At 38.9% G+C, this 100,577-nt stretch carries 127 protein-coding genes and 1 pseudogene (1 of these 128 only partly in view); 92 read left to right on the plus strand and 36 right to left on the minus strand.

All coding sequences use genetic code 11. The annotated features are described in order from the left end of the window. From RCJ95_RS12515 to RCJ95_RS12570, 12 genes are all read left to right on the plus strand, one after another. On the plus strand, positions 1 to 371 hold the 3' portion of the coding sequence (locus RCJ95_RS12515; RefSeq protein WP_446722368.1) for a VanZ family protein. The gene continues 223 nt to the left of window position 1, outside the view; only the last 371 of its 594 coding nucleotides appear in the window; its start codon lies beyond the left edge, outside the window; the stop codon is at positions 369 to 371. Positions 372 to 527: 156 nt separating this feature from the next. Continuing rightward, a complete protein-coding gene (locus tag RCJ95_RS12520; RefSeq protein WP_221683127.1) occupies positions 528 to 839 on the plus strand; it encodes a hypothetical protein in 312 nt (103 codons plus the stop codon). 152 nt (positions 840 to 991) lie between these two features. Further along, positions 992 to 1,222, plus strand: a complete 231-nt coding sequence (locus tag RCJ95_RS12525; RefSeq protein WP_257521957.1) for a hypothetical protein — start codon at positions 992 to 994, stop codon at positions 1,220 to 1,222. Positions 1,223 to 1,323: 101 nt separating this feature from the next. Beyond that, complete coding sequence (locus tag RCJ95_RS12530; protein ID WP_446722369.1) at positions 1,324 to 1,830, plus strand: GNAT family N-acetyltransferase; 507 nt, start codon at positions 1,324 to 1,326, stop codon at positions 1,828 to 1,830. 136 nt (positions 1,831 to 1,966) lie between these two features. Further along, positions 1,967 to 2,470 (plus strand): hypothetical protein, encoded by a 504-nt coding sequence (locus RCJ95_RS12535; RefSeq protein ID WP_446722370.1) that lies wholly within the window; start codon positions 1,967 to 1,969, stop codon positions 2,468 to 2,470. A 243-nt stretch (positions 2,471 to 2,713) separates the two neighbouring features. Further along, a complete protein-coding gene (locus tag RCJ95_RS12540) occupies positions 2,714 to 3,211 on the plus strand; it encodes an RNA polymerase sigma factor (RefSeq protein WP_221683125.1) in 498 nt (165 codons plus the stop codon). Further along, a complete protein-coding gene (locus RCJ95_RS12545) occupies positions 3,198 to 4,313 on the plus strand; it encodes a hypothetical protein (protein WP_221683124.1) in 1,116 nt (371 codons plus the stop codon). The genes RCJ95_RS12540 and RCJ95_RS12545 overlap by 14 nt, the downstream gene beginning before the upstream one ends. A 251-nt stretch (positions 4,314 to 4,564) precedes the next feature. Next, positions 4,565 to 5,389 (plus strand): copper amine oxidase N-terminal domain-containing protein, encoded by an 825-nt coding sequence (locus RCJ95_RS12550; protein ID WP_221683123.1) that lies wholly within the window; start codon positions 4,565 to 4,567, stop codon positions 5,387 to 5,389. Between the two features lie 152 nt (positions 5,390 to 5,541). Then, positions 5,542 to 5,859 carry a hypothetical protein gene (locus tag RCJ95_RS12555; protein ID WP_221683122.1) on the plus strand — a complete coding sequence of 106 codons (318 nt, stop codon included), beginning with the start codon at positions 5,542 to 5,544 and terminating at the stop codon, positions 5,857 to 5,859. Positions 5,860 to 6,356: 497 nt separating this feature from the next. After that, positions 6,357 to 7,457, plus strand: coding sequence for an alpha/beta hydrolase (locus RCJ95_RS12560; RefSeq protein ID WP_446722371.1), 1,101 nt, complete (start codon positions 6,357 to 6,359; stop codon positions 7,455 to 7,457). A 164-nt stretch (positions 7,458 to 7,621) separates the two neighbouring features. After that, entirely contained in the window at positions 7,622 to 9,751 is a 2,130-nt protein-coding gene (gene topB, locus RCJ95_RS12565; protein ID WP_446722372.1) for a DNA topoisomerase III, read from the plus strand. Between the two features lie 108 nt (positions 9,752 to 9,859). After that, positions 9,860 to 10,705 carry a nucleotidyltransferase gene (locus RCJ95_RS12570; protein WP_221683119.1) on the plus strand — a complete coding sequence of 282 codons (846 nt, stop codon included), beginning with the start codon at positions 9,860 to 9,862 and terminating at the stop codon, positions 10,703 to 10,705. Between the two features lie 98 nt (positions 10,706 to 10,803). Here RCJ95_RS12570 and RCJ95_RS12575 read toward each other — a convergent pair whose 3' ends face one another. After that, positions 10,804 to 11,415 (minus strand): TetR/AcrR family transcriptional regulator, encoded by a 612-nt coding sequence (locus RCJ95_RS12575; RefSeq protein WP_221683118.1) that lies wholly within the window; start codon positions 11,413 to 11,415, stop codon positions 10,804 to 10,806. 202 nt (positions 11,416 to 11,617) lie between these two features. Here RCJ95_RS12575 and RCJ95_RS12580 point away from each other — a divergent pair, with 202 nt between their 5' ends. The 19 genes from RCJ95_RS12580 (at position 11,618) to RCJ95_RS12670 (ending at position 29,036) form a co-directional block, all read left to right on the plus strand. Continuing rightward, positions 11,618 to 12,370 (plus strand): glucose 1-dehydrogenase, encoded by a 753-nt coding sequence (locus tag RCJ95_RS12580; RefSeq protein WP_221683117.1) that lies wholly within the window; start codon positions 11,618 to 11,620, stop codon positions 12,368 to 12,370. 562 nt (positions 12,371 to 12,932) lie between these two features. Further along, on the plus strand, positions 12,933 to 14,291 hold the full coding sequence (locus RCJ95_RS12585; RefSeq protein WP_221683116.1) for an aspartate kinase: 1,359 nt from the start codon (positions 12,933 to 12,935) through the stop codon (positions 14,289 to 14,291). A 104-nt stretch (positions 14,292 to 14,395) separates the two neighbouring features. Next, entirely contained in the window at positions 14,396 to 14,581 is a 186-nt protein-coding gene (locus RCJ95_RS12590) for a hypothetical protein (protein ID WP_048390624.1), read from the plus strand. A 204-nt stretch (positions 14,582 to 14,785) separates the two neighbouring features. After that, a complete protein-coding gene (locus RCJ95_RS12595; protein ID WP_221683115.1) occupies positions 14,786 to 15,469 on the plus strand; it encodes an adenosylcobinamide amidohydrolase in 684 nt (227 codons plus the stop codon). Then, on the plus strand, positions 15,466 to 16,422 hold the full coding sequence (cbiB, locus tag RCJ95_RS12600) for an adenosylcobinamide-phosphate synthase CbiB (protein ID WP_257521967.1): 957 nt from the start codon (positions 15,466 to 15,468) through the stop codon (positions 16,420 to 16,422). Before RCJ95_RS12595 ends, cbiB begins: the two co-directional genes overlap by 4 nt. After that, the gene (locus RCJ95_RS12605) at positions 16,409 to 17,503 is read left to right on the plus strand and encodes a pyridoxal phosphate-dependent aminotransferase (protein WP_257521968.1); all 1,095 of its coding nucleotides are present in this window, start codon (positions 16,409 to 16,411) and stop codon (positions 17,501 to 17,503) included. The genes cbiB and RCJ95_RS12605 overlap by 14 nt, the downstream gene beginning before the upstream one ends. Beyond that, positions 17,500 to 18,108, plus strand: coding sequence for a histidine phosphatase family protein (locus RCJ95_RS12610; RefSeq protein ID WP_369579285.1), 609 nt, complete (start codon positions 17,500 to 17,502; stop codon positions 18,106 to 18,108). Before RCJ95_RS12605 ends, RCJ95_RS12610 begins: the two co-directional genes overlap by 4 nt. A gap of 12 nt (positions 18,109 to 18,120) precedes the next feature. Then, on the plus strand, positions 18,121 to 18,696 hold the full coding sequence (locus tag RCJ95_RS12615; RefSeq protein WP_221683111.1) for a bifunctional adenosylcobinamide kinase/adenosylcobinamide-phosphate guanylyltransferase: 576 nt from the start codon (positions 18,121 to 18,123) through the stop codon (positions 18,694 to 18,696). Between the two features lie 20 nt (positions 18,697 to 18,716). Next, positions 18,717 to 19,493 carry an adenosylcobinamide-GDP ribazoletransferase gene (gene cobS, locus RCJ95_RS12620; protein ID WP_221683110.1) on the plus strand — a complete coding sequence of 259 codons (777 nt, stop codon included), beginning with the start codon at positions 18,717 to 18,719 and terminating at the stop codon, positions 19,491 to 19,493. After that, positions 19,466 to 20,062 (plus strand): histidine phosphatase family protein, encoded by a 597-nt coding sequence (locus tag RCJ95_RS12625; protein WP_221683109.1) that lies wholly within the window; start codon positions 19,466 to 19,468, stop codon positions 20,060 to 20,062. The genes cobS and RCJ95_RS12625 overlap by 28 nt, the downstream gene beginning before the upstream one ends. Beyond that, complete coding sequence (locus tag RCJ95_RS12630; RefSeq protein ID WP_313150701.1) at positions 20,014 to 20,406, plus strand: bifunctional adenosylcobinamide kinase/adenosylcobinamide-phosphate guanylyltransferase; 393 nt, start codon at positions 20,014 to 20,016, stop codon at positions 20,404 to 20,406. The genes RCJ95_RS12625 and RCJ95_RS12630 overlap by 49 nt, the downstream gene beginning before the upstream one ends. 31 nt (positions 20,407 to 20,437) lie before the next feature. Continuing rightward, positions 20,438 to 20,932: an ECF transporter S component gene (locus tag RCJ95_RS12635; RefSeq protein WP_446722373.1), complete on the plus strand. Its 495-nt coding sequence runs from the start codon at positions 20,438 to 20,440 to the stop codon at positions 20,930 to 20,932. Continuing rightward, entirely contained in the window at positions 20,929 to 21,612 is a 684-nt protein-coding gene (locus RCJ95_RS12640) for a hypothetical protein (RefSeq protein ID WP_263082450.1), read from the plus strand. The genes RCJ95_RS12635 and RCJ95_RS12640 overlap by 4 nt, the downstream gene beginning before the upstream one ends. A gap of 523 nt (positions 21,613 to 22,135) precedes the next feature. Continuing rightward, complete coding sequence (locus RCJ95_RS12645) at positions 22,136 to 23,869, plus strand: ABC transporter ATP-binding protein (protein WP_446722374.1); 1,734 nt, start codon at positions 22,136 to 22,138, stop codon at positions 23,867 to 23,869. After that, on the plus strand, positions 23,866 to 25,677 hold the full coding sequence (locus RCJ95_RS12650) for an ABC transporter ATP-binding protein (protein WP_312130235.1): 1,812 nt from the start codon (positions 23,866 to 23,868) through the stop codon (positions 25,675 to 25,677). Before RCJ95_RS12645 ends, RCJ95_RS12650 begins: the two co-directional genes overlap by 4 nt. 41 nt (positions 25,678 to 25,718) lie before the next feature. After that, positions 25,719 to 26,138 (plus strand): DUF1801 domain-containing protein, encoded by a 420-nt coding sequence (locus tag RCJ95_RS12655; protein WP_004228761.1) that lies wholly within the window; start codon positions 25,719 to 25,721, stop codon positions 26,136 to 26,138. 254 nt (positions 26,139 to 26,392) lie between these two features. Further along, positions 26,393 to 27,376: an alpha/beta hydrolase gene (locus RCJ95_RS12660; protein WP_274772903.1), complete on the plus strand. Its 984-nt coding sequence runs from the start codon at positions 26,393 to 26,395 to the stop codon at positions 27,374 to 27,376. A 2-nt stretch (positions 27,377 to 27,378) separates the two neighbouring features. Beyond that, entirely contained in the window at positions 27,379 to 28,050 is a 672-nt protein-coding gene (locus tag RCJ95_RS12665) for a response regulator transcription factor (RefSeq protein WP_004228754.1), read from the plus strand. Then, positions 28,047 to 29,036 carry a sensor histidine kinase gene (locus tag RCJ95_RS12670; RefSeq protein WP_313150697.1) on the plus strand — a complete coding sequence of 330 codons (990 nt, stop codon included), beginning with the start codon at positions 28,047 to 28,049 and terminating at the stop codon, positions 29,034 to 29,036. Before RCJ95_RS12665 ends, RCJ95_RS12670 begins: the two co-directional genes overlap by 4 nt. A 34-nt stretch (positions 29,037 to 29,070) precedes the next feature. Here RCJ95_RS12670 and RCJ95_RS12675 read toward each other — a convergent pair whose 3' ends face one another. Both RCJ95_RS12675 and RCJ95_RS12680 read right to left on the minus strand, forming a co-directional pair. Then, positions 29,071 to 29,940 carry a DMT family transporter gene (locus RCJ95_RS12675; RefSeq protein ID WP_337975946.1) on the minus strand — a complete coding sequence of 290 codons (870 nt, stop codon included), beginning with the start codon at positions 29,938 to 29,940 and terminating at the stop codon, positions 29,071 to 29,073. Positions 29,941 to 30,049: 109 nt separating this feature from the next. Continuing rightward, the gene (locus RCJ95_RS12680; protein ID WP_221683099.1) at positions 30,050 to 30,907 is read right to left on the minus strand and encodes a LysR family transcriptional regulator; all 858 of its coding nucleotides are present in this window, start codon (positions 30,905 to 30,907) and stop codon (positions 30,050 to 30,052) included. 136 nt (positions 30,908 to 31,043) lie between these two features. Between RCJ95_RS12680 and RCJ95_RS12685 the strand changes: the two genes are divergently transcribed. The 16 genes from RCJ95_RS12685 (at position 31,044) to RCJ95_RS12760 (ending at position 46,322) form a co-directional block, all read left to right on the plus strand. Next, entirely contained in the window at positions 31,044 to 32,252 is a 1,209-nt protein-coding gene (locus RCJ95_RS12685; protein WP_446722375.1) for an MFS transporter, read from the plus strand. A 29-nt stretch (positions 32,253 to 32,281) separates the two neighbouring features. Next, positions 32,282 to 32,662 (plus strand): SRPBCC domain-containing protein, encoded by a 381-nt coding sequence (locus RCJ95_RS12690; RefSeq protein ID WP_446722376.1) that lies wholly within the window; start codon positions 32,282 to 32,284, stop codon positions 32,660 to 32,662. A gap of 112 nt (positions 32,663 to 32,774) precedes the next feature. Next, on the plus strand, positions 32,775 to 33,491 hold the full coding sequence (locus tag RCJ95_RS12695) for a toast rack family protein (protein WP_313150693.1): 717 nt from the start codon (positions 32,775 to 32,777) through the stop codon (positions 33,489 to 33,491). 119 nt (positions 33,492 to 33,610) lie between these two features. Beyond that, the gene (locus tag RCJ95_RS12700) at positions 33,611 to 34,162 is read left to right on the plus strand and encodes a sigma-70 family RNA polymerase sigma factor (RefSeq protein WP_446722377.1); all 552 of its coding nucleotides are present in this window, start codon (positions 33,611 to 33,613) and stop codon (positions 34,160 to 34,162) included. Next, a complete protein-coding gene (locus tag RCJ95_RS12705) occupies positions 34,137 to 35,201 on the plus strand; it encodes a DUF4179 domain-containing protein (RefSeq protein ID WP_312128774.1) in 1,065 nt (354 codons plus the stop codon). Before RCJ95_RS12700 ends, RCJ95_RS12705 begins: the two co-directional genes overlap by 26 nt. A gap of 84 nt (positions 35,202 to 35,285) precedes the next feature. After that, positions 35,286 to 35,810, plus strand: coding sequence for a tubby C-terminal domain-like protein (locus RCJ95_RS12710; RefSeq protein WP_274772916.1), 525 nt, complete (start codon positions 35,286 to 35,288; stop codon positions 35,808 to 35,810). After that, on the plus strand, positions 35,811 to 36,068 hold the full coding sequence (locus tag RCJ95_RS12715; protein WP_274772918.1) for an alpha/beta hydrolase: 258 nt from the start codon (positions 35,811 to 35,813) through the stop codon (positions 36,066 to 36,068). It abuts the gene before it with no gap. Positions 36,069 to 36,572: 504 nt separating this feature from the next. After that, entirely contained in the window at positions 36,573 to 37,139 is a 567-nt protein-coding gene (locus RCJ95_RS12720; protein WP_263082452.1) for a hypothetical protein, read from the plus strand. Positions 37,140 to 37,524: 385 nt separating this feature from the next. Further along, complete coding sequence (locus tag RCJ95_RS12725) at positions 37,525 to 38,418, plus strand: DoxX-like family protein (protein ID WP_263082453.1); 894 nt, start codon at positions 37,525 to 37,527, stop codon at positions 38,416 to 38,418. Positions 38,419 to 38,423: 5 nt separating this feature from the next. Then, positions 38,424 to 39,035 carry a DUF4166 domain-containing protein gene (locus RCJ95_RS12730; RefSeq protein WP_257521986.1) on the plus strand — a complete coding sequence of 204 codons (612 nt, stop codon included), beginning with the start codon at positions 38,424 to 38,426 and terminating at the stop codon, positions 39,033 to 39,035. After that, positions 39,004 to 40,560, plus strand: coding sequence for a YndJ family protein (locus tag RCJ95_RS12735; protein WP_446722378.1), 1,557 nt, complete (start codon positions 39,004 to 39,006; stop codon positions 40,558 to 40,560). Before RCJ95_RS12730 ends, RCJ95_RS12735 begins: the two co-directional genes overlap by 32 nt. 213 nt (positions 40,561 to 40,773) lie before the next feature. Further along, a complete protein-coding gene (locus RCJ95_RS12740) occupies positions 40,774 to 41,058 on the plus strand; it encodes a hypothetical protein (protein ID WP_446722379.1) in 285 nt (94 codons plus the stop codon). Between the two features lie 162 nt (positions 41,059 to 41,220). Then, the gene (locus tag RCJ95_RS12745) at positions 41,221 to 42,903 is read left to right on the plus strand and encodes a methyl-accepting chemotaxis protein (RefSeq protein WP_446722380.1); all 1,683 of its coding nucleotides are present in this window, start codon (positions 41,221 to 41,223) and stop codon (positions 42,901 to 42,903) included. Positions 42,904 to 42,974: 71 nt separating this feature from the next. Next, a complete protein-coding gene (locus RCJ95_RS12750) occupies positions 42,975 to 43,934 on the plus strand; it encodes a hypothetical protein (RefSeq protein ID WP_446722381.1) in 960 nt (319 codons plus the stop codon). 199 nt (positions 43,935 to 44,133) lie between these two features. Beyond that, a complete protein-coding gene (locus RCJ95_RS12755) occupies positions 44,134 to 45,675 on the plus strand; it encodes a right-handed parallel beta-helix repeat-containing protein (protein ID WP_369579274.1) in 1,542 nt (513 codons plus the stop codon). 455 nt (positions 45,676 to 46,130) lie between these two features. Next, a complete protein-coding gene (locus RCJ95_RS12760) occupies positions 46,131 to 46,322 on the plus strand; it encodes a hypothetical protein (protein WP_004228683.1) in 192 nt (63 codons plus the stop codon). A 63-nt stretch (positions 46,323 to 46,385) separates the two neighbouring features. Here the strand turns inward: RCJ95_RS12760 and aac(6') are convergent, their stop codons facing one another. Then, complete coding sequence (gene aac(6') / locus RCJ95_RS12765) at positions 46,386 to 46,820, minus strand: aminoglycoside 6'-N-acetyltransferase (RefSeq protein ID WP_446722382.1); 435 nt, start codon at positions 46,818 to 46,820, stop codon at positions 46,386 to 46,388. 125 nt (positions 46,821 to 46,945) lie between these two features. Here aac(6') and RCJ95_RS12770 point away from each other — a divergent pair, with 125 nt between their 5' ends. Genes RCJ95_RS12770 through RCJ95_RS12780 form a run of 3 tightly spaced genes read left to right on the plus strand, consistent with a single transcriptional unit; the run spans position 46,946 to position 48,818 of the window. Continuing rightward, positions 46,946 to 47,542 carry a class I SAM-dependent methyltransferase gene (locus RCJ95_RS12770; RefSeq protein WP_221683079.1) on the plus strand — a complete coding sequence of 199 codons (597 nt, stop codon included), beginning with the start codon at positions 46,946 to 46,948 and terminating at the stop codon, positions 47,540 to 47,542. A gap of 27 nt (positions 47,543 to 47,569) precedes the next feature. Next, on the plus strand, positions 47,570 to 48,145 hold the full coding sequence (locus RCJ95_RS12775; protein ID WP_257521991.1) for a DNA-3-methyladenine glycosylase I: 576 nt from the start codon (positions 47,570 to 47,572) through the stop codon (positions 48,143 to 48,145). Continuing rightward, positions 48,135 to 48,818, plus strand: coding sequence for a DUF1963 domain-containing protein (locus tag RCJ95_RS12780; RefSeq protein ID WP_446722383.1), 684 nt, complete (start codon positions 48,135 to 48,137; stop codon positions 48,816 to 48,818). The genes RCJ95_RS12775 and RCJ95_RS12780 overlap by 11 nt, the downstream gene beginning before the upstream one ends. On the opposite strand, the gene RCJ95_RS12785 is transcribed toward RCJ95_RS12780, so the two are convergent. Beyond that, positions 48,815 to 49,120: a transposase gene (locus RCJ95_RS12785; protein WP_312128783.1), complete on the minus strand. Its 306-nt coding sequence runs from the start codon at positions 49,118 to 49,120 to the stop codon at positions 48,815 to 48,817. The genes RCJ95_RS12780 and RCJ95_RS12785 overlap by 4 nt on opposite strands. A gap of 75 nt (positions 49,121 to 49,195) precedes the next feature. Here RCJ95_RS12785 and RCJ95_RS12790 point away from each other — a divergent pair, with 75 nt between their 5' ends. After that, positions 49,196 to 49,396 (plus strand): hypothetical protein, encoded by a 201-nt coding sequence (locus RCJ95_RS12790; RefSeq protein ID WP_257521994.1) that lies wholly within the window; start codon positions 49,196 to 49,198, stop codon positions 49,394 to 49,396. A gap of 159 nt (positions 49,397 to 49,555) precedes the next feature. Beyond that, entirely contained in the window at positions 49,556 to 49,855 is a 300-nt protein-coding gene (locus RCJ95_RS12795; RefSeq protein ID WP_048393880.1) for a hypothetical protein, read from the plus strand. 116 nt (positions 49,856 to 49,971) lie between these two features. On the opposite strand, the gene RCJ95_RS12800 is transcribed toward RCJ95_RS12795, so the two are convergent. Next, the gene (locus RCJ95_RS12800; RefSeq protein ID WP_274772945.1) at positions 49,972 to 50,205 is read right to left on the minus strand and encodes a hypothetical protein; all 234 of its coding nucleotides are present in this window, start codon (positions 50,203 to 50,205) and stop codon (positions 49,972 to 49,974) included. Between the two features lie 504 nt (positions 50,206 to 50,709). Between RCJ95_RS12800 and RCJ95_RS12805 the strand changes: the two genes are divergently transcribed. The 4 genes from RCJ95_RS12805 (at position 50,710) to RCJ95_RS12820 (ending at position 52,307) form a co-directional block, all read left to right on the plus strand. Then, on the plus strand, positions 50,710 to 51,096 hold the full coding sequence (locus RCJ95_RS12805) for a hypothetical protein (protein ID WP_221683073.1): 387 nt from the start codon (positions 50,710 to 50,712) through the stop codon (positions 51,094 to 51,096). Between the two features lie 76 nt (positions 51,097 to 51,172). Continuing rightward, positions 51,173 to 51,793 (plus strand): NAD(P)-dependent oxidoreductase, encoded by a 621-nt coding sequence (locus RCJ95_RS12810; RefSeq protein WP_446722384.1) that lies wholly within the window; start codon positions 51,173 to 51,175, stop codon positions 51,791 to 51,793. Between the two features lie 15 nt (positions 51,794 to 51,808). Continuing rightward, a complete protein-coding gene (locus tag RCJ95_RS12815) occupies positions 51,809 to 51,985 on the plus strand; it encodes a hypothetical protein (protein ID WP_320939682.1) in 177 nt (58 codons plus the stop codon). 166 nt (positions 51,986 to 52,151) lie between these two features. Beyond that, positions 52,152 to 52,307: a hypothetical protein gene (locus tag RCJ95_RS12820; protein ID WP_016993988.1), complete on the plus strand. Its 156-nt coding sequence runs from the start codon at positions 52,152 to 52,154 to the stop codon at positions 52,305 to 52,307. 196 nt (positions 52,308 to 52,503) lie between these two features. On the opposite strand, the gene RCJ95_RS12825 is transcribed toward RCJ95_RS12820, so the two are convergent. After that, positions 52,504 to 52,704: a hypothetical protein gene (locus RCJ95_RS12825; RefSeq protein ID WP_221683070.1), complete on the minus strand. Its 201-nt coding sequence runs from the start codon at positions 52,702 to 52,704 to the stop codon at positions 52,504 to 52,506. A 403-nt stretch (positions 52,705 to 53,107) separates the two neighbouring features. Here RCJ95_RS12825 and RCJ95_RS12830 point away from each other — a divergent pair. Then, positions 53,108 to 53,508 (plus strand): annotated as a pseudogene (locus RCJ95_RS12830) (O-methyltransferase); the annotation flags it as partial. Between the two features lie 120 nt (positions 53,509 to 53,628). Beyond that, positions 53,629 to 54,186, plus strand: a complete 558-nt coding sequence (locus RCJ95_RS12835; protein WP_313150686.1) for an isochorismatase family protein — start codon at positions 53,629 to 53,631, stop codon at positions 54,184 to 54,186. Between the two features lie 37 nt (positions 54,187 to 54,223). Here the strand turns inward: RCJ95_RS12835 and RCJ95_RS12840 are convergent, their stop codons facing one another. Beyond that, the gene (locus RCJ95_RS12840; RefSeq protein ID WP_313150685.1) at positions 54,224 to 54,445 is read right to left on the minus strand and encodes a hypothetical protein; all 222 of its coding nucleotides are present in this window, start codon (positions 54,443 to 54,445) and stop codon (positions 54,224 to 54,226) included. Continuing rightward, complete coding sequence (locus RCJ95_RS12845; protein WP_274772953.1) at positions 54,446 to 54,793, minus strand: hypothetical protein; 348 nt, start codon at positions 54,791 to 54,793, stop codon at positions 54,446 to 54,448. A 297-nt stretch (positions 54,794 to 55,090) separates the two neighbouring features. Here RCJ95_RS12845 and RCJ95_RS12850 point away from each other — a divergent pair, with 297 nt between their 5' ends. After that, complete coding sequence (locus RCJ95_RS12850; protein ID WP_446722385.1) at positions 55,091 to 55,972, plus strand: AraC family transcriptional regulator; 882 nt, start codon at positions 55,091 to 55,093, stop codon at positions 55,970 to 55,972. A 12-nt stretch (positions 55,973 to 55,984) separates the two neighbouring features. Here RCJ95_RS12850 and csaA read toward each other — a convergent pair whose 3' ends face one another. The 3 genes from csaA to RCJ95_RS12865 all read right to left on the minus strand — a co-directional run bounded on the left by csaA (position 55,985) and on the right by RCJ95_RS12865 (position 57,002). Further along, the gene (gene csaA, locus RCJ95_RS12855; protein ID WP_257961168.1) at positions 55,985 to 56,317 is read right to left on the minus strand and encodes a chaperone CsaA; all 333 of its coding nucleotides are present in this window, start codon (positions 56,315 to 56,317) and stop codon (positions 55,985 to 55,987) included. 89 nt (positions 56,318 to 56,406) lie between these two features. Then, a complete protein-coding gene (locus RCJ95_RS12860) occupies positions 56,407 to 56,583 on the minus strand; it encodes a hypothetical protein (RefSeq protein ID WP_004228639.1) in 177 nt (58 codons plus the stop codon). Between the two features lie 77 nt (positions 56,584 to 56,660). Then, positions 56,661 to 57,002 carry a DUF7668 domain-containing protein gene (locus RCJ95_RS12865; RefSeq protein WP_446722386.1) on the minus strand — a complete coding sequence of 114 codons (342 nt, stop codon included), beginning with the start codon at positions 57,000 to 57,002 and terminating at the stop codon, positions 56,661 to 56,663. A 459-nt stretch (positions 57,003 to 57,461) separates the two neighbouring features. On the opposite strand from RCJ95_RS12865, the gene RCJ95_RS12870 reads away from it, so the two are divergent. From RCJ95_RS12870 to RCJ95_RS12880, 3 genes are all read left to right on the plus strand, one after another. Continuing rightward, the gene (locus tag RCJ95_RS12870; protein WP_446722387.1) at positions 57,462 to 57,770 is read left to right on the plus strand and encodes a hypothetical protein; all 309 of its coding nucleotides are present in this window, start codon (positions 57,462 to 57,464) and stop codon (positions 57,768 to 57,770) included. 106 nt (positions 57,771 to 57,876) lie between these two features. Beyond that, on the plus strand, positions 57,877 to 58,296 hold the full coding sequence (locus RCJ95_RS12875) for a hypothetical protein (protein WP_221683061.1): 420 nt from the start codon (positions 57,877 to 57,879) through the stop codon (positions 58,294 to 58,296). A 269-nt stretch (positions 58,297 to 58,565) separates the two neighbouring features. Next, positions 58,566 to 59,378 (plus strand): DnaD domain protein, encoded by an 813-nt coding sequence (locus RCJ95_RS12880; RefSeq protein WP_446722388.1) that lies wholly within the window; start codon positions 58,566 to 58,568, stop codon positions 59,376 to 59,378. On the opposite strand, the gene RCJ95_RS12885 is transcribed toward RCJ95_RS12880, so the two are convergent. Beyond that, complete coding sequence (locus RCJ95_RS12885; protein ID WP_446722389.1) at positions 59,364 to 60,284, minus strand: aminoglycoside phosphotransferase family protein; 921 nt, start codon at positions 60,282 to 60,284, stop codon at positions 59,364 to 59,366. The two genes, RCJ95_RS12880 and RCJ95_RS12885, sit on opposite strands and share 15 nt — an antisense overlap. Positions 60,285 to 60,652: 368 nt before the next feature. On the opposite strand from RCJ95_RS12885, the gene RCJ95_RS12890 reads away from it, so the two are divergent. Next, the gene (locus RCJ95_RS12890) at positions 60,653 to 61,429 is read left to right on the plus strand and encodes an N-acetylmuramoyl-L-alanine amidase (RefSeq protein WP_221683058.1); all 777 of its coding nucleotides are present in this window, start codon (positions 60,653 to 60,655) and stop codon (positions 61,427 to 61,429) included. A gap of 105 nt (positions 61,430 to 61,534) precedes the next feature. After that, positions 61,535 to 61,819 (plus strand): hypothetical protein, encoded by a 285-nt coding sequence (locus RCJ95_RS12895; protein ID WP_004228621.1) that lies wholly within the window; start codon positions 61,535 to 61,537, stop codon positions 61,817 to 61,819. 43 nt (positions 61,820 to 61,862) lie between these two features. On the opposite strand, the gene RCJ95_RS12900 is transcribed toward RCJ95_RS12895, so the two are convergent. The 4 genes from RCJ95_RS12900 to RCJ95_RS12915 all read right to left on the minus strand — a co-directional run bounded on the left by RCJ95_RS12900 (position 61,863) and on the right by RCJ95_RS12915 (position 64,735). Next, the gene (locus RCJ95_RS12900; protein ID WP_112117947.1) at positions 61,863 to 62,471 is read right to left on the minus strand and encodes a copper amine oxidase N-terminal domain-containing protein; all 609 of its coding nucleotides are present in this window, start codon (positions 62,469 to 62,471) and stop codon (positions 61,863 to 61,865) included. 140 nt (positions 62,472 to 62,611) lie between these two features. Continuing rightward, positions 62,612 to 63,103 (minus strand): DUF2975 domain-containing protein, encoded by a 492-nt coding sequence (locus RCJ95_RS12905; RefSeq protein WP_312128793.1) that lies wholly within the window; start codon positions 63,101 to 63,103, stop codon positions 62,612 to 62,614. A gap of 140 nt (positions 63,104 to 63,243) precedes the next feature. Beyond that, positions 63,244 to 63,951 (minus strand): DNA alkylation repair protein, encoded by a 708-nt coding sequence (locus RCJ95_RS12910; protein WP_446722390.1) that lies wholly within the window; start codon positions 63,949 to 63,951, stop codon positions 63,244 to 63,246. A gap of 163 nt (positions 63,952 to 64,114) precedes the next feature. After that, entirely contained in the window at positions 64,115 to 64,735 is a 621-nt protein-coding gene (locus RCJ95_RS12915) for a hypothetical protein (protein ID WP_221683054.1), read from the minus strand. Positions 64,736 to 64,961: 226 nt separating this feature from the next. Between RCJ95_RS12915 and RCJ95_RS12920 the strand changes: the two genes are divergently transcribed. The 6 genes from RCJ95_RS12920 (at position 64,962) to RCJ95_RS12945 (ending at position 69,038) form a co-directional block, all read left to right on the plus strand. Further along, on the plus strand, positions 64,962 to 65,351 hold the full coding sequence (locus RCJ95_RS12920; protein WP_066038479.1) for a KGG domain-containing protein: 390 nt from the start codon (positions 64,962 to 64,964) through the stop codon (positions 65,349 to 65,351). 180 nt (positions 65,352 to 65,531) lie between these two features. After that, positions 65,532 to 66,086: an integrase gene (locus RCJ95_RS12925; protein ID WP_221683053.1), complete on the plus strand. Its 555-nt coding sequence runs from the start codon at positions 65,532 to 65,534 to the stop codon at positions 66,084 to 66,086. A gap of 71 nt (positions 66,087 to 66,157) precedes the next feature. Further along, on the plus strand, positions 66,158 to 66,340 hold the full coding sequence (locus RCJ95_RS12930; protein WP_243456430.1) for a hypothetical protein: 183 nt from the start codon (positions 66,158 to 66,160) through the stop codon (positions 66,338 to 66,340). Between the two features lie 766 nt (positions 66,341 to 67,106). After that, positions 67,107 to 68,144, plus strand: coding sequence for a threonine aldolase family protein (locus RCJ95_RS12935; RefSeq protein WP_446722391.1), 1,038 nt, complete (start codon positions 67,107 to 67,109; stop codon positions 68,142 to 68,144). A 94-nt stretch (positions 68,145 to 68,238) separates the two neighbouring features. Then, positions 68,239 to 68,790 carry a DUF1697 domain-containing protein gene (locus tag RCJ95_RS12940; RefSeq protein ID WP_369579259.1) on the plus strand — a complete coding sequence of 184 codons (552 nt, stop codon included), beginning with the start codon at positions 68,239 to 68,241 and terminating at the stop codon, positions 68,788 to 68,790. A 35-nt stretch (positions 68,791 to 68,825) separates the two neighbouring features. Continuing rightward, entirely contained in the window at positions 68,826 to 69,038 is a 213-nt protein-coding gene (locus tag RCJ95_RS12945; RefSeq protein ID WP_369579258.1) for a hypothetical protein, read from the plus strand. A gap of 46 nt (positions 69,039 to 69,084) precedes the next feature. Here the strand turns inward: RCJ95_RS12945 and RCJ95_RS12950 are convergent, their stop codons facing one another. Further along, positions 69,085 to 69,276, minus strand: a complete 192-nt coding sequence (locus RCJ95_RS12950; protein ID WP_115673749.1) for a hypothetical protein — start codon at positions 69,274 to 69,276, stop codon at positions 69,085 to 69,087. A 130-nt stretch (positions 69,277 to 69,406) separates the two neighbouring features. Next, positions 69,407 to 69,967 (minus strand): carbon monoxide dehydrogenase, encoded by a 561-nt coding sequence (locus RCJ95_RS12955; RefSeq protein WP_369579257.1) that lies wholly within the window; start codon positions 69,965 to 69,967, stop codon positions 69,407 to 69,409. Between the two features lie 176 nt (positions 69,968 to 70,143). On the opposite strand from RCJ95_RS12955, the gene RCJ95_RS12960 reads away from it, so the two are divergent. Further along, a complete protein-coding gene (locus RCJ95_RS12960) occupies positions 70,144 to 70,944 on the plus strand; it encodes an SDR family NAD(P)-dependent oxidoreductase (protein WP_369354746.1) in 801 nt (266 codons plus the stop codon). Positions 70,945 to 71,006: 62 nt separating this feature from the next. Here RCJ95_RS12960 and RCJ95_RS12965 read toward each other — a convergent pair whose 3' ends face one another. Both RCJ95_RS12965 and RCJ95_RS12970 read right to left on the minus strand, forming a co-directional pair. Then, the gene (locus RCJ95_RS12965; protein WP_446722392.1) at positions 71,007 to 71,510 is read right to left on the minus strand and encodes a DinB family protein; all 504 of its coding nucleotides are present in this window, start codon (positions 71,508 to 71,510) and stop codon (positions 71,007 to 71,009) included. Positions 71,511 to 71,859: 349 nt separating this feature from the next. Next, positions 71,860 to 72,732 carry a DMT family transporter gene (locus RCJ95_RS12970; RefSeq protein ID WP_257522013.1) on the minus strand — a complete coding sequence of 291 codons (873 nt, stop codon included), beginning with the start codon at positions 72,730 to 72,732 and terminating at the stop codon, positions 71,860 to 71,862. Positions 72,733 to 72,945: 213 nt separating this feature from the next. Here RCJ95_RS12970 and RCJ95_RS12975 point away from each other — a divergent pair, with 213 nt between their 5' ends. Further along, positions 72,946 to 73,362 carry a GNAT family N-acetyltransferase gene (locus RCJ95_RS12975; protein WP_221683046.1) on the plus strand — a complete coding sequence of 139 codons (417 nt, stop codon included), beginning with the start codon at positions 72,946 to 72,948 and terminating at the stop codon, positions 73,360 to 73,362. Positions 73,363 to 73,769: 407 nt separating this feature from the next. Here the strand turns inward: RCJ95_RS12975 and RCJ95_RS12980 are convergent, their stop codons facing one another. Together RCJ95_RS12980 and RCJ95_RS12985 are read right to left on the minus strand one after the other, a co-directional pair. Continuing rightward, positions 73,770 to 74,219 carry a DinB family protein gene (locus RCJ95_RS12980; protein ID WP_320939763.1) on the minus strand — a complete coding sequence of 150 codons (450 nt, stop codon included), beginning with the start codon at positions 74,217 to 74,219 and terminating at the stop codon, positions 73,770 to 73,772. A 128-nt stretch (positions 74,220 to 74,347) separates the two neighbouring features. Then, positions 74,348 to 74,893, minus strand: coding sequence for a DUF7010 family protein (locus tag RCJ95_RS12985; protein WP_221683045.1), 546 nt, complete (start codon positions 74,891 to 74,893; stop codon positions 74,348 to 74,350). 370 nt (positions 74,894 to 75,263) lie between these two features. Between RCJ95_RS12985 and RCJ95_RS12990 the strand changes: the two genes are divergently transcribed. From RCJ95_RS12990 to RCJ95_RS13000, 3 genes are all read left to right on the plus strand, one after another. Further along, positions 75,264 to 75,830: a TetR/AcrR family transcriptional regulator gene (locus RCJ95_RS12990; RefSeq protein ID WP_048393822.1), complete on the plus strand. Its 567-nt coding sequence runs from the start codon at positions 75,264 to 75,266 to the stop codon at positions 75,828 to 75,830. Between the two features lie 126 nt (positions 75,831 to 75,956). Beyond that, a complete protein-coding gene (locus RCJ95_RS12995) occupies positions 75,957 to 77,081 on the plus strand; it encodes an ABC transporter permease (RefSeq protein WP_446722393.1) in 1,125 nt (374 codons plus the stop codon). Then, positions 77,082 to 77,759, plus strand: a complete 678-nt coding sequence (locus RCJ95_RS13000; RefSeq protein ID WP_202342808.1) for an ABC transporter ATP-binding protein — start codon at positions 77,082 to 77,084, stop codon at positions 77,757 to 77,759. 514 nt (positions 77,760 to 78,273) lie between these two features. Here the strand turns inward: RCJ95_RS13000 and RCJ95_RS13005 are convergent. Both RCJ95_RS13005 and RCJ95_RS13010 read right to left on the minus strand, forming a co-directional pair. Beyond that, positions 78,274 to 79,458, minus strand: coding sequence for an MFS transporter (locus RCJ95_RS13005; RefSeq protein WP_312128796.1), 1,185 nt, complete (start codon positions 79,456 to 79,458; stop codon positions 78,274 to 78,276). Positions 79,459 to 79,475: 17 nt separating this feature from the next. Then, positions 79,476 to 80,294 carry a MerR family transcriptional regulator gene (locus tag RCJ95_RS13010; RefSeq protein WP_446722394.1) on the minus strand — a complete coding sequence of 273 codons (819 nt, stop codon included), beginning with the start codon at positions 80,292 to 80,294 and terminating at the stop codon, positions 79,476 to 79,478. Between the two features lie 249 nt (positions 80,295 to 80,543). On the opposite strand from RCJ95_RS13010, the gene RCJ95_RS13015 reads away from it, so the two are divergent. Both RCJ95_RS13015 and RCJ95_RS13020 read left to right on the plus strand, forming a co-directional pair. Beyond that, positions 80,544 to 81,029 carry a DUF2975 domain-containing protein gene (locus tag RCJ95_RS13015; RefSeq protein ID WP_274772993.1) on the plus strand — a complete coding sequence of 162 codons (486 nt, stop codon included), beginning with the start codon at positions 80,544 to 80,546 and terminating at the stop codon, positions 81,027 to 81,029. Positions 81,030 to 81,248: 219 nt separating this feature from the next. Beyond that, positions 81,249 to 81,704, plus strand: a complete 456-nt coding sequence (locus tag RCJ95_RS13020; protein ID WP_274772994.1) for a GNAT family N-acetyltransferase — start codon at positions 81,249 to 81,251, stop codon at positions 81,702 to 81,704. A 400-nt stretch (positions 81,705 to 82,104) separates the two neighbouring features. On the opposite strand, the gene RCJ95_RS13025 is transcribed toward RCJ95_RS13020, so the two are convergent. The 4 genes from RCJ95_RS13025 to RCJ95_RS13040 all read right to left on the minus strand — a co-directional run bounded on the left by RCJ95_RS13025 (position 82,105) and on the right by RCJ95_RS13040 (position 84,628). After that, positions 82,105 to 82,752 carry a pentapeptide repeat-containing protein gene (locus RCJ95_RS13025; protein ID WP_405026776.1) on the minus strand — a complete coding sequence of 216 codons (648 nt, stop codon included), beginning with the start codon at positions 82,750 to 82,752 and terminating at the stop codon, positions 82,105 to 82,107. A gap of 75 nt (positions 82,753 to 82,827) precedes the next feature. Continuing rightward, positions 82,828 to 83,778, minus strand: coding sequence for a bile acid:sodium symporter family protein (locus RCJ95_RS13030; RefSeq protein ID WP_446722395.1), 951 nt, complete (start codon positions 83,776 to 83,778; stop codon positions 82,828 to 82,830). An 87-nt stretch (positions 83,779 to 83,865) separates the two neighbouring features. Then, entirely contained in the window at positions 83,866 to 84,057 is a 192-nt protein-coding gene (locus tag RCJ95_RS13035; protein WP_313150085.1) for a hypothetical protein, read from the minus strand. Positions 84,058 to 84,094: 37 nt separating this feature from the next. Further along, positions 84,095 to 84,628: an HXXEE domain-containing protein gene (locus RCJ95_RS13040; protein ID WP_221679897.1), complete on the minus strand. Its 534-nt coding sequence runs from the start codon at positions 84,626 to 84,628 to the stop codon at positions 84,095 to 84,097. A 655-nt stretch (positions 84,629 to 85,283) separates the two neighbouring features. Here RCJ95_RS13040 and RCJ95_RS13045 point away from each other — a divergent pair. Beyond that, a complete protein-coding gene (locus RCJ95_RS13045; protein ID WP_313150086.1) occupies positions 85,284 to 87,056 on the plus strand; it encodes an oleate hydratase in 1,773 nt (590 codons plus the stop codon). Positions 87,057 to 87,248: 192 nt separating this feature from the next. On the opposite strand, the gene RCJ95_RS13050 is transcribed toward RCJ95_RS13045, so the two are convergent. Then, entirely contained in the window at positions 87,249 to 87,710 is a 462-nt protein-coding gene (locus RCJ95_RS13050) for an N-acetyltransferase family protein (protein ID WP_446722396.1), read from the minus strand. Between the two features lie 78 nt (positions 87,711 to 87,788). On the opposite strand from RCJ95_RS13050, the gene RCJ95_RS13055 reads away from it, so the two are divergent. The 6 genes from RCJ95_RS13055 to RCJ95_RS13080 all read left to right on the plus strand — a co-directional run bounded on the left by RCJ95_RS13055 (position 87,789) and on the right by RCJ95_RS13080 (position 91,565). Then, the gene (locus tag RCJ95_RS13055; RefSeq protein ID WP_257522027.1) at positions 87,789 to 88,184 is read left to right on the plus strand and encodes a pyrimidine dimer DNA glycosylase/endonuclease V; all 396 of its coding nucleotides are present in this window, start codon (positions 87,789 to 87,791) and stop codon (positions 88,182 to 88,184) included. Between the two features lie 15 nt (positions 88,185 to 88,199). Then, entirely contained in the window at positions 88,200 to 88,823 is a 624-nt protein-coding gene (locus RCJ95_RS13060) for an HAD family hydrolase (RefSeq protein ID WP_221679894.1), read from the plus strand. A gap of 358 nt (positions 88,824 to 89,181) precedes the next feature. Then, complete coding sequence (locus RCJ95_RS13065; RefSeq protein WP_004228545.1) at positions 89,182 to 89,502, plus strand: PadR family transcriptional regulator; 321 nt, start codon at positions 89,182 to 89,184, stop codon at positions 89,500 to 89,502. Positions 89,503 to 89,558: 56 nt separating this feature from the next. Then, complete coding sequence (locus RCJ95_RS13070; protein ID WP_036080890.1) at positions 89,559 to 89,900, plus strand: DUF1048 domain-containing protein; 342 nt, start codon at positions 89,559 to 89,561, stop codon at positions 89,898 to 89,900. Positions 89,901 to 90,053: 153 nt separating this feature from the next. Beyond that, positions 90,054 to 90,815 (plus strand): ABC transporter ATP-binding protein, encoded by a 762-nt coding sequence (locus tag RCJ95_RS13075; RefSeq protein ID WP_446722397.1) that lies wholly within the window; start codon positions 90,054 to 90,056, stop codon positions 90,813 to 90,815. Further along, on the plus strand, positions 90,816 to 91,565 hold the full coding sequence (locus RCJ95_RS13080; protein WP_405026782.1) for an ABC transporter permease: 750 nt from the start codon (positions 90,816 to 90,818) through the stop codon (positions 91,563 to 91,565). A gap of 103 nt (positions 91,566 to 91,668) precedes the next feature. Here the strand turns inward: RCJ95_RS13080 and RCJ95_RS13085 are convergent, their stop codons facing one another. Both RCJ95_RS13085 and RCJ95_RS13090 read right to left on the minus strand, forming a co-directional pair. Next, a complete protein-coding gene (locus RCJ95_RS13085; protein ID WP_221679891.1) occupies positions 91,669 to 91,905 on the minus strand; it encodes a DUF362 domain-containing protein in 237 nt (78 codons plus the stop codon). Positions 91,906 to 91,916: 11 nt separating this feature from the next. Beyond that, positions 91,917 to 92,426 (minus strand): YwhD family protein, encoded by a 510-nt coding sequence (locus RCJ95_RS13090; RefSeq protein WP_221679889.1) that lies wholly within the window; start codon positions 92,424 to 92,426, stop codon positions 91,917 to 91,919. 590 nt (positions 92,427 to 93,016) lie between these two features. On the opposite strand from RCJ95_RS13090, the gene RCJ95_RS13095 reads away from it, so the two are divergent. From RCJ95_RS13095 to RCJ95_RS13105, 3 genes are all read left to right on the plus strand, one after another. Next, positions 93,017 to 93,367 (plus strand): PadR family transcriptional regulator, encoded by a 351-nt coding sequence (locus RCJ95_RS13095; protein ID WP_016994532.1) that lies wholly within the window; start codon positions 93,017 to 93,019, stop codon positions 93,365 to 93,367. Next, entirely contained in the window at positions 93,354 to 94,352 is a 999-nt protein-coding gene (locus RCJ95_RS13100; RefSeq protein ID WP_446722398.1) for a hypothetical protein, read from the plus strand. Before RCJ95_RS13095 ends, RCJ95_RS13100 begins: the two co-directional genes overlap by 14 nt. Before the next feature lie 138 nt (positions 94,353 to 94,490). Continuing rightward, positions 94,491 to 94,628, plus strand: a complete 138-nt coding sequence (locus RCJ95_RS13105; RefSeq protein ID WP_221679885.1) for a hypothetical protein — start codon at positions 94,491 to 94,493, stop codon at positions 94,626 to 94,628. Positions 94,629 to 94,779: 151 nt separating this feature from the next. Here RCJ95_RS13105 and RCJ95_RS13110 read toward each other — a convergent pair whose 3' ends face one another. Together RCJ95_RS13110 and RCJ95_RS13115 are read right to left on the minus strand one after the other, a co-directional pair. Then, the gene (locus RCJ95_RS13110; protein WP_221679883.1) at positions 94,780 to 95,190 is read right to left on the minus strand and encodes a DUF3888 domain-containing protein; all 411 of its coding nucleotides are present in this window, start codon (positions 95,188 to 95,190) and stop codon (positions 94,780 to 94,782) included. A gap of 454 nt (positions 95,191 to 95,644) precedes the next feature. Then, complete coding sequence (locus RCJ95_RS13115; RefSeq protein WP_446722399.1) at positions 95,645 to 96,283, minus strand: hypothetical protein; 639 nt, start codon at positions 96,281 to 96,283, stop codon at positions 95,645 to 95,647. Between the two features lie 135 nt (positions 96,284 to 96,418). Here RCJ95_RS13115 and RCJ95_RS13120 point away from each other — a divergent pair, with 135 nt between their 5' ends. Next, the gene (locus tag RCJ95_RS13120) at positions 96,419 to 97,300 is read left to right on the plus strand and encodes a hypothetical protein (RefSeq protein ID WP_446722400.1); all 882 of its coding nucleotides are present in this window, start codon (positions 96,419 to 96,421) and stop codon (positions 97,298 to 97,300) included. 32 nt (positions 97,301 to 97,332) lie between these two features. Here the strand turns inward: RCJ95_RS13120 and RCJ95_RS13125 are convergent, their stop codons facing one another. Together RCJ95_RS13125 and RCJ95_RS13130 are read right to left on the minus strand one after the other, a co-directional pair. Next, positions 97,333 to 97,539 (minus strand): hypothetical protein, encoded by a 207-nt coding sequence (locus tag RCJ95_RS13125; RefSeq protein WP_313150090.1) that lies wholly within the window; start codon positions 97,537 to 97,539, stop codon positions 97,333 to 97,335. Positions 97,540 to 97,698: 159 nt separating this feature from the next. Then, positions 97,699 to 97,821, minus strand: a complete 123-nt coding sequence (locus RCJ95_RS13130; protein WP_081456919.1) for a YjcZ family sporulation protein — start codon at positions 97,819 to 97,821, stop codon at positions 97,699 to 97,701. 239 nt (positions 97,822 to 98,060) lie between these two features. Between RCJ95_RS13130 and RCJ95_RS13135 the strand changes: the two genes are divergently transcribed. The 4 genes from RCJ95_RS13135 (at position 98,061) to RCJ95_RS13150 (ending at position 100,116) form a co-directional block, all read left to right on the plus strand. Beyond that, positions 98,061 to 98,411, plus strand: a complete 351-nt coding sequence (locus RCJ95_RS13135; protein ID WP_221679877.1) for a hypothetical protein — start codon at positions 98,061 to 98,063, stop codon at positions 98,409 to 98,411. Further along, the gene (locus RCJ95_RS13140) at positions 98,411 to 98,833 is read left to right on the plus strand and encodes a hypothetical protein (protein ID WP_257522033.1); all 423 of its coding nucleotides are present in this window, start codon (positions 98,411 to 98,413) and stop codon (positions 98,831 to 98,833) included. Before RCJ95_RS13135 ends, RCJ95_RS13140 begins: the two co-directional genes overlap by 1 nt. 127 nt (positions 98,834 to 98,960) lie before the next feature. Beyond that, positions 98,961 to 99,926: an alpha/beta hydrolase gene (locus tag RCJ95_RS13145; protein ID WP_257522034.1), complete on the plus strand. Its 966-nt coding sequence runs from the start codon at positions 98,961 to 98,963 to the stop codon at positions 99,924 to 99,926. A 19-nt stretch (positions 99,927 to 99,945) separates the two neighbouring features. Then, positions 99,946 to 100,116 carry a hypothetical protein gene (locus tag RCJ95_RS13150; RefSeq protein ID WP_221679873.1) on the plus strand — a complete coding sequence of 57 codons (171 nt, stop codon included), beginning with the start codon at positions 99,946 to 99,948 and terminating at the stop codon, positions 100,114 to 100,116. The last annotated feature ends 461 nt before the right edge of the window (positions 100,117 to 100,577 follow it).

Below are 100,577 nucleotides of genomic sequence, written 5' to 3' on the forward strand. Positions count from 1 at the left end.
GTTTTATTACAGCTAATGATTGGTTTGGAATTTTTGATGGTATCCACTTCAGTATGTATTTGTGGAGCTATTCAGCTATAGTTTATAATTTTTTATTATTACTTCCTTTAGGGATATTTTTATTCGTTCTTTTCCATTTTAAAAATAGAAATAAAGCCATTTTTATAGTGATATTGTGTTGTTTAGGAATAGAGCTTTTACGTCTACTATTAGGGTCGTTTAGTTTAGTTCCTAGGAACATTGGTTCTCTAGATGGTATCTACTTATTATGTAATATGCTTGGTGGAATAGTTGGTATATTAATAGTGAAAATATTTACGCAAATACAAGTGAAGCGAAAAGATAAAGTTTATAATGGTAGTTTTAATTGAATAATAGTTTTCGGCAATGGGGCGCGTTTATTAATCAACGTGTCTTTTTCTTTTAAAGGGCAATATTGTTGAATAATACAGTTATTTGAAACCTTTCCTACAATTTACCGTTAAGTATTGTTAAACAGTAATACAAAATAGAAAGAGGGATTCGTTATGATTGGTTGGCTTAATATTGGCAGTCTCTTACTAGGACTAATCGCTTGGATACTTCCAGTTATTTATCTCATGGGAAATAAAAAACATGAACATTCTAATTGGGGCATCCTTTCCGTTCTCAGCATCAGTGCCTCTGCTATTTCAATTAGTTTTCAGATGTTCTATAATTATCATTTAGTAAAAATTGAGGATTGGACGGCACTCATGGACACGACACGTGCAGTCGTGATAGCCACAGCAGTTCTTCTCATTTTTACATTTATATTAAATGGACTTACTTTTATTGTATACCGACAGAACAAAAAGTAGGATAGTAGATTCCAGTGTTTTAAGAGGGAGCATATTTCGCTAATAAGTAATGCTCTCTTCATTAAAGAACAATGGGTTTATTGTTATCTTTGTAGAATCTAATTATTATAATAAATTGTGGTGAAATTCAATTATATAAAGGGAGTGTATTGGTGGACCTACTACTTTGGATAACTATTGGTTTCATAATAATTGGATTTGTTGTGCTCGCCTCTATGAAAAAAGATATGGAAAGTAAGGTCGCTTTTATAAAATTGAATATGGAAGAAGAGGAAAATTCATCAAAAGCTAAATCTGTAGTTTGGTGGATATGGAGTACCACTGCTTGGGGGATCGTAAGTCTGTTTCTTGTTGTTTGGTGTTTTCATCATTACTTTGGGTAACTTTTAGCTTCAAATGTGCTTAAAAACAGGTACTGCGCATTTCTAAAAAGGAATGCGTGATATTTTGTGGCAAAATAAATTAAAAGCAAAGGGTGGGCATTTTGCAGATAATCGAGACGGAACGATTATATCTTAGAGCGTTAAAAATGGACGATCATCATGAATTATCAAAAGTGCTTTCCGACCCAGAGTCTATGCAATATTATCCTCATCCCTTTAATCAAGAAGAGGTTAAAAATTGGATCAGATGGAATGAGAAAAATTATAGGCAATATAATTACGGACTATGGGCAGTTATTTTAAAAGATGGGCATAAATTTATCGGTGATTGTGGAATAACCATGCAGAACATTGACGGTGTATGGTTACCTGAAATCGGGTTTCACATTATTAAAGCGTATTGGAATAAAGGGTATGCCACAGAAGCGGCGTGTGCTTGTAAGGAATATGCATGGAATGTTCTGGGCTATTCCGAAATATTTTCATACACGACCTTAAAAAATATCCCATCCCAAAAAGTTGCGGAAAAAATCGGGATGGAAAATTATAAGATTTTTGAGAAGAATGGTGAACAACAAATCGTTCAAGTTGCCTACAAAAGTATATGAATATTGAGTAACTCATTTTTTATTCCAGAAAAGGGCGCGTTTATATATAGGAACGTGTCTTTTTCTTTTAAAGAGTTGAATAGCATTCTTTTTGGGAATTTAATATTTATGCGAAAATTTGTCAAAGGGGGATGGAATGAAGAAGCATATAAAAGGTTTAGTACCTTGCATTTATTTGATGTTGTCGTTCTTTGTACTATCTGGCTGCAATGCTCAAAAAAGTGGTAATACTTATTATTTATTATTGATGGGTGAAAGTGAAAGCTGGAATCTAACAGGATATGAAATTGTTATAACACCAGAAGACTTTAAAGCAGGATTTGGAACCTTAAAAATGAAAAACGTCAATACGTATATGACAGATTTCTTCCACTTTGAAACGCATGTGGTTATCGAGAGTGATGATTCGGTAGTTCATACTGGTTCAGTTACTGGTGAGACGAATATAGCAGAATATACAACTGGTGCTATTGCAGGGCCGTATATCAATAAAAATGGTGACTTTGTTACACTTGAAGATATAAATGAGATTTATATGGTGGTTGAATGGTGGGATATTAGCAAGAACGAAAGTATAAAAGAAAGAATAGATTTATTTAACCAATCAAAAAAAGAACAGTCCTTCTTGAACGAACTATAGTTATAGTTGAATAACGATCTTCTCGGACGCTTTTCTGAAATAATAGGAAAGCGTCTTTCTTCATGAAAAGGGCCATTATCAGTAAGCCCATCTAATACATAGGTACTGTTGCATCATCTATAAGTGCATTGCATACTACTGCAATCTTGATAAAAAGGCTACTCTAAAATATTTCCAGGAGATTGAACAATTTTTTAGAAAACGAGCGTCTAAGAAGTAGGATTGAAACGAGGTGAGTTGTTGTTGGAACAAATCGTAGAACAATATGGTGAATATTTGTATCATCTTAGCTATTTATATATGAAGGATTTTCAGCTTGCAGAGGAGATTACACAGGACGTACTCATGAAGTACTTATTACGTAAAGACGATTTTAGAAAAGATGCTTCATTGAAAACGTATTTAACCCGTATCGCTATTAATTGCTGTCACGATGAACTACGTAAACAAAAGAGAAAATCATTTATTTCAAAACTTTTACCACTAGGCAGAACTGAACCCTCAGTTGAGCAAACATATATAGCAACTGAGGATTTTGCAACCTTAAAGCAAATTGTCTTTGCATTACCACTTCATTATAGGGAAGTCATTGTACTGTTTTATTATGAAGAATTTGATGTTTCTGAAATTGCTAGTTTATTAAACGTCTCACAAAACACCGTTCGTACAAGGATTCGTCGAGCGAGAGAATTGTTGAAAACAAATCCGGAACTGGAGGCAATATTTTATGAAGGAATTTAAAGACAAGCTAAAAGAAGAATTGCGACAAGATGCCCCATTTACAAACGACATCAAGCACCGTATATTGCAAAAGAAACCCATAAAAAGAAAGTTCAACTGGCAGGTTGTCACCGTATCTATTGCAGCCTGTTTCATTATTGGGTTAATGCTATTCGTTGAGTTTTCTCAAAAGAATAACCTACAAACCGCAAGTCAGCAAACTGAGCTATTACCGATTATCGATGATGTTTCCTCTTTAGACATCATTGAGCCGCAATATGCCCATCTACTTGGGAAACAATGGATGCTGCATTTTTTGCCAATGATTATCGATAAGGAAGCCCCCATTACGTATGGAGATTATATTGCCTTTTATGGAACGGATGGGCTTGTCGTTTCAACTGTATTAGGATTAGGTAATGATCATGTAACAATGAAGCAAGGGCAAATTTTAGTAGATGATACCCCATTAAAAGTTCATGGATTAAATGAGCAAATAAAAAAAGAGGATATCAATGACCCATTGAAAAATCCTTACTTTTTTCATAATTTTGGAACTAGACCAGCGCCATTCAATGACAAATCGATTTCTGCGAAAGAAAAAGAAATGGTTGTTTATGACAGTGACGAGGGCCATACGATTATGAAAATTAGTGAGGGACAATTAGTAGGTAAGGTCGTAGGCTTCCAAAATTTTGAGCTAACATTTGAATTGACTGAACAGGAGCAGCAAGTTTTTAATGCCTTTAAAGAGGATTATAATATTGAAAAGTTAAAAAATATGCCACCCCAAGCGATTACTAAAATGTTTTTAATGAGTGATATGGAAAAAGATTATGAAACATATGAAGCATTGTTCACAACAAATAGGAACGATGAAACAGAAAGTGTTCAAAGATATTATGAGAAAACGAAAATCGTACGTCAAAAGTTGTTTACAAAGGAAATAAATCGCCTTATTATCGCAAATCTCTTCGTGGGGTTAGAACATGCAGAGTTTGAGCAGCAAACAGATACAACAGGGGTTATAAAATTTATTTCACTTGAAGGACCAATAGAGCTAAGTATGGAAAAAAATGCCCAAGGAATTTGGCAGCCAGCCTTTAGTAGAGGAATTTATTAGCTTTTTAGAAAGAACATCAATTTACGCATGAAGGCAAAAACCTTCCTAAAGCCTTATTGGATAATTTTCATCAGTATCCTTATCTAACAATCGGACGCGTTTATTTCGAAACGCGTCTTCTTTTAATAGGTCATGTAGATTGAATAAAGAGTAGAATAGTTTAACGATATATGTGGATTTTTATGGTAAAATATTTAGTGAAATGTATTTTTTGGGAGAATAGTGAGTTTTAAGAAAAGGAGTGTTCAAAGTTGAAAAAAGTGTTCTCAGGAATTTTTCTTGCATTGATTTTAATCATGACTTCATCACCTACATATGCAGCCGATTTTCAAATAAAAGTTGACGGTGTTACCATTGCATCCGATGTAAACCCCGAAGTTAAAAATAATCGGACAATGGTTCCTTTACGTGTAATTAGCGAAAATTTAGGGGCAAATGTTACTTGGACGGATGCTCAAATTACCCTTACTAAAAACGATATGCAGGTCATACTAAAGCTTAATCGTAATCAAGTGGTGAAAAACGGTAAAACAGAACTGCTTGATGTAGAGCCATACATGAAAAATAATCGTACTTTTGTTCCGATGCGTTTTATTGCCGAAACATTTGGCAGCAATGTCACTTACAATAACGGTACAGTAACAGTTGAGACACAGCCTCTCTTTATTAATGGTATAAAAGTAAAAGCTTTGCAATACGAATATCATATGACATTAGGCGGAGTCATACAGCAAATTAATGGGAATGGTTATAACGAAGCTATTTATAATACTTTTATAAAAAATAATGGAAGTAAAGTCGAAGCACCTACTTATAATCCTTGGGATACTCATCCCATTCCAGTAGGGGACTATGATAAAAATGCGCAATTTGATTTTTTAGACCAAGACTCGAACAGTATCAAGCGGTTTGATATTTATTTTTCAACAGGGAACTTAGGCGGAGTATTGGTGCATGATACTACTGCAAATCATTGGTATGCATACAGTGATACCGCAAGACTAGGCATACTTCAATTAATTGATAATGCCTCGATGAACGGCTTTGTGACGGTTATGAGTAATACAGTTCCATAAGGTGGATGATAGTATTTTACTATTGTTTTAACGGAGTGCTTTACTCTTAATAAGGAGTAGAGCCTTTTTCTACTTTAACAAAATTGCAACTTTGTTTGTACCATTACGCAGGTTTATATTTTCATGTTGTCAGAAGAAATGAGGTAATTTATTTGGATGAATGGAAGAAAGTTGTACTTAGTTTACTCGAAATCATTGTAATTCTATCGATTGGTTTCCTTTTTACAACTTATATTTTAAGGCCTATATACGAGAATTTTGGAATTCAATTTACAGGTGACGTATGGGTAAACTGGTTTGGATTATCGTATATTTTATTCGTCTTATACTCGTTGATTGTCGGTATTTTTATTTTTCAGGAAAGTAATATCTTTAAACAGCGACGTACATCTGTACTCTTTTGGCTCATTTTTATTGGTTCAATTTATGTAGTTTTTATCCCTTTTATAAAAGGTGAAAATCCATTCTAAGACTTCTATATAGTTCATTATTTCAACAATTCCAAAATCTATTATCGACACAAAGTAGGATAAAAATCAAAAACTGCATCCATTTAGATGCAGTTTTATTTTTTTCTAATCAATATTTCACCAAGTGGGATTCCTACCACCACAACCAAAACCGTTAAAATTAACAGCGCTCTAAAAATAAAATATGCAGCTTCATCAAACATCGTATCCCTCCTTTTTTTACAATACCTACCCCATATTTAGAAAAAATTATTGTTGTGTTTTAATAATATAGTTTACGCAAGGTACGTATGCAGTTTTTTAAAAATTTTTGGTCTTCAGACATTTCTTTAGTAAGGTCATTTTAATCCTTTAGAAAATGGAAGAATAAAATTTTGTAATGCTATACAAGATCTTCAATCGTTATTTGCTAAAGAATGAGCTAAAGGTTAATAATCCTTTACCCGAGATAATAAATAGTAAACGATACATAAGTAAATTTAATGGAGGTTATGATGATGAGGGTAGCGAAGAAGATAGCCAAGATAGCAGGAATCCTTCTAGTTATACTGACTTTGTTTATGGGGATTGGATACGCTATTCTTGTGATTAATCCATTAGGAAATAAACCAGGCAAGCCAGTTGCGGATATTGAAGACAAGGTGGAGATTTGGGGAGAAGAAGTGGCAGGTAATCATTCGGGAAGTAAGCTAGATGATATGAATATTAAGGGCAATCCTAACAGACTTTTGGCGACATTCAAATTTTCCACTGGCATCGTGGGAGAAGACTATAAAGACAATGAAGTGGCCATTGATACCTTTACCTATATCCATGAAATTGAAGGGGGTTATGAAAAATCAACCTATGAAGATGAGCCCTATCTGATTCCTTATACGGTCGCGAACAGTGACAGTGCCGTCATTATTATGCCAGGTGGTGGTTATGGCTTTAAGGAAATGGATGGAGGAACAGCGGAAGGAAAGGAAATAGCTGCATCATTAAATAAAGCAGGTATTAATGCATTCGTTCTTCACTATCGTTCCAATCCCTATGAGTGGCCTATTCCACAGCTAGATGTTCAACGTGCTGTCCGTTATCTACGTTACCATGCCAATGATTATGGTCTCCATCCAGATCGAATTGGTTTGATAGGTTTTAGTGCGGGAGGTTATCAAACGGGTAGCTTTATTAACCTCATTCAAGGTGAAAATCTGTTTCCTGCTAGTTATCAGCCTGATGCCATTGATGCTGTTGATGATCAAGTAGCATCCGCTGCAATGATTTACCCTGCATTGACGTATCGCTATAATGTGCCCATGCTCTTTGCTTCTTTTAATGATGAAGATGTCAGAAATCCAGAAAAGCGGGAAGAGCTCTTGCAGCAGACAGATTTATCTACGCATTTCAGGACAGCTCATATACCTCAGTTTATAGCTTATGGGACAAAGGATTTAGCAATCGGGGTAAAAGGTCCACAGGAATATATCCAATCTGCACGAAACGCAGACGCGGATGTGACTGTGATAGTAGCAGAGGGTCAGAATCATGGCTTTAAGCAGGAATACTATATGCGAGCATATCTTGAATGGGTAAAGAAAATTTTTGATTCTTTATAATTTGCTTTAAAAGTGGTCAAAGATTTTAGTAAGTGCTATTTTATATGGTTTAAAGTAAAATAGTAGTAAGGTATTTCACCATCAACTCAACTAATCTAATTAGTTGAGTTTTATATTTTTATAGAAAAAGCTACTAAAATATTGTAAAGAAGATGTGATGATTAATGGGGAAAATTGCGATATTAGCAGAGAAACCATCTCAAGCAAGAGCATATGCAGACGCCTTTAAAGTGAAGCAAAAAGAGAAAACCTTTATTGAACTGGAACCTTGTTCTACTTTTCCTCATGGTGCAGTTATTACCTGGGCGGTTGGTCATCTTGTTGAATTAAAGGAGCCGAAAGAATATCACAAGGAATGGGAGAAGTGGTCGCTTGCTTCATTACCGATCATTCCGCAAAAATTTGAAGATAAAGTGGTCTCTAAAATGTATCCACAATTCAATGCAGTCAAAAAAATCTTTAGTGATCCCCAAGTAACAATGATTTATAACTGCTGTGATAGTGAACGGGAGGGTTCAAATATTTTCTACTCCCTTTTGAAAATGACAAAAGTCAATAAGCCAGTTAAACGTTTATGGATCAATTCATTAGAAGTGGAGGAAATCCGAAAAGGTTTTAATCATATGCAAGGTAATGAGCGGGACTTGCTGATGTACCAAGAAGCTAAAACGCGTCAAATTAGCGATTGGTTAGTGGGTATGAACTGTAGTCGCCTCTATACGCTACTGTTGCAGAAAAAGGGCTTCAAGGGCAGTATCTCCATCGGACGAGTACAATCGCCAACCGTCTATTTAATTTATAAAAGACAGCAGGAAATTGAACAGTTCAAGCCTGAAAAATTTTATGAAATCGAAGGGGTATTTAAAGCTCAACATGGTGTATATAAAGGGAAGGCGAAGCTAAAGACAAAAGAGCGGGCTGAGGCAGTGCAATTATTGCAACAGCATGGGATTGAACCGCATGATACAGGTCTCATTACAAGTGTCACGAACAAAATGAAGCGGACGGCACCACCTAAACTACATGCGCTATCAACTTTACAAGCGGCTGCCAATAAACGTTGGAAATACAGTCCATCACATGTGTTGAAACTTACGCAATCACTTTATGAGAAAAAGCTCGTTTCTTACCCACGTACCGATTCACAGCTTATTACACATAATGAGTTTGCCTATTTAAATGAATCATTAGGAAACTATCAGCAGCTCGTGGGAAAAGCATTTCAGCCAATCAATAGAGGGAAGAACAAGCGCTATGTTGACAGTGCCAATGTTGGGGAGCACTATGCGATAATTCCAACGAAAAAAATACCGACCGCCAAAGCGTTGCAATCCATGAATGCTGATGAACGAAATATTTATTTTGAAATCCTCAATACGACACTCGCTATGTTTCATCAGGATTATGAATACGATGAAAAAACGATTATCACGAATGTCAAAAATGTAGAGTTTAAAACAGTAGGGAAAACAGAGCTTGTCAAAGGCTGGAAAGAATTATTTTCAAATGAGACAGAGGTGCAGGCGCGTGAAGAGTCTTTACCTGTTGTCTTCCAAGATGAGCTGGTACAAAGTAAGATTGCTATACTAGAAGGCACGACAACACCTCCGAAGCCCTATACAGAAGGTCAACTCATTACGATGATGAAAACCTGTGGTAAATCGGTTGAGGATGAAGAGGAAATCGAGGTGCTGAAATCGATTGAAGGGATTGGGACGGAGGCAACTCGAAGTGGCATTATCGAGACGATTAAGAAGCATGGATTTATTGAAGTACGAAAAAATATCGTGAGCATTACACCGAAAGGACAGCTTTTATGTCAGGCAATTGAAGGAACATTACTGTCAAGTCCTTCCATGACGGCTAAATGGGAAATTTACTTACATAAAATTGGTAAGGGGGAAGGCTCTGCCAAGCATTTTATTGAAAGCATAGGCAAGTTTATTCATCAATTAATAGCAGAGGTGCCTAAACAGTTAGAGTCTCTGACAATTGAAGCAGAGCAGTTTAAACCAGCCGTGGTAAAAGATATTGCCATCTGTCCAGCATGCAAGGAAGGGAAAATAGGCTTGCGTAAAAGCTTTTACAGTTGTTCGAATTATAAAAATGGTTGTAAGCAAACGTTCCCACAAAGGCTATTAGGAAAAAAACTAACGGAAAAAAACATTCATGACTTATGTAAGAGTGGCAAAACTGCTTTGATGAAAGGCTTTAAATCAAAGAATGGCAAACCATTTAATGCAGCCCTACGTTTGGTAGAAGGAAAAATTGAATTTGAGTTTAATGAAAAGTAAATGCTGCTAGTTTCAAAGGACTTCCAACTTGGAAGCTGGATAGCGTGTTTGATATAGTACATGCTATCCTACTTTTAAGCAAATCAGTCACCTAAAAGGAGCGATGTAATGACGACTATAAAAGAAATTGGTAGCTTATGTGTGACGGATAGTGATGGATACATAATTAATCATGCAGATTGGAATAAAATCAACTCTATTTTTCTTGCTGTCATCAACGATGTGATTCATACCTATCGCACAATTCTCCAAGATGACTTACATAGCATTTATCTAAGGGGATCAATTCCAAAGGGTATAGGTATTGAAGGAGTAGCTGACTTAGACACCATAGCGGTTACGAAGCAAAAGCCTAAAAAACAGCAGGTAAAGCGAATAAAAGAAGTAGAACAAGCATTAACTCAAAACCATCATTGTGTAGATGGGATTGAGCTAAGTGTATTTGGCAAAGAAGCTATTTTAAATACGACATCTTTTTCAATCATTAGTTTCATCCTCCAAACCCATAGTATATGTGTGTTTGGAGAGGATTTAATACCTCGATTACCAAGATATAAGGTGGACGAGGCTTTAGCGAATGACCACCTTATTCATTTGCAGGGGCAAATAAAAAATGCCTGTGATGACCTTCAAGATAATGCGGATATAGAGGATATTAAAGATTGTTGCAAGTGGATTATGAAAATTATAGTAAGAGCAGGACTTGCACTTGTCATAACGAAGGAAAACACCTATACAAGGGATTTATACCCCGCCTATAAACGGTTCTCGGAATATTTCCCTGACAAGGAAAGCGACATGAGAAGGGCACTTGAATATGCAATAACGCCCATAATCGATACGAACGTTTTGTTGTTGTTTTTAAATGAATTTGGAACGTGGATGGTCAGTGAAGCGGATAAATGGTTACAACTCTATAACCCTACTAGAGAGTTAAACATGAAAATACGATAACTTCCGAGACAAATGGAAACGAAAAAGGTAATCACATATGTGTTGTGATTACCTTTTTCTGTTAATTGAAAATTCGTTTGAGCGTGAATTAAGTGCTCTTATCTTTCAAAAGGGTTGTCAATATAAGGGCCTTTAATGGTAATACGCATTAACTGGGTCGCCATAAATTTGGGGGTATAGGGCATATCATTTTCTAACCACCAGACAATTACTTCAAGAAAGGCGGCGGCATAAAAACGGACGGCCATTTCGCGGGGCACGGTCAGCTTTTGATCGTCAGGCTCCATCATTTGAATCCCGCTCGAGACAAAATTGATAATAATGTCTTTAAGACCATCGGAGAAATAAGGGATATTTTTTTCCGTGAGATAGACCTTGTATAGCTTACTATTCAGCGCTATTTGTTCAAATAAATACATAAATGTCTCATGTGGCTGGTCATAATTTGGTAATAAATCAAAATCCCTCTTCTGTTCGAAGGGTGGATGGATACTACTTACAAGCTCATGCAAAGCTTCTTCTGAGCTTTGATAGAGAAGGTCTAATTTATCACGGTAATGTAAATAAAAAGTGGCACGGTTTAATGTAGCCCGTTGTGTAATATCTTGTACCGTAATCTTTTCATAGCCTTGTTCATCAATTAATGCCACTAGTGCATCTCTTAATAATTGGCGCGTTCTGATGACGCGAGGGTCCATTTTTTTCGACATTTTGAAGCTCCTTGTATTAAATTTTCTATTTAAACAACAGTCCGATTGCAAGTGTTGTGAAAGCGTCATGATGGGCTGTGGTGTTGTTTGCCCTTTTTCAATTGCGCGTTATAATCATATTAACGACACCGTGTCGATAATACAACTAGTTGTTAACGTGTTCACGAATTGTTCATTTATATAGAAGAAAGGGAGTTTTATGATGGGTCGTTTAAATGGGAAAGTAGCAATTATTACAGGAGCAGCAATGGGAATGGGTGCTTCTGAGGCAAAACTATTTGCACAAGAAGGCGCAAAGGTCATCGCAACAGATGTACAAATCGAGCCCTTGAATAATTTAGTAAAAGAAATTAAAGAAAATGGTGGGGACATTATTGGTCTTCAACATAATGTTACTTCTGAGGATGAGTGGAAAGCAGTGATTGCGGAGGCTGTAAAGGCATATGGCAAAGTGGATATCCTCGTCAACAATGCAGGGGTGTCATCACCAAAAACGATTGCTGACATGGAAATGGCTGAATGGAATAAAATTATGGATATTAACCTGAATGGCTGTATCATTGGCATGAAATATGTGATTCCTCAAATGCAAAAAGCTGGCGGTGGTTCAATTATCAATATTTCTTCGATCGGTGGAATCGTGGGAATGGCTGGTACAAGCCCTTATACAGCAGCAAAAGGTGCGCTTCGTGTGCTTTCTAAATCGGCTGCGATCGAGTATGGTAAAGATAAAATTCGTGTGAATTCTGTTCATCCAGGCATTATTGTAACACCAATGACAGCGCCTACGATGGAGGAGGGCGGTGCATTGCCATACTATCAAGCTTACACACAATTACCATACTTCGGTGAACCTGAAGATGTAGCTTATGGCGTAGTGTTCTTAGCATCAGACGAATCCCGCTTCATGACAGGCGCAGAGCTCGTAATCGACGGCGGCTGGACAGCCATTTAATCCAATAGCAGTATCAAAACTAGGCATCACTCGACGTGAGCCTAGTTTTTTTTATGCAGATGAGGGTGAATACCCGCGAATCGAGTGAAGATACACGCGGTAGAGAAATGAATACCCGCGAATCGAAGGGAAAAACACGCGGTAGAGAGGCAAATACCCGCGATTGATCAATAACCCCTCGATACGAGAGAGAACCCTCATAAATAAAAGAAAAAGCCTTGCTGAAGGAATCAACGATACATACAAAAATAGCACAAACATAGTGGATATTTGTGCATATCATAAATGGAGAAAGCGTTTTCTTCATTATATAGAAGAAAGTCAAAACGAGAAATTTCACGATTATGTCAACGTCACGAAAAAAAATTCACAAAAACCTTAACTATTTCATGTGAAATCCGTATAATAAATCAAACAGTACGAAAATTGTCCATATTTCTCGAAAAATTGCGTGAATTTTTTAAATTGTATTGACGTAGGAAACGATAATTTGTACACTGTGTACAGTCAATTGTTTTGTGGAGGAATACAATTAATTTGAAAAAGTTAGGATTTGATAGATATGATCGTGTGTAAATTTGGTGGAACATCTGTAGCAAGTGCAGAACAAATACAAAAAGTAGCAAACATTGTAAAATCTAATCCGGCGCGTAAGATTGTTGCCGTTTCAGCACCAGGGAAACGTTCTGGTGACGATATAAAAGTAACAGACCTATTAATACAATTAGCAAATGCAGCGTTACAACAAGAGAATACAGAGGAAAAATTGCAAACTGTTGTGGATCGTTTTAGAGCGATTGCTGATGGTTTGGGGCTAGATAATGCCATTTGTGACGTAATCGCAGAAGATTTACGTGAACGTGTACAAGGTGACAAAACAAATGTGGAATTATTCATCGATAGTATTAAAGCAGCAGGTGAAGATAATAACGCCAAGCTTATTGCAGCTTACTTTAATGCCATTGGTATGCCCGCACGCTATGTCAGTCCTAAAGAAGGTTTAGTGGTTAATGATTTACCAGAAAGAACCTTTGCATTACCTGAAGCGTATGCTAATTTAGCCCCTTTAAAAGACACAAAAGAAATTATTGTGTTCCCAGGGTTCTTCGGTTACACTAAAGCGGGCGTATTGCGAACATTTGACCGCGGTGGCTCTGATATTACAGGCTCCATTTTAGCAGCAGCCGTTGAAGCGGAGCTGTATGAAAACTTTACGGATGTGGATTGTGTGTTCTCCGCGAATCCGAAAGTCGTCAACGATCCAGTGGAAATTAAAGAAATTACGTATCGCGAAATGCGCGAATTATCATATGCAGGCTTTTCAGTGTTCCATGATGAAGCGTTAATGCCTGTCTACAAGATTGGGGTGCCCGTTAACATAAAAAATACAAATAATCCAACAGCCCCAGGTACACGTATTGTACCAAGCCGTCCTGCAACAGGTCGTCCAGTTACAGGGATTTCGGCAGACAGTGGCTTTTCAACTTTATATGTCTCTAAATATTTGATGAATCGTGAGGTAGGCTTTGGACGTAAGCTACTCCAAATTTTAGAAGATGAGAATATTTCTTATGAACACACACCATCTGGTTTAGACGATATTTCTGTCATCATGCGTTCGAATCAACTAACACCAGAAAATGAAGCACGCATTCTTAGTCGTGTGAAAGAAGAGCTACATGCAGAGTATGTAGAAATGCGTCACGGTTTTTCCATGATCGTGATTGTGGGCGAAGGGATGCGTCATAACACAGGATTAGCTGCCCGTGCTGCCACAGCGATTTCAAAAACTGGCGCAAATATTGAAATGATTAATCAAGGTTCTTCTGAAGTGAGCCTCGTGTTTGGTGTCCTTCAGGAATATGAAAACCGCATTTTACAAGCATTATATGAAGAGTTTTTTGCCCATGCAAAAGCATAATGACACAATCATCACTAATCCAAGTGTTTCTTGCTTGGATTAGTGTTTTCTTTTTGCTGAGAATACGGTAAAATCGAGGGCGTACATAGTTGGGAGGGTTATTTGTGAAAAATTTAACAATTGGTATGCTTTTTTCAATCATCGGGATACTTTTTGTCTGTTTAACGATTATGGATATTTTACCGTCATCGACAAAAACAATGAAAATTGTTTACATAGGCATTGGGTGGGTCTTTATTATCGTCGGCTCTGTTATCCGCTTTAAGAATCTCAAACAAAAGCAGCAATAACACTTTGAAAATGGAATTGTGACAATAGCCAAAGTTGTGATACAATTTCAAAGAAAATAAATAATTTGAGTATTATGAAGTTGTTATTCTGTACAAATGTTCAGAAGGTTCAAATTTTAATAAAGAATCGACCGTACAAATTCTTCTTTGTAAGAATTTGTTTTTTTATGTTCCGTCATAACTTTATCGCGAGGAGGCGATTGATTGCCTATACTTACTAAGGATTGCATTCATATTTTTGACGATTATGTTGCCCTTCAAACAGCTTCAGCCATGAAGGTTGTATCCTCAGCCATGCATAACCCAGGCTTTGGTCATTATACGCATCTGATGAATCGAACGGTGCCTATTACCTATGATGAACGACAGCCACATCAGGAATTGCTGCAGTTTTTGCAGGCACAGCACTTCCCGCATGACAATACAGTGGCTATGATGACGGCTGTCCAAGCCAAGTTTGCGACTATTCGTGACTTTACATATGAGGGAATCCACCTTGTCATTATGATTACCGCTGGGCTTGGCAATGCGGTGGATATTACCCGTGCTTTTCATCGAGAGGAGCAGTACCATGCAGGCACCATTAATACTTGGGTGCTGATTAATGGCAAGCTGTCTGATGAAGCACTTTTTCAGGCAATGATTTCAACTACAGAAGCCAAGGTCAAGGCTCTAGTAGATGAAGGTATTACAGATCCAACAACAGGCACACTAGCTACAGGTACATCTACTGATAGCTTACTTATTGCCTCGACAGAAGAAGGGGACTTCCATCAATATGCAGGTCCCATCACCATGCTTGGCAAGGTCATTGGCTATGGTGTTTATGACACAATGTGTGAGGCGGTTAGGAAATACAAAAAAGATAAAGAGGCGAGGTCTAAATGATTGCTATTGTGATTGCCTGCATCATAGGGCTAATTTTTGATTTAGTAGTAGGGGACCCTCCGAAGCTTCCTCATCCAGTACGCTGGATTGGACACTTGATTCAATCGCAAACAGCCTTATGGAATAAGGGCAAATGGCGCAAGCTACGTGGCACGGTGATGGCACTTGCTGTTGTTGGCACGACCATGTTTGTGGTGACGCTGATTCTATTACTAAGCTATCAGGTGAGTATCATTTTCGGCATTCTTGTAGAGGGTCTTCTGATTGGTATCGGACTGGCACAGCGTAGCTTGAAGGAGGCGGCGATGGCTGTCTATGAGCCGCTTGTCAAAGGGGATTTTGCCGAAGCACGTGTTAAGCTGTCTTGGATTGTCGGACGTGATACCGATAAACTAGGTGAGGGTGAAATCGTGCGTGGTGTGGTAGAAACGGTTTCTGAGAATACAAGTGATGGTGTGACAGCTCCACTCTTTTATGCCTTTTTATTTGGGGCAATTGGTTTATGGGGCTATAAGGCTGTCAATACATTGGATTCGATGGTGGGCTATAAAAATGAAAAATATAAAGACTTTGGTATGTTTTCAGCCAAACTTGATGATGTACTGAATTTTATTCCAAGTCGCATTACAGGCTTACTGCTCGTGCTTGGTACGAAAAATGAAACAGATCGTTCGCTTGGCAAGCGCTTAAAGCGTTGGGTACAGGACGCTAAGAAGCATCCTAGTCCAAATAGTGGCTATTTAGAGGCAGCGACTGCAGTGCAGCTTGGTGTACAGCTAGGAGGGAAAAATACGTATCAGGGCGTTGTCTCTCATCGAGCAATTATGGGGGAAAAATTAGTGCCATTAACGAAAGAGCATATTGCAACGTCCATTATTCATATGCGTATTGCCACAGTGCTGTTTGCGCTTGTTATGTTAGCAGTGGAGGTGTTAATTTATGCAGTTACCTAATCACGGAGCAAATCCGCATAATGTTTATCAGCAATTAGGATTAACGATGCCTGAGGTGGTGTATGATTTCAGCGAAAATGTCAATGCGGCAGGACCACCAGCCTTTGTAGAGGCACGTTGGCGTACTTTTTATCCACTAATTCAGCGCTATCCAGATCCAGATGGAGAACCTTTTTTAACAAAGGTCGCTGCTTTTCATCAAGTAGCGAAGAATACGATTTTACTAGGCAATGGGGCTTCAGAGCTTTTTAGTGTACTAGCAAGACGCTATGCCAATAAGCGTGTGATCATTGTGCATCCTACTTTTTCAGAGTATGAGCGAACATTGCGTGCAGCAGGTGCTACGATTGTTCCTATTGTCGTGACGGATTTTATCGATTACACATTGCCATTAGAGCAGCTACAGCAGGAAATGATGACAGCAGATGCTGTTTATCTTTGTACACCTAATAATCCGACTGGTGTACTGCCAAATAAGGAAGATTTACTCGCCTTAATGGCACACGGAGCAATCGTTAACTGTGAGCTTGTGATCGATGAGGCATTTATGGATTGGGTAGATGAGGCGCATTCGCTGATTCCGTTTAGTGCACAAAACCCACATGTTATTGTCGTTCGTTCGATGACTAAAATGTATGCGATCCCAGGTTTACGACTTGGGTATATGGTTGCACATGCTACTATTGTGGGCGCCTTAAAAGATATGCTGCCGCATTGGAATTTAAATGCCTTTGCGCTTGTAATTGGGGCAAGCTGTTTAGACGAGCAGCACTATTGTCAGCAGGCAATTACCGATGCCGCAGCACAAAGGGAATGGCTGCATCGTTACTTACAGGACAATGGCTGCCAAGTAACGAATAGTGTGACGAATTATGTGTGCTTCTCCTTACCGAAAACACAGCAAGCGGATGCCTTTTTCACCTATTGTCTTGCACAGGGTGTTGTGCTGCGTCACACAAAAAACTTTCAAGGTTTGCAGGGTGAGTGGTTCCGTATTGGCATCAAAGACATTGCAGCCATGACAGCTTTACATAATTGTCTACAAGCGTGGTTTAACGTAAGTAAGGGGAGAGAAAAGTGACAACTTTTTATCTAGTAAGACATGGGGAAACACAATGGAATCAGGAGCATCGACTACAGGGGTGGCTGGATTCTCCATTAACGGAAAACGGTAGAGCAGCGGCAGAAAAACTTCACAAGCAACTGCAACAGATTCCTTTTACCGCTGCTTATTGTAGTTCAAGTGGTCGTGCAAGAGAGACGATGGATATTTTGATGGCCAATCGCAAGCTGCCTATTGCCTATGAAGATGATTTACGGGAGATCTATTTAGGGAAATGGCAGGGGCAGACAATCGACGATATACTGGCGATACATAAGCTTGATTATGAGCTATATACGAACTACCCTGCGCAGTTTGTGGCGAGTCATACAGAAAGCTTTGGAGCCGTAACAGAAAGAGCGATGTTTACATTAAAAAAAATAGCAGCCCAACATCAGAATGAAACGATCCTCATTGTCTCCCACGCCGTAACGATTAAATGCATTATCAATGCTATTTTACAACGCAGCATTAGTGAGCTGTGGGCAGCCCCGTACATTCATGGGACAAGTGTGACAGTGATTGAACGGCAAGGTCAACAATGGCTTGTGAAGGATATTGGTAATCTACAGCATTTACAATAGGAGGTGTCCTACATGCCGCTTATTTTTATTACAGGTGGTGTACGTAGTGGTAAATCCCATTTTGCAGAGCAAGCAGCGCTTCAGTATTATGAGGCGCAGGCATGTACAGCGAAACGCTTGCTCTATTTGGCTTCGGGTATTGCCTTAGATCGTGAAATGGAAAAAAGAATCTTACGGCATCAGGCAGATCGCCAGGCACAGCCTATTCAGTGGCTGACGGTGGAGGCTCCCTATGCAATTTCAGAAGTATTTGAGACACTTCAGGAGGGAGATGTGGTGCTGTGGGATTGCGTGACAACGTGGCTGACCAATGCTTTTTACGAAGGCTATGACAAGGGGACACCCTGTTTACAACAGCCTGGGTGTTTAGCCAATAAGCTACAGACCGTCAAGCAAGCGATCTTGTCACTACTGAAGAAGGATTTGACTTTTTTTGTGGTATCCAATGAACTGTTTGATGAACCTCCTTATGCTAGTGATGAAGTAGAATTATACCGACGAACGCTCGGACAATTCCATCAATGGTTGGTTTCTATGGCACAAGAGGCCTACGAAATGAACTATGGCATTGTAAAGAGATGGAAATAATTAAGAAGGAAGGCAAGAGGATGAAAAATTTTTGGCATAGCCTCCTACTGGCATTTCAATTTTTTACGGTATTGCCAGTACATAAAGAGCTTCCGTTAACGAGGTCCACCATCACAGGCATGTTTGCTTGCTTACCATGGATAGGTGCTTTAATGGGAACAACGGTGGCAGCCGTGCTTTATAGTCTTATGCAGTGGACAGCAAGCAGTGAAGTGATGCTAGCTTTCACTGTGATAGGGCTATTTGCTTTATGGACAGGTGGTTTGCACTTAGACGGTTTTATTGATATGGGCGATGCCTATTTTTCCTATCGAGATCGAGAAAAACGATTGGAGATTTTAGATGACCCTCGTGTGGGAGCGTTCGGAGTATTGGCTGTGGTGTTTTTATTGATGGGGAAATTTGTTATTTTACATGAGCTTTTCGTGCAGCAGAGGTTCGCCTTGTGGATGGTACTATTCGTCCCTTTTCTAACAAGGGTGGGCATGAGCTTTTATTTTATGTCACTCCATTGCTCAAAGGAAAAAGGTCTTGCTTATTTTTTTAAGTCTCATATCAATGCTACTCGATTAAAAGCGATCATGCTGTTGTCGCTCATATTGGCAATGACGGTTGTTTTTATGAGCACGCAGTTTTTACTTCTTCCTGTTGTCTTAGTCGTCGTTTTAGCCATTGCCCTTTTTATTTTTCGACAATTTACGTTGCGTAATTTTGGTGGAGTATCTGGCGATTTACTGGGTGCCTCCATTGAAGGAATGGAGGTAGTGCTATGGGTGACATTGTTACTGTGTGCTTAATGCGGCATGCGCCTACAAAAGAGAATCTTGAAAAGCGTTATCTTGGTTGGACGGATACACCATTAGCAGATACAGCCAAGCTTGCTGTTGTGGATGCAAATGTTAAAAAGGTATATGGCAGTGATCTACAGCGCTGCCGACAAACGGCTGCTCATTATTTTCCCAATGCTAGCTACCAGGCAGAAGCATCCCTTCGAGAGACGAACTTTGGTGCATTCGAAGGGAAAACCTATGAGGAGCTAAAAATGGATGCTCACTATCGGGCATGGATAGATGATCCAATCCGTACACCCCCTCCACAGGGTGAGGCATTCGATGATTTTATGAAACGTGTTGTAGATGGATTTCATTATATACCGAAAAATGAGGATAGCTATTATTTAGTGGTTCATGGTGGGGTCATTCGTGCCTTACTTGTTGCGTTTGCGCCAACAGAACAGCCTTTTTGGTCCTATCAGGTGCCACATGATAAACAATTTGCTTTAACATTTACAAGAAAGGCTTGGGAGGAGGGAGCACGATGCATGTCTTTATCGGAGGTGCCTATAACGGCAAAACCGACTATGTGAGGCGCTTGTATGAACAGCAACAGATGGTTATGATTGCTGGTGAACTACCTGAGGTAGCGCCCGTCTGTGATGTTCTTGTCCTAAAGAACTTAGAAAAATGGCTTGTGACACAAAATTTGGAGGAAGATGAACAAATCGTACAAAAGGTGCTAGCAACCTTACAAGAGCTTGAGCAGCAATGTACACTCGCACTTATTGTGACGGATATGGGGCGTGGAGTTGTGCCAATGGAAAAACAAGCCCGACAGTTACGCGATACCTGTGGTCGTCTATACCAAGCTTTGTTCAAGGAAGCGGAGCAAGTTGTACGGATTTGGTATGGAATAGCTGAGCCATTGAAGTAAAGTAGACATTCAACAGAAAAGAGGGAATAAAATGGAACGACAAAAATTAAGAAAATTGGTTTTGACAGCAATGGTAGCGGCCATCTGTGCAGTAGGGGCAATGATTAAGGTTCCAACGTTTATTTCAACGGCTGCACTGGATTCGGCTCCTGCCTTTTTAGGTGTTGTCTTTCTATCTCCCATCTTAGCAGGGATTGCTGGATTGATCGGGCATTTTATTACGGCATTAACATCTGGCTTCCCATTAGGACCATTACATATCATTATCGCGGTAGAAATGTTGAGTGTCGTATGGGTCTTTGGGGTGATGCATAAAAAAGGCATGCACTTTTGGAAATGGCCTGTTGCCTTAGTATTAAACGGGATTGTAGCACCACTCCCATTCTACTTTATTATTAGTCCAGCATTTTTCTGGGGTGCTTTAGGCAGTATTCTGATGGCAACGGTGATCAATTTAATTATTGTCGCGGTAGTTATGCCCATTCTGTCAAAGGTTTTTGTGCGTAAGGAAGGTCGTGTACAGTGAGAAATGCGATGAAAGTTGGCACGTTCATTGCAACAATGGATAATGCCGCAGCTATTGGACAAAAACCGCAAGATGTAGTGTCAGCACCCGATCAACTGACGGCCTATATGACAGCACGTGTGACCTTTTTAGAACAGCTGGCGGCACAGGCATTACCTGTTCAAGTTCTACTTGCGAATTTTTCTGGAGATGCCGCATGGTCTCGCTATGAAAAAGGTATACAGCAAGTGTTTGCAGAGGCAGATCTTACATGTCCAGCCATTGCGGGGAGTACGGAATCCAATATGCCCACATTACAGTCAGGCTTAGCTGTTACAATGCTTGGAGAAATCCAGCAGCGTCGAGCATTTGATCACGATCAGCTTAGCTGGTACACCTATGGCCTGCCGCTTGTAGGCGAAGAGGTGTTGGCACAGCCTAAAGATGTGGCGCAGTTGCTGCCTATTTTCAAGGCATGGCAGGCAGAAATTGTTCAGCAAGTATGGCCAGTCGGATCAAGGGGGCTACAAGGAGAATTTTCCCGTCTGTTTGGGGAGCGACATGTGGAATGCGCCCTTGATGGTGCAAAATCAGCAGGCCCCTGTACGGTCATTTTGCTAGGAATTGCTGCAGACAATGAGTCACAGGCACAAAAAATTTTTCTGCGAAATTTTGAGAAACTACACATTTCTGAAAAGTGATGGGGCTTGTTTTGAGAAAATGATTGTTTCTTGGGACAGGTCCAGATAATCCAGAGCGAGTGTTATTTTACTTCGATATAATCCTTGCTCTGGGTGGTTCCTTACTTAATTAACAGGATGACGCTGAATCTAAAGTAGCTGGCTGTTGCTTGTAAAGGTAAATGCCCGCTATGAAAGGTGAGGAAGTCGCTCCTAAGCAGGGTAAACCCGCTCCAAAGTATATGGAAACCGCTCTTAAGCAGGGGAACCCCGCTCCAAAGTGGAAGAAAGTCGCTCCTAAGCAGGGGAACCCCGCTCCAAAGTGGAAGAAAGCCGCTCCTAAGCAGGGAAAAGCCGCTCCAAAATGTGAGAACCCCGCTCAATAAAAGAGTCACCCCCTCCAAAAGCCGCTTCTTCTCACAAATCTCCCCCCAACCAGTCCAGTCCAGAATATTACGAGACCCGAAAAATTATTTATCAAATGGGAATGATTTTCAGTTATAATGAGGAACGAATGGGATTTAAATAGAACGGAGACGAATGTATGCAGGCAGTTAAACAATTAGGGCAATATTTGGGGCCTTATAAATTTTTCACGCTGATTGCACCGCTATTGATGGTGCTGGAGGTGACGATGGATTTAATTCAGCCGACCATCATGCAGCATATGATTGATACGGGGATTGCCAATGGAGATAATGGATACGTATTGACTATGTTTGTGTGGATGCTTGGCAGTGCAGTGCTCGGGCTTATTGGTGGGGTTGGTTGCTCGTATTATAGCTCGAAGGCGGCGATTCATTTTGCCTCGGATATTCGACAGGCTCTTTATGAGAAGATGATGACTTACTCAGCCAAGGAGCGAGATGCTTTTACAACGGGGAAGCTGATTACGATTTTAACGAGTGATGTGGAAAGTATTCAGCGTGCCTTTATGATGACGCTGCGTATTTTTGTGCGTGGACCTTTGCTCTTTATCGGCGCAGTGATTATTGTGTTTGTCACAGCACGTGAGCTTTTTTCCATATTGCTCATTATCGTTCCATTATTGGTTATAGCGATGTACTTTTTTACGAGGTATTCGGGTGTATTGTATCGTCGTGTTCAGGAGGCCATTGATGCCGTCAATACGAAGCTACAGGAAAATTTGGCGGGTATTCGTGTAGTTAAAGCCTTTCGCCGTGAAACACAGCAGGTTGCACAGTTTGGAGAATTAAATGAGGCGTTGACGAAACGTTTTATTACAGCTGAGCAAATTGTCGGCGTGCTTGTACCCTTTACGATGTTTGTTGTCAATCTAGGGATTGTAGCCGCGCTTTGGCTTGGAGCCATTAAGGTAGACGCGGGTACGCTGCAAGTGGGCGTTATTCTTGCGTTTATCAACTATTTAACGATTATTTTAAATGGACTGATGTCCTCTAGTATGGTGCTGATGCAAATCGCGCGAGCCTTGCCTTCAGGAGAACGCATTGTGGACGTGTTAAACAAAGAGATTGCTGTTAAGGAAGCGGAACATACGCTGACAGATCCAATAAAAGGGGCCATTGACTTTGATCAGGTGAGCTATCGTTACTATGAAACAGCTGAGGATGTCCTCAAAAAGATTTCATTTTCGGTAAAACCAGGGCAAACGGTCGGTATTATTGGGAAAACAGGTAGTGGTAAATCGACGCTGGTGAAGCTATTACCTCGCTTAGTTGATCCCTCTGGTGGCGAAATCCGCATAGACGGAAAACCGCTAACATCCTACTCACTCGCAACCCTACGTGAGCATATCGGATTTACCTCACAGAAAGCATTATTGTTTTCTGGGCCGATTGAAAAAAATATTCGTCTTGGTAAGGATGATGCCACAGCTGAGGACATACAGCAGGCATTAGAGGCCGCCTGTGCCAGTGAATTTGTAGAGCGACTTGATAAGGGCTTAGCGCATGAATTGTCACAGGGTGCTACGAATCTTTCGGGTGGACAGAAGCAGCGCCTTGCATTAAGTCGTGCGTTGATTCGAAAGCCTGCCATTTTGGTGCTGGATGATACAACGTCAGCGCTCGATAGTGCATCGGAACAACATGTGCAACGAGCTATTGCCACCTATTATCAAGACACTACGACATTCATCGTAGCGTCGAAAATTGCCTCCATTCAGCAGGCAGATGTTATTTTGGTACTAGAGGATGGCGACATTGTTGGGCAAGGAACCCATCAGCAGCTTCTACAATCAAATGCGCATTATCAAGCAATTTATGCGTCACAGCAAAAGGCTGGTGAACAAGAATGAGTCAAGGTCAATCAAAGCAAATGAATTTTGGACGTGGACCGCGTATGGGGGGACCAGCTGAGAAGGCGAAAAATCAAAGGGAGACATTGTCACGTGTATGGCACTATGTCAAGCAACAAAAAGTAGGGCTGTTTTTCTCTATCTTTTTTGTCATAGCCTCGACCTTTTTAAGCCTTGCAGGTCCCTATATGATCGGACATATTATTGATGATTACATTATGAAAAAAGATATTAATGGAACGATTCGTTTAGGTATTGTGTTAGCTGTTATTTTTACAGTGGCATCTATTCTGACATGGCTGCAAACCTATGTCATGATTCATGTGGCGATGAAAACCATTCGGACTTTGCGATTGGAACTATTTCAAAAGCTTCAGACGCTGACATTACGTTTCTTTGATCAGCGGGCACTTGGGGATCTAATGAGCCGTGTGACCAACGATATTGATAATTTAAATACCGCACTTGCGCAAAGTGTTACGCAAATCGTGTCGTCCATTTTAACTGTAATTGGTGTCAGTATCGCCATGTTTACATTAAGCTGGCCATTGGCAATCGTGACATTGATTATTATTCCGCTGATCGTTTTCACAACCAAGCAAATCATTAAACGCAGCAGTAAAAATTATGCTGCACGGCAACGGGATCTTGGGAAGCTGAACGGCTATATTGAGGAAATGATTACAGGTTCGGAGGTACTTACGCTTTTTGGTAAGGAACAGCAAACGATTGATACGTTCCATCAGCAAAACGAAAATCTACGAAACTCCGCCCAACGAGCAGAAATTACCTCTGGCTTACTAGGTCCGATTAATAACTTTATGAATAATTTAGGCCTTGCTGTCGTCATCGGAACAGGTGCCTTTTTAGCAGTGAAGAGTATTGTTACAGTGGGGATTATTGCCGCCTTTGTGACCTATACTCGGCAATTTTTCCGTCCGCTTAATCAGCTATCTAATCTATTAAACACCTTCCAATCTGCTATTGCTGGGGCAGAGCGTGTTTTTGAGATACTAGATGAACCCTCTGAGGTAGCCGATAAGCCTAATGCCATCAAGACGGCATCGCTTAAGGGGGATGTTGTTTTTAAGCAAGTATCATTTAGCTATGAGTCAAATAAGCCTGTGTTAAAAAACATTGACTTCCATGCCAAGGCAGGGGAGACATTTGCTCTAGTTGGCCCAACAGGCTCAGGCAAAACAACGATTATCAATTTATTAACACGTTTTTATGACGTCGATCAAGGTGAGATTTTGATTGATGGGCATAATATCGAGCACTATCAGATGGAGACGATTCGCCAAAGAGTTGGTGTGGTTTTACAGGACACCTATTTGTTCTCGGGAACGATTCGTGACAATATTCGCTTTGGTAAGCTAGATGCAACAGATGAAGAGGTTGTGGAAGCGGCAAAAATTGCGAATGCCCATCATTTTATTAAATATTTACCAGCTCAATACGAAACGCCCGTACAGGCAGGGGGAGCCAATTTAAGTCAGGGGCAGCGTCAGCTTATTGCGATCGCGCGTGCGATATTAGAGAATGCAGATATTTTAATTTTGGATGAAGCGACATCAAGCGTGGATACCCAAACAGAGGTGGATATTCAAAGAGGCTTACAGCATTTAATGCAGGGACGCACAAGCTTTGTCATTGCCCATCGACTCAAAACAATCGAAAATGCCGATCAAATCCTCGTGATTCAGCAGGGAGAAATTGTCGAGCAGGGCAATCATCAAGAGCTGATGCAGCAGCAGGGGATCTATCGTCATCTTCAACACAAACTATTGTTAGAGCAGGTAGAATAGGGAATAATAAAGGTACATCTTCCGGAAGGCGAGGGATTGACATGTATGAATTAAAGACCAAAGAAACCGATGTAAGTGTCATTGAATTTATTGAAAGTGTAGACCATCCAAAAAAGCGAGAAGACGCCTATCGATTATTGGACATCTTTACAGAGGTCACAGGCTATGAAGCCAAAATGTGGGGACCGAGCATTATAGGCTTTGGTAAATATCATTACAAATATCAAACAGGCCATGAAGGGGATGCCCCACTAGCTGCCTATTCCCCTCGCAAAGCGAAAATTAGCTTATATTTTGCCCCAGGGGATGAACGGGAGCAACTATTACAACAATTTGGTAAACATACAACAGGAAAGGCCTGTGTTTATATTAATAAGCTTGCTGATGTGAATGAAGACATCTTAAAAGCCCTTATTCAACAAACCATCGATTTTTTACGAAAAACCTATCCAGATGCTTAATCAAGAGAGAGGCTGGGACATAACTTGATTATATTGAAAAACAATAAAAATGAATATTAACTTTTCCACTTCAAGCAGTTAAATATGCCTTCCTAAATCAAAAAAATGTTAGACCAATTATATCTTGGTCTAACATTTTTTCTTTTTGTCCCAGCCTCGTTTTGTATGAAACTTATCTATTTTCTCCAAAAGTTTAGTAGAAATTTATTTTTACCGTGTATCCTTGCAAGTATCAACGAAAAGAGGAGATACGTATGAAAAAGAAAGCAAAGAAAATAATTGTCTATATGGGGGCATTGATTGTGCTCGGAATGGTGATCGTTTGTATATATCACTATAGCTTAATACAGAAGGAGTCAGCTATTTTACAACCTAACGGCACATTAAACAATGTAGATGGACAAAACATCCATGTTTATCAGGAGGGGGCTGGCGAGGATACCTATGTTTTTATGGCTGGCTCAGGTATCGCAGCGCCCGTATATGAGCTAAAAGGGCTGTATCGTAAGTTTTCACAGCATCATCAAATTGCGGTAGTGGATCGAGCTGGCTATGGCTATAGCGACGTAGCCCATGATGATAGAGGAATCGATACTATTGTAGCGCAAACACGACAGGCACTTCTGCAAAGTGGGCTTGAACCGCCCTATATTCTTGTGCCACATTCCATTTCTGGACTAGAGGCCATTTACTGGGCGCAAAAATACCCAGAGGAAGTAAAGAGCATCATCGCTCTGGACATTGGCTTACCTAGTCAATATGTAAAGCATAAAATGGGGTCGGTCGATCGTTGGATGGTAAGGGGAATGCATCTCGCTACTAAGCTGGGCTTACATCGACTTATGCCATCTCAGGTCTATAATCCGCAAATATTGAACATGTCCTTTTTAACAGCACAGGAAAAGGAAATCTATCAGGCATTGTCCTTTAAGCAATTTTTTAATGAGGATATGCAAAATGAGCTGTTACAGGTCTACGAAAATAGTTTACAATCAGAACAGCTCAAAAAGCCGCAAGACACGCCTATCTTACTGATTGATGCGATTGCGGAAGAAAATAAACATTCGAAATATACGAAGCAAAACCGACAGGATTATGCCGACTTTGCAAAGCAATTCACTAATGCACAGGTGAAGGAGGTCAGTGGGACACATAGTATTTATCTCTATCAGCCAGATGCAATCTATCAACTGGCAATGGAATTTATGAAAACAACGGGTGATGAGAAAGGTCGATAAGTATGAAAGGATTTAGAATCTTAATTATAGAAGACGATCACATGATTGGTGATCTACTGCAAAAAATAGTGAAGCGTGAGGGCTATGAGGCAATCTGGAAAACAGATGGCAAGGATATGATGGCGCTGATTCAGCAGGTGGATTTAGTCATAATGGATATTATGCTGCCAGGAGAGGATGGCTATCAATTAAGCAAAAATATTAAACGATTAGGCTTAAATATTCCAATCATTTTTCTATCAGCACGTAATGATATTGAAAGTAAGCTAGAGGGGTTGATGGTCGGAGAGGATTACCTGACAAAGCCATTTGATCCGCGAGAGCTGTTGCTAAGAATGCAAAAAATGCTAGCACAACAGTATGGTACATTTACGCAAATTCAGCATTTATTGATCGATGGGGAGCGCCGTCAAGTATTTCATCGTAGTATCCATGATGAAATCGCCCTGACAGCAATCGAGCGAAAAATTTTCTTTTATTTATTTGACAATCGAGACAGAGTGTTAACAAAGGAACACTTTTTCGATTATCTTTGGCCGCTCGATGAACGCAATCATAATATTTTGAATGTCCATATTAAAAAAATTCGAACAAAGCTACAGGACCCAGCAGGCACTATTGTGCAAAATATTTATGGAGAAGGGTATCGTTTAAATACCTATAATAAAAAATGACATTAAAAACAAAATACCGTACTTTATTATTTGTAGCCATTGGGAGTGTGCCGGTTGTACTATTAGGCATTAGTGTGGCCATGTCAATTTTGTATGACAAGGCCTTTAAAATGAAAAATGACGGTATTCCGTTTCATGAGTCCTATGCCTATCCTGTGATGCTGATTGCGTTTGTGCTAGCTTTAGGAATGCTCGCATGGCTATTTTCCACATCGATTCATTCTTTACTATCCAAAATTACACTACTTAATAAAACAATACGAGAACTAGCGAGTAATGAGCGAATACCTGACACGTTAACGATAAAAAGTGAGGATGAAATCGGGCAGCTTAGCCAATCTGTCAATCTCTTAATTGAGCGTACAACTTACCGAGAATTAGAGCTTGCCCAGCAGCAGGAGCTTCAAAAAGAGCTGCTACAAAAGTTGCGACATGACATCCATACGCCGTTAACGGCTATCCGCTTGCAGCTGTTTTATCTAGAGGATCAGCTACAGGGGCAGCCCAAATTGGTGGAATCCTTACATGCACAAATTCAATATATCACGAATTTAACAAATGCATTTCAGTTACAGTCCTTTGATACGAGTGAACAGTCCTATGTCATGCAGGAGGAGGTTCAACTTGTTCCATTGTTACAAATGATGATAAAGAAATGGCAGTATCTATATCGCATGCAGAATATTACGCTGCATTTTCAGCATGATGATTTACAAGCAACTTGGCTTAGCAATGAATTGTGGCTACAGCGTTTATTCGATAATGTCTTTCAAAATACATTAAAGCATGCCCAAGCATCCAAGCTAGAGGTGACGATTAAGGACGGGGAAGTTGTCATGTGTGATGATGGTATTGGCTTCACGCCTGAAGATGAGCATGGCGGACTTGGGCTTAAAATCATTCAGGATATTGCTAAAACACTAAACATCGAAGCTTCCTTACAATCAAACAAGAATGGCACGACCTTCTACTTTACACACCAATAAAAAACAACGGCAGCCTTTGCCGTTGTTTTTTCTTTTACACTGATTTTCGTTGCTGTAGTAAGAACAGGGCAAGTCCTAGTAAAATGACCAAAATACCGATCCCCTGTTGAACGGAAATTATCTCATCTAAAATAAAATAAGCTAATATACAGGTGCCGATTGTTTCGCCTAAAATACTCATGGAAATCACCGTTGTACTTAACCATTTCAACAGCCAATTAAAAATGGTTTGTCCGAAAATCGTTGCAATGACAGCCAGCCCTACAAGGGACCACCAGGTGGAGGCTGAATAATCGAAAAACGATTCTTTCATAAAGAGGGCATAAACGGCTAAAAAGATCGAGCTACTGCCATAGCCGATAATGGAATAGGAAATGAGCGATAAATCCTTGCGCACTGATTGCCCAATAAAAAAGTAGGCTGTAATAATACCTGCCGCAATAAAGGCAAGAATATCGCCATAAAGGGCTTGTCCACTAATCTGGAAATCTTGCCAGCCAATAATGAAGCAGCCGATGATCGCTACGAAGCAGCCCAAAATTGCTCCTTTTGAAAATCGCTCTTTAAATAAAAAATAGCTGCCTACTAAAGAGAATAGTGGCTGTAGAGTCACAATGACGGTTGAACTAGCCACAGAGGTGTAGTTTAATGATTCAAACCATAACACATAATGACAGGACAAAAATAAGCCTGATAAAATGCCAAGTCCCCACTGCTTTTTCGATAGGCTAGCAAGCTCCTGCCGCAAGTCCTTCTTTGCCAATAAAAATGGAAGAAGCACTAGCATCGCAAAAAATAGTCGATAAAAGGCCGTAATCGCTGGTGGTGCATCAGCTAGCTTAACAAAGATTGCTGAGGTAGATAATGCAAATACTGCAAAAAATAACGAGATGTAATAAAACATGATGTACTCCTAAGCATTTACAAGATTAATAATGACAAACCTATTATAGTGTAGTCCGTGTGAATAATATAGGGTTTTTAGAATATTAGCACAAAATAGGTTTATAGAGCTAATTCTGCTCAAGCAAGGATTCAATGACCTGTTTTAATTGCAGGATGAAGGGCTGCTTACTGTCATCTTTTTTATAGATATAAACTGTTTCGATCGCATTGTGAAGCCCGTCTAAATCATAAAAATGCAGGTCAGGACAAGGATAAAGTGCTAGTAATTTGGTATTTAATACAGCCAATGTGTGTTCGATTTCAAGAAAATCTAAAATACTACTAACCGATTTAATCTCCTTCATCGTAAAAGGTACCTGCTTGTCAGTGAGCCATTGTGCTAATGCATGGGTATACATGCAGCCCTTACTTAACACAAGCAATGTGACAGGTGTTCGTTGTTCAAAGTCGATGATAGGAGCGGTGCTTGAGATAACTTCAAATGTCTCTGTGGCTAGTACATCATAGTGTAGATCGCTATAATGCTTGATTGGATTACTTGTTAATGCGCAATCTATTTCCGCCAGATGAACTTTGTGATTTAAGGCTGTACTTGATTCCACAGTGAAATCAACATCTATCGGACTTCGACTAGTTTGCAGTGCGTTCATGATGGATGGACCATAAATTTTAATGGTTGTATGAGATGTACCAACCAAAATACTCGTTTGTGCAGGGCCGATGGTATGTAAAAAGTCTTCATACTGCTCGGCAACTTTCTTTAAAAACTGTAAATAATGTTGACCTACCTCTGTCAGCTTTAAGCCTTGAGGTGTTCGTTTAAAGACGTCCTGCCCAATTTCACGCTCCATTTTTTTCACCTTTGCTGTTAAGGCAGATTGTGTATAATTGGTGATTTCAGCCGATTTACTCAAGTTTTGCCTCTCTAAAAGCTCCATTTTTAAGGCAATTTCTTCAATGTTCATGTTGTTCCTCACATACCTATAGATTTTTTTAATAGCCGCTATCATTTTCCTCCATTTTACGTACGCTAGCTGTCCACGTACACTCTAGATAATGAAAAGGTAGACTGCAAAAGCAGTAACCTGATGGAGGGTTATTATGCATACATATTATCGATGGGTCATTTTGCTTGTGGCTACACTTTCGCAGACAGCCGCAACCTTTGTGACCTACGGAATGGGGCCAGTTGCCTCTTTTTATCAAATGGAGTGGCACTTAACGTCCTTCCAAACAGGGCTAATTGTTTCAGCCGTCAATATTGGGCCAATTTTCTCCATGCTGCTATTCGGCTATCTCATGGATAAGAAGGGAGAAAAGCAGATTATTGGATGGGGCTCGATATTACTGGGCCTGTCAGCCTTATTGCTAATACCCGTGAATCATTATACGACATTGCTTCTCGTATTAATAGTTGTGGGGATATGGTATGGCAGTGCGCAAACAGGTGGCAGTACTGCTATTGTGAAATGGTTTCCTAACAAGCATCGAGGACTGGCTATAGGGATTCGCCAAACAGGTATTCCAATTGGTGGTGCATTGGCTTCCACTGTGTTGACCTATTTGTATCAACATCATCATCTTTCCTCTGTCCATTTAGCACAGGGCTTGATGGCGGTTGGTGGGGGACTATTATTTTTATTGCTTTACAAAGAGCCAAAACAGCATGACACCGCTACGGCACCTCTCATTCCTTTTAAAAAGAAAATGCGTGCTATTCGGCACAATCGAGCGCTCTATCCTTTATTTTTTGTGGGCATGGTCATGATGTCCCTCCAAATGATTATTATTGCTCACTTTATGAGCTATTTACATCATGAAGGTGGATATACATTAACCGAGGCAGGGCGCTATTTAAGTCTGATTTTACTTGGTGGGATGCTTGGCAGAATTGTACTTGCTTGGATGAGTGATCATTATTTCGCTCAAAAACGAGAGCCTTTATTAGTGCTCGTCATGGTCGCTACATTTCTGATGGTTGGCTGTTTGCCCTTTGTCATACATAGTAAGGGCCTCATGATTATTTTTTGCAGTGTATTTGGGTTTTTAGCGCTTGGCTGGTATTCCATATATATCACCTGTGTCACGGAACAATCCGATTCGCAAGCAGTAGGACTGACAGTTAGTGCAGCGTTAACGATTAATCAGTTCTTTATTGTTTTGGCACCAACAGTTTATGGATTATTGGTTGCTGTTTTTTCCAGCTATCAGCTCGCTTTGGATGTCATCGCTGTGATGGTCATACTGGGGGCATTTCACTTATACAGAACATCCCAAAGTAGTATAACTCCTGAAAGTTCGATAAAATAATGGAAAAGAGGAAATGGAGGTTGCTGCGAATGACCAGTTCGATTTGGATTGAGGCAAAGATTGATAAAGTATGGCAAGCGATTACAGAGGAGCAATCCCTCTCCCGATGGTACGCACCAGGCTCCACATGGGACATTCCTATTCTAGCAGCTGGAGAAAAAATGACATTTACTTTAATGCCAAACGCACATAATCAGCTTTCTGAAAAACTGCCGATGGAGCTAACGATTCAGAAAGTGAAGAAAAATGAGGAATTTTCCTTCTATCTAGAAGTTCCTGAAACATTAATTGCTATTACGCTAGCCGAACAGGGTAATGGCACTACGGTGAGCTTTAATTCGCCAGGCTATGATGCCTCTCTTGCGAATTTAAAGGCATTGCTGGAGGGGCATGACATTCCTTATCAGTAAGCCTCTCTACGTCTTAGGTCTTAGATGAAATTCAAGCGTAGGGTCGTATTTTAATTTCCCTTCTCCTATATAATGAAATTATTGGTAGATTATACGGCGGGAGGAAATAATAGTGAAAAAATTAGTTGGTTTAGGTGTCGTGATGGGCACGTCAGCATTGGTATTATCGGGGTGCTTTTCCTTTATTCCAAATAAAATGCGAGAGGAAGCCATTTTGGTGGAAAAGGATAAAGCGAAAGCATTAGAGGTAGACATTGATTTAGGTGTTGGCGAATTGAATGTATCTAGTGGTGCAAAGGAATGGGTTGAGGGCAACGCAGAATATAATGTAAAAAAGCTAGCCCCTCAGGTTGACTATGCTGTACATGGTGATACAGGAGAAGTGGAAATCAAGCATAAGGGCTCCACAAAGCTAGGGCTCTCGAATATTAAAAACACGTGGGCGATTCAACTAAACGACAGCATCCCAATGGATCTGACTGTAGAAACGGGTGCCTCTCTTGCCAACCTCGATTTACAGGGTCTTCAGCTGGAAAAACTCGATATTGAAGCGGGTGTCGGTGATCTAACGGTTAATCTAGGTGGCGACTGGAAAAAGAGCTTTACAACAACTATTGAAACAGGTGTCGGTCAAACAACAGTTATTTTACCTTCAAAGGTTGGCGTGAAACTAACGACGGAAAAAGGCATTGGCTCGTCTAATGTGGAGGGTCTTATGTCAAAAGGGAATGGTGTCTATGTCAACGAAGCTTACGACAAGGCGGATGTCGTGCTAGAGGTCAATTCGGAATTGGGCATCGGGGAAATTACCTTTAAGTTAGATCGATAGAAAATGGAGTAGGCTACTTTCATTGAAGTAGTCTCTTTTTGTATGGCCAAAAAAATAAATAAAAGTGAAACCTTTTGCTTGGATAAAAGACTCTAAGTATGGAAGGAGGGGAAACAAGCATGGAACATGATTTATCTATCGTTAAACAAGCGATTGCGGGGCAGAAGGAAGCCTTTGAACAGCTACTTGTGCTAGAGGAAGAAAAACTATATTACACGGCGTTATCGTATGTTGGTCAAAAAGAGGATGCGCTAGATGCTATTCAAGAAGCGGCATGTAAAGCCTATTTAACCGTTCATCAACTAAAAAATCCAGCATTTTTCTCGACATGGCTGTTCCGCATTTTAATTCATGAATGCTATCGTTTGCTGAAAAAGGGCAAGAAAATGATTCCCTATGAGGAGAGGGAATTATTAGAGCGGTTGCATGATCTGGAGCAGGTCATAGGGAATCCTATTGATTTAGCAGAAGCTATCCAACAATTAAACCATTCCCAGCAGATGGCGCTCCTTTTATTTTATTATCACGATTTACCTATTAAAGAAATTTCAGACATGATGAAAAAGCCTGAGAACACCATCAAAACCTATTTGCATCGTGGTAAAAAACAGCTAAAACGACAATTAGAAAGGAGTGCAATGTTCAATGAAAAAGTCAGTGACCCTACCTGAATTTCCACGGGATGAGGTACGAGCAGCGATTGCACAAGGTATTCAACAAGCACAAGGTAAACCAATTCAAATGAAAAGAAGAAGCAAGCGTAAACCATTCGTATTTATTGCCAGTACTGTTGCCGTTTTTAGTTTAACCATTGGCACAGCCTATGTATCACCAACATTTGCGAGCACATTGTCCAAGCTACCAATTATCGGTTCCGTATTCAATGACTCAGGCTTGCCTGGGCTAAAACAAGCCAGTGAACAGGGACTAACCAAAGCTGTTGGCGAAACACAAACCATCAATGGGATTTCGGTCACAGTAGATGAGGTGCTTTATGATGATTCTCGTATAACGGTTGGGGTAACGATGCAATCTGAGCAGGAATTGAGTGAACTATATTTTGGAGCAGGCTTGGAATTTACCATTAATGGCGCCCAACCAACTGTCAGCTCAGGTAGCTATTCTGAACAGAGGTTAAGTCCTACGGTTCGGACAGGTATTGCGACGTTTGATGTCAAACAGGTTGAGGAAATGCCAGATTTCTTTCAATTGGGCTTAATATTAGCAGGCGAAAAGGGAGAAAAATGGACGTTTTCGACCCCGATTGAAAAGATTACAGAGATTGTCCATGTTCCTGTGAATCATCGACAGCAGGTTGAAGGCATTGAGCTTGATATATCCAACATCTCCTTCAGTCCATCGGGGATCTCCCTTGACTATGAAGCAAAGATGAATGGAATCCTCGATAACCCACCAGCATCTATAGAATTTTTCATAACAGATGGGCAAGGCAGGGAGATCGCCTCTCATTCGGGCGGTGGAAAAGCGCAATTTGATGATGGGGTGTGGAAATTAAGCAGCACGAAAGCCTTTGATCCAATAGCACAACACGTTGGAAAATTAACCATTACGCCTTATGTTGCTATTCCAACAGGGGGTGGGAGCGTTCAAATAGATGCTGATGGCAAAGAAACACATCTTCCATTCAATCCATCAGCCTATAAAGAAGTGAACTTCCAACCATTTACAGTAGAAGTACCCGTACAATAATAGGGGCGTCAAATACATCCTTTGTATTTGGCGCTTATTTTATGGTAGCTTTAAGAAAGCAATTGTTTTAAAGGAGCGAATAGATTGAAGACCTATACATACAAGCAACCAGCAGCCATCGAGTCAACAGAGACCGTTACTATTTTAAATGAAGCGGGGGAGGTATCGTCCACTGTTCAACGCGTGTATTCCAATGCTCTAAAAAAAGCATTTGACCGCACAATGGACTATCGTTATTTTGTTCGCTTTGATGTCAATGATCGCAACGGTCAACAACTTTTTACGTGTAAAAAAGTATCCCGTCGCGGACGTGTGCATTTTCGTGGTAAGGATTTGGTGACAGGGAAAGACTATATGATTGCCTACGATGGCTGGCAAATCATGATTCCTGATTTAGTCATTACCGATGGCGAACAGCAGATCAAGCTCAACAAGGAAATGGAGGGCTGGTCTGTTTTTACTGTGAATGAGCAGCCCATCGCCCGCTGGCAAGCGACTTTCTGTGAGACGCATTTTGACATTACGCTGCAAATTGAAGACAGCAGCCCCATTCAGCAGGAAGCCTTTTTTATTGCGATCGGACAGGCTGTGCTGTTTGTTGGGGCTTAAATGAAGTTAGATGAGGGGCTTGATGATGTGCTAAACATACTACCAGCAAAAGAAATTTATTTACAGGGAAATGAGCATGCCCTATTACTTTTACATTCTTTTACGAGGCATACAAGAGATATGAAGAAAGTAGCCACTTCATTACATAGCCAAGGCTATACTTGCTATGCGCCCTTATATCGCGGGCATGGGACTCACCCCGAACAGTTATTACACTATCAGGTAGACGACTGGTGGCAGGATGTAGTTAATGATTGAAGCCTATCAGAGGATTTCGGTCAGTGGGTTATCCAACGAAGGCATTTTTACTATAAAGCTTGCCCAAGTTCGATAAACTATTACAAATCATTGTCAGTATCAATAGATAAGTAGCTAGAGCAATTTAGGAAAAAATAGGTGCACCCAATCGTTAGGGAAAATCTAATGAAGAGGTGCACTTTTTATATAGTAAGTTTCATACTAAATTAAAGAATCTTTTGTTTTTGTTTCTCCAGTTGGATTCTTTCGTATTCCACCTCTAATTCTCTGTGTTTAATCAAATACTCTTTTTTTATTTGATACACTTTAATCACACTGAAAATCGCAATAACAAAAGCAAATACAAGCATTAATAATTGTATATTTGAGAAATACAAAAAAACACCTCACTTTCTTTATATATTATACATTTATCTGGATTATATGTATAATAAAGATAATGTTACATTATCCATTAATGTAATATTTTACCATAAACAAATTAAAACAAGGAGGTTCATTGTGATGAAGAAGCTTCAATTTTTTATTTGCAGTTTGATTGTTACGTTGATTGTTGCTACAATTTTTCCGAATTTTGCGAATGCTGATGAATATGGACGTAAAGAAAGTGTTTTAGCCGAATCCATCTACTATAACTTGGCTACACAAACATTAGAGTTTGATGAAGAAGCCGCTCAGAAATTATATCATTTCACAGATGAAGAATTAAATTATTACGAATCTCTTGAATCACTATCTCCTAATGAGGTTCATCATAAACTTTTAACCTTTGGGCTAGACATGGACAATTATGAAGGCACAATTATTTATAAAGAAAATGAAGATGGAGAAGTAACACCATATGCTGTTATAGCATGGCTTGCAGGAATTGGTTTGGTTTCTTTCATAGGCTATTTCTTCTGGGACCGATACTTGACACATAAAGAAAAAATGAATTATATGAACAAATGCTTTGCACAGGGAGGCAATCCAATCATTGACTCCCGAGATGATGCTGGTGTAAATGGACAAACCAATGCGACAGAGGCTAGAAAAATCGGCGGCTATAATTTTGCTTGTCAAAAACCATAACATTTTATGAAAGGACCCTTCAAAAGCTTAATTTTGAACACGAAAGACAACAGCCCTTCTATTAAATAGAGGGGCTGTTGTTATTTAAATTTCTAGCTTTGTCCGCTCCTCCCATAACCTCTAGAGAGTGAATGAGTGTAGTACATAAAGGCATGCTCATGATGCCTAATGTGAAGAAGACATAGGACATGGGTATACCATCATCAATAAAGCCTCGTATTCTCGTTAAAACTAATAGTACTAACGATACCATTAGACTCAAGTCATCATTTCGATTCAAGTTTTTTATTTTTATTGAGAAACGTAATTTGCATACCCATTTAATAGAAGGTTATCAATTTACTGCTATAATGATAGTGGCTTCATCAAAAAAAGGAGTGAGTTTATGAGCAGAAAACCTATTTATGTCGAGATAGACATTCAGGCTCCTATAGAGAAAGCATGGGATTATACACAAAATCCTCAGCTGCATGAACAATGGGATTTACGTTTTACATCCATTACATATAGTCCGAAAAAAGCACCTGAGGAGCCACAGCGTTTTACCTATGAAACGAAGGTCATGCCAGGCTTACAGGTAAGCGGCTGGGGAGAAAGCAAGGGGGAGCATCATAAAGAAAATGGCACGCGAACATCCTCACTGCATTTTGGTACGCCTCAAAAGCGCTCACCCATAGCGGAGGGAAAGGGCTATTGGCAATATATCCCGTATCAACAGGGGCTGACATTTCTGACCCAATATGATTATGACACACGCTACGGCAAGCTTGGCGTATTCTTTGATTTATTTTTTCGTCCATTAATGGGGTGGGCGACGGCACTCAGCTTTGATGTTTTAAAAAGATGGCTAGAAAAAGGAGAAAATCCTGCCGCACAGTATAGACGATTCTTTTTAACGATGCTCATGCGTCTATTCTTTTGCTTTGTCTGGTTCTATCATGGTCTTGTACCGAAGATTATCCATTTACATCCGCAGGAATTAAAGATGACGGCTTCATTCCTAAACCATGCAGATCAGCTAGTTATGTGGATAGGGGTTGCGGAAATTCTCTTTGCTTTATGTTGGCTTTACCCGCGAGGAAAACGCTGGCTCTTTGGCATGCAAATTATCATTTTTCCGCTCTTGACGATAGCTGCTATTGTTGCGGACCCGACAAGTATACAAGCACCCTTTAATCCACTTACCTTTAATAGCGCTTTATGGGTGTTGTCAATTGTCGGATTTAGCTTAAGTAAGGATGTACCAAGTGCTAAAAGTTGCAAAAGAAAGCGAGGATAACAAGGATGACGATCTATCAAACAATATTAGGGGATGATTTTGCGAGACTTCATCCGATGCTACAGCAGCGTTATGCGTTACCAATAGATGAACCATTTTTTGCTCAGGGCGTGATGCATCAAATAAAATCTGGTGCTAAATGGATGCGACCCTTCTATACACTGGCTGCGAAAACGCGATTTTTGTTCCCAGAGTCAGGGGAGGATATCCCCTTTACCATTTCGAATACATGCAGAGCCCTGCCAAGTGGGGAACTAGAGGTGCTATGGGAGCGTACCTTTTATTTCCCGCAGAAAACCAGACATTTTGATGCAAGGATGACCCTTGATCCAATCCAAAAAATTGTGAAAGATTATTTAGGCATACCCGCGCTTTTTTATTCCGATTTGCACTTTACGGTGACACGAGAGGGGACATTAGTCATTCGGTCAGGTAAGCAGCGCTTTGTCCTCTCGCGTTTCGAATGCCCGATGCCTCGACTGTTAGAGGGTCGAGTTCTTGTAGAGGAAGGCTTTGATGAATCGAAAAATGTCTTTACCATTCATGTCTCCATCCATAATCCATTCATAGGGAGGCTCATGATGTATGCTGGTGAATTTACGCAACAATCGAAGTAATTTTATTTTTTTACTAGGGATTTTGTTCACGGTGATTTGCTTTGTGCTTAGTGGACAACCCAATTACTTATGGTTACTAACAATTGCTCAACTGATTTTCGTTCCCACCATGGTTTCAATGGTTGTCGATGTTACAAAAGCGGGCAAAGCCATCATTATTGGGATGATGCTAGCCGTTACACTGCTGCATTGGTCGACGGATGGCTTATTGGCTAATGTTTTGGCAGGCATGTATTTACTGTATACCTTCTATATTGCCATACAAGGCGTGAAAAGATTTTTACAACGAGGCTTTACGAATATTGCGGAGTTTGCTATCGACATGGGGCTTTTCTACCTAGCTCTTGGTGGTTTGTGGTTTTTCGCCTATGTCGCCAACATGGATACGGGTTTTTCACCATTAATAACGTGGTTAACAGCGATTCACTTTCATTATTCAGCTTGTTTATTACCCATTTCCGTAGGACTTTTAGGTCGATTACATGATAGTAATGGGTATCGTGTCATGGTGATGATATTGCTAGCAGGACCAATCCTTGTTGCGATAGGTATTGCCTTTTCCGTTCTCATCGAAATCATTGCCGTTGCTCTTTATATTTTCGCCATTTACGGCTTGTTTTTCGTAGCGCTCAAAACAAAGCTTCCTTTTGGACAGGGGCTATTGCTGAGGATTTCCTATGGAGCGCTCTGTCTGACAATTCTTGGGTCTTGTCTGTATGTTTACAGTCGTGTCAGCGGAAACTTTTCCATCGGCATTCCAGAAATGCTTCAATTCCATGGTGTGATCAATGGTGTTTTCTTTGGGGCTTTAGGGGTCATCGCCTGGCTAATGGCTGTCCCCCCAACAACACAGCGTCCGTTTGAGTTCCCTGTAAGCCAAATTCGCGGGAAGCTACATCACGAGAATATACCACACCCTGGCTTGGTCGATGCCTTACAGGACTTTGTCGATACAGCAAAGCTACCGCCTGTCATTCCACATTTTTATGAGCATACAACGACCTATCGTCTGTTTTCGACGGTGCAATGGAAGACTTGGTTTCGACCTTTTGCCTTTCTGTATCAAGGCATGGGGCGTTTTCTCCAACAGCTCAATTTACCCTTTTCCAGTAAGCAAATTGAAATGACGGGTAGCATTGTTCAGGTTGATTCTGCACAAGATAGCCGTCCGTCTCCACGTGCATGGATTCGGACAATTCAACAGCAAACCGTTTTTGTCGCGATTTATTCGAAGCACACAAGCGACGAAACGACCTATATGAATATAGCCTTACCACTCCCGTTCTCAACAATGGTTGGCATTTTGTATGCCTATGAAGAAAATGGTCAGCTACACCTAACAAGTCGCCATGATGGAGATGCAGGAATTTATTTGGCGATAGGAAAAAATGTAATGAGGCTACCCTTACAGGAGCATTTTCAAATTTCTGCGGTAGATGACAAGACATTGTCAGCACGCCATCAGATGACGTTATTTGGTATTCCCTTTTTACAAATTGATTATCATATTAAACGAAATGGATAGGAAATGCCTCATCCGAACGAGAAGGTCCTATATAGAGGCAAATAACAAGGAGTGATGGATGGCTTGCGTTTAACAAAAGGAATTTCTGGTTTCAATGCAGCGCATTTAATTGAGCAGGACATGCGCATGTTTCAGTCGATGGTGTACCATTTAGTGACAAGCGAATAACGAGCGAAGGTACGGCAATTTATCGATCAAGCGCCCTTTGTCTATATGCAGGCATTGATCGAAATCGATGGAGAAACACTGACGATTCTTCATCATCGTTTGATGCCGTACATCGCCTTTGCCAGGCAGGAGGAGAGTAGCTTTACCTTTTTATCCAAGCCTCACCTGCATAAATATTTTCCTATGCGAAAATGCTTGGAAGCGGAGACACTTACAACATTACTAATAAAGGATGAGGCGTTACATAGTCTATCTACTACAGAATGGAAATACGTCTCTTATTTTAATAGCCAAACCATTGGCGATGTAATGTTCAATGGCTGGGATTAAGAATAGTACTAAAGGCGTAAGATAAAAGATGCTATAAAAAACATTATATTGACCAAGTTATTTCTGGAAATATAGAAAAAATTCCTAAAACCGCTAATCGCCCTTATTAAATGGTAGATTTTTAATGATGGAATAGATTAGGAAAATAAGGGGTTTTTGCAAATGAAGTTCAAAACAATTAGTAGACGCATTGTTTTTTCCTTTAGCATTGTGATTGCAATCGTGATGGGATACATTGTTTACAATTACTTTGCCATCAAGCAAAGCAATGATGCGACAGAGCAAATTGTACAGCAAGAATTACAACTATTAATCATCGATTACGAGCAGGCACAGTCCATTGATTTAAGAATAGCGGCAGCTAGAGGCTATGTGCTTTCTGGTAGAGAAAAGTATAAAGAGATATTTCAGGATAATGTTGCAAAGGAACTAAGCAACGAAGAAAAACGATCAGCATTATCTTCCTCAGGCGAATTCGGACAATTTGCGGAGATGTCTAAAGAATGGAACCGTTATATTGAACAAGAGGTATTTGCGGTATATGACCAAGGGAACACCAATCTGGCTACTCAAAACCTCACAAAAATGGATGACACAGCCACGTCTATTCGTGAAGGCTACGAAGGCTTAGCTGAGCAACGAAAACTAGCCATTAATGAAGTAGGGAAAGACAGTGTTGCCGCTGGGGAACAGAAACAGCGAATTGCCATTATCGTAGGTGTGGTGATTGTTCTTCTAGCAGTGATAATTGAGCTATTAAGTGCTCGTGGTATTTCAAGACCAATCGTGACGTTAACCAAGCGTATGCAACAAATGACCAATGGCGATTTAAGTGAGCCCCCTTTACCTATTCAATCAAAGGATGAAGTGGGCCAGTTGATGGAAGCGACCAACACAATGGCAGATATTTTAAATCGACTCTTGAAACATATTCAAACAGTGTCGGATGAGGTAGCGGCTCATAGTGAGGAGCTTTTGCAGTCAACCACAGAGGTAAAAACAGGTACAGAACAAGTTGCCCATACTGTAACAGAAATCGCCAGCGGTACAGAACGACAGGCAAACCATGCAGCAGATGTCGCTTCCTCCATAAACGACTTTGCTGTCAAAGTAACGACTATTCATGACGGCAGTAAAGACGTTCAACTATATTCGCAGGAAGTCAAAGCTTTAACAGAAGAAGGTAGAGATGCAATGACCTCTTCCACAAAGCAAATGGAAGCGATTCAGCAGATGGTAAAGAACGCGGTGGATCAGGTAACTGGTTTCAGTAAACAAACACAAGAAATTTCTAAGCTTGTAGCGGTCATTCAAAATATTGCGGCACAGACAAATTTATTAGCACTGAACGCAGCGATTGAAGCAGCCCGAGCTGGGGAACAAGGAAAGGGCTTTGCGGTGGTAGCCGACGAGGTTCGCACATTAGCCGAGCAGGTGGCCTTCTCCGTTGATGATATTACAGCCATTGTAGGAGCCATTCAGGATGATTCGAGGACAGTGACCTCCTCATTAGAGCAAGGCTATGGGGAAGTAGAAAAAGGCACAGCGCAAATTGCCACGACCAATACAACATTCTATCGTATTGCAGATGCGATCGATGCCATTGCAGCAAGCATTGATGGGATGTCATCAGATTTGCACGGGGTAGTTCACTATACTGTTACGATTCACCAATCTGTCGATGATATTGCGGCTGTCTCTGAACAGTCAGCGGCAGGCATTCAGGAAACATCGGCGACCATTGAACAGGCTGCAAGCTCTATGGAGGAAATTAAACATAGTGCCGAGCATTTAGCAGAAATGGCCGAACAATTAAATGGCCTCATTCGTCGATTCAAACTATAGAAAATTGTGCTTGATTTCAAACTTCCAACACATTTACGCTGTATACTATTGCATTGGAAGGTGGAATCATTTTGAGAAAATATTTACTTTTATTATTGATGAGTACTTTATTCATGGCACCCGTTGCCTACGCCCATACGATGGATAAAAGTACACTATTCACGGATGTCCCTGAAACAGCCGCCAATATTCAGGACATTATGGTACTACACAGTATTGGGCTTCTTGGGTACAATGGCAAAGATATGGCCTTAAACCCAACAGACAATCTCTCACGCAAGGACTTTGCAGGCTGGGTAGGTGGCTTTTTCGGCCTTGACGGAGCAACAGTGGATGAGCTAGCACAAGCAGCTCAAAAAGAGGATTACGTGTCTTCTCTAGAGGGAGATATTACGTACAAGGAAATAAATACAGCACTTTTTCATCATAAACTTGAGCTAACCAATCCTGACGCAACCATGTCGAAAGAAGAATACATTGCATTCTTAACAGAGCACCTTACATTTGATATGGGCGGACATACGCTTATTCAAATGGGCGGCTTTGCAGAAGGACCAACGGGTACGATTGAAGACGTTGTCACAGGTGACCAAACAGGAATCATCATCGACGGTAAAACATACATGCTGTCAGGACACCCTCGCATCTTTGCCGATTCAACAGATGCCAAAAGCTGGGTAGGGCAACAGCTAGAACGTTCTATTTTTACAACAGCAGCGGATCACCATTCTGGTCATGACGGTGGGCAAGAGGAAAGCCACGGGGATCATGCAGAAGGCCATGGCGATAGCCACGAGCATGAAACATCCGCCTCGAATGAAGCAACACTACAATATGTACAAATTAGCACTGCACAAGTGGTGAAAGAGGATGCCAAAGAAATGGAGTCTTCGAACGCTACACCAAGAGAAGAGCAACAAGCAGCCGCAGCAGATGACACAACATCCAACTCAAACACAGTATGGATGATCGCCATCCTAGCAGCCTTAGCCGCTATTTTTGTTATTGTATTTGTGAAACGCAAGAAATAATGTAAATGAAATAAACCAGCAATGACCGGGGGGATTCGGTTGTTGTTGGTTTTTTTGCATTTTTCCCCACTTTCATTAAACCGTCAAACATTCCAAATAAACGCCTGCATATTCCAGCAATTTTACACAAAATTGAATAAGCACAAGCATGTTCGGTATATAAATAGGGTACGAACATTTTTTGGTTAGGAGTGTGTAAATGGCTGTACTTGTGGTGAAGAGGAGTATTATGCATCGTTATCAAAGTATCGGGCAGGCGATTGAAGAGGCGGCGCCTGGGGATATGATTGAAATTCGGGATGGGATTTATGAGGAAAGCTTGGATATTGCCAAGCGTCTGACGTTGTATGGGGTTGGCAATGTGACCATCAAGGGTGGCGTATTTATTCGCTATCAAACACCTGTCGCGATGCGTAATTTACGGTTCCGGCAAGGGCAGGGGCTGTATGTGAAAGGCGATTTACAGCTTGAGAATTGTGTGATTGAGGAGCAATTGATTCGAACGCAGATGATGGTGAGCTATGGTAGTTTGCTGATGAAAAATTGTGCAGTGCTTGCAACGCCACTGAATCATTTTGGTTTGCGTGTGGCGAATGGCTCTAGTGTTATTCTAGTCGACACGACATTTGAGCATCATAGGAAGGCACAGATTATCGCTCAAAACTGTGAGCTAAGCCTGACGAATTGTATGCTGTTGGAAGGGAAGAAGCATGGTATTTTTGCGATTCGTCATGTCAAGCTGACAATGGAGGACTGTGAAATTCATGGGCATGATAAGGCACAAGTAATGGCTGCGTCAAGTGAGATGACGATGACCAATTGTTTAGTTCACCAAGGGCAAGGGGTAGGCATCCAATTGTTTGATAGCACGACTTTCAGGATGGATGGCTGTAAAATAAAAGAGCATCTTGATACGAATATGGTGGTTCATCGCAGTGAACTAATGGTATCTGATTCTATTTTTTCAGATGGTCAAAGTCATGGGCTGTATCTTGGAGAAAAAACCGAAGCCAAGTTCTATGATTGTCAAGTTTCTCGGCATGTCAAGGCACAGGTGTTGATTGAAAATAGCAAGGTGGAATTTCATACATGTCATGTTCGTAATGGCATGGCTGTCGGGCTTACCATTGTGGATGAGGCAAATGTTTCGATGAACCAATGTAAAATTCAAAACCATCAGCAATTTCATATTATTGTTGATGCTAGTGGATTAAAGCTACAGCAATCGATTATTCAATTTGGGCAATCAGGTGGTGTTTATGGTAATGAACATGCCAAAATTATGATGCATCATACAACGATTCGAGAGCTGCAAAGCCACCATATCTATATCAACAATGCCCGATTATTTACACACTATTGCACCTTTGAACAAATGGAAGCAAACGGAATCACGTGCATTGATGCAATTTTTGAGATAGCTAATAGCTATTTTAAAGATGATCAAGAAAGCCCTTATGCCATGATTTGGTCAGATCAATCAATGGGGCGTATTGAAAATTGTAGGGTGGATAAGGCGGCTAGACCATTTTTAGCGTTGTCCAATAAATCATTATTGGAAATGCGTCATACAGATATAGCTGCAGTAAAGGCTCCAGCGGTGGTCCAGGAAAACAGCCAATTATTTGTGCAAGGACATGTACAGTCAGCGACATGGCAGAAGGATACAGCATCAAAGGTTTCCCAAATTGAGGACATGAAAATAGAAATAGTGAAACATGATATTAAAAAAATAATATAAAAGCCGATTATACAAATAAGACAAGTAGTTTCAATTTTGAAATTACTTTTTTTATGGATTTGTGTATTGATATTTTATATATGTGAAAAATGGGTAAAGGAATACGTTTGGGCTGTAAATTAATTATAATTTGTGCAAAAAAATCTATAATTCGACAAAATGCAAGAATATTTTTATAATGGTATAGATGTCTTGTTGCAATTACTGCAATATTTTGAAATATTCCACAGGAAAACTTATACAATCTTTGTATAAGTTATAACAAACATAATAAAAGTTTTTACTTAATGTAAAAAAAATATTAAATAAATGTAGATAATAGATTGATTATTTTCCATGTTTAAACCTATAATTAGTAAAAATGGTTCACGAAATAAGATAAAAATTCGCTAAATATGAAATGGGAGTAATGATTTTACAATAATAAAAAGAGAGAGTATTGGGGTGATATGAGTATGTTTGGGCTGACAAAAGAAGAAATTATGTTAATGCTTGAGGAGATGGAATTAGCAGAGAAGCAAAAGAATGTGATTGCTGATATCTTACATCTAAATAATATGCGAATCGAACAACAACTCGCATTAATGATCCATTTAATCATAGATGAGCGCGAACGAAATATTTCCAACAATACATATCTAAACTAAAAAAATGTCGAAAAATCACAGGTGTTATGTTTGCAACGCCTGTGATTTTTTTGTCAGCCATTTTTATAATTTTTTTGTGAAGCAAATGATACGATTGGCTTCTGTAAAACCGAGCTGAAGATGAACCCTTAGGCTTTCATCATTGTCCCATACACAGTCACTGGCAAACTCTAGACAGCCCCTATGCTTTGCCCATTGCTCACATTTCTCCACAAGCAGTCTTGCATAGCCCTGCTGGCGATAGTCCTCCCTCACAAAAAGGCCTTCTAAATAGCCGACTGGACTCGAGTCGGTACCTTCTACATAATCTGTTCTTAACTGGCATTGGGCAAATCCAACTGCTTTGTCATCATCAAAGGCAAGGAAAATAGCTGCGTTTTCTTCCTTTAGCAGCTGTGTCATCTCTTCAGTAAATTCCTCTAGTGTATGATTGGGCCAGAGCAGTAAGGCTAATGAGGCAGCAGCATGAGCGTCCCTATGCTTTGCTTGTTGTATCATAAAATCTTCCTCCTTTGTAAAAAATGAAACAAATTGTTTTGAAGTACGTACAAACTAGTAAGCGTTTTTATTTTAAAGCTCTAATTTTTATTTTAACAATCTTACTTGAAGAGGGGAATCCAATCATGTCACTCTTACAAACGTTAATTGAACAAGCGAAAAAGCCAAATGGATGGATTGGCTCAACGATGCTACAAATTATGAATTTTGCCCATCGTGGTATGAATGCATGGTTCATTAGGCAAGGAGCTATCAATGACGGTGATCGTGTATTAGACATAGGTTGTGGTGGTGGGAAAACGCTCCAAATTTTATCCAAATTGAATCCAAATGGTATAATATATGGGATAGATTTTTCCACACAGGCAGTGAAGGAATCAATCAAATTGAATAAAGCAAATGTTGCCAGTGGTAGGGTCTTTGTGAAAGAAGCAAGCGTTTCAAACATTCCATACGATGATCAGTTTTTTGATGCGATTACCGCCTTTCAAACGCACTATTTTTGGCCATCCTTGGAGCAGGATGTAGAGGAAGTATGGCGGGTTCTGAAAAACGGTGGGAAATTTATTATCATAGCAGAGCTCTACAAGATGAACTATCATATGAAAGCCTATCAAACACCTGAGGCAACGAAGCAACTATTAGAACGTATCGGTTTTCAAACCGTTTATGTCACGGAAAAATCAAGTAAAGGATGGCTTTGCATTACAGCTATTAAGTAAAGGATACATAAAATGGAGGGTATAAAAATGAAAAGATGTGATTGGGTCAAGCTAGATGAGCCTTTATATGTGGAATACCATGACAAGGAGTGGGGTGTACCGGTCTATGATGACCAGCATTTATTCGAGATGCTTTGCTTGGAGGGGGCACAGGCTGGCTTGAGCTGGTGGACGATTCTCCAAAAGCGTGAAGGCTATCGTGAGGCATTTGACCAATTCGATGTGGAAAAAATTATCCATTATACAGCAGACAAGCTAGAGGAATTGCAGCAAGACACACGGATTGTACGCAATAAATTAAAAATAGCTAGCGTGGTGACAAATGCTAAAGCATATCTCCAAATACAGGAAAAGCATGGCTCATTCTCAGATTATATTTGGGGCTTTGTAGATCACAAACCAGTTATGAATGAGTGGGCATCCATCAAAGAGGTGCCTGTGACGACAGAAGTTAGTGATCGTATGAGCAAGCAATTGAAGAAAGATGGCTTTAAATTTATCGGTAGTACAATATGTTATTCCTTTATGCAGGCAGTGGGCATGGTAAACGACCATACAACGGATTGCTGCTGTCGACAAAAGGAGCTAGCGGATGGCAATTGAACAAATTCGGGCTCAATTAGCCAAGCAGGCCACGATTTTTCAAACGGGTGGTATTCGACCCACGCATGATTTATTGGAAAGCTGGATTGGCTATGTTGGCTGGTCCTTACCAGAAGAACAGCCACCATCTGGCTATCAGCCGCTCGCTACGTTCTTTCTAAAAGACCTACCCTACGTACCGATGGCATTAAAGCCTTTTCAATTAGTCACAGTCTTTGTCGATGAACGTCTATTAGATCATCTCATGGAGGATGATCTTTGTTCTTATTTTGATATTAGAACGTACACCACTTTGGAAGGCTTGGTGAAGCGCGAATGGCAGCATAAACAAATTCGCGCGTTTCCACTCCTACCGCAACATATTACAAATGACTATCCAACATGGGATGGGGGCGGTATTCCTGCTCAATTGGAGGAAGATATTCTGACATTGGAGCATGAAGAACAGCTCGACTATTTTGAGGATATCGTGGAAGACCTCTATCCGTTCCATAAAATTGGTGGCTATCCAAGCTTTTGTCAAAGTGGCGTTGATTTTGGTGACGATGCGCCATTTGTCCTTCAAATTGCCTCCGATGCAAAAGCACGTTTGAACATTGTGGATCATGGCAATTTTTATTTTTTCTACAATCCAACAAACCAGACTTGGCATGTCTATTGTGATTTCTACTAAAGGGTGGAGGGCTTGTCTCTTTCATGAATTGTTATCATGATGAATCGATAAATCAGGTATAAGCCAACGTATGCGCCTGTAATCAGAAAGACAGGGTTTAAGAACACAGCATGAATCGTTGTCATAAAGACCACATCCTCAAGAATAATGTTCGTTATAGCTGTAGCGGCAATCGTGCTAAACAGAATAGCAGCAATGACGCCTAGTATGTTGAAAAGAAATCGAAAGCTAGCCCATTTGTGCTGAAGATACACCATAAGGCTGGGGATGCCAATCGTGGCAGTCAGCATGAAAAATGTCATAATATCACATCCTTTCTTTCAGATTGCCCTTGTTCGTTCATGCATAAACATAGAAAAAGATAGGAGGGAAACCGATTGCGAAAGCAAGAAGGAGAGTTAAAAAGCACAAGGAAGGTGAGAAAAGTGGAGCATAAAACGGTGGTCAAAAATGGCATTGGCTTTGGTTCGGTTTTAGCGATTACGATCTCATGGAGTGTGCATCACTCCATCATTTGGGCAATTATCCACGGCTGTTTTAGCTGGCTGTATGTTATTTACTATGCCATCATGCGCTAAGCCTGTAGGTCAACCTATCAACTAAAATGTTGTTTGAATAAAAATAACATTGGGTACATAAAAACAAAGCGTTCATAATTTTTAATGAGCAAGCATAAATAACAAAGTGCTCTTTTTCCAAAGTACCAATCGTATGAACGTAGAAGAAAGGTTGATAGAATGACACATCAAGTAACGGCTTTAAGTAATGTTAATGGTAATGCTACAGGCGTGGAAGGTATATTACAAAATGTAGCATTTATTTTATCGACGTTTACGATTCCTTGTCCGCTCCGCGAATATGTGACAAGGTCTGATATTCGTAAACCCTTCCAGCGTATGAAGAAAATAAACACAAAACGCCTCATTGAATGTATCCAACGTTTTGAGCCACGAGCTGTCGTAGTGGATGTTGATTATCTTGGCGATGTGAATAGAGGAAAATTAGAGCCCATTGTCAAAGTCATTGTCAATGAATAGCTGAAAAAATATGAATTCTGCCAGGTATGGTTTCACGAACCTGGCAGAAGATTAAATGTGCTTATAGTGGTAGGATTATGGTATATGAATTGGTGTCAAGTAGGATAATGGAACAGTTACGCGTTTCTAATGGCAATAATTTGCTGGCAATCAATGATAAGTGGTGTTGCTGCTGCTGCATCTACCTCTAAGAATGTAGCACAGCAAGTTTTAGGATCTAAGCTGATGAAGAAAATTCCTGCAAAGCTACCGCCACCTGCTAAAATAACATCTACCAAAGTGCCAGGAGATAAGCATCTTAATTGATGACAAATACAGCCTTTACACTTGTGATCTTTGGAATAATCCATCTCGTAGTAGTACTCTTCCTCCTCTTTTTTGCAAGAGCAAGAATCCTCCCTATGTTCCCATTTACAATGGTCATCCTTTTCATGACACTTACATCGCAGGTGTTTCTGTTCCCATTTGCAATGCTCATGCTTCTGTTTGCATTTGCATTCTTCTTGTTTGTGTTCACATTTTTTTTCTAAATGACAATAGCATTTTACATATTGTTCACAGCACTTTTCTTTTTTATGATTCCAATTCATATATTGACTAAATCTACTATCCTGCATCTTTTAATCTCCCTTTTTGTTAGTTTTTTAGTAATGGTAGCGCTAACCTTTACATTTCTAATCTATGAAGCCACAAACAAAACTTCTTGGTAATTTGCCCTCTGTACAAGAAGAAAATTATTTTTTACTAATTAAAGAGAGAAATAGCCATACATAGCTGTGAGAATAATAACAATTTCAGGGCAAAAGATTGCTAGACCTCCGCCTGTAAATTTCATGGAGAAATGGAGCGAATGTATGAAAAGTGTTCTGCAAATCTTCTTTTTATTCATGTGCTTACTGGTTGTGATTTCATTGTGGAAGGCACAAAAGGAGCCTTCTATTATAGCCCCGAGCCCTGAAAGAGCAACTCCCTATGCAGAGGAGCTTGGCGAAAAATTACAAGCTACGAATTTTACAAAACAAGTGTTACAGGCCATACGAGCGGCAGGCTACTCACCTGATAGTACAGTCGGTTATCTAATAGACTCTCCAGCGCATCAAGTCATCACTATTCAATTACACGATGGGGAAGAAATTGATGTAAGTACAGAAAGTGAAATTCAATCGATTATCGATGAGCTGGCCCAAAAGAATAATATGCATCTATTTATGGTCGATGTTCAACTAATAGAGCTTGAATAGTCGAGGGAAGGCACTGTGATCTGTGACTTTTTACATATAAAGGGAATTGTAATATAATGATAAAGAGGTGAGAGAAATGAAAATATTACTATTAGGCGCGAGTGGACGTGTCGGCAGCCAGTTGGTGGAACTAGCAATAAAGGATCAGCATGAGGTCACCCTTTTAGTTCGAAATCCTGATAAATTACCGCACCATCACCAACAGCTGTGTGTAATAAAAGGTGATGTTTTAAACAAGCAGGATATCGAGCAGGCAATGCATCATGTCGATGTGGTGGTGAGTGCATTAAATACAGATGGAGGCACTACATTATCGGCTAGCTTACCATTGATTCTTGAAGCGATGACAAAGCAACAGGTGACAAGAATCATTACGATTGGAACAGCTGGGATCTTACAAAGTCGTGTAACGCCGACTCTTCTTCGCTACCAATCAACGGAATCGAAACGAAAATCGACCTTTGCTGCACAGGAGCACCAGCGTGTATTCGAACAGTTACAGCAATCTGCTATGGATTGGACAATTGTTTGTCCTACTTATTTACCTGATGGACCCTGGACAGGAAACTATCGAGCAGAACGCAACTTCTTGCCAGAGGGAGGTAGCGAAATTTCTGTAGCGGATACAGCAGATTTTGCCTATCAACAAATCTTTAGCGAGGAATTCATGAAAACACGTGTCGGACTTGCCTACTAGAAAAGGGGAGATACGGTGAAATATATTCTTGCCATCATCGGGATGGTAATCATTTTCGCTGGGTGTGCCTTTCTCAGTATAACCATTGAAGAAGCGCCTGTTAGAAATGTGATGCTGAAAGTCTATGGAGGTATCATTGTTTTCATCGGGTCATTCTACCTCAAAAAAATTGCGAAATTTGGTAAGCAATAATCACTTTTACACAAGGATAGTCTAAATGGACTTAACGTTTTAACCTTTTTTTACCCTAAATCGTCCAAATGATAGCTATTTTAGTGAAAAAATATACTGTTATTTTCCTTTTTATAGAAGGTTTGCTATACTTTATGTCGAATATATCTATTGAAGAGGTGATTGTATGGACAAGGAGATATCAAATAACTATCAATATCCTAAACACCTAACAAGCCTTGATGGAATCGAAACGACAGAATTATATGTCATCAAGATAACAAAGGAACAAGTGGATAGGTTGATTGAGGATATCGATCAAACATTAAAGACGTCGACATGACGTCTTTTTTCATGCCAAAAAGGCCACCTTCCAAGGAAAGTGACCTCAAAACAGGAGAGCTGTGGAAAGGCTAGATTTGCTTTACACTACTATTTGTATGTAAAAGTAATCTTGTTAGCTAGCCATTTGCCTGAAAGATAGATGAAATTTACTCGATTTTCTAGCATCGCAGTTCACCATCCAAATATGTACTACCTTAGTTCTTCTGACAGGAAAAGGAGTAATTCAAAGCCAGATAATCGCGTATGATAGTAGGCTGTCCGCCATTTTCAAGACATAGCTTACTGGCAATTTTAATTTCCTTCTGATTATAGTGAGATTGTGCCCCAATCAAAAATATGCCTGACAGTATCAATAATGTCGCGATGCCCAACACATATTTTGTAACCCTTTTCACTCATCTTACCCCCCATTTCGATACGTCTACCCTATTGTCTAACATATGTTGAAGCATGAAAGCATTATGTTTAATTGGCAATTTGTATACAAAAGGGGTGTTTTAGAAATGAAGGATCTGGATTTAGAGAGCATATGAGAGAGGGAAATCACCGTGGAGGACGCCACAGAGGCATGGAAGGAGCGCTACAGCGAGGAGCAAAAGGCAAAGCGATTTCATTTTTGAAATGCTGCATGTGAAGCGGGCTATCATTAATCAGCAATTAGAACAGCCAGAATTTCAATCCATTCAGCAAATTTTAGTCGATTAGATGCAATCGATATGGTTATCCAAGAATTTAGCCAGTTGTTTGATATTCAAGAAAGTGTAACCAACGACAGTCTACAAGAGGAAGATAACACACATGAAACAAAATTATATAGATGAGGTATTTTATCAGTACGATGCCCTATTAGAGGATGTCCTGTCCTCCATTGCCGAAAATGGTATGCCTGCTATTTCTGTGTCTCGATCATCAGGAAAGCTGTTGACGATGCTTGTATCGATTACTAGGTCAAAGGCTATTTTAGAAATTGGGCTGGCGAGAGGAATGGAAGGGGAAGGCAAAGTGACCTCCCTAGAGTCAAAGGAAAAATATGCACAGCTGGCAGCCAAGAATTTTTGCCAAGGCAGGCTTTGCTGAGCAGGTAACGTATAACAGATCCTACATTGGAAAGCCTTGAAAAGCTTGTGGCAACAGGACAGTGTTTTGATTTCTTTTTCATTGATGCTGATAAGGATAACTATGAAAATTATTTAGTTTATGGCAACACCCAAGCGCCATTGGGGATGGCATGACGGTTTCAAAAGTTAAAAAATAATGCATATCAGAAATTAACTATTAATGGTAAAATATTGTTAACAAACAATAAGGGAGAGATGCTTTTGAAGCAAGCACTAGTGGTCATTGATGCACAGCAAGAATTAATCGAGGGAAATCAGGATGAACAAGCCGTCTATCGAAAGGATGAATTGCTTAAAACCATCAATGCCGTTATTCAAAAAGCTATTGAGGCAGAGGCACAGATTATCTTTGTGCGTGATCAGGATGTAGCTGGTGGAGAAGGGGAAGGCTTTCAGGTACATCAAGCGATCCAAGTACCGACTACCGCTGTTTATTTTGATAAACTGGCTACCAACGCTTTTTATAAGACAGGCTTACTCGATTATTTACAGGCCAATAAGGTAGAGCATTTGGTGATAATGGGCTGCAAAACCGAGCATTGTGTGGATACAGCAGTTAGAGCAGCAACTATACAGGGCTTTGATGTCACTTTGGTGGGAGAAGGCCATTCAACAAATGGTTCCGACTACTTATCACCAGAAGATACGGTTGCACACCATAATGACATCCTGCACGGCCATTATAATGTGGATCATTTCTCACTTGTACGAAACGCCGACGAAGCATTATTTGAACCCACACACAATAGTTATCGCTAATTATAAAATGACCAAGAATAGAGGTTCTTGGTCATTTTTACATATAGAAGTGATTGAGCAACCAACCTATAACAGTACTCAAGATACCAACTACTATCAAGACCAGCCCATGGGTTGGTGCTTGATAATCCTTTTTAAGTACGATGCCCATACAAATTGCCATAAGCCCACAAAAAGCTTGGAATAGGAGAAGGGCAGCTACCACATTGACCCAACCGATGATTAAAAGTAATCGCTTACTATTATTTTCATGTACCATTTATTGTTCTCCCTCGTCATTTCTATGTAAAAAAAGTACCATACCTAACACGCCTAGTAGTAGGATTGAAAAAATAATAGACATTATCGCTTGATAGACAATGGCAGTTATAGCTAAAAACAGTAAAATAATCAGTATGATGAGACGCAGTAGGAATTTTGTTTTTTTACGAATGGCGAAAAAATCCTGTAGAATAATGAGTAAAAAGCTCACCCCAAATAGGAGAGCATATTCAAGAACGAATAGAGGATGCTTAGTTGTTACATCCCCATCATGAAAGTATTTTAAAATAATTATAGGAATGAGTATGTATTTTAAATACTTGTACCACTGGAAAAGTCGATCCATGTTGCTGCCTCCAGCTCAATAGACTATTCTTACAAATATTGTAACGAAAATTATGATGCGACACAATGATCTTTTATTTTCATAGGGCCACTGTGCTAGCAGTGACCCTAAGTATCAAGTCAGGAGGTGTAAGGCTAAAATTAGCTTTACACTATTATATGTATGTGAAAGTAGCTTTAAAAGCTAGTTATCTGCCTGTTCGATAGATTATTTTTTGAAAGGCGACTAAATGGGGCACCAATTGTCGGATGGAGGGCTACTATTCCTGCTAAAGTAATGATAAGGAAGGTGATAGAAGTGGATTCTTTAACAAGGTTGAATGAGGCGATTGCGTATATCGAGGCCAATCTAACAGAGGAAATTGATGTGCAAGAAGCTGCGAGATTAGCTTATTGCTCGGAATATCATTTTAAACGTATGTTTTCCTTTCTGGCAGGCATCTCGCTGTCTGAGTATATTCGTCGTAGGCGTCTAACGCTTGCCGCACTGGAATTATCAGATTCATCGATGAGAATTCTCGATATCGCGATTCGTTATGGCTATCGCTCTGCAGATGCATTTACAAGAGCCTTTCAGCAAATGCATGGCATCACACCATCGGAGGCGAGGCAAAATGGTCAGCACCTAAAAGCGTTTCCACGAATGACCTTCCAACTTACCATACAAGGAGGTTGTGAAATGAATTACCGACTCGAACAAAAAGAAGCGTTTCACATCGTTGGTCTCATGAAAAGAGTACCCATCGTTTTTCAAGGAGAAAATCAAGCGATAACTGAAATGGCACGTTCATTAACAATGGAGGATATTGGGCACCTAAAAAAGCTATCGAATGTAGAACCAATTGGAATTATCCAAGCCTCCACTAACTTTTCCGAGAGCAGAATGGAGGAAAAGGGCGAACTTGATCATTATATCGGCGTAGCCACAACCGAAACGTCTCACTATTTTTCACAGTTGGATGTACCCGCTTGTACATGGGCTGTCTTTGAAGCAGTTGGACCATTCCCACAAACACTGCAGGAAACATGGGGGCGCATTTATGCGGAGTGGTTCCCATCATCTGGCTATGAACAGGTTGCTGGTCCAGAAATCGTGCGTCATACAAGCACGGATTTTTCCTCACCAACTTTTACAAGTGAAATCTGGATACCACTTCAGAAAAAGAAGCCTCTTGCATAATGCGAGAGGCTTTTACTGTATTTTCGTTCCATTGGGCAGCTGCTGATCAGGCGTTAACAGGATTACATCTCCCTCCACAGGTACACCACCAATCACTAATACCTCTGACTTAAAACCCGCAACGCGACGTGGTGGGAAATTAACAATCGCCACTACTTGCTTCCCAATAATGACTTCGGGTGTATAACGCTTCGTAATTTGTGCAGAAGACTGTTTAATGCCCAGCTCTTCACCAAAATCAATTTTCATTTTAATCGCAGGAACCCGAGCCTTTGGCAGTTCCTCCGCCTCTAAAACCGTGCCAATTCGTATATCAAGTGCTGTAAAATCTTCTATTGTCGCCATCACTGTACTCCTTAAGCTTTTATGACAATGTTAGCATTTAATAGAAAAAAATACAAAAAAAGAAGAGCACATTGCGTGCCCTTCTCTCGTTAACGACGATGCTCTACCAGGTCAATCGCACCTAACACAATGTGTGCTAAGCCAAAGCCAAAAATCGTATTGGCCACCATTTTGTTAGAGCCATGTTTTTGCTTCATTGCATAGCCTGCCGCCGTAACAGCTGACCCAAGTATAGTGGGGATTAAACCTTCACGAATTCCATTCATAAATTGATCCCTCCGTCGTATGATTCGGCGTGAGTTTCACACCATACTTACTATGAACGTTTGGTGCGGATACTATACTAGGCATCAACCGTATCAATCATAAAAGCAGTGATTTCCGTTTGATCTGCATTTGTATAGGCCTTGCAAAAAAGAACCACAGCACTTTCTTCATCATCAAACCATAAATAGCGGATTTCTGTTGTAAAGCAACTTTGGTCATCCATTTCATACACATCAATAGCAACGGAAGCTTCATCCAGCGGCCATGTTAAGGTACCTTGCAAGGCGAAAATCTCCTGCAGAAAAATAGCAGTATCCTCTGTTAATATCTTCTCTTGTTGAAGTTTCTCATATCTATTATGTACTAAATCATCTAAGGTCATTTTCGTTAATGCACTTATTTTGTCTTTCATTTGCATAGCCTCCCTCTTTATAGTTATTTTACTGGAAAAGGAAAAATTTTGTATAGGTAAATAGGGGTTTATTGAAACGAAAAAGAGCGGTTAGCCGTATAATAAACGAAGGGGGCTGAAAATGAAGTATATAGGCATTGGCACCATCTTGTCCATTCTAGGTGTGATATGCTCCATTCTCATATGGGGTACAGAGAGTAGCCAACAATCAGAATAAGCATTGTATTAAACCATTGATTTGAATGAGCAATCCAATCTAAGCGACCCTATCCATCAAAATAAGCGTTGTATCCGTCAGATTAGACATTGTATCCGTCAAAAATAGAATTCTATCCGTCACATTTAGAATTCTATCCATCAATCATTACATATAAAAATCATAAAAAATGTCACATCTACCCTAGGTGTGGCTTTTTTTGTTGCATTTAATAGAGAGGAGTACATTTGCAATAGAGAGGTGGTACTATGCAATTAACAGATGGTACACAGATATTTGACACGGACATCATTGATGAGGCTGCTAAAAAAAGGGAGCGTGATGAGCAGGAGCGGGAGATGCTCAACGCTTTTGCCCGCTATGCTTATCTACGATATAAGCAAATACGAGACAAAGTAAATCCGCGAAAATGTAAATATATGTATATTAATCGGGTGCGTCAGCAATTAGCATTACCTGCTAGACTACAGCGTGTTTGCAAGCTGCTAACGATGACAGAAGAGGAAGTTCTCTACATTGTAGAATTTGTGCGGAAGTATTTGAAATACGTTAAATAAGCCTCATCTTCATAGATGGGGTTTTTTTACATAATTTCTAGGGAGAATTGTTTCTCAACACCCGCTTCATATAGTATGATGAACGTGTATAAAGGAGTGAGCGTAGTTGAGATTGATTAAATTTCTAGTGGTAATTGCTATATTCGTTGGTGTAGTGGGGTATGGTGTGCTACATTTCGGCACAAAATTCGCCTCTGAAAAAATTGTAGATACCTTGTCGACAGAATTAGAAAATAGCGGACAAAAGGAAAACATCAAAAGTACCATTGAAAATGACCCACAATTAAAAGCCTATATGGAAGAGGCGAAAACGGTCGATAGCAGTACATTACCGTTTACGACAAAAGAAGAGGCAACGAAAGTCCTAATTCAAAAAGTGGGCATTACCGATTTGAACGACATGCGTGTTAAATTGCAGGACGGCTCGATGACGCAGGAAGAAGCTCTGCAAATGGTGGAAGGCAAATTATCCGATGAAGAGATTGCCGCTTTAAAAGTCATCGTCTATAAAGAGCTTTATGAATAAAAAAGCAGAAGCAATTGTTTGTTTCTGCTGCTTTCATTACCCTTACAGATCATGATTATATTTCCATCTAAATCTTGAAGTAGGCAAAGTCATCAAAACGTTCTATAGCATGAATTGGAATGCCTTTGTCTTAATAGGAATTCGCTAAAAAATTCATTTCATCTGCTTAAAAGGGCATGCTTCATGGCATGTTCTTTTTTTTTATGTCCCATTTTTAAAAATTTTCTTTATATAGTTAGAAAGGACATTAGATGGAAAGAGGGAGCGTAATGATTTATCGAGTAGCCAAAAAGGAGAATTTTGTGGTTTTGGATAAAGGATTTTTAAATGATGAGCAATTAAGCTGGAAAGCAAAGGGTCTGCTTGCCTATATGCTGTCTTTGCCAGATGATTGGTCATTTAGTCTTGCAGATTTAGCAATACGTAGTAAATGTGGGCGGGAAGCGACAGCCAAAATTTTGGATGAACTCATAGAGGCGGGCTATCTTCAAAAAGTACAGGAACGAGGAAAAGACGGCAAGTTCGGTAGGGTAGAATTTTTCGTCTATGAAGCATCAAAACGTGCTGCTATACCGTCAACGGGAAATTCGTCAACGGTCGTACCATCGACGGAAAAGCCCACACTACTAAATAATAATTTACTAAATAATCAATTACTAAAAGATAAAGATGATAAGGAGTCTACTAACACTGCCTACCACTTTTATGTGCAACAAGGCTTTGGCAAACAAACAGCCTATATTGCTAGTAAAATTCGTCATTGGCTCACTATTTTTTCAGAGGACATGGTCATCTATGCGATGAAGCTAGCGGTGGAGCATAATGTTTTACGCTGGCGGTATGTAGAAAGCATCTTACAAAATTGGTGCCATCAGAACATAAAGAGTCTTGCTGATATTGCTATCGACCAGCAGCGTTTTCAAGCCCGCAAGCAGCAAGTGTTATCACATTCTAAAGCCAGACGACAGGAAATCATTCCGCAGTGGTTTCAGCAGCGTGGCGATCAGGAACCAAAATCTCAGTCAACAATTGATTTTGCAGCAGAACGACAAAAAATATTAGCCCTCTTACGGAGTGAATAAATTCTCCACATACCATAAAGGTTTAATCGATGAAAAGTCATCATGGTCCTGTAAAATCATGTAAATTATTTCCAACGCATCGTCAAAGGAGCGTGGGTCATAGTGACGAGTCCAAGCAATGGTTGAAAAGACAGTCATGGCTGCATAGAGAGCATATAACCGCCAAAACATATCGTCTGGTGCAGATGAAAAATAGCCATCAATCTGCCCAATACAATAGGGGATACTTTGTCGTCTACTAAACAAGGCAAGATTATAAAAGTCATGATAAGGATCACCCACATCATAGCCATTAAAATCTATCACCCCATTGTAAGTATGTCCTTTACAAATAATGTGACCGAGATGAAAATCATCATGAAGCAGGGTGATGGGGCGTTGCTTTAACAGTGGTAAGTGCGTTTCAATAAAGCGCAATAGTTTAGCTTCTTGTGGAAGTTGATAGGCATCTTGTTGGTATGCCTTCAAATAGCTAGAAAACTTTTTGAGCTGTGTTGTCTCCCAATGAATTATTTGCGGAGGACTCACTTGATGTATTTTTTTCAATTCTTTCCCTGCCGCAAGACCAAGGTGGAATTGCTCAGAGTCAGAAAGTTCCTGAATAATTTCATCTGCTGGTGTTTCTTCTAAAAAGCTAACGACCATTGTGGATACGTTGTATTCCTGAAACAAGTTATAGTCAACGGCTTTATGTGTTCTTACGCCCTGCTTTGCTAACTCTTGGAGCAAGGAAAACTCTACTGCACGTTTGTCATGATGTGCTAGATCTGACAAGCACACCAAATAGCGTGTTTCACCAACTGTTACCAGATATTTGCTATCAGGTGAATAGCCTTTGTTAATTTTCACCAGCTGTGTAAAGCCGTTTAAGCTTGGTAATTGACGAATAATCTCTATTGCCTGCACACTTTCTTTCCTCGCTTTCAATATTTTAGAAGATCTAAAATACTACAGGAAATAATACTTTGTCAATGCTTGGAATCGAGGAAAGCGGTTATAAAATCATAATGAAAAAATAGTAAAAGAGCACAACTAACTAGAAAACACTTTTGTGCGAGCATTTACTAATAGTAAGTGGATGTCCTTGTGATATTCACACTTCATAGCTTCGAGGAAAGAGAGGTGAAACGATCGCAGTAGCCTTGAGCGCGAAAAGAAGCTAATAAGCCTCAAAAGGAACCTCTAATTATCTGTTGCTTACCCTAAAAAAACACAAAAAGACAAAAATAACATAGCGTCAGTCGCTAAAAAATAATAGGAAAGGATGGTGCAATATGAGTTATGTTATTGAAAAACAGATGATGTCAGGGCTACCGAATCTGACGCTAACGGCAGTCAAATACATTGTGGCGCATGAATCAGGTAATGGCAGCAATACAGGTCCAAATGCATTGGAAAACGAAATCGCCTATATGAATCGAAATAAAGCCAATGCCTTTGTTTCTCACTGGGTAGGTGGTGGTGGAAGAATCGTGCAAGTAGCCCCAGTCAATCGCGTGCAATATGGCTGTGGACCAAAGGGAAATCCGTATAGCTATGCCCAGGTGGAACTGGCACGGACTGCTGACAAGGAACAATTTAAAAAGGACTATGCAGCTTATATTTGGCTGTTACGTAAGCTTGCTATAGAGGCAGGTGTTCCAACTGTTTTAGATGGTAGCGGCAACGGCATTAAGTCACATCGATGGATTGCGGAAAATCTAGGAGGCACTACGCACAAAGATCCTTTTGACTATTTAAAAAGTATGGGGATTACAGAAGCACAGTTCCAGCAAGATATTAAAAATGGGCTTGAGGAGGGATTAACAGTGTCACAATATAATGAGCTAAAACAAGAAATAGAGACGTTGAAAAGCTTACTAGCTGAAAAAGCTAGTTTACAAACAAGCAGAGAAGTGGGGGCAGCCCATAAAGAGGCTTGGGAGTGGGCTATTAGCCAAGGCATTATCCGAGGCGACGGAAGTAAGAACATGAATCCAGCAGGCGCCTTAACAAGAGAGCAAATGGCGACCATGCTGAAACGCTATTACGACAAATTTATAGCCAACTAATTGTGCAGGATAAAGCTCCTAGTCATCACGAGCTTTATCCTTTTTCATTAAATAAAGGTTTTTTCAAAATTTTGTCGAATGTAGTAGAAGAGAGGAGGGGTTTTGATGTTAACCAAAATAAGAAAAGTAAAATTTGAACAAGAAAGAAAAAATCCATTATACCAGGTGGTGATGGAATGTCCCGATGGTAAGCAACTCTATGTAAAATTTGATTATACGTATAAAACAAAAAATTTCTGGCCATTAGAAGTGAATTATAATAAAAAGAACTATGGTGCAAAGCTAGCATGGTATACAAATGAAGTCGAGAATATGACAGTGGCTTTATTTCTAGAAACGATTGCTGGTAAAATCAACAAGAAGTATGATTTTAACTTTAGGAAACAATAAAAAAGCAGCACCTTGTAGGAGCATACTGCTTAAGACTTGTCCATTATTTAGTTGAGATATAAACAACCAGTGCTGCCTCATCAAATGTTACATTTGCGCCAAGTGCTTGACTGACAAAGCGTAAAGGCACCATTGTTGTACCTTGATATATTTCAGCAGGATGGCTGAGTGTGATTGTTGATGCAGAACCATTTGTATCAACATAAGCCGTTTTATTCCCCACACCAATCACAATTTTTTTACTGTCCTTTGTTGCCGTTACTTTTTTCGTTGCATTATCATAGCTAACCGTTGCCCCAAGAGATTCAAAGATTGCCTTCATTGGCACTAAGGTTGTGCCATTTTTCATATAAGCGCTAGGCGTATAATTTTGCTTCACGTCATTTAAATAGACAGCAACCTTCGTTAATACAGGTGCTACCGTTGCTTTAGGGGCTGGCGTAGAATAACTTTGACCGCCTGAAGAAGACCCTGCATCATTGCCACCATTGCCATTATGATAATGATAGCCAGAACAAAGCCCTTTAGCCTTTGATTTGTCAGAACAGTTGTGACCGCCATTGCTATCTAAACGCCCTGGATGTGCGCTCGCAATAGAGGCTGTGGTGAAAAATAATGTAAGCATCGCCATCAGTAAAACCAATTTCTTCATATAAATCCTCCAATTCTCAAAATATGTAATTATTATACTATCGAAAAGAGAATTTTGATATGTTTTTATAGGAAATTAGTTTTAAATACTTTCGAAACATGAAAAGGCACTACCAGTCAAGAATGGTTAGTGCCATTTTGTTATATGGTTAATTGATTTTCGTTTTGGAGATCAATGGCTTTTTGGAGTAGTCGATGCAGAACGGCTGCAAAGGTTGCAATCGTACTGGTTACAAAGATGCTTATGAATGTCAGCGTAATAATTCCTGTAATATCTTCCTTGCCAGTAAACATCATCATAATTGTTGCAATACCTAGCACAAGGCCGGCTACAATCGTGAGAGCACAATTTTTGACCGTTCTCAAAGCCCGTACAGATGATTTGGAGAAAGCTTTATGCTGGTCGATGTTCGTTAAGAGGCGATAGGTCTGATGCAACGCTGTGTAATAGGGAATACATAGTACATACACATAGAGTAAAAAAAGATAAGACAAATAGGAGGATTCGGGATGTGCCGCTGCATCTCTACTGGCTATCCCAGGTAACCAAAATAGCCCTAAAGCTAATACAGGGATACCTAGCAGCATAATCACACTCTTTAGGAAAATGGTTGACCCCTTTTTATGTTTCATACAAAACACCTCACTGGTAATGATATATTGATTTTAAAATAAAATTTATCGTTTTTCAATAAAAAAATATTATCATTCATTGATTTTTCATTTAAAAAGACATCCATCCTTATGGGATAGATGCCTTTAAAATGCGATGATTAACATCTCACATATTTACGTTTAAAGCCAATTCTGCCTCGCTCTATTTCCTTTTGAATTGTTTCATAAGCATTTAGCTGCGTGCTTTTTTTGTTGTCTCGCTTCATCTCTACAGGACCAATCGCCTGTGCGGTTGCTACTGCTTGTTCGTGGAGCGGCACATAGGAAATAGCCACTGTGTACAAAAAATTATTCATGGCCGATTTTGTGCGTTCAGGTGCATCGTGAATGGTATTTTTCACGATTTCCAGCATATGAGCTAGCTTGCTCTCGGAAAATTCGCTATCCTTGCGATTCCCTAATAGCCAGCAATAGCAGCTCCAGCCTGCAGACATTTTCAATTCCTCACCACTAGCAATCCACGCATCCGCCACTTCCTGAGAAATCGGTGCCTCTGCTAAAGTAACCGCTACTACATAATCCGACAGCATATAAAAATAAGCTGCCTCGATCCATCGATTAAAATCTTCCACAGTCATGGCTTTTGGATCTGCAATGACGCCAGCAAAGTACATTGCATCATAGTTGCCAGTAGCATAAAGCTCTTCTGCTAGAGTTTGATCGATTTTAATTTTCTTCGCAATAGGCTTCATGGCACCTGTTGCCACACCAAATAACGGCTCATGGGCGCCATTTGACATATACATTTTTTTCGTCCGTTCCTTGCCCAGAGCCTCTAGCTCTTGCATCACTAAATCAGCATTCATAGTAGCACTTCCTTTTTGCGGTTTCTAGATTATTTTTATTATCCTATAAAGAATGTCTTTTTGTAATGGAATAAAAGCATATCATATTAGAATATAAAATATCATATCTGAATATATTTTTGTCAGTCACTTTATAGAGAAGGAAGTACCAATTTACAAGTAGCTAGAGCCTATTCCAAATAAACATAAATTGAGCTGCATCCGATTCGAGGGCAATTTGATGATAGTCCGTTGAATCATCATCTGTGATCAAGCGACCTTTTTGCACGTTTAAAATAGCATGCTTAACAGAGTCTGGATGTTCAATCGCATAGTGGGAGTCTTTTAGAAGAGTGAGGGCAGATCGACATTTATGTTTATCGATGCGCTCATTTTTTCCTTTAAAATACAGCTTGATTAAATAGGGTACATCATCAATGATTAAACCGAGCTCAGGATTGGAACGCACAATTAAATCGTCGCAATACCAATTCGCCTTACCTGGTTCAAACCACTGAACGTTTTTATTTTTTACAAATTTTATATAGGCTTTAACGGCTTCTTGGTAATTTTTCTGGCGTGCAGGTAGGGCATTATCCACGAGGTCGAGTAAATAGGTATCATTAAAACGATGTTCATGGTATTTTTTTAATCCATCACGCAAGGCTTTCCAATAATCTTTTATTGGATGGTACTCTCCCTGATATTTTATATCCTTCACAAACTTTGTTTTTGCTGCACTTCCCTTCATTGTGAAGTCAGTAAATTGTGTTAAACCAATAGATGGCTTTGTGAGCGTCGTCATGTTTCCATCACCCTTCTTTCATCATCGATGACATACTATAGATTAGTATTATATTGGAAAGGGTACATGTATATGATTGATGGGTTTGTTAACAATCCGCTCCTAACAGTGTTCTATTACAATAAGAAAATCAATTTTTTAAAAAAATATGTTTAGATGTGTTTTGACTGGGAATATAAATAGCGAGCTAGTAAAAAGCTCAAAAAAATATTTAGGAGGAATAGAAATGGCTAACAAGCAAAACAATCGCAACAGAAACAACAATGAAAACATGACTGTCGAAGAAGCGGGACGTAAAGGCGGAGAAGCTACCTCCAGAAATCATGACCGTGATTTTTATGAAGAAATAGGACGTAAAGGCGGCGAGGCTACGTCTAAAAATCATGGACATGAATTTTATCAAGAAATTGGTCGCAAAGGTGGAGAAGCTACGGCTGAAAACCACGGCGAAGAATTTTATGAAGAAATTGGCCGCAAAGGCGGAGAAGCTACCTCTGAAAAGCACGACGACGATTTTTATGAAGAAATAGGACGTAAAGGTGGAGAAGCACGCAGTAAACAGCGTAGTAACAACTCCAACGGCAACCAAAATCGTCGAAATAACAATAATAACTAATCACTTTTAAATAGGTCGAAACCCTTCACACACAGGGCGTTTGTAGTTTTAAACTACAAGCGCCTTTTTTGTTGTTAAGTTCCTCTCAATCCACAGGATAAATTTGTTGAATTTCTCCTAATTGTAGTATAATATTTAATCCGCTTCTACTTGTTTTTAGCGGAAATGAGGATAGAGAGAATGACACAACTTAAAGAAAAAGAACTATTTCAGGTAATACAATCCGTCGTGCAGACTGTGAACATGACGGTTAAGATAAAACAAGACGATTCAGGTATTAATATGAGTTATAACTTTATTGGGGATTATGTAGGATTTGATGCGAAACGATTAGTAGAGGCAAGAAATGAACTAATGCTTCCAACTTCACTTGAAATTTATGTCAAAACAATGACCCTACATGAGCTAGGTCATGCAGTGGATCGAGAAGCATTACAGGCATCACTTCCACGTACAATAGAAATCTTTACAATGAAAAAGCAACATGCCTTAAAAGAAATATATCGTCAGGAACAACTACTAGCCATGCTGATTGAAGAACATGAAATGAATCTTCAATTTGAGCAAACGGCTTGGGAAAATGCATGGATGCTTAATAATACACATCACTTAGTTCCTGAAAAGGACTTTGACAATATCAAACAGCATAGCCTAGCGACCTATCAGCGTTTATATGAGCAAGATTTACAAGCTTATCACCATCTTTTGAACCAGCAGATGGTGCAATTAGTTTAGCTAGAAATAATCATTTCATACCGTCGCGGGAATAGATCAAACCAAATAGGGCAATGTAATACTACTTGGAGGTGATCATTTTGACAAAGGGCAAGCAATATAAACGTCAGTCAGAGTTGGCGGAATTAGCGACAGATTTAAGTCCAGATGATTTAGATGTGCGCGAAGAAAATGCTTTAACACAAGAGCAAAAGAAAAATTCGAACGAAGGAAATCGTTCAAAAAAATCTGCCACACGCAAATCGCAATCATAACGTAAACACCACAATCTTTTTCGATTGTGGTGTTATTTTATCTATTGCCACTTTTACATAGTTCTCTACTAACAATCGTTGATTTAATGTTACAATTTATAGAATGAATGAAAGGAGCTGGAATAAATGATTATATTTATCGTATTTGTTGGGGTTGTCGTTGTTATAGGCATCGTCAGTAATGCAAATAAAAATCACAGGAAATCGAATGAGCACAACCACCATATCCATTCCACTAACGAATTTTCAACAAATGATGCATATCTTTCCTCCCAAGACAGTCAACAATGTGCTGATTCTAGTGCTACTACGAGTGACTCATCTTGTGGCTCTGGCGGGGAATGAAAGTGACCCTTCTGAATTATTGAGAGATTGATTGAGGTGATCCAAACTAAGGAGAAGCCGCTCCAAAGAGAGTCCAAGGTGATCCAAACTAAGGAGAAGCCGCTCCAAAGAGAGTCCAAGGTGATCCAAACTAAGTTGAATCTGCTCCAAAATGAATCCAAAGTGATCTAACAAAGGATGAAACCTGCTTCCCCTGTAGTAGAACCTCCCTAAAGAGGATTCAAAGTAATCAAACAAAGAGGAAATTGTTTATAGCGTGATCAAAGCGGATGAGATCTGCTGGGCATCGATCTCATCCGAAGTACATATTTAAAATTTCATCATCTCATAACTAACAACTACTGTCTTTAAGATATAGCGAAAATGAAGCAACAGGCGTAAGATAGAGGAATAGATAGAGAATTTGGAGGTAGTAGTAGATATGATTCGATTCGAAAATGATTATGCAGAAGGTGCCCATCCACAAATTTTGCAGCGGTTAGTGGCAACAAATGAAGAACAATCTCCAGGGTATGGTATGGACGAGCATTCCGAAAAAGCAAGAGCCTATATAAAAAAGGCGATTGCAGCGGAGCAGGCAGACATTCACTTTTTAGTTGGTGGTACACAAACGAATACAACCGTGATAGCGTCTATTTTGCGTCCTCATCAGGGCGTCATTGCTGCGAGTACAGGGCATATTGCGGTGCATGAAACAGGAGCCATTGAGGCAACGGGTCATAAGGTGCTGACATTGCCTAGCGATGATGGCAAACTAACTGCGGCACAGGTGAAAGCCTGCTATGATGCGCACTGGCTGGATAGCACACATGAGCATATGGTGCAGCCAGGCTTAGTGTACATATCTCATCCTACAGAAAATGGCACGACCTATAGTAAGGCAGAATTAACAGCCTTACGAGAAGTTTGCCGAGACTGTGACTTACCGCTGTTTATCGATGGTGCTCGTTTAGGCTATGGGCTAGTGGCACAAGACAGTGATTTAGCTCTCGCTGACATCGCTAAGCTTTGTGATGTATTTTATATTGGTGGCACTAAAATGGGTGCATTGTTTGGCGAAGCAGTCATCATCGTGAATCCTGCTTATCAAAAGGATTTTCGCTACATGATCAAGCAAAGAGGGGGGCTGCTTGCCAAAGGTCGATTATTAGGCATTCAGTTCGAAACGCTATTTGAAAATACGCTCTATATGGATATTTCGCATCATGCGGTAGATATGGCAATGCTGATACGACAGGCATTTCTCGATAAAGGCTTCACAATGCGTTATGATTCAAAAACGAATCAGCAATTTCCGATTTTACCAAACCATCTACTTCCGACGCTGGAAGAAAAATATTCCTTCTCCATTTGGGAAGCATACGATGCTACTCATACGGTTGTTCGCTTTTGCACAAGCTGGGCTACGACCAAAGAAAATGTGGATCGTTTAATAGACGATATCCACCAATTAGTATAACCAATCAAGCTGCACCTTGCATGAAAGGATGCAGTTTTTTCCTATTATTCCCTAATTATTGCTATACTATAGATAAAAGGAAAGGTGGAAGCGAATGACTAAATACGTAGCACTTTTAAGAGGTATTAATGTAGGTGGGCACAATAAATTAAAAATGGCTGAATTGAGAGACGCGCTGCAACCACTAGGACTCCAAAACATTCGGACCTATATTCAAAGTGGCAATATCCTTTTTGAATCGAGTGAATCAGCAGAACTTTTGCAACAGCAAATTCAAGAGACCATCCAAACTACCTTCACTATTACGAGTACAGTGATCATCCGTACAGCTGAAGAATTCCGCTCTATTGTGAACAATTGTCCTTTCTCAGAACAAGACTTAGCAGATGCAAGTGCAACAGCTACAGGGGAAAGTCTCCATGTTGCACTACTTTCAACAGTTCCAACTGAAGAGAACGGTGCTAAGTTATTACAGTATGTAAATGAAAAAGAGCGCTGCATTATCAAGGGGAGAGATGTCTATCTTTTATTTTACGATAGCATTCGCAATGCCAAGCTTAGTCAACAACTGCATAAGCTAGAGGTGCCTGCTACAGTTCGCAATTGGAAAACGATGATGAAGCTTGCGACGATGATTGGTGAGTAGGGAAAATCATCTTTTCTAAGAGGAGGCGTGTTTAGATGCGACGGGATCAAGTAGGTTATTTTATTTATCCTTTTTTGTACTTCATTGTTAGAATGGTGAATCAATGGAGGAAACATGAGCCGATTGCATGGGGAGAAAATGTGACGATGATGGTCATCACAATGGTCTTCATCTATTTCTTTGTTTGGATGTGGAATTGGTCCAAAAAGCCGTATCAATGGGGAAAGAAGAATAAGAAAGAAACATAAAGCAAGAGAGCAAATTTCATTTTTTGAAATGATGCTCTCTTGTTTTTTACTTGAACTTTTCAGGTTTTGTGGCTTTAATAGAGGCAATTTCTCCACATTGCGTACAAACAGTGAAAATAAGGGGTGAACCTGAGGAAAAGATAGTATTCACGGGTCTTAAAGCAGCATAGCCATCTAATTTCCCTTCAGAAAAAGATTGACCGCCACAGGCTTTACAACTATATGTATTTGTTTCCATATTCTCACCTCTTAATGTAAGTTTAAGGAAATTATAGCATAGAAAAAACTACAGCGATATGCATCACTGTAGCTCAGAATTGGTTGATACCCTTTGAGGTTTTCTAAAGTATTATAGCATAACAACATATTCATTGTATAGATGAAGGAAAATATATAGATGTTGCGACTTCATTTGACTTTATCGAATTGGCTATTTGTACGAAAAGATTGGGTGTTACCTGATTCGTGCTATCTTTATAAATGCCGAGAAGATATTGTAAATTGCTTTCTTCAAAGACAAAGAAGTTAAAAAGCAGGTGCTCAAAATAAATTCCCTGACTACCATCTTGCAGTGTATATGCTTTTCCTGAAAAGCTCACTTTTGGTTGAATAGGTCGAATATCCATTTTAAAAATATGCTGTTTCATTTCGTTATGAACATAGAGAATGTTAAGTGAATCATTCATGCCATATTGATGATCTTTGTAAAATCGACCAAACTTATGTGTGATGGAAAACGGGGGTAAAACAGTTGGTAGTTTAACCTTACTATAATGCTGTTCAAATTCCTTCACAGCAGCTTCTACTGATTGATAGCCAGCTTCATCAAATTTTTCCTCAAAAGTGGGTGGCTTAGTTTGCGCACTTGCATGTTCCATGGTTTGGTAAATTAAAAAAATACATAGTGAAAAAGTAATTTTCTTTAGCATTTGCTTGCACGTCCTTATTTAAATAGCACTTTATAGAAGTATTTTGTTTCAGGATGAAAATATACGCGTTCACATTTAGGGATATTAGTTTAAAATTAAATGGTTTAATGTTAAACTATTTTACGTTAAGAGAGCTGATTTGCTCTTTTTCGTGTGATTTGAAGGAGGAATTGAAAATGAATCGAGTAAAAAATAAAGTGGCATTAGTGACAGGTGGAGCATCTGGTATTGGTTTATCAGCAGCTAGCTTGTTAGCAAAAGAGGGCGCAAAAGTAGTCATTGCTGATTTTAATGTAGAGGGTGCTAAAGAAGTTGCAGCAACTTTAGTCAATGATGGGTATGAGGCGGCAGCCGTTTTCCTTGATGCAGGGGATGCTTCCTCCATTGAAGCGGCCGTGAACTTCACTGTAGAACGATTCGGCTCATTAACGGTGCTCTTTAATAATGTTGGTCTAACTAACTTGAAGAAAGATTTAGATGTATTAAATATTGATTTAGATGAGTGGGACCGCTTAGTCAATGTGAATTTAAAATCCATATTACTAGGAAGTCGTTTTGCCATTCCACATATGCAAAAAGCTGGTGGGGGCTCAATTATTAATACGGCTTCTATGGCTGCGTTCGCCAGTGACCAAATCCGAACAGCCTATGGGGCAACAAAAGCAGGTGTGGTGAATATGACAAGAAACATTGCCACACAATTTGGGAAGGATCATATCCGTTGTAATGCGGTTGCACCAGGTCTTATTTTAACACCAGCCGCGAAAAACAATATGCCAGAAGAAATGCTGGCAATTTATGCGAAATTTAATGCGCTACCATATCATGGAGAAGCGGATGATATTGGCCATGCAGTTGTATTTTTAGCCTCTGACGAATCAAAATTTATGACGGGCCAAACATTGCAAATTGAAGGCGGACATTACCTCGCTAACCCAACCATCGCTGATACTAATAACTGGCTAGCATCTTTATAGTCAATAAATAAAAGAGGTTGTCTTAGAATAGACAACCTCTTTATAATTTGGCACAAGCTTAGCTACATTTGAGGAGCCTCCAACCCAAACTGAGCCCATTCCTCTTTCGCTGGACCATAAATACCTGGAACAGTTAAACCAGCCTGACGCATCAGAACCGTCATTTGACCGCGATGATGACTTTGATGCTGTAGTAAAAATAATAACAGGGAACCATTGGGCATTTGTTGACCAATAAATTCAATCGTTTCAGTCATTGTCTTGTCAGTCCATTGCGATTGTATCGCTTGCACAAAGGCTTCACTCGCTTGGTGATAGCCATCTGCAATGAACTGAGCAGAAGTAGGAACTGGAAAATCCTTTGCTGGGGCTTCAAACGCTAAATTCGAATTCGAGGTAATAATTCGAATTGCAGTAACCATGTGCCAAGCAACGCGTCCTAAAGTCCAGTTTTCAGGAGTGATTGCCTGATGTAGCGATTCATCTGTAAGGTGATTAAGTAATTTTTGCGTAGCAGTGGCTTCAAATGCCCAAGACTGTAAAAAATGATCGATTGTTTGAAACATGAAATCCCTCCAAAAATAGCCTATGATGTCTTATTTTCCTATGCACCTAAAAGAAAAGCAAGATAAAGAATTGCATAAAGGGGAAGGGCAATCGAGAGCAGGATATACATGCTCCATTCACCAATCGATAATTTTCGTTGCCACCTCGTTAATTTTAGCTGTCGACAATAGATCATACTAGCAAGTAAAAAAATTAATAAAGTAAAATCCTTTAAGTTATCTAAAAAGATGTTCAGAATATCAACTCCTTTAGGCATTGGCAATATATGTGCCAACATGTCATTCAATGACCATAAGCTAAGCCAACATAAAAAGTGCGTCTCTATCTAACATAGAAACGCACTTCAATTTATTCGTCTCGAATGACAATAAAAACGCCACTAAAAATTAATAGGGAGCCTATCCAAAAGGAAAGCCCAATCGTCTCTCCCAATAAGAGCCAGCCTAAAAATGTGCCAACAATTGGTTGAAAGAAGAAAAATAAGCCGCCACTAGACGCATTCATTAGTTGAAGCCCTTTATTCCACAATAAAAAACCACCAGCTGTTGAGATAATGCCTAAGTAAAGCAAGCCCCCTGAAATGGTCGGCTGTAAAACACTTGCCAGATCTAAATTCTTTAGCCTTGGAAGGACAAAAGGGGTCAACAGCATCACGGCAATCATAGATGTATAGGTTGTGACAACAATTTGTGAGTAATGGCTTGGTATCTTTTTGACTAATACCGACATCAATGCCCACGTTAAGGCAGCAAGCAGTAAATAGAGTCCGCCTAATTGCTGTGTCACATCGATTTGACCATTGCCTACAATGATTCCAACACCAATCGTGGCAAGAGCGATGGACAAGCATTTTTTCAGCGTAATACTTTCTTTTAAAATCAAACGGGCGAAGACAACCATAAAAGCAGGGGTTGTAGCAGTAATAATTGCTCCCATCTGCGCGGTGGATAGCATTGTGCCCATTTCCTGTGTCACAATTGAAATCGTGTTCCCAATAAGGCCAACAAGAAAAATGATCAGCCAATCTTTTTTAGCTATTTTCCAGGATTGCCTCATCATGATCCCAATGATACCGAGTGCAATCACCGCAATTAAATAGCGCATCCAAACAAGCTCTAATGGTGGCACAACCTCCACCACTACTTTAACGACTACATACATGGCACCCCAAATACTCGCAGCAAGCGATAAAAAGATGGCACCGATTACTAGATTTCTCATGTTTTTTCCTCCGTTTTCATAGATACCTATGCCCTTAACGGAGAAAAAGCGCTTCTACCGTTAAGGAAGAAGAAGTGCTGGTACGTCCTGTTCAAATAATGGAGCAAACATCATAATTATCCCACCATCCTCAAGTCATTTTTTATTAGTATAATAGAATACACATCGTTTTCATAGGGAGATTTCATGAAAGCAAAAAGAGGGAGGATGAAAATGGTAATACTTCAATACAAGATGGAAGAGAAGGATTTGCCAGTATTAAAGGAAGTCTATCAATCTGTTGGGTGGAGGAAACATGATGAACAGATTATCAAACAAGTTTTCGATGCAAGCACACATCAAGTATTCGCCGTGGTAGATGGAAAAATAGTGGGCTTTGCTAGAGCTTTGTCAGATGGCGTATTTAATGCCGCCATTTACGATGTGGTTGTGCATCAAGCTTATCAAGGTACAGGGATTGCTCGTTTACTGCTGGAGGATATGATCGCACAGTTAAGGGAGGTATCCTGCATTCAGTTAATCGCCACAACAGGGAATGAACCGTTTTATGCAAAAATGGGCTTTAGAAAATTGAAAACGGGTATGGCCATCTATAAAAATCAACAACTAGCTCAAGAATATCTGGATTAAAGGAAATGGTCGGAAACCCACAAATGGTTTCCGACCTTACAATTTTATTTCATTATAATTAGACTGGATGAAATAGCTGTTAGTTGATACCTGCTTATAGTGCCCTACATTCCACTCATTCAGGTTGATTAAATCCTTAAGGAATTTAGGGACAGGGCAATTCCAATCTACATTTACTATTGTTAGTGGGAAATGTAGCTGTAAGTATATTAACTGAATCCAAACCAGCATCCTCCACTACAAACTCCATCCATATTTGATAAGGTTTTCCGAATGTCGAGAGCTTTTTTATATAGGGCTATATGTGCTCTCTTCATATCTTCAAACCATAAGTTGCGGAAATAACGCATTTTCCCACTACTGTTCCTCCATTTAAAAAGCTATTCCTTTCATTGCCTTGCCCTTTATTAAAATAAAGGCTTTGGCAATCCATTAAGATGCGCGATAACAGAGATTTGCCCAACATGGTAAGCTTCATGTGAGTAAACATGATGAAACAACCAGTTAAGTGTAGGGACGGAAGGTGGCGTCCAACCATCAGAAAACTTCGGCACCTCGACTAATTCATTGAGCTGCGATTTGTCTAATGTATGTAGAATGTCATCCGTATAATTTCTAATTTGAATATAGGAATCTAGTATGTCCTTAGGCGAACAATTATCGTGAAGGTTTAACATACAAGGTTTCCTAAGTCCAATTTCATTCACCCAATAGTCTTCACTACTTGATATATGAGATATAATCCATGCTACATTATTTGGATAAAAATCTGATGTCTTAAACCAAAATGCCTCATCAAGTGTGCTTAGGTAAGGGATTAACGTTTTCCTAAGATCATTACGATATGGAAATAGCACATTTATACATCCTTTCATTTATTAATAGGTTTATTGTAAAGGAACAAGTACGGGCTAGGAAATGGATACTTTATTTCTCAGGTTGAAGGAGGTCGGGAATATTAAAAAAATCACCTAGAGGAAGGTGATTAAATCGGATTGACTTTAAGTTCTCTTAGAATTAAAAGAACGCCCATTCCATACACAATAGAAATGGCTAAAGGTACAAGTGTGAAGGCTTGATCGACAAAGAACCCACCAAAAATCAAAGCAGAGAAGCAGACGCCTAAAGTCACAAATAAATAAGCCTTACTTTTATAAATCCATATGTATGGCAGAAAATGAGAGCCTGCAAGTAAACCTATTGTAAAGGGAAGGTATTCAGGTATGTTCATATACACAATGATAAATACAGGTATGTAAAAAGCTTGAGGAGCGGCAACAATTCCTCCTAACGTCCCTAAAGGATTGCCAGTAGCGTTTAAATTAATCCCAAGAATTTTACTAATACCAAAACCGATAGGGAAAATGGCACCTAAGCCAAATATCCAACTTAAATGTACAGCTTCAATTGGTAAAACTAAGGGCATTAGAGTAAAAAGTAAAAAGACAACCGCACCAGAAAGTAAAATGGGAAATCCCTTTTTTACTTCACCAATCATTTCCTTTTGTAAATCTTCCAGTGTTTTATCCATCAACACACCATCCTTCATGAAATAAATAGAATATAACCTATAATATACCAGTATATTTCTATTTTTACCACAGATGATTTGAAATAGAATTTTTTAGAAAAGTTTGCGATCCATTGCCTAAAAAATTCTGGAAGACCAAGATTATTATTAAAATTGTTGATTAGTGAAAGAAAGTCATTCCTTTTATCTTTCTTACGTTATAAGTACCTATGGAGAATTTTGGGATTGGAAAATGAAATAGTCGTCACCTTCTATAGAATGGTAATTACCTCTAACAAAAACGCAATTTACTCAAACGTCATGCATGTTTAAAGGTTACTCGCTTTTTTTTTGTCTCAATGTTAGCATTGTAGAATATTGGAGGTATTATATGGGACGAGATAAAAAATTTTCTGAACAAGACCTTTGGCATCATACGCATCAGCTTTTGCTATCTGTTGGATATCAGGGGTTTACAATGAGCTTGCTTGCACAAAGTATTGGCGTATCAAGGGCCGCAATTTATAAACAATATCCAAATAAAGAAGAACTTATTATTCAATTTATGGTTTGGCAAATGGAAAAAAGCATCGAGAACCTTTCAAATGTTAATTTTTCGCAATCATTTGAACAACAGCTTGAGGACTTACTTGTTCGTATGTTTGATATGCGCGACCTACATCAAATTTTAGGATTCGCCTCACAAATTAATGACGTATCGCTAGTTGTGAAGCAAAAAAAGGAAGTATTAAATAACATGCATGGTGGACTTTACATACCACTTCAACAAGTAATCAAGCAGGGTAAGGAAGAGGGGATCATTGCAGAAGATCGTAACAACTTTATTTTGCTTAGCTTCATTTTTCAATTGATTGACATGCCAAACCATCTCAATATGCCTATAGAAAGCTTTTTAAAGGAGATCAAATTGCTTATTTTACATGGTATTTCAAAATAAGTAACAAGTATGTCACTTATTTTAGTTACACATGTGTAACTTTTGTGTATAATGAAAAAGAATTCATATTTAGCAGGATTCAATCTTTGCTCATATGAATTCTATTTCTAATATGGAGGCTACATCATGTTTTTAGCATTAAAAGAATTAAAATATGCGAAGTTCCGCTATGTAATGATGACGACAATTATCATTTTAATCGCATGGCTCGTGTTCATTTTATCGGGACTTGGCAACGGTTTAGCGACTTTGAGTGCCGCTACACTGAAAAATATCGACGCAGAATACGTTGTATATGAAGAAACAGCAGGGGCTACATTCGCAAAATCGATCCTGTCAGAAAATCTACAAGATGATTTAGAAAAGCAAAACAATGTAGATAAAGTCGCTGCGTTTGGCGCTTCTACAATTGCAGTCGGCAAAACAAAGTCAAAAGATGCCGATTCGAAGGAAGATGTCGCATTTTTAGGCGTTGAGCCAGACGCATTTGTTATGCCAGAGGTAATCGAGGGTGAAAAATTATCATACGACAACAAAAAGGGTGTTGTTATTAACGATACGTTAAAAGAAGCAGGCTACAAGATTGGTGATATCTTACTAGTAGCAAACTCTGACATGAAATTAGAAGTGGTAGGTTATGTAAAAGGAGAAACCTATAATCACTTACCTGCTATTTTCACAGTAATGGAAAACTGGCGTGATTATCAATATGCAGCTCCCGGCTCTGACAATGATACAGACAAAGCTGTACAAGCCTTCTTCCTAAAGGCTCCCAACTTAGAAGATCCAACTACTATCGACAAAGCCGTAAAAGATGTTGAAACAGTTACAAAGAAAACAGCAATCAACGGTATGCCAGGTTATAAAGAAGAAAACGGCACTATTATGATGATGCTTGCTTTTTGTATCGTTATCTCTGCATTCATTATCGCTGTATTCTTCTACGTCATTACAATGCAAAAGACACAACAATTTGGTGTCATGAAAGCAATTGGCGCTAGCAATGGTTTCATCGGTAAAGCAATTGTTGCACAAGTAGCGATTCTATCAGTATTAGGTATCGTTATTGGTATAGTCCTAACTTACTTAACGGCTAAAATTTTACCAGAAGGTATGCCATTTGACTTAGAACCGACATTAATCATATCCTATGCGATTGTTTTATTAATTATTGCATTATTAAGTTCAATTGTTTCTGTACGTCAAATCGTTAAAATCGATCCATTAACAGCATTAGGGAGAGTGGAATAAATGGCCCTATTATCATTACAAAATGTTTCTAAAAGCTATAAAGAAGGCGCTAGCACTGTTCAAGCATTAAAACAAGCAACACTTGAAGTAGAAGCTGGGGAGCTAGTAGCCATTATCGGTCCATCAGGTTCAGGTAAAAGTACACTACTTTCCATTGCAGGCGCTCTATTACAGATGTCAGAGGGTACTGTAGAAATTAACGGCAGGAATATTATTGATCTTTCAGCAAAACAATTAGCAAGTTTCCGTTTAAAAGAGCTTGGTTTCATTTTACAAACATCAAACTTAGTACCTTACTTAAATGTACTTGATCAATTACTACTTGTGAAAAAAATGGGTGGTAAAGTGACAAAAGATGATAAAGAGTTTGCAAAGCAACTACTTACAGAGCTTGGCTTAAGTGATAAACTTAAAAAAATGCCGAATGAATTATCAGGTGGTGAGCGTCAACGTGTTGCGATTGCGCGCGCATTCATGAATAACTCAAAAGTGATTTTAGCCGATGAACCAACTGCTAGCCTTGACTCTAAACGGGCACTTGAGGTCGTAAAGCTTCTTGCCAAAGAAGCAAAAGAACGTAACAAAGCTGCCATAATGGTCACCCATGATGAACGAATGCTACAGTTCTGTGACCATGTATATCGTATGGAGGATGGCGTGCTCACGCAACAATCTTAAAAATAGAGACTGGGTATAAAACTCTAGCTTTCATCAAAAAGGACTCGTGCTTTTGTGTCAGTAAAAGTGCGAGTCCTTTTCGTTATAGAAAGGAATTTTAAATGATTTTTATTGTTGTTTAGAAGGATGATCGTTTATCTGTCAAATTCATGATGATAACGATCAACCTAAGCTAGGAAAAACATTTGATGATTATGCAACCTTTTTAAAATAGATAAAAGTCAAATAGGAGATAAAAATTTCAGCCCAGTACCACAAGCTTCTAGCACAGGTCTTTGGGATGTAAAGCTACCAAAGGATGCTCGGTATGCTTTAAAGCCTGATTTTAATGCCTTAAATAATATAGGCGGATTTCATGTGTTTACGCTTGATACAGCAGAGAGCCGAAACTTTTGCCGACTCTATGGCATTGATGAGGAAGCTGCCACAGGGACATTTAATCAAGAGTACATATTTTGAAAAGCTACCTTTATATTGAATAGGCCATTTTCAATATAAAGGTAGGATAAAAAAATTAATATTTGACTTTAGTAATAATAGGGGTTTCAACTCTACTATTCAATTTTTGGAATAGCCAGATGGCAAGGAATAAAGCCATGCTTACAGTACCAAAACCGACCCAATTCAAATGTAGGACAGAGGTATGTCCGATGACAAACCCGCCTAATGCAGACCCTAGGGCAAAACCGAATTGGATAAAGGAGGTATTTATGCTTAGGGCAATGTCTGGATTTCGAGGTACCAGCGTGACAAGAAGGAGCTGCTGGGCAGGAGAAATACTCCAAGTTGCTACCATAAAAATCATTAAAATCAAGATCAATACAAAGAGATTGATACCAGCTAGTGCGAATAAGAGGAGCGTTGCTGCTTGTAACAGCAATCCGAAACAAATGGTAAATCGCGAACCCTTTGCATCAGCCAATTGTCCGCCCACTCTTGAGCCAAGAAAGCTACAGATGCCAGCTAAAAATAGGATGCCACTAATTTCGGTCATAGAAAGAGGGGATGTGGCTTGCAAGAAAGGCGTAATATAAGTAAATAGGGTAGCGTAGCCACCGACATAAAATAAAGTAATAGCCAGGGCAGTTAGAATTTTTGAATCTTTTAAAATCGAAAGCTGCGACCTGAGTGTAACAGCTTCTTCCTCCTTAATAACTGGAATTTTTTTATAGATGATAAGCAGTGGAAGAATGGTTAATAGACCGATCAACATAAACAAAACTCTCCATCCAAATAATTCGCTAAAAAATGTGCCAATTGGAACACCCAGCACGAGCGAACTGCTTAAGCCCATCAAAATTATGCCAATAGCACGACCTCTTCGTTCTTTTTCAACTAATCGAGTAGCTACTGCCATGGCTACCACTGTAGCAATTCCTCCGCTAACCCCTTGAATAATGCGTATCCCTAGTGCGTACTCAAAAGAAGAGCTGATAAACATGAATCCGTTACTAATAATGAACACACTAACGGTAGTCATAAGTAACTTTTTGCGATCCATATTGATCGTAAGCGCAATGAGAATTGGAGCGAAAATGGCTGCTGCCAGGGCAAATAAAGTCACTAATAACCCAGCTTCTGAAATCGTTACGCCAAAATCTACGGCAATCATTTCAATAACGCCTGTAATAATGTACTCAATGGTTCCGATTAGAAAAACAACGAGTGATAAAACATAGATAATCAGCTTATTTTTCAACTCAATTCACGCTTCCTTCAGCTATTTATAATAGGTATTTGTATCTCCATTAATTGGACGTTCTGGGTTGTAGATAATGGTAAATAGATTTCTCTACCTGGTTCGTTTTCCTTGACTTGATAGTTATTTTCTACAATCCATTTCGCTAAATCAACACAGGCTGTACAAGCAAAGTTAGAATCTGAGCGAAAGGTCATTGTGGCCATCATCGGCTCAGGCGGAAGAGTCCGTAGTTGAAATGTATCAGGGAATGAGGGAAGTTCCTTGGTTAAAAAATAGCCGACTTCAAATTCAAATTCGTCTTCTTTCTCCTCTATTTCTTTCCATAAAACAACCTGAGGACTTTGAGCTAGTTGGCGCATTTCCTTTGTTAGTAATTGATTAAATGTACGAAACAGGTCTGGAATATCTTCTTCTCTCCCGCGTGCTTTCAAAGAAAGGAATTGCTGAGCATCCACTGCCTTGATGCGGATTTCTTGATCTGATTCCACCTGACCCTCTCGTTCTAAAAGTTGCATACGTTCTTCAATTCGTGCAAGCTTGGCCTGTTCCGTCTGAATAATATGTTGAATCTCATTTTTTTTCAGCTTAAACATCCCTTGTATATCTTTTAACGAAATATCTTCGTTGAGTAAGCGTATAATCTGTGGCAAGGTAAACCCCAATTCCTTATAGAGAAAGATTCGATTAAGCTCTAGTAGCTGGTCTGCTGAATAGTATCGGTAGCAAGTATCATGGTCCACCTTTCTTGGCTTTAATATGCCAATCTGATCATAATAGCGCAATGTTTTTAAAGATACTTTGCTTAGCCTAGAAAATTCGCTGATTTTAAACAAACTATCACCTCCAATCTAATAACTTAATGCAAGTATACAGTTTCCTGTGCAGGGGAAAGTCAAATGCTTTTTAAATAACTTTATGGAGCCTTACTACAATCTAATGTAGTAAGGCTCTTGTGAATATTTCAATGAATGTCAAATATATAAATAACAATAATAATATAATTGAAAACAATTATTATTTATTGTTAATCAATAAATTGTGTGCTAAATTTATAGTGTCATTAAATAAGTGAGGTGCTTTATGTGAATGGTAAACGAGGATTAACAACTTTCTTAAAGGTGATAATTCTTCTAGCTGGTATGGTCATTTTTGCCCTGTGTATATTTTTTTTACCACCAATGGCTCATTTTGCATCGAGTTTGTATCCGAATTTTTACCCAATGAACGATCTCATTTTCATTGTGATGTATGGATCGGCTGTACCTTTTTACATTGCTCTTTATCAGGCTTTTAATCTTTTACGGTACATTGAAGCGAATACCGCGTTCTCGGAATTATCTGTAAAAGCATTAAAGTACATAAAGTGGTGTGCGATAATAATCAGTGGCTTGCATGTATTAGGTGCACCACTTTTTCATTTTATAACAAACAAAATGGATCCTCCTTTTGGAATAGTGGGACTCCTCATCATTTTTGCTTCATTGGTTATCGCCATTTTTGCGGCTGTCCTTCAACGACTTCTACAAGAGGTGACGAATATAAAATTAGAAAATGAGTTGACGGTCTGAGATGGATGATATGGTGATATTAGCCAAACGAAAACTGCTCATAGAAGAGATGTAAAACATATCAGTTAGAATTCGGAATCCTATGGAAGTTTAATAGTGACGCAAGTAAATTTCTAGATAGATATGTAGTTTAATCTTTTACATTAAAAGGAGCTGATCCACTTTTATTCTACTTTTGCTATACTTTATGAAATTGAATAGTATAAGGAGGCTATAAAAGTGGATTGGAAGATAAAAAAATTTGATGAATTAACAGTAAAAGAACTATATGAGATACTGAAGGTTCGTGCGGAAGTTTTTGTTGTAGAGCAAGAGTGTGTCTATCAGGATATCGATTCAAAAGACGAAAATGCTTATCATTTATTTGGTGAAGACCAAGGAGAGGTAGTTGGGTATTTAAGGATTCTTCCCAAAGGAATAGTATATAAAGAAGCGGCAATCGGAAGAGTGTTAACAAAGCAAACATACAGAAAAAAGGGTTTGTCTCTGGAAATGGTTAAAAGAGCAATTGATTACATTCTAGATGATATTGGAGAAGACGCAATCCGCATTTCTGCGCAGGCATATTTGCTAAAATTCTATGAGGGCTTCGGATTTGAAAAGACATCAGATGTTTATTTAGAAGATGGAATAGAACATATAGAAATGCTATATAAAAGGCTGTCGGTCGAATAATAATATGAATTTAATAACAAACAAACAAGGCGTCCGATAATTTATGCTATCAGACGCCTTGCATTTAAAGTGGAGGATAACCTGTAAATAGCAGGATAGAATTCTAAAAGTGGAGGATAAAATTGAAAAAGAAGCGGATAGAACGCTTAAAGTGAGGGATAGGCCTGCAAAGTAGGAGGATAGCCTATAAAGAGAAGGATAGAATTCTAAAAGTGTCGGATAGAACTGAAAAAGAAGCGGATAGAACGCTTAAAGTGAAGGATAGCCCAGCAAATTAGGGGGATAGCCTGTAAAGAGAAGGATAAAATTCTAAAGACGATAAAATAGAAGCTTTACAAATTACAACAATTGAGCGCTATCCGAGCATAAGGATAAGCGCTTCAATTTTTAAGCCCTTAAACTAGTATTTAACCTTCAATCCTAATAATGAAGCAAAACCGATCGCTTGTTCAGTAGAGACTTCACACCCATTTAAACTTTCTGGAGTTACTTGAAGTCTTTTAAATTTACATGTACTGATGTCTATTCCTTTTAAGGAAGTTTGAGAGAAATCCACATCATTTAGATCACTTTCCTGAAACGCCACTTTATTTAGTAAACAATCATAAAAATTCGCACCTTGTAGGGAGGTGTTATCAAATAGCACTTGTTTAAAGCGCACTTCGGGGAAATTGCATAAGTTTGCAAGACAATTTTCAAATGAAACATTGCCGAGGTTCGATTCAGTTAAATTCAACCCTAATAATTTACAGTTTTTGAAGGCCACTCTATGAATGATGCCTTCACTTAAGTTAGTGTTAGATAAATCACAGTTTTCAAAAATGACGTCCGTTAAATCAATTTTTGGAAAGGTACAATCGATGAATGTGACATTTTTAAAGATAACATTAGAGACGATTAATCGTTCAACATCCTCGTGAGCAATGACGGTATCCGTAATCATGCAATTTGTTAAATAGGGTTCCTCCTCATAAAAAATATTCTGAAAATTTACCTTGTCAAGATTCGGAGGTATTTTTGGTGAGGTAAGTTGGAAATTGTATGGCATATTAGCACACCCTTCAAATGTAAATAAAAGCTCCTCCTATTTAGTATAAGTGCAAACCTAAAATAAGAACACCGTCTATACGGTGCTCTTATTTGGTTTATACAACGGATTCACCATCTTACTAAAAACGGAAGCTAGTATCTGTTGAAACAGCATACCGAACACAACAGGCATGGCGACTTTACCTGGAAAGTATGTTGTGGCTACGATGACACCGACTGCAATATTTCTCATGCCACCAGTAAAAACAAAGGTTGCCATTTGTGGACCGTCTTTTAGCAGATATCGACCAATGAGGTAAGCAAATAGATAGCCTGAGACTGCAAGAAAGAACACTAAAAGCACCACGAAGAAGAGATGCATGTTGATATCCTTTAAGTAGGGAGCAATGGCACTGCTATTAATCAGTATGACCGCAAATAAACATAGCTTTGAAAAAGGAGCAAGCTTTTTACCGATTTTTTGGGGGATGGCTCCTTTCGAAAGTTCATTCACTAAGATACCTAAAATCGTGGGTAAGACAATCATCCATAGTAAATTCAGAATCAGGGATGCCACATCCAACTCAATTTTTTCACCCGAAACGATATAGAGGATGAAGGGGAGGATGATGGGAGAAAGGAGGGTATCAATTAAAATAATCGATAAGCCTAACGGTAAGTTCCCTTTGCAAATATTGATCCAAATAACACTCGTTACGCCTGTTGGGAGTGCAACCGCTAAGACAAAACCAACAGTCAACAAATGGTCATCAAACAAAACGGTGGATAAGAAATATGCCCATAAAGGCATCAAGAGATGAAGAAAAAGGATGGAGGATAAAATGAGTACTGGGTGCTTCATGAAAATTTTTACATCTTTAAATTTCATATGTAAGCTTCCTGAGAATGTCATGAAGGCAAATAGCCAGGAGACAAGGAATAATAAATGATGTCCAATGCTTTCTAAGAATACACCTACAATTAAGCTTAATGGTGTCAGGATCGCAATGTATTTTTGGAGAAATACATTCAGTTTTTCTAACATACAAAGACCTTCTTTTTTATCTGATTTTATCACTTTTTTATAATAGTAGGTAAATTTACCGTAAAAAAAGCAGAAGGTTTACTCCTGCTAAGAATTTACATGTTTTTTATCGGTTTCTTTAGTAAACGGCATCCATACAATGCCTAAGATCAATAAAATATTACCTGTCCACCTAACCCATAAGTAATAAGGATGGTCTTTTAAAAAGTACAACGAGGCTAGAATAATAAGCATCCCAATCCCAATCATCAATTTTAAATAAATCGGAGTTTTTGCCATTCTACTGCCTCCTTTCTGTCTTTTCATGAACATGAATCTATATCACTCTTTTTCCTATCCAATGCGCAGTAAAGACAATTGGGAAAAATAGTATACCAAAAGGCAGGCTTAGTAAAACGATATGCCAAGTAAGGATGCCACTAGTAAACAAAGATTTAAATAAAATAATACTATAGGGAATAATAATGATGGCTGATGTTATCGCTCCTGGTGTGATAGAGCGAAAAAATAGCGATTGTCCAATATGGGTAAAAGCATGGATAAAGAAAACAAGTGTGACAGCTGTGAAAAAATAAATAGTAAATGCGACTCCGTTTAGAAAATAGTAGTTAGCCAGAATGGTAGAGAGACTGACAAACAAGAAGATAAATAATACAGCAACAGCAAATTGTGCGGTGCTCATTGAAAATTGTTTTACCACTTTATCGGCTATTTTTGGGGGTAATCTTTCATACAGCTTATGACGATTATTTTGTAACCATTTCTCTACCATAATAATTTCTTCAAAATCATGGATAATAAATAAAATAGGAAACAACCAAATAAGTGTTTGTACATTCAACCATTCCATATAAATACATCTCTCCTTATCACTATGCTGGAAGTGTTACTAAAAATACCGTATTTATATAATATATGTTAATAATGATATATTGAAAATAGAAAAAGTTGTAAGCTAAGATTCATTTTTAATTGATTTATTAAGAAATTGGGTATGAAGCTGTGAGTGAAATCGATAAACGTAATAGACTAAACGAGGAGCCATTCACGTTATGAAGGAAAGCAAATTAAAATCGTCAAGTAGAAAGAGGCTGAGCGTCTACTAGCAAACATTCAGCAGGTGGAGGGGCAGATAAAGGAAGTCCAGCTATTGTTAGCTAAAATTACGGGTAATTTTAAACGGAGTTTCGAAAAATTGGCTAAACATAAAAAAGGGAATAAAGTTTAAAAAAAGATTTATTGAGATAATAATTATGCAAAGCTAATATCAACGTACTGGAGTGGTTTTTTCTTTTTAAGGCCAGAGTTAAGGGGATTAAAACAATTATTTACTGTATGGTTCTCTTTTATAAAAATACAAGCACTTGCTTTGTCCAATGAGAAGGGGAGATAAATTAATGAACAATTATCGGATTTGAATTTTTTGTTAATTATTAGCTCATTTTACCATTTAGCCGATAACCTATGATATTCTATATTAGAATAATAAATTAGGAGGCGGTAATATGTATTACAGCAATGGTAACTATGAAGCTTTCGCACGTCCTAAAAAACCTGAGGGAGTCGATGAAAAATCTGCTTATCTGATTGGCTCAGGTCTAGCCTCACTGTCAGCAGCATGTTTTTTAATTCGTGATGGCCAAATGAAAGGTGAGAACATTCATATTCTTGAAGAGTTAGATATTTCAGGAGGAAGTCTTGATGGCATACTTAATCCAACGAGAGGGTTTATTATTCGCGGTGGACGAGAAATGGAAGATCATTTTGAATGCTTATGGGATTTATTCCGTTCCATTCCTTCGTTAGAAGTAGAAAATGCTTCGGTTTTAGATGAATTTTACTGGCTCAATAAAGAGGATCCTAATTATTCAAAATGTCGATTAATGAAGGATAGAGGCCAAAGACTAGAGGATGATGGCAAGTTCACCTTATCAGACAAATCCTCAGAAGAAATGATTAAATTATTCTTTACGCCTGAGGAACAATTAGAGGATAAAAAAATCACAGATGTTTTCTCTGAAGAATTTTTTGAATCGAATTTTTGGCTCTATTGGTCCACAATGTTTGCGTTTGAAAAATGGCATTCTGCGATGGAAATGCGTCGTTATATTATGCGCTTCATTCATCATATTGGCGGATTACCAGATTTATCGGCCTTGAAATTTACAAAGTATAATCAGTATGAATCGCTCGTGCTTCCAATGATTAACTATTTAGAAGGTCATAATGTTGATTTCCAATATAATACGGTAGTAGAAAATGTTTTAGTTGATAAGGTAGGAGACAAAAAAGTAGCTCATACATTGGTGTTAAGAAAAGACGGTGTGAAAAAGAATATTGAACTAACAGAAAATGAGTTAGTGTTTGTGACAAATGGTAGTATTACAGAAAGTACAACATACGGGGATAATAATACGCCAGCCCCTATCAATAAAGATTTAGGTGGCAGCTGGTCCCTGTGGAAAAATATCGCTGCCCAAGGTGAAGAATTTGGTCGACCTGAAAAGTTCTGCGATAATCTGCCAGAGGAAAGCTGGTTTGTTTCCGCTACCCTGACAACATTAGATGATCGAGTGGCTCCATATATTGAAAAAATCAGTAAAAGGGACCCATACGCTGGTAAGGTCGTAACAGGAGGAATTGTCACAGCTACCGATTCTAATTGGATGCTAAGCTATACATTGAACCGACAACCTCACTTTAAAAATCAACCAAAGGACCAATTAGTTGTTTGGATTTATGGCTTACTATCAAACAAGCCAGGTGATTTTATTAAAAAAAGTATTACGGAATGTACAGGCATTGAGATTGCACAAGAGTGGTTATACCATATGGGTGTACCAGTGGATGAAATTCCAGACATTGCACAAAATTCTTGCAATACGATTCCATGCTATATGCCTTACATCACTTCTTATTTCATGCCGAGAGCAATGGGTGATCGTCCACTTGTTGTGCCAGAAGGGTCTGCTAATTTAGCCTTTATTGGCAACTTCAGTGAAACAGCAAGAGACACTGTCTTTACTACGGAATATTCCGTAAGAACGGCGATGGAGGCAGTCTATCAACTATTAAGGATTGACCGAGGTGTGCCAGAGGTGTTTGCGTCTGCCTTTGATGTTCGCACATTATTAGCATCGACGGCTCGTTTGCTGGATGGTAAAAAACTAACAGATATTGATGCACCATTTATCTTAAAGCAAATCGGTAAATTGGGTATTCATAAAACAAAGGATACAATCATTTATGATTTACTGAAAGAAAGTAAATTAATATAGTGTTATAGCTGAAAAATAGACAAAGCAGTTTGAGGGGCTTTGTCTATTTTTTTACAGCCAATCCTTTATATAGGCAAGTAAACCGATAAACGCACCTAATCCCATGCCAATAAAGACAGGCACGACGAGGTTGGCTTTCTTTTGTACGGTTTTCATTTCTTCCATTGAAATCCCTTCTTTCTCATCACATACTTAAAATTCTAAGCGCATTGTCTGGTTCGTATCCTTGAACCCGTGTTTTTCATATAAGGATTTAGCGCCTTTATTTTCAGTCAATACATTTAACTCCAAATAGTCCAAGTGACGATAGGCTGCCCATTTTTTCGCTTCATCTAATAAAGCAGAGCCAATTCCTTTGTTTTGGTAATGCTTGCCAATAATCACATCCACAATAAAAGCATATTTGTGTTCAACCAAGCAAGTATAGGGTGGGGTCGTTGTTTCTTGAATAAGCAAAAAGCCTACTACTTCGTTCTCGAATGTTGCGATTAAAATATCTGAATCATCTTCAATGATCGTAAACCTGATAAAGTTGGCATCTTGTTTGGCAGGTTTGATATATTTAGGTTGAAGAATCGACATCTCAAAAAAAAGCTCTTGGTATAAACGCTCAATTTGTGGAATTTCATCAAGCGTTGCAGTTTTTATTTCCATACTATCCCTCCGTCAGTTTTAGCATCATAGTAAGTAATATTTTACATTAATGGTTGATTAATAGAAAGGAGAAGGCACATGAGGTTATGGCATATAGATTTAATTGCGTATCTACCAAAGGGACAACTACTGTCGCAGTGGAGAGAGCTAAATAGCATATTTGCGAAAGAGGATCAGCATATACTGATTAATTATATATACGAATACCCGAAAGAAGACTTGTATTTGTATACAGAAAAAGTCATGGATGAAATGAAGAAGCGGGGTTATCAAATTCGAACCTACGAAAAAAAGAATAACTACTTTAAGGATTTAGGTCCAGTAAAGGATAGGAAACCCTTTCAACAGCATCATAATCAGGAATATCTTGAAATATGTTTTTATAATTTAAAGGAGAAATTTATAAGAGGTCAGAAGGATTATGAAGAAGAAATGTATCAGCAATTATGCACATATGTAAATAACGTGCTTTAACTAGGAGGGGAATACATGCTAAGAGCGATTATATTTGATGTAGATGGAACGATTTTGGATACAGAGCAAGCGATTTTACAGTCATTGCAAAGAACCTTACGAGAAGAAACACAACAGGACTATCCGTTTGAGGCGCTACGATTTGCTTTAGGCATCCCAGGAAAAGATGCATTGCAGAGGCTCAACGTGGATGACATAGAGGCTGTGCATCAGAAATGGTCTGCGGCTGTGCTGGATTTTTCACATGAAGTGGCTGTTTTCGAAAGTCTAGAGGAAGTTATTCAGCACCTTGCAACAAAGCCGCTACAATTGGGTATTGTCACTTCTAAAACAGCGCAAGAGGTAGTGGATGAGTTTGAGCCGTTTGGGTTAAGTGAGTATTTCCAACATATTGTAAGTGCCAGTGATACGGAAAAGCATAAACCAAACCCAGAGCCGCTGTTAAAATGTCTGGACGCATTACAGGTAGCACCAGAAGAGGCCATCTATATCGGTGATTCTATCTATGATTTTCAATGCGCAAAGCAGGCAGGTGCTAAATTTGCCCTTGCCCATTGGGGAGCCAAATCCACCACTGGCTTTGAGGAGGCAGATTACGTTTTTTATGAGCCAAAGGATATTTTAGCAATCGTTAAGTAGCATGAAAAATAGAAGATGGTGTCCTATATTTCACATCATCTTTGCCTATTACATGGTAGGTGGAAGGTAAATGTTTAAAAAGGTTAAGACAGTTAAATTCCCTATATCTAAATTGTTGTCAGTCGCCTGATAAGATTTGAAATTTTAATGAAAGAATATGGAGTTGCGTAGGCAGCTCTTTTTTCTTTCTTGAATAGTGGCATCAGAAAATTTATAAGAAAAGTAATTGACACCCAAACTACTCGGTGTTACTATGTAGTTGTAATAAGTAATACTTAATAGCTTCTCGAAAGCGAAAAAATTTTACCTAAGTACTAAGTTGTACAGAATAGTAAAGCAAATAGAGGTGGTTCTGCATATGGAAAATTTAACAGAGATGCTGAAGGGGTCCCTGGAAGGCTGCGTACTGGAAATCATTAGCCGTCATGAAACCTATGGATACGAAATTACCCGACGCCTGAACGAGTTAGGGTTCACTGAAGTCGTGGAAGGGACGGTCTACACCATCCTCGTGCGTTTAGAGAAAAAAAAACTGGTGAATATTCAAAAGAAACCATCAGATATGGGACCACCCCGCAAGTTTTACTCACTTAATGAGGCTGGACGTGACGAACTAAAATTATTTTGGGAAAAGTGGGATTTTATCTCGTCAAAAATCAATGCTCTAAAGTCTTTTTAGTTTCATATGATAATGCGTCTGATCTTTAGCTTGATAATACAAAGGAGGAAAATAACGTGATCGAATTGTTCAAAAAAATGATGGGTGATAAAAAAGAGTACAAGATGATGATGGCACGGGTCGAACAACTACCAGAGGATTACCAATTTGTGTTTAAAAAAATTCAAAACTACATGTGGAATTTCACAGTGGGTAATGGGATGGATATGCTGCATATGCAATATGAATTGATCGAGTTGTTCGAGGCTGGGGCAGCAGAAGGCAGGAAAGTGCTGGAAATCACTGGCGAAGATGTAGCGTCTTTTGCTGATGAGCTAGTGGCAAACGCAAAAACCTATATCGCCAAGTATCGTGAAGATTTAAACCAAAGCATTTTAAATCGATTAGGAAAAAAATAAATGGGTCAGTAATACCGACTGAATAGCTACTTGTTCATTGTTGCCTTCGCTATTCAGTTTTAATTTCAAGTGGTACTAAGTTATACAGATTATCAGTCAGACTGAGTAGTTAAGGAAGGGCAATCTACTCTGCAAAAAAAGGGAGGAAAAAGGATGATTGAAGGTGCGATTTCTGTAAAAGGGTTAAATAAATCTTTTAAAGAAAAGGAAGTTTTAAAGGGCGTGGATTTTGAGGTGCGGCGTGGCGAAATTTTCGCATTGTTAGGCTCAAATGGAGCAGGGAAGACGACGATAATCAATATTCTCTCCACATTGATGAAGGCTGATGGTGGCAAAGTAGCGATTTGTGGTTTTGATGTCCAGCACCAACCAGATCATGTTCGTCAGAGCATCAGCCTGACAGGGCAGTTCGCCACTTTAGACGGTACGCTCACAGGGCGAGAAAACCTGATCATGATTGCCAAGTTGCGAGGGGTTTCCAATCCCGCTCAAACCGCAGACAATCTACTCGCAAGATTCAGCCTGACAGATGCAGGCAATCGTCGGGCAGACAATTTCTCTGGCGGGATGCGGCGCCGACTTGACATTGCCATGAGCATGATTGGGACGCCAGCAGTTATATTTCTAGACGAACCAACTACAGGGCTTGACCCTGAAGCACGAATAGAAGTCTGGGAAACAGTCAAGGAGCTTGCAGATGGTGGCACGACCATCTTGCTAACGACCCAATACCTGGAGGAAGCCGAACAGCTGGCGGATCGTATTGCCATCCTACATGAAGGAAAAATGATAACGACTGGCACACTTTTAGAACTTAAAGAGATGTTCCCACCAGCGAAAGTAGAGTACATTGAGAAGCAGCCAACACTGGAGGACATTTTCCTCGCCATCATTGGTAAAAAGGAGGAGATTTAAATGAAGAGTAAAACATGGGTATTGCTAGGGCGTTTAATGCGTAACATTATGCGCAGTCCTGATACAATAATCACGGTGGCGATTACGCCAATTATCATGATGCTACTATTTGTCTACGTATTTGGTGGCGCAATAGAAACAGGTACAGCCAACTACGTTAATTATTTATTGCCAGGAATCTTGCTGATGGCAATTGCATCGGGCTGCGCTTACACTTCCGCGCGGTTGTTTACAGATAGAAAGAGTGGGCTGATGGCACGTTTTATCGCCATGCCCATCAAGCGCTCGTCTGTATTGTGGGCTCATGTTTTGGCCTCGCTTATTTCCAACGCGCTTACTGTTGTAGTTGTTATCCTTGTTGCGTTGTTGATGGGTTTCCGTTCTAGTACGGATCTCTTTAATTGGTTTGCGGTAGCTGGCATACTAGGGCTGTTTACGCTAGCACTGACATGGTTGGCAGTCATTCCTGGATTGGCAGCAGGCACGATGGAGGGGGCAACAGCTTACTCATACCCGCTTATTTTCCTACCTTTTATCAGTTCGGCCTTTGTTCCCACGGAAACCATGCCTACAATTATCCGTGCGTTTGCTGAGAACCAGCCCGTTACCTCAATCGTCAATGCAATTCGCGCCCTCTTATATGAAGGCTCTGTGAGTAATGATATCTGGCCCGCTCTTATGTGGTGCATCGGCATCATGGTCATCGCTTATTTTTTCGCCATTAAACAATTTAAACGCCAGTTAGGCTAAATTCGTCATTATCAAATAAGTCCATACGAAAAAGTCGATTTCTTATTGTATAGGAAATCGACTTGTTCTCGCTTCTATTCAATTTATATGGTTAAAGACAATGCTAATTTCGAAAATGATTTCGTGCTAGCAGTGTAGCTGACTGATATTCAGAAGGCAACTCGTCCTCAAAATAAATCGCTTCTACTGGACAAACTAATTCACAAGCTCCACAATCAATGCAAAGATCTGGATCAATTACATATTGGGTACCTGTCATAACAATGCAATTTACTGGACAGACATCCAAACAGACAGCCGCTTTTTCATCCCTGCATAATTCTGTAATTACAAATGCCATTATAAATCCTCCTATACAGACAACTGGTGTTTTAATTCTTCGGGTGAGTGTTTCCAATACGCTTCATTAAATTCAGATAAAAACTGATAAAGTAGCTTTTTTGAATGACTATCCATATGCTGCAAGAGAAATTTCCCCTTCAGTGCCTTATCTAAAAAATTTACCTGCTCTGGCAAAGATTTATAGCCAAGCTTAATACGACGTTCTTCCTTTGATACCCGTACTTCACTTGCGGTACATCCCGCATAATAGGGGCCATTTTGATTAACCTGAATCGCTACCCAAACTATCCAGTAACGATAATAATCGCTGCTAGCATGGGCTAGGTCAGGGGAAAAACGAACTTTTTTTTCAATTTTACTTCGTCCGTGTAAGGCGTCTAAATCTATAAACACGTGCTCTTTTTCACAATCTATAATAATTGACGTTACATTATTTAGATCAAGGGTACCTACTCCGTAACCTCCATCTCCGTCAGTTGAATCGTTACTTAAAATTGTAAAATGCATTTTCTCTTTCATAGAAGTCACCTCGACACATTTGTATTTCCTTATTAATAAATAGTTAATCGGTCTGAACATACAGTTTTGCTCATAGCAAAAATCGCATAAAAAAACATCACTGTACGCTGCGTTGTACAAGATGTATACCTGCTGGTAATTTTTCAAGTACAAAACTAACAAACACATTACGTATAGTTTTTATAAATTAAGATACTTGAACGTTTTAGTAGTAATTTTTTTCTATACGTAACGGTTGTCTAGGATTTCTCCTAATACTTTTATAGTTAAAAAGTATAAATACAATATACCGTCTAACATCAATGATTGTCTTCAGACTAATGTCTGAAATGTTATGTATTGGAAATTTGACGATAATTCAGTGATTGGACCTTTAATTAACGGAACGTGGTTGCTATCAATTTTGCCCTTTCTTTTTAATTGGTAGAAAGCAAGTATCTGTAAAAGAGACAAAGACTCCTGTGTTGAAAAACAGCTTTTTTTCTATAAAGGAAAATAAAATTGCTTGTTGTTGTAACAACAATAGTGTACGATACATAGTATAAGTTATACAGTGTATGTCATATAGTAAGTGAAATTGAGGTGAGTAAATGAGTACGTTACTGAATTCATTAATGACAGAACTTAGGAGAGGAACACTGACATTAGCAGTTTTAAGTCAATTACGAACACCGCAGTATGGATATTCACTTGTTCAATTATTAGAAGATTCGGGCATTAACATCGATCAAAGTACCTTATATCCATTGCTTCGCCGTTTAGAAAAACAAGAGTTAGTGACAAGTAGCTGGGAAACCTCTGAGAGTAGACCCCGCAAGTATTATGTATTAAGTGAATATGGATTAGACGTCTTTTTGCAATTGAAACGAGAATGGATTAATAATTCAAAAGAACTTTATGAGTTACTAAAAGGAGATGAGGATAAAGATGAATCTGACTGAAATTTATATTCAAGAAGTCACGCGGAGGCTGCCTGAAAAAAATCGTGAGGATATTGCACTTGAGTTACAATCAATCATTGGGGATATGCTGCCTGATGATTACAATGAGCATGATGTAAAGGAAGTGCTGGAAAAGTTAGGGAACCCAGCGGCGTTAGCGAGCGGTTATCGTGATCAACCAATGCATTTAATTGGCCCTCGCTATTTTGATGTATACCTCTCGCTACTAAAAATGATTATTCCCATTGCCGCTGTCATTGCGGTCATCTCCATGATTGCTGAATATTTTATTGGATTTGGTGGGGAAGAAGCAGTTATGAATGCTGTCCTCAATATGATGGGTGAAGGAATATGGAGGATCATTGAAGTAGGCATACATGTCTTTTTCTGGCTAACACTTGTATTCGTCATTTTGGAACGAACAGATAAAGGAAAAGAGCAGCATCCATTATCAGCAAGTCTTAAAAAATGGACTCCTGAGGATTTGAAAAACGTCATTTATATTCCGAAGAAAAAAGCAATTACCAAGCTTGAAGTATTTGGCTATTTAATGTGGACGGCCATTTGGGCAACACTATATTTTTATGCAAATCATCTTTTAGGTATATATGAAGGTGGTGGAGAGGGTCTCAAATTCGTAACGCCAGCTTTAAATCAGGATGTTTTACTTCGTTATTGGCCCATTGTAATCGTTGTCATTGCTCTCGAAATTGGGTTAGCTCTCTATAAACTACTGAAAGGGCAATGGACGAGGAAAGTGGCAATCTTTAATACAATTGTGGAGCTTTTCGCAACCGTTGTATTCATTGTGATAGTAAGTAATCCGAATTTAATGAACCAAGAAAGTATCACGTACATGAGTAAATTATTTACCACATCTACTAAGCAATTTGAAATATGGCTAATTGGCGGCATAATTATTATATTTGTTGTATCTGCGGCAATCAGTATATTCGACGGCTTCCGCAAGGCACGAATTCGGTAATTCATTGTTGTTTATCATTATTAGTACGCAACCATGGATACCTTACTTAAAGATGGCCTCCGTATAGAGCCATCTTTTTCTTTTGAAATCTACGTAGGATGAAGTGAAATTACATAAATAAACAGTGGGGGAATTAAAATGGATTTACTAATTGGAATAGCAATTGTACTAATTGTGTTTTTCTCTTCAAGCATAATAGAGAAAAAGTTAAAATCGATTGAAAGGCAAAACAATCGCATAATAGAAATAATAGAAGAAATAAGAGATAGAAAATAAATAGATAGTTTACCAACAGTAAAGTTTAGTATAACGATGAAATACCCCATCAAAAAAATCTAGCTTTGACGGGGTGCTTTTATCTGCCAAAGATGAAAAAATCGCACGACATTAAATAAAGGGACAAGTCTATGATTTTAATGGGAAGGTATTATTCAGGCGGATATTTATACGTTTTGAGATGCGTGTGATGAATCAATTTAACATCTGGTCCTGAAGAAATTTCATAGGTCATTTGATCCCTTCCAATAGGAATCCATTGTCCGCCATCCGTAGGTTCAATTTCAAATGTAATTTGCATGTTAAAGCCTCGGAAATGATTTCTTTTTGTATCAATTACTTCAATTTTCCATGGCGTAATATGAGGGGAAACATCCTTCCTAATCGTTGAATAATAATTGGTCAAATCTTCTTCAATATAAGGAGTAAGCAAAAGCATGAGCATATCCTGCAATCTCAGCTCGTTAGAATCCTGTGTTGGTTCAGCTGTTGAAGCGGGTATTGTTTGAAATGAAGTAATTAGTACAAGGGAGAATATAAAAAACAGTAAAATCTTTTTCATTTTCTTCCAAACACCTCTTTGTGATCTTTCCCTAATGCATTGTATTGTTACCTTTATGGAATGAAGTATGTATGATCGAAGTGAAGGTGTTCGAGTATAGGTTATACAAACAATTGAAGATATTTTCTGACATGTCGATTGGCAAAAATAAGTTGCAATACGGTTCATCATAATAAATGGTGTGGAACCAATCATTTTGCCTTGCTATATTTTGATCAACATAGGTATTCGATAAAAAATTTAAAATAACTTCTAACATAAATCTACGTCCCATCATTATGTATTGGATGGCGATGAAGTTGCAATAGGCAAAAAAATAGAAGGGACACGGTTGGAAGTGCCCCTTAGTAACAAATCGGGAGGTGCCATGTTAAACGAATTCGCTTAACACTAATTCTATTTATATGATAATAATACTTGGTTTTATAGAACATCATCTTGCATATGCTAAAATTTACACGTCGTAGCGAAGAATGGCTGTTATCCAGTCCTTTACTAATAGTTGCCATTGGAGCTGTGAACTGTCTAAGGGAAGAGAGAGACTTTGCAGCTCTTTAGGGAGCAAGTGTATTTTATGACGTATTATTTCATTGTCAGGTGATTCTGTATCAATAAATAAAAGATAGCGTCCAATTAAATCTTCCTTATACATAGATGGATAATCAAGGGCTTTTAATACACGTGTAGAAAATTCCACACCATTTAGGTTTACTTCAAAATGTCCCCGCACATTAAATTCACAGTGAATATGTATACCAGATAATCGACGTAGCGCTTGTAGGAAAGCAGCTAATGTTCTTTCACTAATGAAATAGGTTTTCCAATAGTATTGACTCTCTTCGTGTTTACTTGAATTAGCATCATATGTATCATATCTTATTTCTAATGTTTCTTCGGCTTCGTCAAATTTTTTCCTAGTGAGGTAGTGCCGTGCAATTTTTTTAATGGTGTGATGATCTAAGTCACATCCATAGCTCAGAATAGTTACTTGTCTACGTTGTGCTTTGGCGAATAACCGCATTTCTAAATTTGCATCACTATTTAGATCCCAGCCATAGCGTGGGTTGTAATGAATATAGTTACTTTTGTTCATTGCGTCCCCCTTTTTGCCTTATCTAATACCATTATAAATAATTTTGTCTAATTTTTCCTTATTTTTCTTTTAAAAATGAAACTTTTGGATTTTTAGTTTCGTATAAAATGGAAAATACTTTTTTAGGAGGTAATTATGGCTAAATGGAGAGGCACAATCCTTCTTTGTACATTGCTACTAACAGCCTGTACAGCAGAAACCGTTCAACCTAAAGAACAAATACAGGAAGAGCAAAACGATGAAAATATGGTGGTCACAAAGGATGGCAAGATAACCTTTGAGATTAAGAATGAGATGGGTGTTCCACAAGATAAAGTAGAGGCTATAAAGGATGAAATTGTGACAGCATACGACCACATAAAGGATTATATACATACTTCCTACACGCCATCAGAGCACATTAACGTATGGTTTAAGGAAGACGGTCTCTCCTGGGGGTTTGCATCGAAAATCGAACTAACTGGTGTTAATGAAGATATCTATCCACTAGTCCATGAAATGACCCATTCTTTACTTGGCTATGGCAACAATTTCGGATCAGACCATGGCTATTTTACACAAGAGGGTTTTGCGAGTTATATGGAGGATCAATATGGAAAAAATAAATTATACTTTGAAAAATACATGAAGCATTATTTGGATTCAGATAAGTTAATTCCCATTAGTAAGTTAATTGATCCAAATCAAGATGATGTCTATTTTCGCCCAGCACTTTCAAGTGAAGAACAGAATCGAGTCATGATGGAGATGAGCTACACGCATGCGGCATCATTTGTTAAATACTTAATTGATACCTACGGACTCGAAAAGTTTGAACATATATACAACGAGAAAGAACTAGCGCAAAAATTAGAGGAAGTTTACGGAAAGAGTAGTAGTGAGTTAGAAAAGGAATGGTTAGCATTTATTCAAAATCAACAAGGGTTTACTCATGAGGAAAAATTTAAATCAGGAAATTTTTATGATATGAATACAATTCTTCTTCAAATAGACCCAAAATATTTTGCCAAGGAATAATATTTTTCTAAATAAGTAAACCCAAGTGCTCTTTATTTGGAGCTCGTGGGTTTACTTGTGTATGAATTCGGATGAAACTGTCTATGTAATAAATGAACGCCCAGTAAAACGCACAGACCACCAATGATTCTTAATAATATATTTTTGAGAAATACAGTATCGTCAACCGTAATGACAATCAACAAAGGGCCAACCATAATCAATGCGATGCCTAGCAATGCTTTAATTACTCTCAACATGTAGAATCCACCTCAATTTTACCATTTCAGATTTGATTATTGCACGATTGTCTGAAAAGGAAAAGGGTCACTAGGCTGGTAAAGTGACCCTTATAAAATAGCTAGTATGACCTTACAAACTTTAGGAGTCTGTAAAAGGTTAGGTGCTAATTGGGATGATTAGTACATGAAAGAAGCGCCAACAATAATTAAAAGAATGAATAGAACGACGATTAATACGAATGTTGAACCGTAATAGCCGCCACCGCCAGAGTCGCCGCCATAATAGCAGCTGTTGTTCATGTTACCTACGTTTCCGTTGTATCCCACTGAAAATCCCTCCTTTCTACAACCTATAATATGTGTGCTGGCAGAAAGGAGAAATGGTATTTACCCTATGGTTCTAAAAAATGCTGAAAACATACTTGTAAATTATTTTTGTAGAAGAAGGTTTTTCATTTACTTAATTTTTATTTTTTTACATAATTAGAGAGTGGTGTTTTAGGTTTGCAAGTAAAGTTAGAAAAGAAAGCGGGCGTTACATGCTAAGGGAAAAGCTAAAGCAAAAAATCATAAGTGAACCAACTGAATGTATGGCTTATTTAACAGAATTAGTGAAGTCAAATCGAATTTATGATGGGGAAGTATTGGCAATCATTATAGATGTTATAAAAAATGGGCATGATCAATTAACCAACACGCAGTGGGATGTCTTGTTAGATAAGGGTTTACTACCTGATCTTTATGTAGAATGTGATGGCTGTGAAGATACCATTCCCTGGTCAGAAATGTACCGTGCGATTTTTATAGCGAGAGATCATTATTGTCCCTTTTGTAGATATTTAGCAAATAAAGAATACAAGGTTATTAGACTAGGATGGTTGAGGCAATAATGAAATGGTTCATAATAATTGCCGAATGGCTATTGTTTTTATATGTGTTAATTTGTCTATTGAGCTTTAACATAATTCACCTTGGAAACCTTCTCTATGTGGATATGCCACACGAAGAACCGATGACTGTGACAACATCCTTTGCGCAGACATCACTGTTTATTATAGGTATAGGTGTTGTTTGTTTTTTGTATATGAAGTATTTAAGGGGTAGTAATGCTTATAAAAGGTCAAAGGCAGTGATCTGGGGAAGTCTATTTGCCTGCCAAGCATTGGCAAGCGGTTTTTATTTGTTCATGCGATATGGGCTTATATGGAATCAGCATGAAGCAATGGAGCTTTTATTATCGACTTTGATTAGTTTCATTTTAACCATTCAGGCAGTTATGAAATATTACGTGTGTAAAAGGACCGAAACTTGATTGTGTATAAAATGCAGGAACGATTGATGGCAGTGAAATAGTCAAAATATAGGTGCGAATTTATCTGTTAAATATTAAAAAAGGAGAGAGCAAATTTGCTATAAAATGAAGAATATAGGTGAGAAATATGAAAAGAGGATTTAAACGCATTATGTTAATTATATTTACAATTATTATTTCATTATTGGTGTTGATTCTTACTTTGAGCTTTATTAATCATAAAATACAATTATCAAAAGAAGAGGGACGATTTGTTCCAACTGGGCAACTTGTAGAAGTTAATGGTCATCAAATGCACGTTTATACAGAAGGAAAAGGAGAAGATACCCTTGTTTTTATGTCTGGTGGTGGTACGAGCTCACCTGCATTAGATTTTAAATCTCTTTATACTTTGTTAAGCGATAAATATAAAATTGTTGTTGTTGAAAAGGCAGGTTATGGATTTAGCGAAGTCACAGATATTGACCGAGATATTGATACAATTCTAGCTGAAACAAAAGAGGCACTTTTTAAATCAGAAATTGAAGGTCCATATATTTTATTCCCTCATTCGATGTCTGGCATTGAAGCCTTGAAATGGGCGCAAGACTACCCTGATGAAATTAAAGCTATTATTGGATTAGATATGGCTGTTCCTGCTGTATATGAAGAAATATCTATCAATATGTTCCTCGTTCGATTAGGTGCTTTTACTGCTAAGACTGGTTTGATCAGATGGATTCCAAAACTATCAGAAAGTGACGCAATAAAATATGGGAATTTAACAGACGAAGAGAAAGAGTTGTATAAAGTAATTTTTTATCGAAGAACATTGACTAAAGATATGGTTAATGAAATAGATCATATAAAAGCAAATGCACAAAAAGTCAAAAAAGTGGGAATCCCGAACATTCCTATACTTTTGTTTTCATCGAATGGTGAGGGGACTGGTTTTGACAATCAAAAGTGGAATGGAATTCAAAATGACTTTATTAATAGGATTGATAAAGGTAAATTAATTGAGTTAGATTCTTCACATTATGTTCATAGTATTGACTATGAGCGAATAGCTGAGGAATCAGAGGCCTTTATAGAAAGTTTACATCGTTACTAGCATATGAGGAGGCCATATGTTGAAAAATATAATATTATTTTTTTCTCTACTAGCTGTTTTGTTAGTTACTTCGGGTTGTTTGAATGAAATGGTTGGGCAAAAAATAACTGTACAAAAACGAAGTGGTGAAGAAAATATTTTGAAGACTTTAAAGAATTCAATCAAAAAAACAAGTGGAAAAAGCGATTGATATAGTGAAAAATGCTAATTGGATAAATAAAAAAGTAGAAATGGCACGCTATATGCGGACTACCAATTTCAATTTTTATTTAAGAACAGTAGCGAAAACTAAATAGCCTATTATTCGCTTTGGGTTAGCCAAAATGGTGAAAATTTAGAAATTGTTACGGACAGCGATAAATATGTGGAATTAGCAAAGCGAGATACAGAAAATCTCTATAAAATTTTAACAGGAGAAAAAATAATAAAGTAATGCCATGTCCTGAATACGCTTCAACTAACAGAGTCTTGACTTGAAGACCAATGGTAGTTTAGTTTGAAGAGCTTTGTTTGACTTGCGTTCAACAAAACCAGCTAATAGTTGTCAAGATTTTTCAATAAAAAAATTAAAACTCGCATGATATACTAAAAAAGGGTACAGCAAATAAGCCTTCCTCTTTAAAATTGGAAGGTTTTTCTCAATGTACTTAA

This window comes from Lysinibacillus sp. BSL11, from assembly GCF_052928325.1.

Bases quoted from the DNA above. Each gene is read 5' to 3' on its own strand.
- RCJ95_RS12520 (WP_221683127.1), top strand. From the start codon at position 528: ATGATTGGTTGGCTTAATATTGGCAGTCTCTTACTAGGACTAATCGCT.
- RCJ95_RS12535 (WP_446722370.1), top strand. From the start codon at position 1,967: ATGAAGAAGCATATAAAAGGTTTAGTACCTTGCATTTATTTGATGTTG.
- RCJ95_RS12545 (WP_221683124.1), top strand. From the start codon at position 3,198: ATGAAGGAATTTAAAGACAAGCTAAAAGAAGAATTGCGACAAGATGCC.
- RCJ95_RS12560 (WP_446722371.1), top strand. From the start codon at position 6,357: ATGAGGGTAGCGAAGAAGATAGCCAAGATAGCAGGAATCCTTCTAGTT.
- topB (WP_446722372.1), top strand. From the start codon at position 7,622: ATGGGGAAAATTGCGATATTAGCAGAGAAACCATCTCAAGCAAGAGCA.
- RCJ95_RS12570 (WP_221683119.1), top strand. From the start codon at position 9,860: ATGACGACTATAAAAGAAATTGGTAGCTTATGTGTGACGGATAGTGAT.
- RCJ95_RS12575 (WP_221683118.1), bottom strand. From the start codon at position 11,415: ATGTCGAAAAAAATGGACCCTCGCGTCATCAGAACGCGCCAATTATTA.
- RCJ95_RS12580 (WP_221683117.1), top strand. From the start codon at position 11,618: ATGGGTCGTTTAAATGGGAAAGTAGCAATTATTACAGGAGCAGCAATG.
- RCJ95_RS12585 (WP_221683116.1), top strand. From the start codon at position 12,933: ATGATCGTGTGTAAATTTGGTGGAACATCTGTAGCAAGTGCAGAACAA.
- cbiB (WP_257521967.1), top strand. From the start codon at position 15,466: ATGATTGCTATTGTGATTGCCTGCATCATAGGGCTAATTTTTGATTTA.
- RCJ95_RS12605 (WP_257521968.1), top strand. From the start codon at position 16,409: ATGCAGTTACCTAATCACGGAGCAAATCCGCATAATGTTTATCAGCAA.
- RCJ95_RS12615 (WP_221683111.1), top strand. From the start codon at position 18,121: ATGCCGCTTATTTTTATTACAGGTGGTGTACGTAGTGGTAAATCCCAT.
- cobS (WP_221683110.1), top strand. From the start codon at position 18,717: ATGAAAAATTTTTGGCATAGCCTCCTACTGGCATTTCAATTTTTTACG.
- RCJ95_RS12625 (WP_221683109.1), top strand. From the start codon at position 19,466: ATGGGTGACATTGTTACTGTGTGCTTAATGCGGCATGCGCCTACAAAA.
- RCJ95_RS12630 (WP_313150701.1), top strand. From the start codon at position 20,014: ATGCATGTCTTTATCGGAGGTGCCTATAACGGCAAAACCGACTATGTG.
- RCJ95_RS12635 (WP_446722373.1), top strand. From the start codon at position 20,438: ATGGAACGACAAAAATTAAGAAAATTGGTTTTGACAGCAATGGTAGCG.
- RCJ95_RS12645 (WP_446722374.1), top strand. From the start codon at position 22,136: ATGCAGGCAGTTAAACAATTAGGGCAATATTTGGGGCCTTATAAATTT.
- RCJ95_RS12650 (WP_312130235.1), top strand. From the start codon at position 23,866: ATGAGTCAAGGTCAATCAAAGCAAATGAATTTTGGACGTGGACCGCGT.
- RCJ95_RS12655 (WP_004228761.1), top strand. From the start codon at position 25,719: ATGTATGAATTAAAGACCAAAGAAACCGATGTAAGTGTCATTGAATTT.
- RCJ95_RS12660 (WP_274772903.1), top strand. From the start codon at position 26,393: ATGAAAAAGAAAGCAAAGAAAATAATTGTCTATATGGGGGCATTGATT.
- RCJ95_RS12665 (WP_004228754.1), top strand. From the start codon at position 27,379: ATGAAAGGATTTAGAATCTTAATTATAGAAGACGATCACATGATTGGT.
- RCJ95_RS12670 (WP_313150697.1), top strand. From the start codon at position 28,047: ATGACATTAAAAACAAAATACCGTACTTTATTATTTGTAGCCATTGGG.
- RCJ95_RS12675 (WP_337975946.1), bottom strand. From the start codon at position 29,940: ATGTTTTATTACATCTCGTTATTTTTTGCAGTATTTGCATTATCTACC.
- RCJ95_RS12680 (WP_221683099.1), bottom strand. From the start codon at position 30,907: ATGAACATTGAAGAAATTGCCTTAAAAATGGAGCTTTTAGAGAGGCAA.
- RCJ95_RS12685 (WP_446722375.1), top strand. From the start codon at position 31,044: ATGCATACATATTATCGATGGGTCATTTTGCTTGTGGCTACACTTTCG.
- RCJ95_RS12690 (WP_446722376.1), top strand. From the start codon at position 32,282: ATGACCAGTTCGATTTGGATTGAGGCAAAGATTGATAAAGTATGGCAA.
- RCJ95_RS12700 (WP_446722377.1), top strand. From the start codon at position 33,611: ATGGAACATGATTTATCTATCGTTAAACAAGCGATTGCGGGGCAGAAG.
- RCJ95_RS12705 (WP_312128774.1), top strand. From the start codon at position 34,137: ATGAAAAAGTCAGTGACCCTACCTGAATTTCCACGGGATGAGGTACGA.
- RCJ95_RS12715 (WP_274772918.1), top strand. From the start codon at position 35,811: ATGAAGTTAGATGAGGGGCTTGATGATGTGCTAAACATACTACCAGCA.
- RCJ95_RS12720 (WP_263082452.1), top strand. From the start codon at position 36,573: ATGAAGAAGCTTCAATTTTTTATTTGCAGTTTGATTGTTACGTTGATT.
- RCJ95_RS12725 (WP_263082453.1), top strand. From the start codon at position 37,525: ATGAGCAGAAAACCTATTTATGTCGAGATAGACATTCAGGCTCCTATA.
- RCJ95_RS12730 (WP_257521986.1), top strand. From the start codon at position 38,424: ATGACGATCTATCAAACAATATTAGGGGATGATTTTGCGAGACTTCAT.
- RCJ95_RS12735 (WP_446722378.1), top strand. From the start codon at position 39,004: ATGCTGGTGAATTTACGCAACAATCGAAGTAATTTTATTTTTTTACTA.
- RCJ95_RS12740 (WP_446722379.1), top strand. From the start codon at position 40,774: ATGCAGGCATTGATCGAAATCGATGGAGAAACACTGACGATTCTTCAT.
- RCJ95_RS12745 (WP_446722380.1), top strand. From the start codon at position 41,221: ATGAAGTTCAAAACAATTAGTAGACGCATTGTTTTTTCCTTTAGCATT.
- RCJ95_RS12755 (WP_369579274.1), top strand. From the start codon at position 44,134: ATGGCTGTACTTGTGGTGAAGAGGAGTATTATGCATCGTTATCAAAGT.
- RCJ95_RS12760 (WP_004228683.1), top strand. From the start codon at position 46,131: ATGTTTGGGCTGACAAAAGAAGAAATTATGTTAATGCTTGAGGAGATG.
- RCJ95_RS12770 (WP_221683079.1), top strand. From the start codon at position 46,946: ATGTCACTCTTACAAACGTTAATTGAACAAGCGAAAAAGCCAAATGGA.
- RCJ95_RS12775 (WP_257521991.1), top strand. From the start codon at position 47,570: ATGAAAAGATGTGATTGGGTCAAGCTAGATGAGCCTTTATATGTGGAA.
- RCJ95_RS12780 (WP_446722383.1), top strand. From the start codon at position 48,135: ATGGCAATTGAACAAATTCGGGCTCAATTAGCCAAGCAGGCCACGATT.
- RCJ95_RS12785 (WP_312128783.1), bottom strand. From the start codon at position 49,120: ATGACATTTTTCATGCTGACTGCCACGATTGGCATCCCCAGCCTTATG.
- RCJ95_RS12795 (WP_048393880.1), top strand. From the start codon at position 49,556: ATGACACATCAAGTAACGGCTTTAAGTAATGTTAATGGTAATGCTACA.
- RCJ95_RS12800 (WP_274772945.1), bottom strand. From the start codon at position 50,205: ATGGATTATTCCAAAGATCACAAGTGTAAAGGCTGTATTTGTCATCAA.
- RCJ95_RS12805 (WP_221683073.1), top strand. From the start codon at position 50,710: ATGAAAAGTGTTCTGCAAATCTTCTTTTTATTCATGTGCTTACTGGTT.
- RCJ95_RS12810 (WP_446722384.1), top strand. From the start codon at position 51,173: ATGAAAATATTACTATTAGGCGCGAGTGGACGTGTCGGCAGCCAGTTG.
- RCJ95_RS12820 (WP_016993988.1), top strand. From the start codon at position 52,152: ATGGACAAGGAGATATCAAATAACTATCAATATCCTAAACACCTAACA.
- RCJ95_RS12840 (WP_313150685.1), bottom strand. From the start codon at position 54,445: ATGGTACATGAAAATAATAGTAAGCGATTACTTTTAATCATCGGTTGG.
- RCJ95_RS12845 (WP_274772953.1), bottom strand. From the start codon at position 54,793: ATGGATCGACTTTTCCAGTGGTACAAGTATTTAAAATACATACTCATT.
- csaA (WP_257961168.1), bottom strand. From the start codon at position 56,317: ATGGCGACAATAGAAGATTTTACAGCACTTGATATACGAATTGGCACG.
- RCJ95_RS12860 (WP_004228639.1), bottom strand. From the start codon at position 56,583: ATGAATGGAATTCGTGAAGGTTTAATCCCCACTATACTTGGGTCAGCT.
- RCJ95_RS12865 (WP_446722386.1), bottom strand. From the start codon at position 57,002: ATGCAAATGAAAGACAAAATAAGTGCATTAACGAAAATGACCTTAGAT.
- RCJ95_RS12870 (WP_446722387.1), top strand. From the start codon at position 57,462: ATGCAATTAACAGATGGTACACAGATATTTGACACGGACATCATTGAT.
- RCJ95_RS12880 (WP_446722388.1), top strand. From the start codon at position 58,566: ATGATTTATCGAGTAGCCAAAAAGGAGAATTTTGTGGTTTTGGATAAA.
- RCJ95_RS12890 (WP_221683058.1), top strand. From the start codon at position 60,653: ATGAGTTATGTTATTGAAAAACAGATGATGTCAGGGCTACCGAATCTG.
- RCJ95_RS12895 (WP_004228621.1), top strand. From the start codon at position 61,535: ATGTTAACCAAAATAAGAAAAGTAAAATTTGAACAAGAAAGAAAAAAT.
- RCJ95_RS12900 (WP_112117947.1), bottom strand. From the start codon at position 62,471: ATGAAGAAATTGGTTTTACTGATGGCGATGCTTACATTATTTTTCACC.
- RCJ95_RS12905 (WP_312128793.1), bottom strand. From the start codon at position 63,103: ATGAAACATAAAAAGGGGTCAACCATTTTCCTAAAGAGTGTGATTATG.
- RCJ95_RS12910 (WP_446722390.1), bottom strand. From the start codon at position 63,951: ATGAATGCTGATTTAGTGATGCAAGAGCTAGAGGCTCTGGGCAAGGAA.
- RCJ95_RS12915 (WP_221683054.1), bottom strand. From the start codon at position 64,735: ATGACGACGCTCACAAAGCCATCTATTGGTTTAACACAATTTACTGAC.
- RCJ95_RS12920 (WP_066038479.1), top strand. From the start codon at position 64,962: ATGGCTAACAAGCAAAACAATCGCAACAGAAACAACAATGAAAACATG.
- RCJ95_RS12925 (WP_221683053.1), top strand. From the start codon at position 65,532: ATGACACAACTTAAAGAAAAAGAACTATTTCAGGTAATACAATCCGTC.
- RCJ95_RS12935 (WP_446722391.1), top strand. From the start codon at position 67,107: ATGATTCGATTCGAAAATGATTATGCAGAAGGTGCCCATCCACAAATT.
- RCJ95_RS12940 (WP_369579259.1), top strand. From the start codon at position 68,239: ATGACTAAATACGTAGCACTTTTAAGAGGTATTAATGTAGGTGGGCAC.
- RCJ95_RS12945 (WP_369579258.1), top strand. From the start codon at position 68,826: ATGCGACGGGATCAAGTAGGTTATTTTATTTATCCTTTTTTGTACTTC.
- RCJ95_RS12950 (WP_115673749.1), bottom strand. From the start codon at position 69,276: ATGGAAACAAATACATATAGTTGTAAAGCCTGTGGCGGTCAATCTTTT.
- RCJ95_RS12955 (WP_369579257.1), bottom strand. From the start codon at position 69,967: ATGCTAAAGAAAATTACTTTTTCACTATGTATTTTTTTAATTTACCAA.
- RCJ95_RS12960 (WP_369354746.1), top strand. From the start codon at position 70,144: ATGAATCGAGTAAAAAATAAAGTGGCATTAGTGACAGGTGGAGCATCT.
- RCJ95_RS12965 (WP_446722392.1), bottom strand. From the start codon at position 71,510: ATGTTTCAAACAATCGATCATTTTTTACAGTCTTGGGCATTTGAAGCC.
- RCJ95_RS12970 (WP_257522013.1), bottom strand. From the start codon at position 72,732: ATGAGAAATCTAGTAATCGGTGCCATCTTTTTATCGCTTGCTGCGAGT.
- RCJ95_RS12975 (WP_221683046.1), top strand. From the start codon at position 72,946: ATGGTAATACTTCAATACAAGATGGAAGAGAAGGATTTGCCAGTATTA.
- RCJ95_RS12985 (WP_221683045.1), bottom strand. From the start codon at position 74,893: ATGGATAAAACACTGGAAGATTTACAAAAGGAAATGATTGGTGAAGTA.
- RCJ95_RS12990 (WP_048393822.1), top strand. From the start codon at position 75,264: ATGGGACGAGATAAAAAATTTTCTGAACAAGACCTTTGGCATCATACG.
- RCJ95_RS12995 (WP_446722393.1), top strand. From the start codon at position 75,957: ATGTTTTTAGCATTAAAAGAATTAAAATATGCGAAGTTCCGCTATGTA.
- RCJ95_RS13000 (WP_202342808.1), top strand. From the start codon at position 77,082: ATGGCCCTATTATCATTACAAAATGTTTCTAAAAGCTATAAAGAAGGC.
- RCJ95_RS13025 (WP_405026776.1), bottom strand. From the start codon at position 82,752: ATGCCATACAATTTCCAACTTACCTCACCAAAAATACCTCCGAATCTT.
- RCJ95_RS13030 (WP_446722395.1), bottom strand. From the start codon at position 83,778: ATGTTAGAAAAACTGAATGTATTTCTCCAAAAATACATTGCGATCCTG.
- RCJ95_RS13035 (WP_313150085.1), bottom strand. From the start codon at position 84,057: ATGGCAAAAACTCCGATTTATTTAAAATTGATGATTGGGATTGGGATG.
- RCJ95_RS13040 (WP_221679897.1), bottom strand. From the start codon at position 84,628: ATGGAATGGTTGAATGTACAAACACTTATTTGGTTGTTTCCTATTTTA.
- RCJ95_RS13045 (WP_313150086.1), top strand. From the start codon at position 85,284: ATGTATTACAGCAATGGTAACTATGAAGCTTTCGCACGTCCTAAAAAA.
- RCJ95_RS13050 (WP_446722396.1), bottom strand. From the start codon at position 87,710: ATGGAAATAAAAACTGCAACGCTTGATGAAATTCCACAAATTGAGCGT.
- RCJ95_RS13055 (WP_257522027.1), top strand. From the start codon at position 87,789: ATGAGGTTATGGCATATAGATTTAATTGCGTATCTACCAAAGGGACAA.
- RCJ95_RS13060 (WP_221679894.1), top strand. From the start codon at position 88,200: ATGCTAAGAGCGATTATATTTGATGTAGATGGAACGATTTTGGATACA.
- RCJ95_RS13065 (WP_004228545.1), top strand. From the start codon at position 89,182: ATGGAAAATTTAACAGAGATGCTGAAGGGGTCCCTGGAAGGCTGCGTA.
- RCJ95_RS13075 (WP_446722397.1), top strand. From the start codon at position 90,054: ATGATTGAAGGTGCGATTTCTGTAAAAGGGTTAAATAAATCTTTTAAA.
- RCJ95_RS13080 (WP_405026782.1), top strand. From the start codon at position 90,816: ATGAAGAGTAAAACATGGGTATTGCTAGGGCGTTTAATGCGTAACATT.
- RCJ95_RS13085 (WP_221679891.1), bottom strand. From the start codon at position 91,905: ATGGCATTTGTAATTACAGAATTATGCAGGGATGAAAAAGCGGCTGTC.
- RCJ95_RS13090 (WP_221679889.1), bottom strand. From the start codon at position 92,426: ATGAAAGAGAAAATGCATTTTACAATTTTAAGTAACGATTCAACTGAC.
- RCJ95_RS13095 (WP_016994532.1), top strand. From the start codon at position 93,017: ATGAGTACGTTACTGAATTCATTAATGACAGAACTTAGGAGAGGAACA.
- RCJ95_RS13100 (WP_446722398.1), top strand. From the start codon at position 93,354: ATGAATCTGACTGAAATTTATATTCAAGAAGTCACGCGGAGGCTGCCT.
- RCJ95_RS13105 (WP_221679885.1), top strand. From the start codon at position 94,491: ATGGATTTACTAATTGGAATAGCAATTGTACTAATTGTGTTTTTCTCT.
- RCJ95_RS13110 (WP_221679883.1), bottom strand. From the start codon at position 95,190: ATGAAAAAGATTTTACTGTTTTTTATATTCTCCCTTGTACTAATTACT.
- RCJ95_RS13115 (WP_446722399.1), bottom strand. From the start codon at position 96,283: ATGAACAAAAGTAACTATATTCATTACAACCCACGCTATGGCTGGGAT.
- RCJ95_RS13120 (WP_446722400.1), top strand. From the start codon at position 96,419: ATGGCTAAATGGAGAGGCACAATCCTTCTTTGTACATTGCTACTAACA.
- RCJ95_RS13125 (WP_313150090.1), bottom strand. From the start codon at position 97,539: ATGTTGAGAGTAATTAAAGCATTGCTAGGCATCGCATTGATTATGGTT.
- RCJ95_RS13130 (WP_081456919.1), bottom strand. From the start codon at position 97,821: ATGAACAACAGCTGCTATTATGGCGGCGACTCTGGCGGTGGCGGCTAT.
- RCJ95_RS13135 (WP_221679877.1), top strand. From the start codon at position 98,061: ATGCTAAGGGAAAAGCTAAAGCAAAAAATCATAAGTGAACCAACTGAA.
- RCJ95_RS13140 (WP_257522033.1), top strand. From the start codon at position 98,411: ATGAAATGGTTCATAATAATTGCCGAATGGCTATTGTTTTTATATGTG.
- RCJ95_RS13145 (WP_257522034.1), top strand. From the start codon at position 98,961: ATGAAAAGAGGATTTAAACGCATTATGTTAATTATATTTACAATTATT.